Annotated in this window: 81 protein-coding genes, 1 tRNA gene and 3 pseudogenes; 46 read left to right on the forward strand and 39 right to left on the reverse strand. The window is 50.1% G+C overall.

Annotated features, from left to right (window positions below; translation table 11 throughout):
- The coding region (locus BEB42_RS18070) for a transposase domain-containing protein (RefSeq protein ID WP_130559971.1) at window positions 1–259 on the forward strand (259 nt) is incomplete at its 5' end.
- Between the two features lie 238 nt (window positions 260–497).
- Here BEB42_RS18070 and BEB42_RS18075 read toward each other — a convergent pair.
- Window positions 498–1856, reverse strand: a complete 1359-nt coding sequence (locus BEB42_RS18075; RefSeq protein WP_000823243.1) for an esterase-like activity of phytase family protein — start codon at window positions 1854–1856, stop codon at window positions 498–500.
- Between the two features lie 281 nt (window positions 1857–2137).
- On the opposite strand from BEB42_RS18075, the pseudogene BEB42_RS18080 reads away from it, so the two are divergent.
- A pseudogene (locus BEB42_RS18080) lies at window positions 2138–2269 on the forward strand (IS3 family transposase); the annotation flags it as partial.
- Between the two features lie 58 nt (window positions 2270–2327).
- Here the strand turns inward: BEB42_RS18080 and BEB42_RS26775 are convergent.
- Window positions 2328–2420 carry a hypothetical protein gene (locus tag BEB42_RS26775; protein ID WP_225115267.1) on the reverse strand — a complete coding sequence of 31 codons (93 nt, stop codon included), beginning with the start codon at window positions 2418–2420 and terminating at the stop codon, window positions 2328–2330.
- A gap of 136 nt (window positions 2421–2556) precedes the next feature.
- Between BEB42_RS26775 and fecI the strand changes: the two genes are divergently transcribed.
- The 7 genes from fecI (at window position 2557) to fecE (ending at window position 10102) form a co-directional block, all read left to right on the forward strand.
- Complete coding sequence (gene fecI, locus BEB42_RS18090; protein ID WP_001283627.1) at window positions 2557–3078, forward strand: RNA polymerase sigma factor FecI; 522 nt, start codon at window positions 2557–2559, stop codon at window positions 3076–3078.
- On the forward strand, window positions 3075–4028 hold the full coding sequence (gene fecR, locus BEB42_RS18095; RefSeq protein WP_001297221.1) for a ferric citrate uptake sigma factor regulator FecR: 954 nt from the start codon (window positions 3075–3077) through the stop codon (window positions 4026–4028). Before fecI ends, fecR begins: the two co-directional genes overlap by 4 nt.
- Before the next feature lie 86 nt (window positions 4029–4114).
- Entirely contained in the window at window positions 4115–6439 is a 2325-nt protein-coding gene (fecA, locus tag BEB42_RS18100) for a TonB-dependent Fe(3+) dicitrate receptor FecA (RefSeq protein WP_028985897.1), read from the forward strand.
- Window positions 6440–6483: 44 nt separating this feature from the next.
- Window positions 6484–7386, forward strand: a complete 903-nt coding sequence (gene fecB / locus BEB42_RS18105; RefSeq protein WP_000879164.1) for a Fe(3+) dicitrate ABC transporter substrate-binding protein FecB — start codon at window positions 6484–6486, stop codon at window positions 7384–7386.
- The gene (gene fecC, locus BEB42_RS18110) at window positions 7383–8381 is read left to right on the forward strand and encodes an iron-dicitrate ABC transporter permease FecC (RefSeq protein WP_000125187.1); all 999 of its coding nucleotides are present in this window, start codon (window positions 7383–7385) and stop codon (window positions 8379–8381) included. Before fecB ends, fecC begins: the two co-directional genes overlap by 4 nt.
- On the forward strand, window positions 8378–9334 hold the full coding sequence (fecD, locus tag BEB42_RS18115) for a Fe(3+) dicitrate ABC transporter permease subunit FecD (protein WP_028985898.1): 957 nt from the start codon (window positions 8378–8380) through the stop codon (window positions 9332–9334). The genes fecC and fecD overlap by 4 nt, the downstream gene beginning before the upstream one ends.
- Window positions 9335–10102 (forward strand): Fe(3+) dicitrate ABC transporter ATP-binding protein FecE, encoded by a 768-nt coding sequence (fecE, locus tag BEB42_RS18120; protein ID WP_021562441.1) that lies wholly within the window; start codon window positions 9335–9337, stop codon window positions 10100–10102. It abuts the gene before it with no gap.
- 557 nt (window positions 10103–10659) lie between these two features.
- Here fecE and BEB42_RS18125 read toward each other — a convergent pair.
- On the reverse strand, window positions 10660–10917 hold the full coding sequence (locus BEB42_RS18125; RefSeq protein WP_000177057.1) for a hypothetical protein: 258 nt from the start codon (window positions 10915–10917) through the stop codon (window positions 10660–10662).
- 80 nt (window positions 10918–10997) lie between these two features.
- A pseudogene (locus BEB42_RS18130) lies at window positions 10998–11147 on the reverse strand (IS3 family transposase); the annotation flags it as partial.
- 184 nt (window positions 11148–11331) lie between these two features.
- Here BEB42_RS18130 and dndB point away from each other — a divergent pair.
- Genes dndB through dndE form a run of 4 tightly spaced genes read left to right on the forward strand, consistent with a single transcriptional unit; the run spans window position 11332 to window position 16391 of the window.
- The gene (gene dndB, locus BEB42_RS18135) at window positions 11332–12417 is read left to right on the forward strand and encodes a DNA sulfur modification protein DndB (protein WP_000179013.1); all 1086 of its coding nucleotides are present in this window, start codon (window positions 11332–11334) and stop codon (window positions 12415–12417) included.
- Window positions 12414–14036: a DNA phosphorothioation system sulfurtransferase DndC gene (dndC, locus tag BEB42_RS18140; protein WP_028985899.1), complete on the forward strand. Its 1623-nt coding sequence runs from the start codon at window positions 12414–12416 to the stop codon at window positions 14034–14036. The genes dndB and dndC overlap by 4 nt, the downstream gene beginning before the upstream one ends.
- A 1-nt stretch (window position 14037) precedes the next feature.
- Window positions 14038–16038, forward strand: a complete 2001-nt coding sequence (dndD, locus tag BEB42_RS18145) for a DNA sulfur modification protein DndD (RefSeq protein WP_001297570.1) — start codon at window positions 14038–14040, stop codon at window positions 16036–16038.
- On the forward strand, window positions 16038–16391 hold the full coding sequence (dndE, locus tag BEB42_RS18150; RefSeq protein ID WP_000937299.1) for a DNA sulfur modification protein DndE: 354 nt from the start codon (window positions 16038–16040) through the stop codon (window positions 16389–16391). Before dndD ends, dndE begins: the two co-directional genes overlap by 1 nt.
- 82 nt (window positions 16392–16473) lie before the next feature.
- Here dndE and BEB42_RS18155 read toward each other — a convergent pair whose 3' ends face one another.
- The 7 genes from BEB42_RS18155 to BEB42_RS18185 all read right to left on the reverse strand — a co-directional run bounded on the left by BEB42_RS18155 (window position 16474) and on the right by BEB42_RS18185 (window position 29062).
- Window positions 16474–18084 (reverse strand): ATP-dependent nuclease, encoded by a 1611-nt coding sequence (locus BEB42_RS18155; RefSeq protein WP_000021429.1) that lies wholly within the window; start codon window positions 18082–18084, stop codon window positions 16474–16476.
- Window positions 18075–19280, reverse strand: a complete 1206-nt coding sequence (locus BEB42_RS18160) for a DUF262 domain-containing protein (protein ID WP_000700898.1) — start codon at window positions 19278–19280, stop codon at window positions 18075–18077. The genes BEB42_RS18155 and BEB42_RS18160 overlap by 10 nt, the downstream gene beginning before the upstream one ends.
- Window positions 19277–24340 (reverse strand): DNA phosphorothioation-dependent restriction protein DptH, encoded by a 5064-nt coding sequence (gene dptH / locus BEB42_RS18165; RefSeq protein WP_000114123.1) that lies wholly within the window; start codon window positions 24338–24340, stop codon window positions 19277–19279. Before dptH ends, BEB42_RS18160 begins: the two co-directional genes overlap by 4 nt.
- Complete coding sequence (dptG, locus tag BEB42_RS18170) at window positions 24321–25646, reverse strand: DNA phosphorothioation-dependent restriction protein DptG (protein ID WP_000283231.1); 1326 nt, start codon at window positions 25644–25646, stop codon at window positions 24321–24323. The genes dptH and dptG overlap by 20 nt, the downstream gene beginning before the upstream one ends.
- A gap of 4 nt (window positions 25647–25650) precedes the next feature.
- Entirely contained in the window at window positions 25651–27300 is a 1650-nt protein-coding gene (gene dptF / locus BEB42_RS18175; RefSeq protein WP_001274541.1) for a DNA phosphorothioation-dependent restriction protein DptF, read from the reverse strand.
- A gap of 209 nt (window positions 27301–27509) precedes the next feature.
- Entirely contained in the window at window positions 27510–28778 is a 1269-nt protein-coding gene (locus BEB42_RS18180; RefSeq protein WP_001219052.1) for a tyrosine-type recombinase/integrase, read from the reverse strand.
- A 199-nt stretch (window positions 28779–28977) separates the two neighbouring features.
- Window positions 28978–29062 (reverse strand) — tRNA-Leu (locus BEB42_RS18185).
- 195 nt (window positions 29063–29257) lie between these two features.
- On the opposite strand from BEB42_RS18185, the gene ahr reads away from it, so the two are divergent.
- Window positions 29258–30277, forward strand: a complete 1020-nt coding sequence (gene ahr / locus BEB42_RS18190; RefSeq protein WP_000061766.1) for an NADPH-dependent aldehyde reductase Ahr — start codon at window positions 29258–29260, stop codon at window positions 30275–30277.
- Between the two features lie 3 nt (window positions 30278–30280).
- On the opposite strand, the gene idnK is transcribed toward ahr, so the two are convergent.
- On the reverse strand, window positions 30281–30844 hold the full coding sequence (gene idnK / locus BEB42_RS18195; RefSeq protein WP_000896741.1) for a gluconokinase: 564 nt from the start codon (window positions 30842–30844) through the stop codon (window positions 30281–30283).
- 216 nt (window positions 30845–31060) lie between these two features.
- On the opposite strand from idnK, the gene idnD reads away from it, so the two are divergent.
- The 5 genes from idnD to BEB42_RS18220 all read left to right on the forward strand — a co-directional run bounded on the left by idnD (window position 31061) and on the right by BEB42_RS18220 (window position 36909).
- Entirely contained in the window at window positions 31061–32092 is a 1032-nt protein-coding gene (gene idnD / locus BEB42_RS18200) for an L-idonate 5-dehydrogenase (protein WP_001197410.1), read from the forward strand.
- Window positions 32093–32115: 23 nt separating this feature from the next.
- Window positions 32116–32880 (forward strand): gluconate 5-dehydrogenase, encoded by a 765-nt coding sequence (gene idnO, locus BEB42_RS18205; protein WP_000998695.1) that lies wholly within the window; start codon window positions 32116–32118, stop codon window positions 32878–32880.
- Between the two features lie 64 nt (window positions 32881–32944).
- Complete coding sequence (gene idnT, locus BEB42_RS18210; protein WP_001128335.1) at window positions 32945–34264, forward strand: gnt-II system L-idonate transporter; 1320 nt, start codon at window positions 32945–32947, stop codon at window positions 34262–34264.
- Between the two features lie 66 nt (window positions 34265–34330).
- The gene (idnR, locus tag BEB42_RS18215; protein ID WP_001309159.1) at window positions 34331–35329 is read left to right on the forward strand and encodes a DNA-binding transcriptional regulator IdnR; all 999 of its coding nucleotides are present in this window, start codon (window positions 34331–34333) and stop codon (window positions 35327–35329) included.
- Window positions 35330–35406: 77 nt separating this feature from the next.
- On the forward strand, window positions 35407–36909 hold the full coding sequence (locus tag BEB42_RS18220; protein WP_001424443.1) for a helicase HerA-like C-terminal domain-containing protein: 1503 nt from the start codon (window positions 35407–35409) through the stop codon (window positions 36907–36909).
- A 160-nt stretch (window positions 36910–37069) separates the two neighbouring features.
- On the opposite strand, the gene lptG is transcribed toward BEB42_RS18220, so the two are convergent.
- From lptG to ytgA, 3 genes are all read right to left on the reverse strand, one after another.
- On the reverse strand, window positions 37070–38152 hold the full coding sequence (lptG, locus tag BEB42_RS18225) for an LPS export ABC transporter permease LptG (protein ID WP_001295681.1): 1083 nt from the start codon (window positions 38150–38152) through the stop codon (window positions 37070–37072).
- A complete protein-coding gene (gene lptF / locus BEB42_RS18230; protein WP_000584112.1) occupies window positions 38152–39252 on the reverse strand; it encodes an LPS export ABC transporter permease LptF in 1101 nt (366 codons plus the stop codon). The genes lptG and lptF overlap by 1 nt, the downstream gene beginning before the upstream one ends.
- Before the next feature lie 62 nt (window positions 39253–39314).
- Window positions 39315–39365, reverse strand: coding sequence for a protein YtgA (ytgA, locus tag BEB42_RS26780; RefSeq protein WP_211180521.1), 51 nt, complete (start codon window positions 39363–39365; stop codon window positions 39315–39317).
- A 153-nt stretch (window positions 39366–39518) separates the two neighbouring features.
- On the opposite strand from ytgA, the gene pepA reads away from it, so the two are divergent.
- The 3 genes from pepA to valS all read left to right on the forward strand — a co-directional run bounded on the left by pepA (window position 39519) and on the right by valS (window position 44682).
- A complete protein-coding gene (pepA, locus tag BEB42_RS18235; RefSeq protein ID WP_000397144.1) occupies window positions 39519–41030 on the forward strand; it encodes a leucyl aminopeptidase in 1512 nt (503 codons plus the stop codon).
- 353 nt (window positions 41031–41383) lie between these two features.
- The gene (gene holC / locus BEB42_RS18240) at window positions 41384–41827 is read left to right on the forward strand and encodes a DNA polymerase III subunit chi (RefSeq protein ID WP_000786399.1); all 444 of its coding nucleotides are present in this window, start codon (window positions 41384–41386) and stop codon (window positions 41825–41827) included.
- Complete coding sequence (valS, locus tag BEB42_RS18245) at window positions 41827–44682, forward strand: valine--tRNA ligase (RefSeq protein ID WP_028985670.1); 2856 nt, start codon at window positions 41827–41829, stop codon at window positions 44680–44682. The genes holC and valS overlap by 1 nt, the downstream gene beginning before the upstream one ends.
- A 55-nt stretch (window positions 44683–44737) precedes the next feature.
- Here the strand turns inward: valS and BEB42_RS18250 are convergent, their stop codons facing one another.
- A complete protein-coding gene (locus tag BEB42_RS18250; protein ID WP_000079663.1) occupies window positions 44738–45934 on the reverse strand; it encodes a YjgN family protein in 1197 nt (398 codons plus the stop codon).
- A gap of 192 nt (window positions 45935–46126) precedes the next feature.
- Here BEB42_RS18250 and BEB42_RS18255 point away from each other — a divergent pair, with 192 nt between their 5' ends.
- The gene (locus tag BEB42_RS18255) at window positions 46127–46630 is read left to right on the forward strand and encodes a GNAT family N-acetyltransferase (protein WP_001059398.1); all 504 of its coding nucleotides are present in this window, start codon (window positions 46127–46129) and stop codon (window positions 46628–46630) included.
- Between the two features lie 45 nt (window positions 46631–46675).
- Here the strand turns inward: BEB42_RS18255 and rraB are convergent, their stop codons facing one another.
- Window positions 46676–47092, reverse strand: a complete 417-nt coding sequence (gene rraB / locus BEB42_RS18260; RefSeq protein ID WP_000002953.1) for a ribonuclease E inhibitor RraB — start codon at window positions 47090–47092, stop codon at window positions 46676–46678.
- Window positions 47093–47253: 161 nt separating this feature from the next.
- On the opposite strand from rraB, the gene argF reads away from it, so the two are divergent.
- Window positions 47254–48258 carry an ornithine carbamoyltransferase gene (gene argF / locus BEB42_RS18265; RefSeq protein ID WP_000012907.1) on the forward strand — a complete coding sequence of 335 codons (1005 nt, stop codon included), beginning with the start codon at window positions 47254–47256 and terminating at the stop codon, window positions 48256–48258.
- 55 nt (window positions 48259–48313) lie between these two features.
- Here the strand turns inward: argF and yjgL are convergent, their stop codons facing one another.
- The 3 genes from yjgL to BEB42_RS18280 form a co-directional block, all read right to left on the reverse strand.
- Window positions 48314–50158 carry a protein YjgL gene (gene yjgL / locus BEB42_RS18270; RefSeq protein WP_105267487.1) on the reverse strand — a complete coding sequence of 615 codons (1845 nt, stop codon included), beginning with the start codon at window positions 50156–50158 and terminating at the stop codon, window positions 48314–48316.
- 122 nt (window positions 50159–50280) lie between these two features.
- Complete coding sequence (tabA, locus tag BEB42_RS18275) at window positions 50281–50733, reverse strand: toxin-antitoxin biofilm protein TabA (protein WP_000583471.1); 453 nt, start codon at window positions 50731–50733, stop codon at window positions 50281–50283.
- Between the two features lie 144 nt (window positions 50734–50877).
- Complete coding sequence (locus BEB42_RS18280; protein WP_028985727.1) at window positions 50878–51471, reverse strand: TetR/AcrR family transcriptional regulator; 594 nt, start codon at window positions 51469–51471, stop codon at window positions 50878–50880.
- 70 nt (window positions 51472–51541) lie between these two features.
- Between BEB42_RS18280 and bdcA the strand changes: the two genes are divergently transcribed.
- The 6 genes from bdcA (at window position 51542) to ridA (ending at window position 55068) form a co-directional block, all read left to right on the forward strand.
- Window positions 51542–52255, forward strand: a complete 714-nt coding sequence (gene bdcA / locus BEB42_RS18285) for an SDR family oxidoreductase (protein WP_000500687.1) — start codon at window positions 51542–51544, stop codon at window positions 52253–52255.
- Window positions 52256–52385: 130 nt separating this feature from the next.
- The gene (locus BEB42_RS18290; RefSeq protein ID WP_000230281.1) at window positions 52386–52781 is read left to right on the forward strand and encodes a RidA family protein; all 396 of its coding nucleotides are present in this window, start codon (window positions 52386–52388) and stop codon (window positions 52779–52781) included.
- Window positions 52782–53061: 280 nt separating this feature from the next.
- Window positions 53062–53196: a pyr operon leader peptide gene (pyrL, locus tag BEB42_RS18300; RefSeq protein WP_001296693.1), complete on the forward strand. Its 135-nt coding sequence runs from the start codon at window positions 53062–53064 to the stop codon at window positions 53194–53196.
- A 3-nt stretch (window positions 53197–53199) separates the two neighbouring features.
- The gene (gene pyrB / locus BEB42_RS18305) at window positions 53200–54135 is read left to right on the forward strand and encodes an aspartate carbamoyltransferase (protein WP_105267488.1); all 936 of its coding nucleotides are present in this window, start codon (window positions 53200–53202) and stop codon (window positions 54133–54135) included.
- Window positions 54136–54147: 12 nt separating this feature from the next.
- A complete protein-coding gene (gene pyrI, locus BEB42_RS18310; protein ID WP_000148581.1) occupies window positions 54148–54609 on the forward strand; it encodes an aspartate carbamoyltransferase regulatory subunit in 462 nt (153 codons plus the stop codon).
- 72 nt (window positions 54610–54681) lie between these two features.
- Complete coding sequence (gene ridA, locus BEB42_RS18315) at window positions 54682–55068, forward strand: 2-iminobutanoate/2-iminopropanoate deaminase (RefSeq protein ID WP_000047539.1); 387 nt, start codon at window positions 54682–54684, stop codon at window positions 55066–55068.
- Window positions 55069–55273: 205 nt separating this feature from the next.
- Here ridA and mgtA read toward each other — a convergent pair whose 3' ends face one another.
- Both mgtA and mgtL read right to left on the reverse strand, forming a co-directional pair.
- Window positions 55274–57970, reverse strand: coding sequence for a magnesium-translocating P-type ATPase (gene mgtA / locus BEB42_RS18320; RefSeq protein ID WP_000471866.1), 2697 nt, complete (start codon window positions 57968–57970; stop codon window positions 55274–55276).
- A 140-nt stretch (window positions 57971–58110) separates the two neighbouring features.
- The gene (gene mgtL, locus BEB42_RS18325; RefSeq protein WP_001387276.1) at window positions 58111–58164 is read right to left on the reverse strand and encodes a mgtA regulatory leader peptide MgtL; all 54 of its coding nucleotides are present in this window, start codon (window positions 58162–58164) and stop codon (window positions 58111–58113) included.
- Between the two features lie 184 nt (window positions 58165–58348).
- On the opposite strand from mgtL, the gene treR reads away from it, so the two are divergent.
- The 5 genes from treR (at window position 58349) to nrdG (ending at window position 65697) form a co-directional block, all read left to right on the forward strand.
- A complete protein-coding gene (gene treR, locus BEB42_RS18330; protein WP_001181324.1) occupies window positions 58349–59296 on the forward strand; it encodes a trehalose operon repressor TreR in 948 nt (315 codons plus the stop codon).
- A 118-nt stretch (window positions 59297–59414) separates the two neighbouring features.
- Window positions 59415–60836 carry a PTS trehalose transporter subunit IIBC gene (gene treB / locus BEB42_RS18335; protein WP_001299664.1) on the forward strand — a complete coding sequence of 474 codons (1422 nt, stop codon included), beginning with the start codon at window positions 59415–59417 and terminating at the stop codon, window positions 60834–60836.
- Between the two features lie 49 nt (window positions 60837–60885).
- Entirely contained in the window at window positions 60886–62541 is a 1656-nt protein-coding gene (gene treC / locus BEB42_RS18340; protein ID WP_028985726.1) for an alpha,alpha-phosphotrehalase, read from the forward strand.
- A 393-nt stretch (window positions 62542–62934) separates the two neighbouring features.
- The gene (gene nrdD, locus BEB42_RS18345; protein WP_000187778.1) at window positions 62935–65073 is read left to right on the forward strand and encodes an anaerobic ribonucleoside-triphosphate reductase; all 2139 of its coding nucleotides are present in this window, start codon (window positions 62935–62937) and stop codon (window positions 65071–65073) included.
- A 159-nt stretch (window positions 65074–65232) separates the two neighbouring features.
- The gene (gene nrdG / locus BEB42_RS18350; RefSeq protein ID WP_001106226.1) at window positions 65233–65697 is read left to right on the forward strand and encodes an anaerobic ribonucleoside-triphosphate reductase-activating protein; all 465 of its coding nucleotides are present in this window, start codon (window positions 65233–65235) and stop codon (window positions 65695–65697) included.
- 44 nt (window positions 65698–65741) lie between these two features.
- On the opposite strand, the gene cybC is transcribed toward nrdG, so the two are convergent.
- Window positions 65742–66128 carry a cytochrome b562 gene (gene cybC / locus BEB42_RS18355; RefSeq protein ID WP_001232255.1) on the reverse strand — a complete coding sequence of 129 codons (387 nt, stop codon included), beginning with the start codon at window positions 66126–66128 and terminating at the stop codon, window positions 65742–65744.
- A 182-nt stretch (window positions 66129–66310) separates the two neighbouring features.
- Window positions 66311–67663, reverse strand: a complete 1353-nt coding sequence (gene pmbA / locus BEB42_RS18360) for a metalloprotease PmbA (protein ID WP_001162160.1) — start codon at window positions 67661–67663, stop codon at window positions 66311–66313.
- 93 nt (window positions 67664–67756) lie between these two features.
- Here pmbA and yjgA point away from each other — a divergent pair, with 93 nt between their 5' ends.
- Window positions 67757–68308 carry a ribosome biogenesis factor YjgA gene (yjgA, locus tag BEB42_RS18365; RefSeq protein WP_000166270.1) on the forward strand — a complete coding sequence of 184 codons (552 nt, stop codon included), beginning with the start codon at window positions 67757–67759 and terminating at the stop codon, window positions 68306–68308.
- A 155-nt stretch (window positions 68309–68463) separates the two neighbouring features.
- Here yjgA and mpl read toward each other — a convergent pair whose 3' ends face one another.
- Window positions 68464–69837 (reverse strand): UDP-N-acetylmuramate:L-alanyl-gamma-D-glutamyl-meso-diaminopimelate ligase, encoded by a 1374-nt coding sequence (mpl, locus tag BEB42_RS18370; protein ID WP_001219792.1) that lies wholly within the window; start codon window positions 69835–69837, stop codon window positions 68464–68466.
- A gap of 175 nt (window positions 69838–70012) precedes the next feature.
- Between mpl and fbp the strand changes: the two genes are divergently transcribed.
- The gene (fbp, locus tag BEB42_RS18375) at window positions 70013–71011 is read left to right on the forward strand and encodes a class 1 fructose-bisphosphatase (RefSeq protein WP_000853753.1); all 999 of its coding nucleotides are present in this window, start codon (window positions 70013–70015) and stop codon (window positions 71009–71011) included.
- A 32-nt stretch (window positions 71012–71043) separates the two neighbouring features.
- On the opposite strand, the gene yjfF is transcribed toward fbp, so the two are convergent.
- The 4 genes from yjfF to ytfQ form a co-directional block, all read right to left on the reverse strand.
- The gene (gene yjfF / locus BEB42_RS18380; protein ID WP_000595986.1) at window positions 71044–72039 is read right to left on the reverse strand and encodes a galactofuranose ABC transporter, permease protein YjfF; all 996 of its coding nucleotides are present in this window, start codon (window positions 72037–72039) and stop codon (window positions 71044–71046) included.
- Entirely contained in the window at window positions 72026–73048 is a 1023-nt protein-coding gene (ytfT, locus tag BEB42_RS18385; RefSeq protein ID WP_001367906.1) for a galactofuranose ABC transporter, ATP-binding protein YtfT, read from the reverse strand. The genes yjfF and ytfT overlap by 14 nt, the downstream gene beginning before the upstream one ends.
- Window positions 73049–73061: 13 nt before the next feature.
- Window positions 73062–74564 carry a galactofuranose ABC transporter, ATP-binding protein YtfR gene (gene ytfR / locus BEB42_RS18390; RefSeq protein WP_000205794.1) on the reverse strand — a complete coding sequence of 501 codons (1503 nt, stop codon included), beginning with the start codon at window positions 74562–74564 and terminating at the stop codon, window positions 73062–73064.
- 139 nt (window positions 74565–74703) lie between these two features.
- The gene (gene ytfQ, locus BEB42_RS18395; RefSeq protein ID WP_000265912.1) at window positions 74704–75660 is read right to left on the reverse strand and encodes a galactofuranose ABC transporter substrate-binding protein YtfQ; all 957 of its coding nucleotides are present in this window, start codon (window positions 75658–75660) and stop codon (window positions 74704–74706) included.
- A gap of 309 nt (window positions 75661–75969) precedes the next feature.
- On the opposite strand from ytfQ, the gene ppa reads away from it, so the two are divergent.
- On the forward strand, window positions 75970–76500 hold the full coding sequence (gene ppa / locus BEB42_RS18400) for an inorganic diphosphatase (RefSeq protein WP_000055072.1): 531 nt from the start codon (window positions 75970–75972) through the stop codon (window positions 76498–76500).
- A gap of 379 nt (window positions 76501–76879) precedes the next feature.
- Here the strand turns inward: ppa and BEB42_RS18405 are convergent, their stop codons facing one another.
- Genes BEB42_RS18405 through tamA form a run of 3 tightly spaced genes read right to left on the reverse strand, consistent with a single transcriptional unit; the run spans window position 76880 to window position 82733 of the window.
- The gene (locus BEB42_RS18405) at window positions 76880–77221 is read right to left on the reverse strand and encodes a gamma-glutamylcyclotransferase family protein (RefSeq protein ID WP_001219160.1); all 342 of its coding nucleotides are present in this window, start codon (window positions 77219–77221) and stop codon (window positions 76880–76882) included.
- A 2-nt stretch (window positions 77222–77223) separates the two neighbouring features.
- Window positions 77224–81003 carry an autotransporter assembly complex protein TamB gene (tamB, locus tag BEB42_RS18410; protein ID WP_000060936.1) on the reverse strand — a complete coding sequence of 1260 codons (3780 nt, stop codon included), beginning with the start codon at window positions 81001–81003 and terminating at the stop codon, window positions 77224–77226.
- Window positions 81000–82733 (reverse strand): autotransporter assembly complex protein TamA, encoded by a 1734-nt coding sequence (tamA, locus tag BEB42_RS18415; protein ID WP_001269327.1) that lies wholly within the window; start codon window positions 82731–82733, stop codon window positions 81000–81002. Before tamA ends, tamB begins: the two co-directional genes overlap by 4 nt.
- 205 nt (window positions 82734–82938) lie before the next feature.
- Between tamA and msrA the strand changes: the two genes are divergently transcribed.
- Window positions 82939–83577, forward strand: coding sequence for a peptide-methionine (S)-S-oxide reductase MsrA (gene msrA / locus BEB42_RS18425; RefSeq protein ID WP_001295196.1), 639 nt, complete (start codon window positions 82939–82941; stop codon window positions 83575–83577).
- Window positions 83578–83899: 322 nt separating this feature from the next.
- Complete coding sequence (locus BEB42_RS18430; protein ID WP_000935042.1) at window positions 83900–85243, forward strand: hemolysin family protein; 1344 nt, start codon at window positions 83900–83902, stop codon at window positions 85241–85243.
- Window positions 85244–85304: 61 nt separating this feature from the next.
- Here BEB42_RS18430 and BEB42_RS18435 read toward each other — a convergent pair whose 3' ends face one another.
- Complete coding sequence (locus BEB42_RS18435; RefSeq protein ID WP_000689228.1) at window positions 85305–85511, reverse strand: DUF1107 domain-containing protein; 207 nt, start codon at window positions 85509–85511, stop codon at window positions 85305–85307.
- Between the two features lie 324 nt (window positions 85512–85835).
- Here BEB42_RS18435 and BEB42_RS18440 point away from each other — a divergent pair, with 324 nt between their 5' ends.
- A complete protein-coding gene (locus tag BEB42_RS18440) occupies window positions 85836–86393 on the forward strand; it encodes a YtfJ family protein (protein WP_000175289.1) in 558 nt (185 codons plus the stop codon).
- Here the strand turns inward: BEB42_RS18440 and cysQ are convergent.
- Complete coding sequence (gene cysQ, locus BEB42_RS18445) at window positions 86383–87123, reverse strand: 3'(2'),5'-bisphosphate nucleotidase CysQ (RefSeq protein ID WP_000886909.1); 741 nt, start codon at window positions 87121–87123, stop codon at window positions 86383–86385. The genes BEB42_RS18440 and cysQ overlap by 11 nt on opposite strands.
- 189 nt (window positions 87124–87312) lie before the next feature.
- Between cysQ and cpdB the strand changes: the two genes are divergently transcribed.
- Window positions 87313–89256, forward strand: coding sequence for a 2',3'-cyclic-nucleotide 2'-phosphodiesterase (gene cpdB, locus BEB42_RS18450; protein WP_000589460.1), 1944 nt, complete (start codon window positions 87313–87315; stop codon window positions 89254–89256).
- 128 nt (window positions 89257–89384) lie between these two features.
- Here the strand turns inward: cpdB and BEB42_RS18455 are convergent, their stop codons facing one another.
- Entirely contained in the window at window positions 89385–89765 is a 381-nt protein-coding gene (locus BEB42_RS18455) for a winged helix-turn-helix transcriptional regulator (RefSeq protein WP_000084622.1), read from the reverse strand.
- 88 nt (window positions 89766–89853) lie between these two features.
- Between BEB42_RS18455 and qorB the strand changes: the two genes are divergently transcribed.
- The 3 genes from qorB to ytfE all read left to right on the forward strand — a co-directional run bounded on the left by qorB (window position 89854) and on the right by ytfE (window position 92558).
- Window positions 89854–90714 carry an NAD(P)H:quinone oxidoreductase gene (qorB, locus tag BEB42_RS18460; protein ID WP_000560552.1) on the forward strand — a complete coding sequence of 287 codons (861 nt, stop codon included), beginning with the start codon at window positions 89854–89856 and terminating at the stop codon, window positions 90712–90714.
- Window positions 90715–90822: 108 nt separating this feature from the next.
- The gene (locus BEB42_RS18465; RefSeq protein WP_001351395.1) at window positions 90823–91788 is read left to right on the forward strand and encodes a DMT family transporter; all 966 of its coding nucleotides are present in this window, start codon (window positions 90823–90825) and stop codon (window positions 91786–91788) included.
- Between the two features lie 107 nt (window positions 91789–91895).
- Window positions 91896–92558 carry an iron-sulfur cluster repair protein YtfE gene (ytfE, locus tag BEB42_RS18470; protein WP_000331456.1) on the forward strand — a complete coding sequence of 221 codons (663 nt, stop codon included), beginning with the start codon at window positions 91896–91898 and terminating at the stop codon, window positions 92556–92558.
- 44 nt (window positions 92559–92602) lie between these two features.
- Here ytfE and cycA read toward each other — a convergent pair whose 3' ends face one another.
- Both cycA and fklB read right to left on the reverse strand, forming a co-directional pair.
- The gene (gene cycA, locus BEB42_RS18475) at window positions 92603–94015 is read right to left on the reverse strand and encodes a D-serine/D-alanine/glycine transporter (protein WP_000228346.1); all 1413 of its coding nucleotides are present in this window, start codon (window positions 94013–94015) and stop codon (window positions 92603–92605) included.
- Window positions 94016–94323: 308 nt separating this feature from the next.
- Window positions 94324–94944: an FKBP-type peptidyl-prolyl cis-trans isomerase gene (fklB, locus tag BEB42_RS18480; RefSeq protein WP_000211225.1), complete on the reverse strand. Its 621-nt coding sequence runs from the start codon at window positions 94942–94944 to the stop codon at window positions 94324–94326.
- 218 nt (window positions 94945–95162) lie between these two features.
- Here fklB and ytfB point away from each other — a divergent pair, with 218 nt between their 5' ends.
- A complete protein-coding gene (gene ytfB / locus BEB42_RS18490) occupies window positions 95163–95801 on the forward strand; it encodes a cell division protein YtfB (protein ID WP_001119478.1) in 639 nt (212 codons plus the stop codon).
- Here the strand turns inward: ytfB and BEB42_RS18495 are convergent.
- A pseudogene (locus BEB42_RS18495) lies at window positions 95785–95892 on the reverse strand (TetR/AcrR family transcriptional regulator); the annotation flags it as partial. The gene ytfB and the pseudogene BEB42_RS18495 sit on opposite strands and share 17 nt — an antisense overlap.
- Before the next feature lie 43 nt (window positions 95893–95935).
- Window positions 95936–96158: zinc ribbon domain-containing protein (locus tag BEB42_RS18500; RefSeq protein WP_105267489.1), on the reverse strand; the 223-nt coding region annotated here is incomplete at its 5' end.

Raw genomic sequence — 96158 nt, forward strand, 5'->3', positions numbered from 1 at the left:
TGCTGAACGTCAGCGAAAAACGAAACCGCTGTTGAAATCCCTGGAAAGCTGGTTGCGTGAAAAGATGAAGACCCTGTTCTTCGGCTCTGGCCATGGTGGTGAGCGGGGAGCGCTACTGTACAGCCTGATCGGGACGTGCAAACTGAATGACGTGGATCCAGAAAGCTACCTTCGCCATGTGCTTGGCGTCATAGCAGACTGGCCGGTCAACCGGGTCAGCGAACTGCTTCCGTGGCGCATAGCACTGCCAGCTGAATAACACATCCCCGTCAATACGGCCCTCGCTGTACGCTTACTTTTGTTCGGACTGCTTATGGCCTTTTTCCACTGGTGTAGCAGGAAAGTTAACCGGCTGCCACCATGAGATGACGTGTAAACCGTGCAGGCATGTTTTCACGTGGTGACGCTTTCATTGGGGGTCTACGCCGGAACCCCAATATTGTTCACATACATGAATTTGAAAAACTAAGCGATACTGCTGTCCGTACCTTATAAACTTATTTCAACGCTTCCGGCAGCGTCACAATCCACAGTTCACTGTCAGACTCCGGTTTCTCCAGTGGCTTCACTCTGAGGGTCGTTTCAACCTGCTTGTCGTCAAGCGTCAGCTTTCCTTCCGCGTTCACCCGATAATCCTTGAATGTCTTGCCCTCGACCGGATGTTGCATCGCCACCTTCACGCCAAAGTCGTTATCGTTCGCCACCGCCAGCGTTTTGCTGTCGATCAGCGCCAACCCTTCAGCCTTCTCCTGCTGCCAGCCCAAGGAGCGCAGATCAACAACCTGCGTTTTCTGCGCAAGGGTAATGCCGCGCTGTGACAGGGTTTTCTCATCATCAAACTCCGGATACTCACCCGGCTTGTCGAAGCCTGACAGGTCGCTCGCCTTATTGAGATCGACCTCGTAAATCAGGTTACGCATTCTGTTGTTTTTATCTCTTCCCTGTTCGATCAGCAGGATGTGCTGGTTATCGAGCGCCACGATGTCTCCGATTTTAGCGTCGCTGTTTTTGCTGTAGGCCGCGCTGTCGATAGGATAACCGTACATCGCGGTTTTTCCGCTTGCCGGATCGAAGCTCACCAGACGCGTAAACAGCGCCTTTTTCTTGCTCTTAGCGTCGATATCCAGCGTACTTTGCACGGCGACAATAATACGCCCGTCCGGCATACGGGTGAGGCCTTCAAAGCCGCGGTTCGCCTGACGCCATTTGAGGATATTTGGCAAACCGCCCGCAATCGCTTTTTCCCCTTCCGCCGCCTGCGGACCGTGGATTGCCAGGATTTTCCCTTTACTGTCGATGTTAATCAGGAACGGGCCATACTCATCGCACAGCCAGTAACCTCCTTTACCATCCGGAGTGATCCCTTCCGTATCCAGCCCGCGATTATCCCCCTTCAGTCTATGTAACGTGTCGCTGAAGGCCACTTCATTGGTGGAGCCAATCACGTCGCTTGCCAGCGGCAGACCGTTGATCGCGCCTTTATCGTCATGCAGAGGACGGGGATCGATGGCCTCCGCTTTGCCGTTTTGTACACGAATCGTCATCAGCAGCGGCGCGAAATCTGGCGTAACGAAAATTTTAGTTTCGTTTTTCCCCTCTTTCGGTGAATCCGCGTTCGGACCGCGATCGGTAATGGTTGCGAATGTCAGGGCATCGCCCTGTTTACCGGTGAACAGCAGGCCAGAACCTATCCCAACCGGAAGGCCGTTCGGGAATGCACTGGCAAATGCGCCGGCGTAGTTCACGTGCGTGCCTTCTGGAAAACTGACGACATAGCGCTCAGCCGTAGGTTGTGCCGCCAGGGCAGAGAAAGAGAGCGTACAACCGATTAGCACGGGAATAATTTTTCTTTTCATATTGTTAGCATCCATAAAGTGAAGATCACACTACACCATAAAGAAGAAACGAGTCAGGAAAATGACATCGAATGGCAACATGCGCGGGCCTGAGGCCAAAGAAATGTAAAACACTGTTGTTATTTGTAACAACGGAAACATTTACGGAAATTATTTGTCTTTCTTCGTGATCAAAAATGCTGTGTCTTGTTGGATTGGAGTGATGAGGGCTGCGTTTAGGAAACGCCCTATATTGTACGGTTGCATTATCGCGGTAGGGGTAATGCACGTGTCAGTATGATGAGCTGACCACACTCACGTGGGTGGACTGGTATAACAATCGACGATTGCTGGAAAGGCAGGGCCATATCCCACCGGCAGAAGCAGAAAAAGCTTATTATGCTTCCATCGGAAACGATGATCTGGCAGCCTGAGTTCACAGATAAAACACTCTCCAGGAAACCCGGGGCGGTTCACTTAGCCGCGTGTCCATTATTGCTGGATAAGATCAGTCAATAATAGCAGACCAACCACATCATGAGTCATTCTGACCGACACATGCCAGAAGCAGAGGCTCCATCCCATTTTATACCTACCTTATAACACTTAGAAAAACAACATGTTAAAAATGTCTATTGGAAACAATTTTATTTCCAATTGTAATGATAACCATTCTCATATTAATATGACTACGTGATAATTAACTTTTGATGCACTCCGCATGTCTGACCGCGCCACTACCACAGCTTCCTTAACGTTCGAGTCGCTTTATGGCACACATCACGGCTGGTTGAAAAGCTGGCTGACGCGCAAACTCCAGTCTGCTTTTGATGCAGATGACATTGCCCAGGACACTTTTTTGCGGGTAATGGTCAGCGAAACGCTCTCGACGATCCGCGATCCTCGCTCCTTCCTCTGCACTATCGCCAAACGCGTGATGGTGGACCTGTTTCGCCGAAACGCGCTGGAAAAAGCGTATCTGGAGATGCTGGCGCTTATGCCGGAGGGGGGAGCGTCTTCACCTGAGGAACGCGAAAGCCAACTCGAGACCCTACAACTCCTCGACAGCATGCTGGACGGGCTAAACGGCAAAACACGTGAAGCGTTTCTGCTTTCGCAACTGGATGGTCTGACATACAGCGAGATTGCGCACAAACTCGGTGTTTCCATCAGCTCCGTGAAAAAATACGTGGCGAAAGCCGTCGAGCACTGCCTGCTGTTCCGTCTGGAGTATGGGTTATGAATCCTTTGCTAACCGATTCCCGCCGTCAGGCGCTGCGTTCAGCTTCCCACTGGTATGCCGTGCTAAGCAGCGAGCGCGTCAGCCCACAACAGGAAGCGCGCTGGCAACAGTGGTATGAACAGGATCAGGATAACCAGTGGGCCTGGCAGCAGGTTGAAAACCTGCGCAACCAGCTTGGCGGTGTGCCTGGCGACGTTGCCAGCCGGGCGTTGCACGATACCCGCCTCACCCGCCGTCACGTGATGAAAGGATTACTGCTGTTGCTCGGCGCTGGCGGAGGCTGGCAGCTCTGGCAGTCGGAAACCAGCGAAGGTCTGCGGGCAGATTACCGCACCGCCAAAGGCACAGTCAGCCGTCAGCAACTGGAAGATGGCTCCCTGCTCACGCTGAATACCCAAAGCGCGGCGGATGTGCGTTTTGATGCGCATCAGCGCACCGTCCGGCTCTGGTACGGTGAAATCGCCATTACTACCGCGAAAGATGCCCTGCAACGCCCCTTCCGTGTCCTGACCCGTCAGGGCCAGCTCACTGCTTTAGGGACAGAATTTACCGTCCGCCAGCTGGATAATTTCACGCAGCTTGACGTTCAGCAGCACGCTGTGGAAGTGCTTCTCGCCAGTGCCCCCGCGCAAAAACGCATCGTGAACGCTGGTGAAAGCCTGCAGTTCAGCGCCTCTGAGTTTGGCGCAGTGAAACCGCTGGATGACGAGAGTACAAGCTGGACGAAGGACATCCTGAGCTTCAGCGATAAACCGCTGGGTGAGGTGATAGCCACGCTAACCCGTTACCGCAACGGCGTGCTGCGCTGCGATCCCGCCGTTGCCGGGCTGCGCCTGAGCGGGACGTTCCCGCTGAAAAATACCGATGCGATCCTGAACGTTATCGCGCAAACGCTTCCCGTTAAAATTCAGTCTATTACGCGGTACTGGATAAACATTTCACCACTGTAAGGAAAATAATTCTTATTTCGATTGTCCTTTTTACCCTTCTCGTTCGACTCATAGCTGAACACAACAAAAATGATGATGGGGAAGGTATGACGCCGTTACGCGTTTTTCGTAAAACAACACCTTTGGTTAACGCCATTCGCCTGAGCCTGCTGCCGCTGGCCGGTCTCTCGTTTTCCGCTTTTGCTGCACAGGTTAATATCGCACCGGGATCGCTCGATAAAGCGCTCAATCAGTATGCCGCACACAGCGGATTTACCCTCTCGGTTGACGCCAGCCTGACGCGCGGCAAGCAGAGCAACGGCCTGCACGGCGATTACGACGTCGAGAGCGGCCTGCAACAACTGCTGGACGGCAGCGGACTGCAGGTAAAACCGCTGGGAAATAACAGCTGGACGCTGGAGCCCGCGCCCGCACCAAAAGAAGATGCCCTGACCGTGGTCGGCGACTGGCTGGGTGATGCGCGTGAAAACGACGTATTTGAACATGCTGGCGCGCGTGACGTGATCCGCCGTGAGGATTTCGCCAAAACCGGCGCAACCACCATGCGTGAGGTACTTAACCGCATCCCTGGCGTCAGCGCGCCGGAAAACAACGGCACCGGCAGCCACGACCTGGCGATGAACTTTGGCATCCGGGGCCTGAACCCGCGCCTCGCCAGCCGCTCGACCGTCCTGATGGACGGCATCCCCGTCCCCTTCGCCCCTTACGGTCAGCCGCAGCTTTCACTGGCTCCCGTTTCGCTCGGCAACATGGATGCCATTGACGTGGTACGCGGTGGTGGTGCGGTGCGTTACGGACCGCAGAGCGTGGGCGGCGTGGTGAACTTTGTTACCCGTGCCATTCCGCAGGACTTTGGTATCGAGGCGGGCGTGGAAGGTCAGCTCAGCCCAACCTCTTCACAAAACAACCCGAAAGAGACGCACAACCTGATGGTGGGCGGCACAGCGGACAACGGTTTTGGCACCGCGCTGCTCTACTCCGGCACGCGCGGCAGTGACTGGCGCGAGCACAGCGCCACCCGCATCGACGACCTGATGCTGAAAAGCAAATATGCGCCGGATGAGGTGCACACCTTCAACAGCCTGCTGCAATATTACGACGGTGAAGCCGACATGCCCGGTGGCCTGTCTCGCGCGGATTACGACGCCAATCGCTGGCAATCCACCCGCCCGTATGACCGCTTCTGGGGTCGTCGCAAGCTGGCGAGCCTGGGCTACCAGTTCCAGCCAGACAGCCAGCATAAATTCAACATTCAGGGGTTCTACACCCAAACCCTGCGCAGCGGCTACCTGGAGCAAGGCAAACGCATCACCCTCTCGCCGCGTAACTACTGGGTGCGCGGTATTGAGCCACGCTACAGCCAGATCTTTATGATCGGCCCTTCCGCGCACGAAGTGGGCGTGGGCTATCGCTATGTGAATGAATCAACGCATGAAATGCGTTACTACACCGCCACCAGCAGCGGGCAGTTGCCGTCCGGCTCAAGCCCTTACGACCGCGATACGCGTTCCGGCACCGAGGCGCACGCCTGGTATCTGGATGACAAAATCGACATCGGCAACTGGACCATCACGCCGGGTATGCGTTTCGAACATATCGAGTCATACCAGAACAACGCCATCACAGGCACGCACGAAGAAGTGAGCTATAACGCACCGCTTCCGGCGTTGAACGTGCTCTATCACCTGACTGACAGCTGGAATCTTTATGCAAACACTGAAGGCTCGTTCGGCACCGTACAGTACAGCCAGATTGGCAAGGCTGTGCAAAGCGGCAATGTGGAACCGGAAAAAGCGCGAACCTGGGAACTCGGTACCCGCTACGACGACGGCGCGCTGACGGCGGAAATGGGGCTGTTCCTGATTAACTTTAACAATCAGTACGACTCCAACCAGACCAACGACACCGTCACTGCACGTGGCAAAACGCGCCATACCGGGCTGGAAACGCAGGCACGTTACGATCTGGATACGCTAACGCCAACGCTTGATAACGTTTCCATCTACGCCAGCTATGCGTATGTGAACGCGGAAATCCGCGAGAAAGGCGACACCTACGGCAATCTGGTACCATTCTCCCCGAAACATAAAGGCACGCTGGGCGTGGACTACAAGCCAGGAAACTGGACGTTCAATCTGAACAGCGATTTCCAGTCCAGCCAGTTTGCGGATAACGCCAATACGGTGAAAGAGAGCGCCGACGGCAGTACCGGCCGCATTCCCGGCTTCATGCTCTGGGGCGCACGCGTGGCGTATGACTTTGGCCCGCAGATGGCAGATCTGAACCTGGCATTCGGTGTGAAAAACATCTTCGACCAGGACTACTTCATCCGCTCTTATGACGACAACAACAAAGGCATCTATGCAGGCCAGCCGCGCACGCTGTATATGCAGGGGTCGTTGAAGTTCTGATGTGTTAACGCCCGGCTTGCCGGGCTTTTAGCTGGAATGTGATTATGTTGGCATTTATCCGTTTTGTTTTTGCAGGCCTGCTGCTGGTGATCAGCCACGCCTTTGCCGCCACGGTTCAGGACGAACACGGCACGTTTACACTCGAAAAAACGCCACAACGGATTGTGGTGCTGGAACTCTCGTTCGCCGATGCGCTGGCCGCCGTGGACGTCAGCCCGATCGGTATTGCCGACGATAACGATGCAAAACGCATCCTGCCCGAAGTGCGTGCGCACCTGAAACCGTGGCAGTCCGTCGGAACGCGCGCGCAGCCGAGCCTGGAAGCCATTGCCGCTCTGAAACCAGACCTGATCATTGCCGACAGCAGTCGCCATGCGGGGGTTTACATCGCCTTGCAGCAAATCGCGCCGGTACTGCTGCTTAAGTCCCGCAACGAAACCTACGCTGAAAATTTGCAATCTGCGGCTATCATCGGCGAAATGGTGGGTAAAAAGCGAGAGATGCAGGCACGCCTGGAACAACATAAAGAGAGGATGGCGCAGTGGGCCAGCCAGCTTCCCAAAGGGACACGCGTGGCCTTTGGCACATCACGCGAACAGCAATTCAACCTGCATACTCAGGAGACCTGGACCGGCAGCGTGCTGGCCTCTCTGGGGCTGAACGTTCCCGCTGCGATGGCGGGTGCGTCCATGCCGTCCATCGGCCTGGAGCAACTGCTGGCGGTCAATCCTGCCTGGCTGCTGGTTGCCCACTATCGCGAAGAGAGCATTGTTAAACGCTGGCAACAAGATCCGCTCTGGCAGATGTTAACCGCCGCGCAGAAGCAGCAGGTTGCTTCGGTCGACAGTAACACCTGGGCGCGGATGCGCGGTATTTTTGCTGCAGAGCGTATTGCCGCTGACACGGTAAAAATCTTCCACCATCAGCCGCTTACCGTTGTGAAATGACCGCGATAAAACACCCGGTGCTGCTGTGGGGGCTTCCCGTTGCAGCACTTATTATTATTTTCTGGCTGAGTCTGTTTTGCTACTCGGCCATTCCTGTTTCCGGAGCAGATGCAACCCGCGCCCTGCTGCCTGGACACACGCCAACGCTACCAGAAGCGCTGGTGCAAAACCTTCGTTTGCCACGAAGCCTGGTCGCCGTTCTGATCGGCGCAAGCCTGGCGCTCGCGGGCACGCTGCTGCAAACCCTGACCCACAACCCAATGGCCTCTCCTTCACTGCTCGGCATTAACAGCGGCGCGGCGCTGGCTATGGCGCTTACCAGCGCGCTGAGTCCGACGCCGATTGCAGGCTATTCTCTGTCGTTCATCGCGGCATGCGGGGGCGGCGTGAGCTGGCTGCTGGTCATGACCGCAGGAGGCGGATTTCGTCATACCCATGACAGAAACAAACTGATCCTCGCGGGTATCGCGCTGTCGGCCTTTTGTATGGGCCTTACCCGCATCACCCTGCTGCTGGCCGAAGATCATGCTTACGGCATCTTTTACTGGCTGGCAGGCGGAGTGTCCCACGCCCGCTGGCAGGATGTCTGGCAGCTCTTGCCGGTGGTGGTCACTGCAGTCCCTGTCGTGTTGCTGCTGGCGAATCAACTGAACCTGCTCAACCTCAGCGACAGCACCGCCCATACGCTGGGAGTGAACCTGACGAGGCTACGTTTGGTCATCAATATGTTAGTGCTGCTTCTGGTTGGTGCGTGCGTCAGCGTGGCAGGTCCGGTGGCGTTTATCGGTCTGCTGGTGCCACATCTGGCGCGCTTCTGGGCAGGCTTCGATCAGCGCAACGTACTGCCAGTGAGCATGCTGCTGGGGGCCACGCTGATGCTGCTGGCAGATGTACTCGCACGCGCGCTGGCCTTCCCCGGAGATCTGCCCGCAGGCGCAGTGCTGGCGCTGATTGGCAGCCCTTGCTTTGTCTGGCTTGTGAGGAGGCGAGGATGAAAATTGCGCTGGTTATTTTCATCACCCTTGCCCTGGCGGGCTGTGCGCTGTTATCACTCCATATGGGAGTGATCCCCGTGCCGTGGCGCGCGCTGCTGACCGACTGGCAGGCCGGACGCGAGCATTATTATGTATTGATGGAGTACCGACTGCCGCGCTTGCTGCTGGCACTGTTTGTCGGTGCAGCCCTCGCCGTGGCGGGCGTGCTGATACAGGGGATTGTGCGCAACCCTCTGGCATCACCGGATATTCTCGGCGTTAACCATGCCGCCAGCCTGGCCTCTGTGGGGGCTCTACTTCTTATGCCGTCACTGCCCGTGATGGTGCTGCCGCTGCTGGCCTTTGCGGGCGGCATGGCGGGGTTGATATTGCTGAAGATGCTGGCAAAGACCCACCAGCCGATGAAGCTGGCGCTCACCGGCGTGGCGCTTTCTGCATGCTGGGCCAGCCTGACGGATTATCTGATGCTCTCGCGCCCGCAGGATGTGAACAACGCCCTGCTGTGGCTGACCGGCAGCTTATGGGGCCGTGACTGGAGCTTTGTGAAGATTGCCATCCCGCTGATGATTTTATTTCTGCCGCTGAGCCTGAGTTTTTGCCGCGATCTCGACCTCCTTGCACTCGGCGATGCGCGCGCCACCACGCTCGGTGTGTCGGTGCCCCATACCCGATTCTGGGCTTTGTTACTAGCTGTCGCCATGACATCTACCGGCGTGGCCGCCTGCGGCCCGATTAGCTTTATTGGTCTCGTGGTGCCGCATATGATACGTAGCATCACCGGTGGACGTCACCGCAGACTGCTGCCTGTTTCAGCCCTGACAGGTGCGTTGCTGTTGGTGGTTGCCGATCTGCTGGCGAGAATTATTCATCCCCCACTGGAGCTCCCGGTTGGCGTGCTGACCGCCATTATCGGTGCGCCGTGGTTTGTCTGGTTGCTTGTGAGAATGCGATAAATGACTTTACGAACTGAAAATCTGACGGTCAGTTACGGGACAGACAAGGTACTTAACGACGTTTCACTCTCACTGCCAACGGGGAAGATCACCGCCCTGATCGGTCCTAACGGTTGCGGGAAATCGACGCTGTTAAACTGTTTTTCGCGGCTTTTAATGCCGCAGTCTGGCACCGTATTTCTCGGCGATAATCCCATAAATATGCTCTCATCGCGCCAGTTGGCCCGCAGGCTTTCGCTGCTGCCTCAGCACCATTTAACGCCAGAGGGGATCACAGTCCAGGAGCTGGTTTCGTATGGTCGTAATCCCTGGCTGTCACTCTGGGGGCGTCTCTCCGCTGAAGACAATGCACGAGTTAATGTCGCCATGAACCAGACCCGGATCAATCATCTTGCCGGTCGTCGGTTAACCGAGCTTTCCGGCGGTCAGCGCCAGCGCGTATTTCTGGCGATGGTCCTGGCCCAGAATACGCCCGTTGTATTACTTGATGAGCCAACCACCTATCTTGATATCAATCACCAGGTGGACCTGATGCGGTTGATGGGCGAACTCCGGACTCAGGGGAAAACGGTGGTCGCTGTGCTGCACGACCTTAATCAGGCTAGCCGGTACTGCGATCAACTGGTGGTAATGGCAAACGGACATGTTATGGCGCAAGGCACACCAGAAGAGGTGATGACCCCAGGATTGCTGAGAACAGTATTCAGCGTGGAAGCGGAAATACACCCCGAGCCGGTATCTGGCAGGCCGATGTGCCTAATGAGGTAGATTGCACAGGCCGTAAGAACCAAACCACGACTGAATGAAACTGGACTGGCGCCAGCAAGCCTGTTCAGACTGGGGCTGAACTTTTCCGGACTCTGAAAGATTACCAATACTCATCGTCCATCCGCTTGCTTTAGGCTGACAGGTTCATAATCAACGCAAACCAGAGCTGTACAGGCTTGGGCGCGGCTTTCAAACCAGTCGTGATCACGGCAATCAATTTTGAACTCTGCTTAACGGACATTTCTGTATAACCCTTACGGCAACGAAAAACGCGAAGTTAAAATTTTAGAAACCCAAAAACGTGACATGACTAAGTTTAGATTTCAGGGGGGGAGATCAAAAAATTTCGCTCTGTGCCAGAGCGGACATTCACGGAGCTGGTTCATTACCAATGAGGTTGGGCTTTTGAGGATAAATCAATGATCAGACGCCAACGTAAATCAAAAGCAACCCTGGAACGGAATTGCTAATCCAGTTTCTGACCATCGATTTTTCTAAAAAGTGTGCGTTTGCTACTACTTAGGTAGGTGCAGCTTTCTTAATCACCGGCAGCCACGTTATACAGGCCAGTTGATGGATCGATTGTTATCAATGATATCTTCATGAGTCGGTGTCTCACCCAGCTTACCGAAGCTGGCATAAAGTGAAGGCAGACGGGCCCGTCCTTCTCCCTTTTTCGCCAGAGGGAAAGCGCGAAGCATGGTGGCAGCCTCCCAGTCACAACAATAGGATGGTGTGCACGGCTGCTGACGCCATGATTCAGCGATAGAGCCGGAAAATACGGGGTCAAAGCCGGTATCATTAACCAGAGTCATCGTGACCTGTACTGCGGCTGGATGATCTCCTGCTACTGCAACTGCTAGGCGACCGCGGCTCCCTTCAGGTAGTGAAGTGGTCAACTTAAACTGGCCACCGATTTAGAGTTTTTCCAGTAGCGGTGTTCCGATTCGTTTGGGGGCAACCCGCCGTTATTGTCATGCGGTCTTAGCGAGCTGTAATACCCGATGATATAGTCTGTGATCGCATGAGCAGCTTCGCTAAAGCTTATGCGTTAGCGCTCTACAGAAGTACAGAGCATGTCTGCACGGTTGCTCTGGGTTATAGAGCAAAATTGCGGGTATATTGAAAGGTGGTACGCAATTTATTACGTGAAAAAGCTGTAATTTCTAGCCAGTGTTACGTAAAATATAACGTAACAAAATTCACCTTATGCTTTTATGGATTACAGCATGGCTAGTGTTGATGCAGATTACTGCTACTCGTTTCCGGCTATACGTGGCATTCAGGCTGGTCGCCCTTTCTATATCGCCACATGCCCGATGCGTATCATCCCGAAAATATTCAGTTTTGATGAAAATGATGTGCCACCGGAATTACGCGCACAGCGCACGCTAAATAAATCGCGCATTCCCGAGATGGTACGTTATTTGTTGGAAAACCCTAAAGATTATGTGTTTTCAGCTCTGACGGCTTCCATTGCCGTAGACGTTCAATTTGATGAGTTTCCAGGTTCTAACAATCTGGGGACGTTGTGCGTACCAATGGATGCGCAAATTCTAATCAATGATGGACAACATCGCCGTAAAGCGATTGAAGACGCTTTAGACGCTCGTCCGGAGCTGGGCCAGGATAATATCCCGGTGTTGTTCTTTGTCGATGAAGGCTTAAAGCGTAGCCAGCAGATGTTCGCCGATCTGAATAAATACGCCATTCGCCCCAGCCCATCGCTGGCGTCGCTATACGATCATCGCGATGCCTGTTCGAATCTGGCGCGTTATCTGGCAATGTCAGTAGAGCCGTTTGTTGGGATGACGGAACTGGAAAAATCTGGCATTAGCCAGAGGTCGAATAAGCTATTTACGTTGAGCAGCATCAAGCAGGCTACCCGCGCATTGTTGGGCAAAGATCCCAAAGAGGATAACTTTGAGGAATGCACCCACATTGCTACCCAATATTGGCAGGCTATTTTTAGTGTAATGCCTGATTGGCAATTAGCGGCTAAAAAGGAAGTTTCACCGGTTCAATTGCGACAAGATTATGTTCACGCTCATGGCATTGGATTGCAGGCACTTGGGCAACTAGGATATACCCTGCTGACGGATTATCCTGAGCAATGGCCGGAGAAAATCGCTGCACTCAAAACATTTAACTGGCGTAGAAACAATCCGGACCTCATCAAGCGAGCGATGCAGCATGGGAAGTTGAGTAAAACCAGTACCGCGATCCAGTTAACCTGCAATGCGCTAAAAACCGCACTCTCAATTCCCCTCACTCCTGAAGAACAGGAGCTTGAAGCTCAAATGGTTGTCTCATGAGTAAATTAGTTCAGGCCTATGATTTGGCCGAATACGAAGATTTTATTAATCAGGAACAGTTCGCCGGACGTCCTCTGGCCGAATATGTTGCTGAGGTTCAACGAATTTATTGTGCGGATAAACGTCCGTGGGTGATTGGCTACAGCGGTGGGAAAGATTCTTCCGCTGTGATCACGCTGGTGTATCTGGCCTTGCTCGGCCTGCCCCCGGAAATGCGCAGCAAAGATATTTTTGTGGTGTCGTCCGATACGCTGGTCGAAACACCGGTAGTCGTGGATCTGATTAAGAAAACGATGTTGCAGATTGAGGCGGGAGCGAAGCGTAACGGCTTGCCGATCACTCAACACGCGGTAACGCCTAAAACGAATGAAACCTTCTGGGTCAATTTGCTGGGGAAAGGTTATCCGGCTCCAACTCGTAGTTTCCGTTGGTGCACTGAGCGCATGAAAATCAACCCGGTGAGTGACTTTATTAAAGATAAGGTCAGCCAGTTTGATGAAGTCATCGTCGTACTTGGTTCGCGCAGTAGTGAAAGTGCTTCTCGTGCGCAGGTGATCGCAAAGCACAAGATTGATGGATCACGCCTTGCCCGGCATACCACGCTGGCAAATGCATTCATCTATACCCCCATTGATACCTGGGATGTAGAAGATGTCTGGAAGCTGCTGCGGGGCGCGTTCCGCTATGCCCCTGAAGATATCGACGAGTGGGAAAGCCCGTGGGGTGGAAACAACCGTCCACTGTGGACGTTGTATATGGATTCTTCCGCACAGGGTGAATGTCCTCTGGTAATTGATGGTAGTACCCCTTCCTGCGGCAACTCGCGTTTTGGCTGTTGGACCTGTACCGTTGTCACTAAAGATAAGGCGATGGAAAGCCTGATCAAAAACGGTGAAGAATGGATGTCTCCGTTGCTGAAATATCGTGATCTGCTGGCATTTACCACCGATCCGGTGAATAAAGACACGTTTCGAAACTATAAGCGCCGTACTGGTAAGGTGAGCTATCAGTACGCTAAAGAAAGTGATGAGCCGGGGGCTGAGCGTAAGCATGTTCCAGGTCCTTACTGGCTAAAATACCGTCAGCAATGGCTCAAAGAATTGCTGGAGATAGAGCGCGATTTGAATGCTCAAGGCCATACCATTACGTTAATTACCAAACCAGAGCTGCATGCGATTCGTCAGGAGTGGTTGAAAGATCCTAATGAACCAGACTGGTATGACACGCTGCCGGGTATTTACCGTGAAGTGTATCAACAGGATTTAGACTGGGTGGTGGACGATCAGTCGCGCTTTGATGCCAGCGATGCAGATCTGTTGGTGCAGATAGCGCAGGGATTTGACGTTGTGCCTGAAATGGTGATGAAACTCATCGAGCTGGAAGTTTCAATGGAAGGCTTAAGCCGTCGTCAGGGCATTTTTGACAAACTTGGCACGATTTTAAAGCAGGACTGGGGCACTCTCGAAGAAATTGAACAACAACAGGTCACTCTGCAAAAACGAGTTGAACGAGATATTCATCAGGAAGAACTTACAAAGCTGGAAACTGAACTTCAGGTTTTACAGCGCAGAATTGTTGATGCCAGTGAATCCTCGTTACTGATTGGGGAGGAGAAATAACGTGCTCATTAAACAGCTGGTATTACATAATTTTCGGGTATTTAACGGTACACATACCATTGATCTGGCACCCAGAAAGCGTCCGCACGATTTGAATCCACGACCTATTGTGCTGTTTGGTGGTTTAAACGGCGCAGGGAAAACGTCTATCCTGTCGGCGATCCGCATAGCGTTGTATGGACGACTGGCGTTTGGGCTAGCGACTCAACAGCAAGAGTATATCGAACAACTCAGTGCATTGATTCATAACGGCGCGTACTATATTGAGCAGCCGGAAGAAGCATCTGTAGAACTGACGTTTACCTATAATAAAGGCGGTCATGAGGCCGAATTTACCGTTACGCGAACCTGGAAAAAGGGGAAGAGGGACCGCCTTTCTCTGCAACAGGATGGGCAGCCACTCAGTGAGCTGGATTACGATCAGTGCCAGGGATTTCTAAATGAGTTAATTCCGCATGGCATTGCTGATTTGTTCTTTTTCGATGGCGAGAAAATTGCAGAACTTGCTGAGGACGAATCCGGTAATATTTTACGTACTGCCGTACGACGCTTATTGGGGCTGGATCTCATCTCTAAACTGCGTAACGATTTAATGATTTTTGTTAAGCGTCAGCAATCCAGCCAGCTAGCAAGTTCTCAGCAACAACAGATTGCAGAGCTTGAAAAACAGAGTAAAGAATTAGCCTGCCAGACAGAAGCACTGCTGGAAAGCGCCGATTTTGCCAAATCGCGGATTGAGTTTCTATCTAAAGATATAACCCATTATGAAGGCTTGCTAAATGCTCAGGGGGGCGCTTTTGCCCAGACTAAAGCGCAGGAAAAACAGAAAGTCGAAACGCTGCTAAAAGATAAAGAACATCTGGAAAAAGCACTGAGACAAGAATGCGATGGCTCGCTACCTTATGCGCTTGCGCCCACTATTTTGTCTCATTTGCTGCAACAAATTGCTGATGAAACGCAAATTAAACAGGCAAAAAGCTTTGAAAAAGAGCTGAGCCAGTTTTTAACGCAACTCAGAAATGATATTGCATTTCGTTCTGCGGGGACTGGCAAAATAGCAGCTGAAGCGATTACCGATAATCTAAAAGATTATATGGCAACGAAACCAAAAGGTGATTTGCTCTTTGATATCTCTGAGCGTGAAGCAGGTATGCTTCAACAGTCTATTGAGATAGATAGTAAAAGAGCATGGCAGCGTTTCGAGCTTTATCGCACACAGTTATCTGAGATTGAACAACAGTTAGAACAAGCGGCTGCTAATATTGCCCGCGCTCCTGAAGATGAGCAGCTGATGGATCTCTTTGAAAAATTACGTGACCTGGATAGGCAGCGCGAAGCCCAATTGCAGAAATATCGGTCATTGCTAGAAGATGCTAAACGTAAAAAACAGCAGCAACTGGATTGTGTTCGTCAGATTCAAAAAGCGCATGACGCCGCTCGTTATCAGCACAGTTATAGCAGTGCGTTTAAGAATGCTCAGGAAACGATAAATTTACTCGATCGCTACAGCGATGTATTAACCCAGGCTCGGGTAAAAACGCTGTCGACAAACTTCGAGCTTGCTTACCGTAAGTTGGCTCGCAAAGAGGATTTACAACTTAGTGCGCATATCAACCCTCAAACGTTTGATGTTGAATTAATTGATGAGAATGGCTCAGTAATTAACCGTAAGTTACTTTCTGCTGGTGAAAAACAGATTTATGCAATTGCTATTCTTGAGGCGCTGGCGAAAACCTCTGGCCGTGATTTACCAGTGATCATTGATACACCATTGGGTCGTCTGGACTCTCAACATCGAGATAAATTGATTAATCACTACTTCCCTGAAGCCAGTCATCAGGTTGTGTTGCTTTCTACCGATACTGAAGTAGATGAACGTTATTTTGTTGATCAGTTGCGTGATGATATCTCTCATGCTTATGAGATTGTGTTTAATGCACATACTAAGTCATCAACGCTGAAGCCTGGTTATTTCTGGGAATTAACTAAGGAGGCTATCTGATGCTCCCGAATCGAATGGCGCTTAGCCGTCAGACTGAAGATCAGCTTAAAAAGCTTAAAGGGTATACTGGGATTACACCCAATATTGCTGCCCGGCTAGCATTTTTCCGCTCGGTGGAGAGTGAGTTTCGCTATTCACCTGAACGAGATAGTAAGAAGCTGGATGGTACGCTGGTGCTGGATAAAATTACGTGGCTGGGGGAGACACTACAAGCTACAGAATTGGTGCTGAAGATGCTTTATCCACAATTAGAGCAAAAGGCGTTGATTAAGGCATGGGCTGCTCATGTTGAGGATGGGATTGCGGCATTGAGAAATCATAAAAGTTTAATTAGCTTATTAAATGCTATATAAAACATTTAAATTTATTGGTATGACCTTTTGTTTTCAACCTAAAACCACCTCCTAGGGAGGTGGTGATTGAGTTTTATAATTGTCATATTGCTAATTTTAAAATTAATTCACCGGCATCAGGCGAATGTATCAGCGTAGCTAAATGTGAACCACACTTGCAAGAATTGAAGTTGCTGTCCACTTTAAATTTAAAGCGTCCGTTAGCAACCTCAGCATATCGGTAATTTTCATTCTCACTTTTCTCTTTTAGTTCGATCCTGAATTCATTATTGATATTTTCTAAGCAATATAAGAATTTTTCTATCTCATATTCGTTAGTTTCAATCCAAAGAGCAATTGCAAAACCCTTTAAGGTAGATAAATGCTTATCCGATAAGATTTTAGACAGCTCAATGAAAAAATCATGATGATCACAAGTCATAGCATCGAACTCGCCCTCAAGATAATCGGCATCCACGCCTAATTTTGCAGCATAAGCCTGAATGTTATTTTTTATACACTCTATAACTTCTGCTTCTGGTGGTAAATTATTTTCTGAGGGTAGGAAAACATTTTTAATACAATCTGAATTTATTCCTCTGCTTTTAACTTGATCGGCATCGTAAACAGATACTATGTTCAGGCCAGAGCTATCTTTATAATGCTCAGATACTTTTTGTATATTAGATTCACCTTGTAGATTATGTAAGTAACATGTAGAGTAAAGATGTGTGTTTTTTATTTTTAAGATATATTCAAGTACAAGTTTTGCAAAGTCATCCTCTATCAGGAAAATATTTTTCCTTTCAGGAGCTAAACCCAGTGCATTGAAATATCTATAATTATATCCACAATTTGATATGGTATATTTTTTGCCTTTTTTAGCTAAGACTAATACTGAGTTTAAGCCTTGAGGGCTGAGTATGTGTTCAGAGTGAGTAGCCATCAAAACATTTAATTTTTTAGTATCGATTGTGTAGGCTAAAAAATCCATGAAATTTTTCTGGCTTACCGGGCAAATAAAACTCTCTGGCTCTTCAATGAAGAGGATTGAATTTTTTTCCGTATAAATAAGTTTCCAGATTGCTATAAGTAACTTATGTTCTCCTTGCCCCATACTCTCTGACGTATAAACTATATTACTGTTAACCTCTTTAACCTCAAAGTATGGGAAAGTTAAATCATCAATAATTCCTTCTACCTCATTAACTTTTACATACTCATATTTCTTGCCTGTGATTTTCTGAACAAAAAAAAGATTTTCATTTAGCAAATGATAAGAATTTGATGTATTGAACCATCCATTTTTGTTTGGCGATGTGTTTATTTCGTTTATGATTTTTAATGCCATTGATGAAGCATCAAAATATTCAACATTTCTTAGTCCATCACCCAAAGACGAAGTGAAAGTTTGTTTCTCTCCATTAATTATTATATCAATGGAGATATTATCAATATCAGAAGAGCTAAAAATCCCAACATTACATATATCTTTCGACAGTATACCATAGATAAGTTTCAATAACGACGTTTTACCAATGCCATTTCTTCCACATATAGAGGTTAAAGCTGAGTTTATCGTAATATCAGCATCTTCAAAGAGTGGTACATTCTTAATGGATAAACTACATATTTTAATATTAAACTTTTTCCTGTTTGCCACATGATTCCAATAATCAGCTAATTTTGCCATTTTAATTGTTTCTATTGACATGTAGTTACCCCCGCTAAAACAGAATCTGCATAATTGTTGACGACGCTTATCAGATTCTTTTCATTTTCATGATAAAGTGCTCTATGCGCAGTTTTTAGATTATTTTTTTTCATCGTATTGAACACATCTGCTTTACTGGGGTCACTCTTCAAGAAAAATAGAGATATTATAAAGTCTCTGATGAGTAAGGAAGTACCAGTCATTACTCTTGATACAGCCCTAAAATTAAATTCTTCCAATAACTCCTTTACTTCATCTTTATTTTCACAATAAAACAATCCATCCAACACTCCCTCTTCTCTGAAAACGAATCTACCACTTTCAAAGCGGTAAAAGAAATCACTAAGGCTATCGTCTAAATTATAATTCGATTTTAAAATGGTTGAAAAAAAATAAAGCCATGAAGTTAAAGTGGCTTTTGTTATATGAACCTTACTTTCTTCACTATCAATCTTTTTCTTTGCCTTACTTAATATTAAAATGGATTTTTTTACTAGTTCTATGATTGAATTATCAAAAGGCTCATCTTCACGAGCCCTGTCGTTTAATTGCTTTTCTGTATAAGAAGCAATCAATGAATCCTTCTCAAGCATGTAGCAAAGTTTAATGAAAAGATCATGGTATGCCATCCTTTGATTACTAAAGCCTAGAAAGTGCTTGTCAAGCCCACAATCCGACATATAATCTACGAGAGATTTTATCTGGTTTCTTAAATCGCCAACATAAGCATTTCTCTTTTCTGCTGAAGTTAATTTAAGAGATTCATTCAATCTGTTGAATAGTTCACCGGGCTCTCCCTGATTGTATTCAACAATCTCAAATACTCGAATGGCATACCGTTCAAATCTGTTTTTTATTCTTTGAGGTAATTTATCAAAAGTTAATCCATCTAATTCTTTGATATCATCATCAATAGGTTCAATTAATCCATTTATTTTGAATTTATTATACATGAAATCTCTTATGGCACTTAATCGTTGCTGTCCATCGAGAACTTCTTGAATATAGGAATCTTCATTTAAAATAACATGGACAGGTGGAACCTGCCACCCTCTTAGAATAGTATCGATTAAAAGTTTTTTCTTCGGAAGTTGCCAGACTTCCGCCCTCTGGAAATCGGGTTGGAGATCTAGACTTCCTTCATGAATCCTAGAAAATATAGTCCTCAAATCTGGATCTGTAGTATTTATTTTCATTTCATTAACTCCCAGAATGCTTTATCACGCATTTTCCTAACTTTTTTATTTCCATCTATATACAGGCTAAAATGCTTCTCAAGTTGTCGTATCTGGCCCATTAAAGACTCCTGCTCACTTTTATCGTCAATGTTAAATACCGCCTTAATGTCCGAATTCCTAATCTCAGAAACTCGATGAATTACCCAAGTGAGAATATAAGAAGCATAATTATTCTCGCCTGTTTTAAAGTGAGTAATTTCTTGTGTTGATAGAATCGCCCCTACACCATATTCACGGCCTTCTTTAAGGATTTTACGCAAGCTGGCAAAATCCTGGCGCATAAAGTTATCGGCTTCATCAACCAGAATCATTTTGGTTAACTGGCGATAATCACCTCGCACCGTCGGTTTCCCACGCTTTTGCATCTGCGCATAAAAAAGATCCAGTGTCAGTGCAACTACCAGGTTTTGAATCTCTGATGGATAACCAGCGAGTTCGATAACTGTGACTCCATCAACCAGATCGTACAAACTGGTCATCTTCTCTGGATCCGTTTCAAAAATCTGGAAACCAGCCAGATTATAAAGTGCAGCATATAATGAATCTTCGTCGACCTTCTCTTGTGCCAGGTACTGCTGCCACACATCTTCAATAGTCGGTGCTACACGATTCCATGTTGATCGATCATGAGGCACTATTCCTGCTAAGTCATAGCACTCCATTATTAACGTAACCAGCTTCATGCGTTGTTTTACGCCAAGGTTATACGCTTTGCCCATCGTTTCAGCGAATGCCATGGCCGTATGCCTCGGTAACATGGGCATATCACCAAATAACGATAACGGATTGTAAGGTAACAACGATAGCTGATACCTCTTAGCTCCCGTAGCTTCAAGAAACGCATCATCCACATAGTCGGATTTATAGTCGAAGATCAACAAGCCAATCGGTTTACCGTCAACGTTGTAGGACTGATTGCGCATCAGTTGCGTAACCAGCGATTTAGTAAACTGGGTTTTCCCGGTGCCCATTGTTCCAATAATGCCGGTATTAGTATTCATGAACTTAGCGGTGTTGGTTGGTTCCCAGTACAATGGATTCTGACGCACAGCATCATGACCAAACAAGATCTGTAATGGTGTATTGCGGACATTACTGGGGGTTAGTGCCGATGCTTCAGGTTGTGGAAGCTCCAGCGCAGAAATGGGCGGCGGCTCAGTTGTTGTTGCTACCTGTACTGGGTGTGAAGAATTGACATCACACTCTGGTTTGAGCAGATATTTTTCCGGCACCCGATAGCGTTCAGCTAGTGGAGGTTGATCACCTTGTGCTGCAATTAACGATGGAAGCAATGAATAGGGGATTTCGATCTGTAGAATATTCTCTGCCGTTTCTTTATAAGAGAGATCAAAACAGGTTCCGCTGTCTACATGAGCTACCACAAAGCCTTCTGCATAATCAGCAAGCTCACCTAACTGATAGTCGCCAGTGAGCCACCATTCACGTCGTTCCAGCAGAGGGGATAGCTTGTCGTTATCCAGTACACCATACAGACGCAACTTCTCTACCTGCATTAATACTTGGCGGATAAAAAGTGCCCGGTATAGTTGTGATGCTAGAGTTTTCGGCCCAAGAATATCTTGCTGTAAATAGCGTTTTAGCTCGCGGGCCTGCTGCCCCGCATGGTTGTAATCGGGGCGAGCTCCTGTTTTTACTTCAAGTGGTAACAGATACAGGTTGTTATCTTTGAAACCGACAAAGAGCACATCGTCAGAGATCGCTCCTTTCTGATAACCCTGTAAATGGCGCGATAAATCGCTTTCTTTCATTCTCAGCCCGACGTTGCCGGACACGCGGATCATCTCAGCTACTGACAGTGGAATCCAGCAAATATCTGACTGGAGCAGCATAGACTGTACGAATTTGTATGCACCGATAATGCCGTGTTTTTCTTTGCGCTCCTTTTCATTTGAACGCAACATTTTTAACAGCCACTCACCGTTAAAGGCATTAAATTCAGCAAGTAGTTGCTGGCTATCAACGGTGGATTGTCCTGTTTGAAGGAGACGCAGGAACAACTCAACCTGTTTTGTGACAGTTACGGCGTCATAACCAGCACAACTGGTGTACTGGTCAGAGTAATGAATTAGTACGACATCTTTTTGACTAGTAAAGAAATCGAGTGTGACCTTAGGGTCGATAATTGTGGTCCAGAGAGAGCTATCATAAGAGCGATTCAGCAGTTGCTTAAAGTTACCGCTCACAGCCAGACTAATTCCCTGACCGTGGTACTGGCTGTTGCTCTGCCGTGCCGGTTGCCACAGACAGCCTAACAAGCGGGCGAGACGCAGGGCGCAAGACGATTCAGTATCGACATTACGCAGACCAAACGCGGTAAAGTAAGCATCGCCTTGTGTTTCAGCCCCTTCGCCAGCAATCAAGCCATGACATAAAACCCCGCTGGCAGCATCCTCAATGCGAATTTGGCGGCAATCAACCGGTGCGGTGTTGGTGAAAAATGCGAGATGGGCGTAAGCCAGTTGATCGCTTTCCGGTGGCAGGATAAATTTGCTGAATGTTAAGCGACTGCGAAGCAGATCGATCAACATATCGGCTTCAGAACGCCACGCACCGCTGTTCAGACCAAGATCATTTTTAAGTTGTTCATAGCTGCCGCTTTCGGCAAAGCGGTCAAAGGCATTGGGTAGCAGACGTTCGTCATAGCAGTTTACGTGTATCGAAATTGCGTTATCTTTTTCCTGCTTAAAATAATCTACCAGTCCCAGGAATAGCTCTCTGGCTTCTCCCATATTAATAGCATTAATAACCAGGGCATTATTTCCTGCACTCTGGAACAGCCGAGAATAGGCATCTGTAAATTCGTTTAGCTTGTCTTTCACCAGACGCTTAACATATTCGTGGCTCATCTGGCGCTGGGGAACAATATCTATCCAGAAGCGGTTTTCTACCATCGGTTGTAACTGTGCGTATTCATGTTCGCTATGATACACAAATGGCATTAGGCCAGAGACGACCAGACGATCTAGAGTAATCTCTGGTAATGAAGCGAAGGAAGCTGATGTGGGGTATCCGGGCTCGGCGATAATAGTTTCAGCTAGCTGTAAATGATAAGCCATTACCAATGGGTGCAGAGGCGAGAGACGTTCATAATCGTCGCCGCGGCAAATCCCCAGATGTAACAGACGTTTTTCCTGGATGGTTAATGCTCTGCTTAGACTGATTTGCTGTAATGCCTGTTCAAAAGTAGCGATCATGTGACTGACTAATACACGATATTCTGCTGACCATGACACCAGACTCGGCAGGGTATTTCGACGTTGATAGTAAACGAACAATTGGTGGTACGCATTATGGAGGTCGGGATAGCTCGCCAGAAGCTCATCCAGTGCAAACTCACTACCATTACTGCCAGTGCTGAGCAGATTACGCTCGATCAGGGCGTACTCTTGCATAAGCAACTGCTGGCGAACACCAACCACATTATGTTCGATATTGTCCAGGATGACGCGACCTTTCAACTTGTTCCAGGTTGCATTCCCTTCTTCTTTAAAGAGTTTATTGAAACGACCCTGATCAAAAAGCAGAGGCAGTGTTAATCCTTCCTCTGCTCCTGGGCCTTCGATGTTAAACAGTAAACGGGAGTCACCTGAAATCAAGGTAAATTTGATCAGCTCACTTTGATTCGCCAGCGTTTCAAAATTAACGAGTGCATAATGGCGGCAATCAACATCATCACTTTCTTCATCAAGTAAACAGGTCTTGTCGCCGAACTCTGCAATACGTAACTCATTATCTTCCAGTTGCAGAGTTAATTGACCTTTACCAGGTTCAATACGATAACAATGCTGGATTTCATTAAGCCAGAATTGCCCTTGTTCAACTAACAGCAGGCGAAACTTGTACTCTTCTGCTGAGTTATTGCGGTTAATGATTTCGAGGCTAAAGAAGCAGGGCCGACCATCAAAAGGCACTGATGCCAGTATCTTAGAGTTTCTCCCCCCGAGCCGGCTAGTACGCCAGAATCGTTCTTTCTGTAACGGACGATGATGAGCAATTTTTACCTGATTGTCCTGAAGGTCGTTACCCTGGAAGATAAACTCCAGCTCAACTTGTGACTGCCCCGGTAGAACCTGAACCAGGACACTGATATCTCGTTTACCTGCTTTACTGGTGCTTTTGGCTCTTTGCCAGACCTCACCGTTTTCAGCAGTAATGTTTTCCAACACCAGTTTCTGTTCACTGTTTTGTGCTTTTTCATTCAGGTAGACGGAGAAATCAAGCTCACGCCAATCGTCATTGTCAACGAAATGCTCCTGAATGAATTTTGCACTAAATTCAGTTAGTACATTCTCCAGTTGCCCGCTGTAGCGTTCAACACTGTCCTCTATCTGGCGATATAACTTTTGGTTTTCATTGAGCCGGGCGCGCAACTGCTTATCACTAAAATTCAGCAGGTTATTATCGTTGAATAACTTTAGCTCTGAGAAATCCAGATTGCCGTCGTCCAGCAGACGGTATAACGATGAAAATCCAAAAACCGTAGCGCCTTCATCCAATATTGTTGTCAACTGATCGCCCAGCAAACAGCGGGATACTTGAGAACGGGCGCTGTCCGTTGTGATTAACTTTTCGAGCTGGTGACGGAAGGTTTCTGGATGCCAGATAGCATCCGGTGCAGCGACATCTTTGGTACTATTGAGTAAGGTATCCAGCATGCTGTTGTGGATAATCAACAACGCTGTCTGGGCAAAAATGCCATTGCGGCCAGAAACCTGATCGCGTAAATGAGAAATATAGTTTTCTGTGAATGCAGGGGTAGTGGTGCCGTGCAGTACCGGAATAAGCTGGATATTATTACATTGGACGTAGGTAAGAAATTGCTCCGGTGCAATTTCTAGTTTATTTCCATTTGCTAAAGAGTCGAAAGCCTTCCAGAGCTTTAAGGCGTTATCCGGATCGGGAGATTTAAACTGGTAGCGCTCACCAGGCTGGATGATGCTGCTAACCCATTCAATGAAGGTTTCTGCCAGATAGGTTTCATACTGTTTTACGGACATATACGGCGTCTCCACTGTCACTCATTCTCTCCACATTTCCCATGCGTTCATAAAACGCAACCAGCATTTGTGTAGACTGGTTATCCAGATAAAATCCGCGTTGCTCAAAACCACGTAGCAGCTCATGCAGACGGAGTTTTTTGTTTTTACCCACGGTAAGGTTAGTTAGTAGCAGTAGTCGATCCTGGTTCAGTACCAGCACTTTCCCCGCTCGGCCACGAACCTGAATGAAGTCAGTGCAAATCTGGCTTTCCAGCTCGTTGATGTATTTGCGATTTACCGCTGCTCGCTCGGTTTTCTTACCCTGAAACTGTTCAACGGCAACAGATAACAGCTGTTTAAAGGCATCTTCCAGGTTTGTAGCACGATCGCGTTCAGGAAGGTCTCGCTCCTCCTTACTAATGAACTTCTGTATATAATTATTGAGTTCATTTAGTACTCGATTCGATGTATCTGAATAACCTAAGCAATCTTGATATACCTGCCAAAGAGGGCGCTTTTCCTCACCTTTTACTTGTAATACCTCTAATGCAGAGAGTACGGGGAATAATTTTTCACTTTGGCGGGCAAACCACTTATAGCCGAAGAGCTTTATTTTATCTCGTTCGGAGCTAGCTTTTTCAGTATCGAGGATAAAGAACAATGATTTACTCTGCGGCTCGCCGTCTTGCCAGTTGTCCAGATTGAGCGCCAGTTGTGCGCACCAACTAAAGGCATACAAACGTAGAGTATTGGTCAGCTCCTGCAAAAGATATTGTGGGTGCTCTGCCAGAAACGCCAAATCAGACTGAAAACACGTTACCAGATAGGGTAAATAAGGTTGTTCTTTTGCAAATGGCCCCTCACCCAGTCGGATTAATTTTTTATTGAGCTTATTCAGCATCTCTTTTTCAATAAAATTCAACTTATCTTGTATCGGGTTATTAAGGCTAAAATCTCTCATCAAATTGGCAAACAGTGTTCCAAGGCGTTTGTCGGCAGTCGAGCCTGCACTTATCTTTTCACCATCAAACTGAGCGTGGAACAGCAAGAACAGCGGGGAGACACGAAAAATATCCTGACTGGAAAAATACATCCGTTCCAGCACGGACAAGAACGCAGGTTCATCGATCAATATTTGCAGATGAGTTTTACAATCCTCGCGAAACTGCTCGAGACTGTATGTATCGATTTTATACTTCACGGCATAGCTCAGTACTAAACCTGTGACGATTTGCCAGTCAATATTGTTATTCTTATTACGTATTGGAAGGTAGCTATCCAGCTGGTTATTACTAACTTTTAAATTTGTTGCAATGGGATACATGATGTTATCCCTCCATGCCGCTGATAGTAATCATGTCATCGTCCGCTCTTGCACTATAGACCCGCTTTAGGCCATCATAAAACTTGATTTCGCTGCTGGATTTTGCCTTTTCTGCGATTAGTTCAACGATTTCGTCCAGTAAGACAATCGCACTTTTATCATACTTATTAGGGCGATAGCCATTATTTAGTTTGCTCAATAGCTCAAATAAATTAAGACCGATCCGAATCGGATCTAGCGGATCTTGTCCTACTTTTAAATAGATATCGAAACAAGTTGTATGGGCTGTATTTTTCTTGAGAATTGAATCCCAGTCCGGTTTCAGCGCAACAGGTGCTGTGATTTTAATCCCACCAAATTCGCCTAAAAAGAACTCTTCTTTTTGGGTACTCAGTTCAGGTGCTTTACGGTTTGCGTAACGCTGAATACCAGCGATAAGCTCGAAAGAGTAAAAGCGGTTTAGTGTTCTTTTTTGTTCCGGATCTGCGGTATAGTTTTTATGCAGATGCCAAATCTCTGAATAACGCTCAAAGAGCGCTTCTTTAAAGAATACAGAGAACCTTTTGTGATAGTTATTCCCTAAAGATTCATGTTGTAGTAGCCAGAAAAGTCTAATTAATGAAGCTGCGTCACCAGGCTTAACACATTGACGATCAAACGTAAGATGTAATTTCGCAAGTGTACTCAGAAAATCATCCAGTTCGGGATCAACTAATCCAAGCTCATAGCGCAAAATAAATTGATCAATCTCGTATGTATGCAATCTGGCAGGATCAAAATCAGAAACCTTTTTAATTAGATCATTCTCTGCACCATTAAACAGATTATCAAACAGGTACCCAGGCCCTGTCAGCAGGTGGTGTAAAAAATCCAATAAGGTTCTTGTGGTAACAAATTGATCTTTTATTAATCGGGCTTTAAATAGCTGTGTTATTAAAACATTCTGAACACCGGGCATGCACAGTAGTTTAAAGTTAGCAACGGTTTTTAAATCATGTCCTATTGATTCATCACGTTGATAAATTGTGTAAAACAGGTTTTTGTCGTCATTCCCCGTTAATTGATTCATTAATTTTTTGATAAAAGGGGAGTATTCCCGCTCTTCGTCAAACTCGAACTTTGGATAATGTTCGAAATCAAAAAATATACAATTTTCGTTGCGGTAAGGACGCTGGCCTTCCTGTTGCGCTGACAAGAATGAGTCAATAGCAGCACGGATAGCCATATGGGACTCAGAACCTTCTCTGGCAAAATTGGCTAGCATCCCGGTGTTGATACCGATGAGGAGCGGGTATGATTGCGAATGATGATTTTCAAATAAATCATTCAGTGCATCGATAGCCGATTGTTGAGGCGCAAAGCTATGTGTCGCATCCAGATGGAAACTAAACTTCTGTTGATATTGTGGATCTGACTTACAGCGGGTTAAAATTTCGGATTTCCCGTCTCCACTACTTCCGCATAGAAAAATGATCTCACCGGGAGTAGCTGTATCCAGATAACGCTGTAACTCTTCTTCAATCTCTTGTTTAACAAAGAGTTGTTCTTTTAGCTCATCGAACACATCCTTTTGCCGATGAGTTTCTGTGGTTACGGAAAACGAAGATGACTTCGCAAGTACACCTAACGCTTTACGTAATGTGATCGCGCTCATAACTTCATGTTCTCTAAAGAAAGAATATCCTTATTCTATACAAGCTAACAATTGAGCACCATATGCCTTTTTCTCCAGGTACGTTCAATACTCTGCAGAACTACCTGAAACCAATGCGCGGACAGCTACCATCATGAAATTGTTGCAACTTTGACCAACGAGCCTACTTAACAAAGTGTGACGGTAGGCTCTATTTTTGTTACACAGCTTTAGCGCTTTAACGACGCAAAAATTTTGGCAAAATCAAACGGGCTAATCACTTTCTCGCGATTTACATCTAGAAAATCCGCCCACCACTGCAACATCAATCTTCTCTCATCCAAATGTTCTGCCTTATGGATATAAGCCGCTCGAACGGAGTTACGTTCCATATGGCTCATCTGACGCTCTACCGCATCCCTCGACCACAGCCCTGACTCAATCAGCGAGCTACATGCCATAGTCCTGAAACCATGCCCACAAACCTCTACCCTAGTGTCATAACCCATAACGCGCAGCGCCTTGTTCACCGTGTTTTCACTCATCGGTTTACGCGGATCATGATCGCCAATGAAAACAAAATCGCGCTCGCCACTAAGCTTGTGAACCTGTTTGAGGATTGCCAGAGCCTGATGAGACAATGGCACCAGATGAGGTGTGCGCATTTTAGAACCACGTTGAGAGTGCTTCACTCCTTCGATAGCTTCTCGTTCTGCCGGTATCGTCCACATTGCCGTATCGAAATCGATCTCAGACCAGCGGGCAAAGCGCAATTCACTGGAACGAATGAAGATTAATAAGGTTAGCTCAACAGCCAGGCGGGTCAAAGGGCGTCCCGTGTAACCGTCAATTCGGTGGAGCAGTTCAGGTAGACGTTTCAGCTCAAGTGCAGGGCGATGGACACGGTTACTGGAAGCAACTGCGCCAGCCATCTCTTGAGCCGGGTTGTAATCAATCAGCCCACTTTGTACCGCATAGCGCATGATTGCTGTGGTTCTCTGCTGAAGGCGAGAAGCAACTTCAAAGCGGCCTGTCGCTTCCACGATTTTTATGGGTGCAAGCAGGTCACGAGTTTTTAGCTCTTCGATACTTCGTCTGCCAATTGCCGAGAACAAATTGTCCTCTAAGCTCTTCAATACCCTTCGGCTGTGTTCTTCGGACCATTTCTTATTAGTAGCGTGCCATTCTCTGGCAACTGACTCGAAGGTAATAGCCTCTTTCGCCTGTTCTTCTTTCACAGCACGTTTATGCTCGCGAGGGTCGATTCCAGCAGCAACAAGTCTCCTAGCCTCTTCTCTTTTTTGACGGGCATCAGCCAGTGAAGTTTCAGGGTAAACACCGAAAGCCATCAGGTGTTGCTTGCCACCGAAGCGAAAGCGGAACCGCCAGTATTTTGAGCCGTTGGGATGAATCAGCAAAAACATGCCATCCCCATCGACTAGGGTGTACTCCTTTTCCTGCGGTTTCGCAGAACGTACTTTAGTATCTGTCAGAGCCATAAAAGTTCTCCTTCCATGTGCCGCTGTGAGTATACAACCATTATCGAACCAGCATATATACTCGGTTCTATACTCACAAGCGACTTGATGTGGGTTGACTCAGATTGACTTCTGTTGAAAGGAAAATCGCGGAAGGCCTTGTATGACGGGGATTTCAGGCATAAAAAAAGACCTCAGTTGAGGTCCATTTACATGCTTTTGGTGCCGAAGGCCGGACTCGAACCGGCACGTATTTCTACGGTTGATTTTGAATCAACTGCGTCTACCGATTTCGCCACTTCGGCACTGAAGAGGTATGCGGAAAACGTTGTGAATTATACCTGTCACGCACCACCATGCAAGCGCCAGCTTGCTCGCACCTCGCTAAGTGCTGAAATTTTCAGCATTGCATACCGCGATGTGTAACCTTTGTCACACTCCAGGCACCCCGCCCTGCCATGCTCTACACTTCCCAGACAACACCAGAGAAGGACCAAAAAATGTCGATGATAAAAAGCTATGCCGCAAAAGAAGCGGGCGGCGAACTGGAAGTTTATGAGTACGATCCCGGTGAGCTGAAGCCACAAGATATTGAAGTGCAGGTGGATTACTGCGGGATCTGCCATTCCGATCTGTCGATGATCGATAACGAATGGGGATTTTCACAGTATCCGCTGGTTGCCGGGCATGAGGTGATTGGGCGCGTGGTGGCACTCGGGAGCGCCGCGCAGGATAAAGGTTTGCAGGTCGGTCAGCGTGTCGGGATTGGCTGGACGGCGCGTAGCTGTGGTCACTGCGACGCCTGTATTAGCGGTAATCAGATCAACTGCGAGCAAGGTGCGGTGCCGACGATTATGAATCGCGGTGGCTTTGCCGAGAAGTTGCGTGCGGACTGGCAATGGGTGATTCCACTGCCAGAAAATATTGATATCGAGTCCGCCGGGCCGCTGTTGTGCGGCGGTATCACGGTCTTTAAACCACTATTGATGCACCATATCACTGCTACCAGCCGCGTTGGGGTAATTGGTATTGGCGGGCTGGGGCATATCGCTATAAAACTTCTGCACGCAATGGGATGCGAGGTGACAGCCTTTAGTTCAAATCCGGCGAAAGAGCAGGAAGTACTGGCGATGGGTGCCGATAAAGTGGTGAATAGCCGCGATCCGCAGGCACTGAAAACTCTGGCGGGGCAGTTTGATCTCATTATCAATACTGTGAACGTCAGCCTCGACTGGCAGCCTTATTTTGAGGCGCTGACGTATGGCGGTAATTTCCATACGGTCGGTGCGGTTCTCACGCCGCTGTCTGTTCCGGCCTTTACGTTAATTGCGGGCGATCGCAGTGTCTCTGGCTCTGCTACTGGCACGCCTTATGAGTTGCGTAAGCTGATGCGTTTTGCCGCCCGCAGCAAGGTTGCGCCGACTACCGAATTGTTCCCGATGTCGAAAATTAACGACGCCATCCAGCATGTGCGCGACGGTAAGGCGCGTTACCGCGTGGTGTTGAAAGCCGATTTTTGAAAATCATTCGCAGCGCTGATCTGAGGCGCTGCCCTCTTTCGCACATATTCTGTTTTGTCGTATCGCCAGCACAGCCTGCCGACATTGTTCAGTGACATTGGCAATATCATGGTTGATATCAATGCGCACAATATCCTGTTCATCTTCTTGTGGACGCTCCAGTGCCTCAAACTGACTTTTTAGTAACGCTACCGGCATAAAATGCCCAGCCCGACGCTGCATTCGCGCGAGAATAGTTTCATAGTCGCCATCTAACCAGAGGAAATGAACATGGGGGCTACCCTTGCGTAAAATATCACGATACTGTTTTTTTAATGATGAACAGACAATAAATCCTGTTTCATTCTTTTTATAAAGACTGTATGAAGCATCATTTAAGCGTTCCAGCCAGGGAAGTCGATCTTCATCAGATAATGGAATACCCTGCGACATTTTATCTATATTTTTGGCTGGATGAAGATCGTCACCATCAATAAATTTAGCAGATAATAACGCGGCAACCTTGCTACCAATTAATGTTTTACCACTCCCTGAAACGCCCATCAAAATAAAGCTTTCACCCGCCATTTAAAATCTCCTGAATCATCTTACCTGCTGCGATACTACGCCTGGTGGCATAATAATTTCACGTTTTTTTATTTCTGCTGATAAGAATTACAAGGCACATCACGTTATGCGTAACATAGTAATGTAACAATTTTCTGACGTGATCTTCATCACAAATAATAACAATTAAAACCGCTTAAATGCTTCCGAGGTGTCTACCTGACCAGTGAGGAATTTATGCAAGTGAAAACACAGTCCTGCGTTGTTGCGGGCAAGAAAACTGTTGCCGTTACCGAGCAGACGATAGATTGGAATAATAATGGAACATTAGTACAAATAACCCGAGGTGGAATTTGCGGTTCCGATTTACATTATTATCAGGAAGGAAAAGTAGGTAATTTCATGATAAAGGCACCGATGGTGTTAGGTCATGAAGTTATCGGTAAAGTTATTCATAGCGACTCATCAGAATTACATGAAGGGCAAACGGTAGCCATTAATCCGTCTAAACCGTGCGGTCACTGCAAATACTGCATTGAACATAACGAGAATCAGTGTACAGATATGCGTTTTTTTGGCAGTGCCATGTATTTCCCTCATGTTGATGGTGGTTTTACCCGTTATAAAATGGTCGAAACGTCGCAATGTGTCCCTTATCCGGCCAAAGCTGACGAAAAGGTTATGGCTTTTGCCGAACCTTTAGCCGTCGCGATTCATGCCGCACATCAGGCCGGCGAGTTACAGGGCAAGCGAGTATTTATTTCTGGTGTTGGGCCCATTGGCTGCCTGATTGTCAGTGCTGTGAAAACACTGGGGGCCGCGGAAATTGTCTGTGCCGATGTGAGTCCCCGTTCCCTTTCGCTGGGTAAAGAGATGGGGGCGGATGTGCTCGTAAACCCACAAAACGACGACATGGATCACTGGAAAGCGGAAAAAGGCTATTTCGATGTCAGCTTTGAAGTGTCCGGTCATCCTTCATCAGTGAATACCTGTCTGGAGGTCACTCGTGCACGCGGCGTAATGGTGCAGGTAGGTATGGGAGGCGCGATGGCAGAATTCCCAATGATGACATTGATTGGTAAGGAGATTTCACTCAAAGGCTCTTTCCGTTTTACCAGCGAATTTAATACCGCAGTGTCATGGCTGGCGAATGGCGTTATCAATCCACTGCCTTTACTGAGTGCTGAATATCCCTTCACTGACCTGGAAGAGGCGCTACGTTTCGCCGGTGATAAAACCCAGGCAGCAAAAGTCCAGCTTGTTTTCTAAGAGATAAATAAAGGAATAATACAATGAACGATCTATTTTCACTGGCAGGAAAAAATATCTTGATTACCGGTTCAGCACAGGGCATTGGCTTTTTACTGGCAACCGGCCTGGGTAAATATGGCGCACAAATAATTATTAATGATATTACTGCCGAACGCGCAGAACTTGCTGTAGAAAAACTCCACCAGGAGGGTATTCAGGCCGTTGCCGCACCTTTTAATGTTACTCATAAACATGAAATTGATGCCGCCGTTGAACATATCGAAAAGGACATCGGCCCCATTGATGTGCTGGTGAATAACGCCGGTATCCAGCGCCGTCATCCTTTTACTGAGTTCCCTGAACAAGAGTGGAATGATGTGATCGCAGTAAACCAGACCGCCGTGTTCCTGGTATCGCAAGCAGTAACTCGTCACATGGTTGAACGCAAGGCAGGTAAAGTTATTAATATTTGCTCGATGCAAAGCGAACTGGGACGTGACACCATCACCCCTTATGCCGCATCGAAAGGGGCGGTAAAAATGCTCACCCGCGGCATGTGCGTCGAGCTGGCGCGCCACAATATTCAGGTCAACGGTATTGCGCCGGGCTATTTCAAAACAGAAATGACTAAAGCACTGGTTGAGGACGAAGCCTTCACCGCCTGGTTGTGCAAACGGACCCCCGCCGCACGCTGGGGAGATCCGCAGGAACTGATTGGTGCTGCGGTGTTCCTTTCTTCAAAAGCCTCTGATTTCGTAAACGGCCACCTGTTGTTTGTTGATGGCGGCATGTTAGTGGCTGTTTAACACCTACTACCCTACGTGCAGCGCGAAAGCGCTGCTTTTCTGGCACTAATAAGAGATAAAGACTATGCCATTAATCATTATTGCGGCAGGCGTCGCGCTGCTTCTTATCCTGATGATCGGCTTTAAAGTTAACGGCTTTATTGCCCTCGTTCTGGTAGCTGCCGTCGTCGGATTTGCCGAAGGGATGGATGCACAGGCCGTCCTGCACTCTATACAAAATGGTATCGGCAGCACGCTCGGTGGGCTGGCAATGATCCTCGGTTTCGGGGCCATGTTAGGCAAGCTGATTTCTGATACGGGTGCGGCACAACGTATCGCCACTACGCTGATTGCTACTTTTGGTAAAAAACGCGTGCAATGGGCGCTAGTGATCACTGGTCTGGTTGTGGGCCTCGCCATGTTTTTTGAAGTGGGTTTTGTCCTGCTGTTGCCGTTGGTATTTACCATCGTAGCATCATCAGGATTACCCCTGTTGTATGTTGGCGTACCAATGGTAGCAGCGCTCTCTGTAACCCACTGTTTTCTGCCGCCACATCCAGGGCCTACTGCCATCGCGACTATCTTTGAGGCTAATCTCGGAACGACTTTACTGTATGGATTTATCATTACCATTCCGACAGTTATTGTCGCAGGACCGCTGTTTTCTAAACTGCTAACTCGCTTTGAGAAAGCACCACCGGAAGGCTTATTTAATCCTCATCTGTTTAGCGAAGAGGAGATGCCCTCCTTCTGGAACAGTATTTTCGCTGCCGTGATCCCGGTCATCCTGATGGCTATCGCCGCCGTTTGTGAAATTACGTTACCGAAAACTAACACCGTGCGCCTCTTCTTTGAATTTGTCGGTAACCCTGCCGTTGCGCTGTTTATTGCCATTGTTATTGCGATTTTCACACTGGGCCGACGTAATGGACGCACCATCGAGCAAATCATGGATATCATTGGGGATTCTATAGGCGCTATCGCGATGATTGTGTTTATTATCGCTGGCGGCGGCGCGTTTAAGCAGGTATTAGTAGATAGCGGTGTCGGGCACTATATTTCACACTTAATGACCGGAACTACGCTTTCGCCGTTATTGATGTGCTGGACTGTTGCGGCGCTGTTGCGTATCGCTCTGGGCTCTGCCACCGTCGCGGCCATTACCACCGCGGGTGTGGTGTTGCCGATTATCAACGTTACCCATGCCGATCCCGCTTTAATGGTACTGGCAACCGGTGCGGGCAGCGTGATCGCGTCACACGTAAACGACCCTGGCTTCTGGCTATTTAAAGGGTATTTTAATCTGACGGTTGGTGAAACGTTGCGTACCTGGACGGTGATGGAAACCCTTATTTCTATTATGGGTTTGCTGGGCGTGTTAGCCATTAACGCCGTATTGCACTGAAAGAATAAAATATTGTGATGTAGTTTCGGGGGAAGATTGAAGATTCCCCCGACGTTGGGAGAAGTTATGCGCAATCACAGAATTTCTTTACAGGATATCGCTACGCTGGCTGGCGTAACAAAAATGACCGTGAGTCGTTATATCCGCTCGCCGAAAAAGGTGGCAAAGGAAACAGGCGAGCGCATCGCCAAAATTATGGAAGAGATCAATTATATCCCTAATCGCGCTCCCGGCATGTTGTTGAATGCACAAAGTTATACCCTCGGTATCTTGATTCCGTCATTTCAAAATCAACTCTTCGCTGACATTCTCGCGGGAATAGAATCCGTCACCTCTGAGCATAATTATCAGACCCTTATTGCTAATTACAATTACGATCGCGATTCCGAAGAAGAGTCGGTGATTAACCTGCTCTCTTATAACATTGACGGGATTATACTTTCGGAAAAATATCACACCATCAGGACGGTGAAATTTCTGCGTTCAGCCACCATTCCGGTCGTGGAATTGATGGATGTACAGGGAGAACGGCTGGATATGGAGGTCGGTTTTGATAATCGGCAGGCCGCTTTTGACATGGTGTGTACCATGCTGGAGAAGCGAGTCAGGCACAAAATTCTGTATCTCGGTTCCAAAGATGACACCCGCGATGAACAGCGTTATCAGGGGTATTGCGATGCGATGATGCTGCATAATCTTTCCCCATTACGCATGAATCCACGCGCCATCTCATCCATTCATTTAGGAATGCAGTTAATGCGTGATGCCCTTAGCGCAAACCCGGATTTAGACGGTGTATTTTGCACCAATGACGATATTGCGATGGGTGCGCTTCTGCTGTGCCGCGAGCGAAACCTCGCCGTGCCAGAACAAATTTCCATTGCGGGTTTTCATGGGCTGGAGATTGGCAGGCAAATGATCCCAAGCCTCGCCAGCGTAATTACTCCCCGTTTTGATATTGGTCGGATGGCCGCCCAAATGTTGCTGAGCAAAATTAAAAATAACGATCACAACCACAACACTGTTGACCTCGGGTATCAGATTTATCACGGCAACACGCTTTAGGTTATTTTCTCTTCATTACACGTATTCTCTTTGCCGGACGTTGCCTATACTCCAGGCAGGAAACTGGAGGATATCTCATGAGCGAACCCCTGTTAATTGCCCGCACGCCGGACACAGAACTATTTTTACTGCCGGGAATGGCTAACCGTCACGGGCTGATTACTGGCGCAACGGGGACGGGTAAAACTGTCACGCTGCAAAAACTGGCGGAGTCTCTATCGGAAATCGGTGTTCCGGTGTTTATGGCCGATGTGAAAGGCGATCTGACCGGCATCGCGCAGGCAGGAACGGCGTCGGAAAAACTGCTCGCAAGGCTTAAAAATATCGGCGTAAATGACTGGCAACCGCATGCTAATCCGGTGGTGGTGTGGGATATCTTTGGCGAGAAGGGCCATCCGGTGCGGGCGACGGTTTCGGATCTGGGGCCGCTGTTGCTGGCGCGGCTGTTGAATCTCAACGATGTGCAATCTGGCGTGCTGAATATCATTTTCCGCATTGCTGACGATCAGGGGCTGTTACTGCTCGACTTTAAAGATCTGCGGGCAATTACCCAGTACATCGGCGATAACGCCAAATCCTTCCAGAATCAGTACGGTAATATCAGTAGCGCATCGGTTGGTGCCATCCAGCGCGGGCTGTTATCGCTGGAACAGCAAGGCGCAGCACACTTCTTTGGTGAGCCGATGCTGGATATCAAAGACTGGATGCGTACCGATGCCAACGGTAAAGGCGTTATCAATATCCTCAGCGCCGAGAAGCTTTATCAGATGCCGAAACTGTACGCCGCCAGCCTGCTGTGGATGCTTTCAGAGTTGTATGAACAATTGCCTGAAGCGGGCGATCTGGAGAAACCAAAACTGGTGTTTTTCTTCGACGAAGCACATCTGCTGTTTAACGATGCGCCACAGGTACTGCTGGATAAGATTGAGCAGGTGATAAGGCTTATTCGCTCAAAAGGCGTGGGCGTCTGGTTCGTTTCGCAAAACCCGTCAGATATTCCGGATAATGTGCTCGGGCAGCTAGGTAATCGCGTTCAACACGCTTTGCGGGCTTTTACGCCCAAAGATCAGAAAGCAGTAAAAGCTGCGGCGCAAACCATGCGGGCCAATCCGGCGTTTGATACCGAAAAGGCAATCCAGGAACTGGGGACCGGTGAGGCGTTAATCTCGTTTCTCGATGCGAAAGGAAGTCCTTCAGTGGTGGAACGGGCGATGGTTATCGCGCCTTGTTCGCGAATGGGGCCGGTGACGGAAGATGAGCGTAACGGCTTGATTAATCACTCCCCGGTGTATGGCAAGTACGAGGATGACGTGGACCGTGAATCCGCCTATGAGATGTTGCAAAAAGGCTTTCAGGCCAGTACCGAGCAGCAAAATAATCCTCCCGCGAAAGGGAAAGAGGTGGCGGTGGATGACGGTATTCTCGGTGGATTGAAGGATATTTTGTTTGGCACTACTGGACCACGCGGCGGGAAGAAAGATGGTGTGGTGCAGACAATGGCAAAAAGCGCCGCCCGCCAGGTGACGAATCAGATTGTGCGCGGGATGTTGGGGAGTTTGCTGGGGGGGAGAAGAAGGTAAGCCAGGTGCGATTTGTCTTTGCCTGATGCGACGCTGGCGCGCCTTATCATGCCCACACCACTGCAATATATTGAATTTTCATGATTTTTCAGGCATGAACGAAGCACACTTTGCTAACAATAATAAAGGGAGCTTTCGCTCCCTTTATTCGTTCATCAGGTTACGATTTTCTCATTAACAGCCACAGGCTGATTAAGAAGAAGCTGGCACTTGGCAAAAGTGCGCCGATGATCGGCGGGATGCCGTAAACCAACGTCAGCGGGCCGAAGATCTGGTCCAGTACGTAGAAGACAAAACCGAAGCTAATACCAGTGACCACACGCACGCCCATCGGTACGCTACGCAGTGGGCCAAAGATGAACGACAGCGCCATCAGCATCATCACCGCCACGGATAGCGGCTGGAAGATTTTGCTCCACATGTTGAGCTGATAACGTCCGGCATCCTGACCGCTCGACTTCAGATACTTCACATAGTTGTGCAAACCGCTGATAGAGAGTGCATCCGGGTCCAGCGCCACCACGCCCAGTTTGTCTGGCGTGAGGTTGGTTTTCCAGGTGCCGCTCACCGTCTGCGAACCGGTGATCTGTTTCGGATTGGTCAAATCAGATTCATCAACCTGCGACAGACGCCAGACTTTATGTTCAGGGTCAAACTTCGCGGTAGCGGCATAGCGTACGGATTGCAGACGACGATTCTCGTTAAAGGCATAGATACTGATGCCACCTAACTCTTCGTCACCTTTAACCCGCTCAATGTAGACGAAGTTGTTGCCATCTTTCGCCCATAAACCTTGCTGGGTAGAGAGCAACGAGCCGCCGTACATCGCCTGCGCACGGTAGTTACGCGCCATCTGCTCGCCCTGCGGCGCGACCCATTCACCAATCGCCATCGTCAGCAAGACCAGCGGAATGGCGGTTTTCATCACCGACAGCGCCACCTGCATACGAGTAAAACCAGAAGCCTGCATGACTACCAGTTCGCTGCGCTGCGCCAGCATCCCAAGACCAAGCAACGCCCCAAGCAGAGCCGCCATCGGGAAGAAGATTTGCACATCTTTCGGCACGCTCAGCAAGGTATACATTCCTGCGCCTAACGCGTCGTAACTCCCCTGCCCGGCTTTTTTCAGCTGATCGACAAACTTGATAATGCCCGACAGCGACACCAGCATGAACAGTGTCATCATGATAGTGGTGAAAATAGTTTTACCGATATAGCGGTCAAGTACGCCAAAAGGTTGCATCACACCGCTCCTTTACGCGAAAAACTGGCGCGCAGGCGGCGGATCGGCACGGCGTCCCAAAGGTTGAGAACAATCGCCAAAGCCAGATAAATCAGGTTAACGGTCCACATCCACAGCGTCGGGTCCAGCTTACCTTTACCGCCGTTCGATTTCAGGGAGGTCTGGATCAGGAAGAAAAGTAGATACAGCAGCATGGCTGGCAGCATCGACAGTACGCGTCCCTGACGCGGGTTAACCACGCTCAACGGTACAACCATAAGTGCCATCATAAACACGGTGAACACCAACGTGATACGCCAGTTCAGTTCTGCGCGGGCACGATCGGTGTCAGTGTTCCACAATGTGCGCATGTCCATCTGGTCGGTATCGTTCGGGTCGAGCGCCACCGCCTGGTGACCAATGATCGCCTGATAATCCTGGAAATCCGTAATGCGGAAATCACGTAACAGTGCAGTGCCTTCGAAGCGCGTTCCCTGATTGAGAGTGACGACCTGGGAGCCGTCGCGCAGCTGGGTTAAATGTCCGGAATCGGCCACCACCACAGAAGGACGTGCATTACCTTTTGGTCGAATTTGCGCGAGGAACACATCTTTGAAATCGCTGCCGTCAACGCTTTCGATGAACAGCACCGAACTGCCATTAGTCGCTTGCTGGAATTGCCCTTGCGCCAGCGCCGCCATGCCAGGGTTCGCTTTCGCTTCTGCTAACACTTCATCCTGATGACGCGATGACCACGGTCCCGCCCACATCACGTTAACCGCCGCGACGATTGCAGTGAATACCGCAAGGATCATTGCCGCTTTCACCAGAACCGCTTTGCTCAGGCCGCAGGCATGCATTACCGTAATTTCACTTTCGGTATACAGTTTGCCCAGCGTCATCAGCAGCCCGAGGAACAGGCTTAATGGCAGGATAAGCTGCGCCATTTCCGGCACGCCCAACCCGAGAAGGGAGAGCACCAGATTCGCCGGAATATCGCCGTCAACCGCTGCGCCGAGGATCCTCACTAACTTTTGACAGAAGAAGATCAAAAGCAAGATGAAGAGTATCGCCAGCTGGCTTTTGAGCGTCTCCCGCACCAGATATCTTATGATTATCACTTTAAATACGCCCGTAAAAACTCGTCTTTTGCAGGATTTTAGCTTGTTTCATGGCTTAAACGTCATTTATTCTCTTGAGTCGTCGAAATCGTCGCTAAGATAATTATACTCAACGGATTCACCTCTCAGATTTTGTTCTGACGTGCCAATGCCGTAATAACGTTAAGATTAACACGAAGTCATCGCAACAGCGGACATGAGTTACGAAAGCTTGCAATTCTATCTGTAGCCACCGCCGTTGTCTTTAAGATTCAGGAGCGTAGTGCATGGAGTTTAGTGTAAAAAGCGGTAGCCCGGAGAAACAGCGGAGTGCCTGCATCGTCGTGGGCGTCTTCGAACCACGTCGCCTTTCTCCGATTGCAGAACAGCTCGATAAAATCAGCGATGGGTACATCAGCGCCCTGCTACGTCGGGGCGAACTGGAAGGAAAACCGGGGCAGACATTGTTGCTGCACCATGTTCCGAATGTACTTTCCGAGCGAATTCTCCTTATTGGTTGCGGCAAAGAACGTGAGCTGGATGAGCGTCAGTACAAACAAGTCATTCAGAAAACCATTAATACGCTGAATGATACTGGCTCAATGGAAGCGGTCTGCTTTCTGACTGAACTGCACGTTAAAGGCCGTAACAACTACTGGAAAGTGCGTCAGGCTGTCGAGACGGCAAAAGAGACGCTCTACAGTTTCGATCAGCTGAAAACGAACAAGAGCGAACCGCGTCGTCCGCTGCGTAAGATGGTGTTCAACGTGCCGACCCGCCGTGAACTGACCAGCGGTGAGCGCGCGATCCAGCACGGTCTGGCGATTGCCGCCGGGATTAAAGCAGCAAAAGATCTCGGCAATATGCCGCCGAATATCTGTAACGCCGCTTACCTCGCTTCACAAGCGCGCCAGCTGGCTGACAGCTACAGCAAGAATGTCATCACCCGCGTTATCGGCGAACAGCAGATGAAAGAGCTGGGGATGCATTCCTATCTGGCGGTCGGTCAGGGTTCGCAAAACGAATCGCTGATGTCGGTGATTGAGTACAAAGGCAACGCGTCGGAAGATGCACGCCCAATCGTGCTGGTGGGTAAAGGTTTAACCTTCGACTCCGGCGGTATCTCGATCAAGCCTTCAGAAGGCATGGATGAGATGAAGTACGATATGTGCGGTGCGGCAGCGGTTTACGGCGTGATGCGGATGGTCGCGGAGCTACAACTGCCGATTAACGTTATCGGCGTGTTGGCAGGCTGCGAAAACATGCCTGGCGGACGAGCCTATCGTCCGGGCGATGTGTTAACCACCATGTCCGGTCAAACCGTTGAAGTGCTGAACACCGACGCTGAAGGCCGCCTGGTACTGTGCGACGTGTTAACTTACGTTGAGCGTTTTGAGCCGGAAGCGGTGATTGACGTGGCGACGCTGACCGGTGCCTGCGTGATCGCGCTGGGTCATCATATTACTGGTCTGATGGCGAACCATAATCCGCTGGCCCATGAACTGATTGCCGCGTCTGAACAATCCGGTGACCGCGCATGGCGCTTACCGCTGGGTGACGAGTATCAGGAACAACTGGAGTCCAATTTTGCCGATATGGCGAACATTGGCGGTCGTCCTGGTGGGGCGATTACCGCAGGTTGCTTCCTGTCACGCTTTACCCGTAAGTACAACTGGGCGCACCTGGATATCGCCGGTACCGCCTGGCGTTCTGGTAAAGCAAAAGGCGCCACCGGTCGTCCGGTAGCGTTGCTGGCACAGTTCCTGTTAAACCGCGCTGGGTTTAACGGCGAAGAGTAATTGCGTCAGGCAAGGCTGTTATTGCCGGATGCGGCGTGAACGCCTTATCCGACCTACACAGCACTGAACTCGTAGGCCTGATAAGACACAACAGCGTCGCATCAGGCAATGCTGTTATTGTCGGATGCGGCATGAACGCCTTATCCGACCTACACAGCACCGAACTCGTAAGCCTGATAAGACGCGGCAGCGTCGCATCAGGCAATGCTGTTATTGTCGGATGCGGCGTGAGCGCCTTATCCGACCTACACACAGCACTGAACTCGTAGGCCTGATAAGACACAACAGCGTCGCATCAGGCGCTGCGGTGTATACCTGATGCGTATTTAAATCCACCACAAGAAGCCCCATTTATGAAAAACGCGACGTTCTACCTTCTGGACAATGACACCACCGTCGATGGCTTAAGCGCCGTTGAGCAACTGGTGTGTGAAATTGCCGCAGAACGTTGGCGCAGCGGTAAGCGCGTGCTCATCGCCTGTGAAGATGAAAAGCAGGCTTACCGGCTGGATGAAGCCCTGTGGGCGCGTCCGGCAGAAAGCTTTGTTCCGCATAATTTAGCGGGAGAAGGACCGCGCGGCGGTGCGCCGGTGGAGATCGCCTGGCCGCAAAAACGCAGCAGCAGCCCGCGCGATATATTGATTAGTCTGCGAACAAGCTTTGCAGATTTTGCCACCGCTTTCACAGAAGTGGTAGACTTCGTTCCTTATGAAGATTCTCTGAAACAACTGGCGCGCGAACGCTATAAAGCCTACCGCGTGGCTGGTTTCAACCTGAATACGGCAACCTGGAAATAATGGAAAAGACATACAACCCACAAGATATCGAACAGCCGCTTTACGAGCACTGGGAAAAGCAGGGCTACTTTAAGCCTAATGGCGATGAAAGCCAGGAAAGTTTCTGCATCATGATCCCGCCGCCGAACGTCACCGGCAGTTTGCATATGGGTCACGCCTTCCAGCAAACCATCATGGATACCATGATCCGCTATCAGCGCATGCAGGGCAAAAACACCCTGTGGCAGGTCGGTACTGACCACGCCGGGATCGCTACCCAGATGGTCGTTGAGCGCAAGATTGCCGCAGAAGAAGGTAAAACCCGTCACGACTACGGCCGCGAAGCTTTCATCGACAAAATTTGGGAATGGAAAGCGGAATCCGGCGGCACGATTACCCGTCAGATGCGCCGTCTCGGCAACTCCGTCGACTGGGAGCGTGAACGCTTCACCATGGACGAAGGCCTGTCCAATGCGGTGAAAGAAGTTTTCGTTCGTCTGTATAAAGAAGACCTGATTTACCGTGGCAAACGCCTGGTAAACTGGGATCCGAAACTGCGCACCGCTATCTCTGACCTGGAAGTCGAAAACCGCGAATCGAAAGGTTCGATGTGGCACATCCGCTATCCGCTGGCTGACGGTGCGAAAACCGCAGACGGTAAAGATTATCTGGTGGTCGCGACTACCCGTCCAGAAACCCTGCTGGGCGATACTGGCGTAGCCGTTAACCCGGAAGATCCGCGTTACAAAGATCTGATTGGCAAATATGTCATTCTGCCGCTGGTTAACCGTCGTATTCCGATCGTTGGCGACGAACACGCCGACATGGAAAAAGGCACCGGCTGCGTGAAAATCACTCCGGCGCACGACTTTAACGACTATGAAGTGGGTAAACGTCACGCCCTGCCGATGATCAACATCCTGACCTTTGACGGCGATATCCGTGAAAGCGCCCAGGTGTTCGATACCAAAGGTAACGAATCTGACGTTTATTCCAGCGAAATCCCTGCAGAGTTCCAGAAACTGGAGCGTTTTGCTGCACGTAAAGCAGTCGTTGCCGCAGTTGACGCGCTTGGCCTGCTGGAAGAAATTAAACCGCACGACCTGACCGTTCCTTACGGCGACCGTGGCGGCGTAGTTATCGAACCAATGCTGACCGACCAGTGGTACGTGCGTGCCGATGTCCTGGCGAAACCGGCGGTTGAAGCGGTTGAGAACGGCGACATTCAGTTCGTACCGAAGCAGTACGAAAACATGTACTTCTCCTGGATGCGCGATATTCAGGACTGGTGTATCTCTCGTCAGTTGTGGTGGGGTCACCGTATCCCGGCATGGTATGACGAAGCGGGTAACGTTTATGTTGGCCGCAACGAAGACGAAGTGCGTAAAGAAAATAACCTCGGTGCTGATGTTGTCCTGCGTCAGGACGAAGACGTTCTCGATACCTGGTTCTCTTCTGCGCTGTGGACCTTCTCTACCCTTGGCTGGCCGGAAAATACCGACGCCCTGCGTCAGTTCCACCCAACCAGCGTGATGGTATCTGGTTTCGACATCATTTTCTTCTGGATTGCCCGCATGATCATGATGACCATGCACTTCATCAAAGATGAAAATGGCAAACCGCAGGTGCCGTTCCACACCGTTTACATGACCGGCCTGATTCGTGATGACGAAGGCCAGAAGATGTCCAAATCCAAGGGTAACGTTATTGACCCGCTGGATATGGTTGACGGTATTTCGCTGCCGGAACTGCTGGAGAAACGTACCGGCAATATGATGCAGCCGCAGCTGGCGGACAAAATCCGTAAGCGCACCGAGAAACAGTTCCCGAACGGCATTGAGCCGCACGGCACCGATGCCCTGCGCTTCACCCTGGCGGCGCTGGCGTCTACCGGTCGTGACATCAACTGGGATATGAAACGCCTGGAAGGTTACCGTAACTTCTGTAACAAGCTGTGGAACGCCAGCCGCTTTGTGCTGATGAACACAGAAGGTCAGGATTGCGGCTTTAACGGCGGTGAAATGACGCTGTCGCTGGCGGATCGCTGGATTCTGGCAGAGTTCAACCAGACCATCAAAGCGTACCGCGAAGCGCTGGACAGCTTCCGTTTCGATATTGCCGCAGGCATTCTGTATGAATTCACCTGGAACCAGTTCTGTGACTGGTATCTGGAGCTGACCAAGCCGGTAATGAATGGTGGAACAGACGCCGAACTGCGCGGTACTCGCCATACGCTGGTGACTGTACTGGAAGGTCTGCTGCGCCTCGCGCATCCGATCATTCCGTTCATCACCGAAACCATCTGGCAGCGTGTGAAAGTACTTTGCGGTATCACTGCCGACACCATCATGCTGCAGCCGTTCCCGCAGTATGATGCGTCTCAGGTTGATGAAGCGGCGCTGGCCGACACCGAGTGGCTGAAACAGGCGATCGTTGCGGTACGTAACATCCGTGCAGAAATGAACATCGCCCCGGGCAAACCGCTGGAGCTGCTGCTGCGTGGTTGCAGCGCGGATGCAGAACGTCGCGTAAATGAAAACCGTGGCTTCCTGCAAACCCTGGCGCGTCTGGAAAGCATCACCGTGCTGCCTGCCGATGACAAAGGTCCGGTTTCCGTTACGAAGATCATCGACGGCGCAGAGCTGCTGATCCCGATGGCTGGCCTCATCAACAAAGAAGATGAGCTGGCGCGTCTGGCGAAAGAAGTGGCGAAGATCGAAGGCGAAATCAGCCGTATCGAGAACAAGCTGGCGAATGAAGGCTTTGTCGCCCGCGCACCGGAAGCGGTCATCGCGAAAGAGCGTGAGAAGCTGGAAGGCTATGCGGAAGCGAAAGCGAAGCTGATTGAACAGCAGGCTGTTATCGCCGCGCTGTAATCAAAACACAGTGATGAAAACGAAGGCCGGAGCATGCTCCGGCCTTTTTTATCTCTTACAGAAATGGTAAAGAAGGCATAATTCCCCGTGAAATACTGGCTAAGAAGCCTTTATCTGGTTGTTCTTCTTTATTGATTAAAGGAAGGTCATCCAAATCGCCCAGCAAATACGTATTTTTTGCCTGCCAGTCAATCATCCATATTTTCAGCAGTGGATAAGCCAGACCGCCCGTAATCCCGGATATCACCACCAACGCACACATGCGATAAAGCATACCGTGGTATGTTAAAGTTGAGCGAAAACGAATACGCCCATCATTCAGTGACAGGTTGCTCATAAAATGATTTCGCAACGACACCGTTAAATAACTGGTGCTAACAGCAATCCCAAAATAATAGATTAACTGCGCGATTATCATTTTACGCTGCATTTCCATAAATTGCTGTAAATTCTCAATATCATCATTTGCATACACAGAACTATCATACTCATTTAATATTTGATCGAAGATAATATAACCAGCAACAGCGAGAAAAGGTAATAAAGCTAAAAATGCGAGAATAGCATATTTTATACAATACGTAGTATCTAATTTCACCTTGAAACGATGTATACCGAAACTGGTATTGCTCCAGAGAAAACTCATTACCAGGCTATATAAAGTACCATTAAAAATACCAATGGAAACAATACCAACTATTGCCATCAGAACCACAGACATAATAACACTACTTGAACTATTGGCATGTAGCATCTTTGTCGAGATAAAGAAAACAGTCCCCATCCCAATGGCCATTAAAATCGGCAAGAAAAAGGTTACCCACCAGAACCCTTTCAAAGAGCAATTAAAACTAAATCTTACGCCGTTGAGACTGGTCATCAAGGCCTGATAACGCAGTCCTTTTGCTGCCATAAATATAAGCAAAACCAACAGTGACAAAGTCAAAACACAGCCAACAAGCGGCATATCTGCTGACACTGTCATTAAGATTGCGAAATAGAAAAAAACAAAAACAAGACAACTAACAAAAACATTCCCACCAGTAATTCCATAAGAAAATCGTTGTCCGTTAACTTCCATATTAGCATAGAGATAACGCTTACATTTCATTAATGCCCATGGTAAATAGATACCTAGCGTTATAATCGTTAACAACACATTCACCACACAAATAAGAAAATATCTCTCACCTGTACCATGAAAAACAAACGAATGGGACGGAACATCCATTTCATTAATAACTTGAGCCATAAAAATTCCCTGAATTAAAAAATCCATTGATATAATTTATAGATACAGACAGTAAAATGTTCTGCCACGTTACAATACTCTTATCAGTAATAGGCTGGCAAAAACTTTATTGCTTTATAAGATGCTTGCGCACGTAAGAAGAGAGTGGTATTAAACAAATGTATAATTACTTTATTTTTATTGGGTTAAACTATGAATAACATTGCGCCGCAATCACCTGTAATGCGTCGCCTGACGTTGCAGGATAATCCTGCTATCGCCCGCGTCATTCGTCAGGTATCCGCCGAATACGGTCTTACCGCTGATAAAGGCTACACCGTCGCCGATCCGAATCTTGACGAGCTGTATCAAGTGTATAGTCAGCCGGGTCATGCATATTGGGTGGTTGAGTACGAGGGTGAAGTGGTCGGCGGCGGTGGGATTGCGCCATTAGCAGGTAGTGAATCGGACATTTGCGAACTGCAAAAGATGTATTTTCTTCCGGCTATTCGCGGTAAAGGGCTGGCGAAAAAACTGGCCTTAATGGCGATGGAGCAGGCACGAGAAATGGGCTTCAAACGCTGCTATCTGGAAACGACCGCTTTTTTAAAGGAAGCCATTGCGCTTTATGAGCATTTGGGCTTTGAGCATATCGACTATGCGCTTGGCTGCACGGGCCATGTCGATTGTGAAGTGCGGATGCTACGCGAACTCTAAAAAAATGCCCGCTAGTGTGTGCTATCGGGCATTTTAATCAATTAATTAGTGGCGAACCCCGTCATCGTCTTCATCGACAAAATCTTCATCGTCGCCGTCTTCGCCGTTGGGATCTTCAAAGTAAGTGCCCCAACCGTCGTACTCAACGTCAAATTTCTCCGCCAGCGTCATCAGTTGTTCAACCTGGGCATCGATCAGATCGGCATTCAACGCGCACTCGCTGAGGATGTCGCAGCAAATCACGATATCACCATCTTCAACTTCCAGCTCTTCTGGATCGGTCACTTCGTAACCGAGTTTAAACGCTTCAACTGCTGCTTTTTCCAGGGTTTCCAGATCGTCTGCGGAAAGATGGTGTTCGATGGTATACAGCGCGTCCGGATCGCTGCCATCTTCCAGTAATTCTTCAATAATCAAACGTGTTTCTTCACGCTGTTCTTCCAGTTGTTCCGGGTTTGCCATGGCTCATTCCTCTTAATGTCCTGCCGATACTCATATTGTCACACACCACTGGCATTGCCTCCACCTTTGTGACAAAGATTTATGCTTTAGACTTGCAAATGAATAATCATCCATATAAATTGAATTTTAATTCATTGAGGCGTTAGCCACAGGAGGGATCTATGTCCGGGTTTTATCATAAGCATTTCCTGAAATTACTCGATTTCACGCCAGCTGAACTCAACAGCCTGCTGCAGTTAGCCGCGAAGCTGAAAGCCGATAAGAAAAGCGGCAAAGAAGAAGCCAAACTCACTGGTAAAAACATCGCGCTCATCTTCGAAAAAGACTCGACCCGTACCCGATGCTCTTTCGAAGTTGCCGCATATGACCAGGGTGCTCGCGTTACTTATCTCGGCCCAAGCGGCAGTCAGATTGGTCATAAAGAGTCGATTAAAGACACTGCCCGCGTGCTGGGTCGCATGTATGACGGTATTCAGTATCGCGGCTATGGTCAGGAGATTGTCGAAACACTGGCGGAATACGCTGGCGTGCCGGTATGGAACGGCCTGACCAATGAGTTTCACCCCACGCAGTTGCTGGCGGATCTCCTCACCATGCAGGAGCATTTACCCGGTAAAGCATTCAACGAAATGACGCTGGTCTATGCAGGTGACGCACGTAACAACATGGGCAATTCGATGCTCGAAGCTGCGGCGCTTACCGGTCTGGATTTGCGTCTGGTCGCGCCACAGGCATGCTGGCCGGAAGCTGCGCTGGTTACGGAATGCCGCGCTCTGGCACAGCAAAATGGCGGGAATATTACGCTAACGGAAGATGTAGCCAAGGGAGTAGAAGGTGCTGACTTTATCTATACCGATGTGTGGGTGTCGATGGGGGAAGCAAAAGAGAAATGGGCAGAACGGATTGCATTACTGCGTGATTATCAGGTGAACAGCAAGATGATGCAGTTGACCGGTAACCCGGAGGTCAAATTCCTCCACTGCCTGCCCGCTTTTCATGACGACCAGACGACGCTTGGTAAGAAAATGGCGGAAGAGTTTGGCCTACATGGCGGAATGGAAGTGACTGATGAGGTCTTCGAATCTGCCGCCAGCATTGTTTTTGATCAGGCGGAAAACCGCATGCATACCATCAAAGCGGTGATGGTCGCGACGCTCAGTAAATAATTGATATTGTTATAAAGATGCCGGGAAATACAAACCATCCCGGCATCACATTATTTTATGCAGTGATAGGTTTATTATTCCACCCAAATTTTTCTATTGCTATACGTAAATTTTCCGGTGGATTTAGTTTATTTAAACGCTGTTCATTAATATATGGTAATACATTAACTCTCGATTTCAAGATAGTTTGCATCATTCTAAACCTAAGTTTTAATTCATTATTAATTTTTTCATTAATAACATCATTTGGTTGATTTTTCATAATCTCATCATTAGACTCTTTATTATTAAAATCATACCCCAACTTATCAAAATAAATCTTTTCACCCTCATAGCTATTAAGTAACTGAGGGAAATACCAATTAATCATCTCAGGATTTTTCATAAAAAAATCCTTCAGGAAAATATCATTTACTAAAATGTTGACAGGCACTTTATTAAATACAGACTCAACATTATTAAATATCCTTTGTATTAAATATGTTTTTTCTCGATTGCTTAAGTTAAAATCATTGACATATACAACCAACTTATTCCAAATCAACCCCTGTAATTCAGGGCTATTTTTATAGGGTTCTTTATCGAGATTGAAAAATAATGCCTCAGCTATTTTAGACTGATCGCTGCGAAGATTAATATGATTTATTACGGAGCATGCATGCTTTATCTTTTTTGTATCATCAGAATATTGCATGCTTTTATTAAAGCACCACTCCAGTATTCTTAAATCATAAATATATGGGAATTTTAAAAAAGTCTCCAGCATCGAATCGATGACCGGTGTAAGGTTAACCTTTGCATCATCTAAGGAATCAATAAGAATATGAGACAGGTTAATCATGATGTCATTAATTTCATTGTTACCTTTTTTGTGATTATCAATTCCGTGATCATTTGATTCGTAGAGCTTATCTATTTCTTCAAGTATACCATTTTCGCCCAGTAAGTATGAAATCGATTCACTACATACATGAGGCATTAATAGCAGATGTTCGTTCCTTATTGATAATAAGGCATTATTCAATGGTTTTTCTAATAAATCCGCAATCGTAGAATCAACTGAACCTTTACAACTCACCTGCGAATTATTTAAGTCCTGCGAGTTATTTAACTCCTGAGAATCATTTAACTCCTGCGAATTATTTAACTCCTGCGAATTATTTAACTCCTGCGAATTATTTAACTCCTGCGAATTATTTAACTCCTGCGAATTATTTAACTCCTGCGAATTATTTAACTCCTGCGAATTATTTAACTCCTGCGAATTATTTAACTCCTGCGAATCATTTAACTCCTGTATATTATTTAACTTCTGATGATTATTTAACTTCTGATGATTATTTAATAGACGCGCTATTTCCTTGTTAGCTTCGCGTTGGTAACACGCCAGAACCTTGTTAGTAATCAGGTGTAATGAACTATCATCTTTTCTTTCAAAAGACTTCCCTTCATAACGATTAGTCGAACCATCAGATTGTTTAAATATAATGACTGTATGTCCTTCACGAATCCCTTTAGTAGAAGCTGAGGCAAGTGTAATTTCTATCTTCACCTTAGATAAATCCGCTCGCTCCCCTTCAGGATTATTCATGTAAAACTTCATTTTTTCATTGCCATCAGTATCTTTAGAATAAGATGAGGACTCAATATGAGCCATCATATTTCTACCCGCTTCGTTGGAGCGTTTGCTAAAATCCACATAACCCAGGGTAAATATCTTTGCCAAAAACTCCAAAAATGCTCTAGGAGAAAGAATATTGCTTCTGCTATTCTGCCCCCCGGCAATTCGGGCAAAATCATTCATTCCCACATACCAGGTATCTAAGGCTTCATTTTTTTGTTTAAAATTGTCGGCTAATGTAATGTGTTGAGAATAATTCAAATCTGATATTTTGCTCATGACGAACTCCTTGAGTTAATAAGAACGTCTAAGCATTACAAATTTTACTCACAAAAAAATATCAAAAAACGCTCTTTTCACAAACTCGCCGTAAACCTGGAGTTATTTACGGCGAAAAGTCATCACGCCATCAGCATCTTCACTACTGCTTTGCGAACCTGGGCTGGTGCACCCACTGCGCACAGCGGTTTATGCACTTCCCCCGGATAAAACACAACAAAATCACCTTCATTTAGGATAACTGTTTTCTCATCAACGCCTTCCGGCAAAAATGCGATGTCTTTATCTGCTAACCAGTCGGTCTCCGGCGTACCTGCAGGTTGCGTGCTGAAGGTCATGCCTTCCTGACCTTTTAACACAATCTGAATGTCGAGATAGCGGGCATGGTACTCCGCACGGCGAGCTTCGTACGGCTCGGTCATATCTTCCGAGATAAGATAAAACAGACGATTGCCTTCGATATCGTGCTTGCCCTTTGGCGTTTCTGCCGTAACGTGTGCTTTGATATGCTCAATCGCCTGGCGTAACTCCTGGGGTAGCCACGGCTGAAGATTATGAATATTTCCGATGATCATCTTTTCCACTCCTTAATTAAAACAATGTTTCATTTCTATCGTTATACGAAAAGATGATCAATTCCGCCAGCCTTAACGCGTGAATTATTGTCTTATCACAACTTATCGGCAGGCGCGTTCCCGCCTTTCGGGTCAAGGCCAGCATCACTCCTTGAGAATAGTTTTTATCGCTTCCCCCGCCAGTGCAGCTGTTGCACAGAGTTGTTCGATGGAGTGCCCCTCCCGTGCCTTCGCAGAAAGCCCTGACATCACGGTACTCATAAAATCAGTCACACATTGTGCGCTTTGTGGATGCCGCCTGGCGATATAGTCATAAATGGTCGTTTCTGCGGCGTGATAATATTGAACGGCAATATCACGCGCTTGTGGATCATGACTATGAATACCTTCAAGAACCATACAGCCAGCGCAGCCGCCGTTTTGGCTATATCTGCGCGCCGCTTCTTTTAATACCTCAACCAGGCACTCGCCTACCGGACGATCATCACGAAGAATATCGGCAAGCGGAATAGCTTCCGTACCGACATATTCATTGAGTACACGGCTAAATAACCCAGCTTTACTGCCAAAAGCTGCGTAGAGGCTCGGGGGGTTAATACCAAGATAATCAGTAACTTCAGCAACACTGACAGCATCGAAACCTTTTTGGTGAAAAAGCACTTTTGCCGCAGAGACTGCCTGCTCAGGAGCGAAACGTCTGGGACGACCTAGAACGCGAGATTGTTTTTTAGTGACCATTACAAAACTTGTTGACAGAAAGTTAAAACAGTTTTGTAATGCATGTTACATAATAAATCAAGGAGTCCTTATGGGCGCTTTTACAGGTAAGACAGTTCTCATCCTCGGTGGCAGTCGTGGAATCGGTGCCGCTATCGTACGTCGTTTCGTCACTGATGGGGCCAATGTACGATTCACCTATGCGGGGTCGAAAGATGCCGCTGAACATCTGGCACAAGAGACTGGAGCGACAGCAGTATTTACAGATAGTGCTGACAGAGACGCTGTCATTGATGTCGTTCGTAAGAGCGGCGCATTGGATATCCTGGTGGTAAATGCAGGTATTGGCGTCTTTGGCGATGCCCTGGAATTAAATGCCGACGATATTGATCGCCTTTTCAAAATCAATATTCATGCTCCTTATCATGCCTCTGTTGAAGCCGCCCGGCAGATGCCCGAAGGCGGGCGCATCTTAATCATCGGCTCCGTGAATGGCGATCGTATGCCTGTTGCAGGCATGGCTGCTTATGCCGCCAGCAAATCTGCCCTGCAAGGCATGGCGCGCGGGCTGGCCCGTGATTTTGGACCGCGTGGGATCACCATTAACGTCGTCCAGCCAGGGCCAATTGATACCGACGCTAATCCCGCCAACGGGCCAATGCGCGATATGTTGCATAGTTTGATGGCTATCAAAAGACATGGGCAACCGGAAGAGGTCGCTGGTATGGTCGCATGGTTAGCAGGGCCAGAAGCCAGTTTTGTTACCGGCGCGATGCATACCATTGATGGCGCGTTTGGCGCATAACCGACTACGCTCAATTAAGCCCAGCCATTATCCATGATGTCTGGGTTTTGTTTACTCACGTCGTCCGCTAAAAGCGGCTCCCGGTAAAGAGAAATCTTCTGTTCATGTCGTAAATCTTGAGGATAACCAAATGGTAGAAAGAACCGCTGTTTTCCCTGCTGGCCGACATTCACTATATGCTGAGCATCGTTATTCTGCGGCTATTCGTTCCGGCGATTTGCTGTTTGTTTCCGGGCAAGTAGGAAGTCGAGAGGACGGAACACCAGAACCCGATTTTCAGCAACAAGTCAGACTGGCATTTGATAATTTGCATGCGACCCTGGCAGCTGCGGGATGCACTTTTGACGATATCATTGATGTTACGAGCTTCCATACCGATCCAGAAAACCAATTTGAAGACATCATGACGGTGAAAAATGAAATATTTAGCGCCCCACCTTATCCAAACTGGACGGCGGTGGGTGTTACATGGCTGGCAGGCTTTGATTTTGAAATTAAAGTGATAGCGCGCATCCCTGAGCAGTAAGCAATAGTGTTAGCCGTTCGCTTTCACACTCCGCCCTATAAGTCGGATGAATGGAATAAAATGCATATCTGATTGCGTGAAAGTGAAAAAGGAAAAAGCAGGGAATGTCTGCAATTATTGATACCGAAGGACAGTTCCCCTGCAGAATCACATCAAATAAAAATGCATATACTTTGACTTTTAATTCAAATAAACCGTTTGCGCTGACAAAATATTGCATCAAATGCTTGCGCCGCTTCTGACGATGAGTATAATGCCGGACAATTTGCCGGGAGGATGTATGGTTCAGTGTGTTCGACATTTTGTCTTACCGCGTCTGAAAAAAGACGCTGGCCTGCCGTTTTTCTTCCCGTTGATCACCCATTCCCAGCCCCTCAATCGAGGGGCTTTTTTTTGCCCAGGCGTCAGGAGATAAAAGATGGCTAATCCGCTATATCAGAAACATATCATTTCCATAAACGAACTTAGTCGCGATGACCTTAATCTGGTGCTGGCGACAGCGGCGAAACTGAAAGCAAACCCGCAACCAGAGCTGTTGAAGCACAAAGTCATTGCCAGCTGTTTCTTCGAAGCCTCTACCCGTACCCGCCTCTCTTTCGAAACTTCCATGCACCGCCTGGGTGCCAGCGTGGTGGGCTTCTCCGACAGCGCCAATACATCACTGGGTAAAAAGGGCGAAACGCTGGCCGATACCATTTCGGTTATCAGCACTTACGTTGATGCGATAGTGATGCGTCATCCGCAGGAAGGTGCGGCGCGCCTGGCCACCGAATTTTCTGGCAATGTACCGGTACTGAATGCCGGTGATGGCTCCAACCAACATCCGACGCAAACCTTGCTGGACTTATTCACCATTCAGGAAACCCAGGGGCGTCTGGACAATCTCCACGTCGCAATGGTTGGTGACCTGAAATATGGCCGCACCGTTCACTCCCTGACTCAGGCGTTAGCGAAGTTCGACGGCAACCGTTTTTACTTCATCGCGCCGGACGCGCTGGCAATGCCGCAATACATCCTTGATATGCTCGATGAAAAAGGGATCGCCTGGAGTCTGCACAGCTCTATTGAAGAAGTGATGGCGGAAGTAGACATCCTGTATATGACCCGCGTGCAAAAAGAGCGTCTGGACCCGTCCGAGTACGCCAACGTGAAAGCGCAGTTTGTTCTTCGCGCCAGCGATCTCCACAACGCCAAAGCCAATATGAAAGTGCTGCATCCGCTGCCGCGTGTTGATGAGATTGCGACGGATGTTGATAAAACGCCACACGCCTGGTACTTCCAGCAGGCAGGCAACGGGATTTTCGCTCGCCAGGCGTTACTGGCACTGGTTCTGAATCGCGATCTGGTACTGTAAGGGGAAATAGAGATGACACACGATAATAAATTGCAGGTTGAAGCTATTAAACGCGGCACGGTAATTGACCATATCCCCGCCCAGATCGGTTTTAAGCTGTTGAGTCTGTTCAAGCTGACCGAAACGGATCAGCGGATCACCATTGGTCTGAACCTGCCTTCTGGCGAGATGGGCCGCAAAGATCTGATCAAAATCGAAAATACCTTTTTGAGTGAAGATCAGGTAGATCAACTGGCATTGTATGCACCGCAAGCCACGGTTAACCGTATCGACAACTATGAAGTGGTGGGTAAATCGCGCCCCAGTCTGCCGGAGCGCATCGACAACGTGCTGGTCTGCCCGAACAGCAACTGTATCAGCCATGCCGAACCGGTTTCTTCCAGCTTTGCCGTGCGAAAACGCGCCAATGACATCGCGCTCAAATGCAAATACTGTGAAAAAGAGTTTTCCCATAATGTGGTGCTGGCCAATTAATTGCGGTTGGTAATAAAAGTCTGGCTCCCTATAATGAGCCAGACTTTTTACCGCTGTAATAAAGGAGAAATCATGAGCAAAACTATCGCGACGGAAAATGCACCGGCAGCTATCGGTCCTTACGTACAGGGCGTTGATCTGGGCAATATGATCATCACCTCCGGTCAGATCCCGGTAAATCCGAAAACGGGTGAAGTACCGGCAGACGTCGCTGCACAGGCACGTCAGTCGCTGGATAACGTAAAAGCGATTGTCGAAGCCGCTGGCCTGAAAGTGGGCGATATCGTTAAAACCACCGTGTTTGTGAAAGATCTGAACGACTTCGCTACCGTTAATGCTACCTACGAAGCCTTCTTCACCGAACACAACGCCACCTTCCCGGCACGTTCTTGCGTTGAAGTCGCCCGTCTGCCGAAAGACGTGAAGATTGAGATCGAAGCGATCGCTGTTCGTCGCTAATCTTGATGGAAATCCGGGCTATCATGCCCGGATTAAGTCTGATGACAAACGCAAAATCGCCTGATGCGCTACGCTTATCAGGCCTACGTGATTCCTGCAATTTATTGAATTTGTTGGCCGGATAAGGCATTTACGCCGCATCCGGCATGAACAAAGCTTACTTTGTCTGCAATCTGAATCGGGGCTATCGTGCCCAGTTTATTCTTTATTGCCAGCCGTAACGACGGCTATAGAACCCTTTCACCAACTGGGTTAATGTCATATACCCTGCCAGAATCGCAACCAGCCACGGGAAATAGCTTAACGGCAGCGCCTGTAATTGCAGATAACTGGCCAGCGGTGAAAACGGCAATGCGATCCCGACAATCATCACGATCACGGTCATGATCATTAACGGCCACGATGCACAGCTCTGAATAAACGGCACACGGCGGGTGCGGATCATATGCACAATCAGCGTTTGCGACAGTAAGCCCACCACAAACCATCCCGACTGGAACAGCGTTTGCGTTTCCGGCGTGTTGGCATGGAATACCCACCACATCAGGCAAAACGTCAGAATATCGAAGATCGAGCTGATCGGTCCGAAGAAGATCATAAAGCGCCCCAGATCCGCCGGATTCCAACGCTGCGGCTTTTGAATTTGCTCGTCGTCGACGTTATCAAACGGGATCGCCACCTGTGACACATCATACAGCAGGTTCTGAATAAGCAAGTGTAACGGCAACATCGGCAGGAAGGGCAAGAAAGCACTCGCCACCAGCACACTGAACACATTACCGAAGTTAGAGCTCGCCGTCATTTTGATGTATTTCAGCATGTTGGCGAAAGTGCGACGTCCCTCAATAACCCCCTCTTCCAGCACCATCAGGCTTTTTTCCAGCAGGATGATATCAGCCGCTTCACGGGCGATATCTACCGCGCCGTCCACAGAAATGCCGATATCCGCAGCGCGTAAGGCGGGCGCATCATTAATACCATCGCCCATAAAGCCAACCACATGCCCTTCGCGCTTCAGTAAGGTCACAATGCGTTCTTTATGCATCGGCGTCAGGCGGGCAAACAGCGTGGTGCGCTGTGCAAGATTTGCCAGTTCGTCGTCAGATAGCGTTTCAATATCACTACCAATGACCACCTCTCCCGCGTCCAGCCCCACTTCATGGCACACTTTCGCTGCAACTAACTCACTGTCGCCAGTAAGGATTTTTACGGTAATGCCACTCGCTTTTAATGCCTTCAGTGCCGGAGCGGTTGTCTCTTTTGGCGGATCAAGGAAAGCAATATATCCTTCGAGGATCAGGTCGGATTCATCCGCCCGCTGGTAATCTCCTTCACGCGCTGGCAGGTATTTCGTCGCCACCGCAACCACGCGCAGCCCCTGACGATTCAGCGTATCAGTAACCCGCTTAATCTTACGCAGCATGATGTCATCGAGCGGCACAATCTCGCCATTGTGACGCACCTGCGAACACACATTGAGGATTTCCTGCAATGCACCTTTGCAAACCAGCTGATGGTGCTCGGTATTTTCTGCCACTACCACCGACATCCGGCGACGCTCGAAATCAAACGGAATCTCATCAATTTTTTGCCAACGGCTGGCCAGCGAGCGCGCTGACTCTTCATCCGTACCTTCGAGCACCGCTGTATCGAGCAGGTTTTTAAGTCCGGTCTGATAATGACTGTTCAACCACGCGCTATGCAGCACGCGTTCGCTGGTTTTACCGGAGATATCGGTATGATTCTCCAGCACAATTTTGTCCTGTGTCAGGGTGCCGGTTTTATCAGTGCACAGAATATCCATTGCGCCAAAGTTCTGAATAGCATCCAGATGTTTGACGATCACTTTCTGTTTCGACAGCTTTACTGCGCCGCGCGCCAGCGTCGAGGTAACAATCATCGGCAACATTTCCGGCGTTAAGCCTACCGCGACCGAAAGCGCAAACAGTGCCGCTTCCCACCAGTCGCCTTTGGTGTAACCGTTGATAAGCAACACCACTGGAGCCATCACCAGCATAAAGCGAATCAGCAGCATACTGACGCGGCTGATCCCCTGCTGAAAGGCATTCGGCTCGCTTTCCTGCTCACTAACACGCCCCGCCAGTTGACCAAACCAGGTATTGGCACCTGTAGCAATCACCATTGCTTGTGCCGTGCCGCTCACCACGGTGGTGCCCATAAAACACAGGGTGTCGCACTCCAGCGGATTGCTGTGCTCCGGCTGGCGAGTGGTAGCGGCCTTTTCCACGGGCAGAGACTCACCGGTTAACGACGCCTGAGCGACGAACAGATCCCGCGCCTGCAAGATACGTAAATCTGCCGGGATCATATCTCCCGCCGCCAGTTTTATAATATCGCCGGGCACCAGCTGGTCGATCGGGATCTCCAGCCAGCCATTTTCGCCTTTGTCGTTAATTACGCGCAGCACCGTCGCAGTATTGCTGACCATCGCTTTCAGGGCATCTGCCGCTTTAGTGGAACGTGCTTCCTGAATAAAGTTCAGCAACGTAGAAATAGCGACCATTAGCGCGATAACGCCCGCGGCAAATAAATCTTCCGTGGCGTAAGAAATAGCGCCGAGAATGGTGAGTAAAATATTAAATGGGTTGCGATAGCAGACCCATAAATGTACCCACCACGGCGACGGTTGTTGTGCGGGTAATTTATTTTCACCATGTTGTTCGCGGGCAGATTCCACTTCCGCCTGATTTAACCCTTCCGGATGGGTGTCGAACGTTTTCCATAATTCTTCTTCGGGCATCACCGCCATTTTCAGGCAATGCGCACTTAAGGACGGCGGGACCGCCGTATTCACTGTCTGCTGCGCGCCAGGCAATGGATCGCGATGAACCAGACGGGAAGGTAAATGGCGAATGAGCCGGGTAAAAATTTCTTTAAACATAAGGAGTCCCTCCGCACTGTCTGAAACAGTACAGAAATGTCTTCAGGCGTGGCGAAGCCTTACCTGAAGGTAATAAAGCTGAGCAGGGACGTTAAAACGTCACGGCCTTACGCATCCGGTAACGCCGTGAAAAGACGGGCTTACCGGAAAAGTTTTAATCTCCGTCGAGGGAGAGGCGTGGGATCAGGTTCCATATAACCTCCGGTAAGTGAAAAAAGCGCCGCAAATAATAAGGAGAATCCAATAATATTCGTAGCATCTATGGCGATATAATACCTGCTGGCAACTAAACCAACGATAAACCAGACTTTACCCATTGCTGAATGCACGGGTAAAGTTAGGCTCAAATAATTAAACAACACGTTACAGGACAACAGGATGCAAAATCGGCTGACCATCAAAGACATCGCACGCTTAAGCGGCGTGGGGAAATCTACAGTTTCCCGGGTGCTGAATAACGAAAGCGGCGTGAGCCAGCGCACCCGCGAGCGTGTTGAAGCAGTGATGAATCAGCATGGATTTTCCCCTTCCCGCTCTGCGCGCGCTATGCGTGGGCAAAGCGATAAAGTGGTCGCCATCATTGTTACCCGCCTGGATTCGTTGTCAGAAAATCTCGCCGTTCAAACCATGCTGCCAGCGTTCTATGAACAAGGTTACGACCCAATCATGATGGAAAGTCAGTTTTCCCCACAATTAGTTGCCGAACATTTGGGGGTGCTGAAACGGCGTAATATCGACGGCGTAGTGCTGTTCGGTTTTACTGGCATAACAGAAGAAATGTTAGCCCACTGGCAGTCATCGCTGGTTCTGCTGGCGCGTGACGCAAAAGGCTTTGCTTCGGTCTGTTATGACGACGAAGGGGCAATCAAGATCCTGATGCAACGGCTGTATGACCAGGGGCATCGTAATATCAGTTATCTCGGCGTGCCGCATAGTGACGTGACAACCGGTAAGCGACGTCACGAAGCCTACCTGGCGTTCTGCAAAGCGCATAAACTGCATCCCGTTGCCGCTCTGCCAGGGCTTGCTATGAAGCAAGGCTATGAGAACGTGGCAAAAGTGATTACGCCTGAAACTACTGCGTTACTGTGCGCAACCGACACGCTGGCACTTGGCGCAAGTAAATACCTGCAAGAGCAACGCATCGACACCTTGCAACTGGCGAGCGTCGGTAATACACCGTTAATGAAATTCCTCCATCCGGAGATCGTCACCGTAGATCCCGGTTACGCCGAAGCTGGACGCCAGGCGGCCTGCCAATTGATCGCACAGGTAACCGGGCGCAGCGAACCGCAACAAATCATCATCCCCGCCACCCTGTCCTGATCGTTTCCTGAACGATAAATTGTGATCTTCGCTGCGTTTCGGGAACGTTCCCGTTTTTAAATTTTTCCGCGCAATATATTCTGCAGCCAACCAAAAATGTCATCTGCCATGGGGCTTTATGATGAGCAAAATAAACCAAACGGATATCGATCGGTTGATTGAACTGGTCGGCGGGCGCGGCAATATTGCGACGGTGAGCCACTGTATTACTCGCCTGCGCTTTGTCCTCAACCAACCGGCCAATGCCAGACCGAAAGAAATTGAGCAACTCCCCATGGTGAAAGGCTGTTTCACCAATGCCGGGCAATTTCAGGTGGTGATTGGCACCAACGTGGGTGATTACTATCAAGCACTGATAGCGTCAACCGGACAGGCGCAGGTTGATAAAGAGCAGGTAAAAAAAGCCGCCCGGCAGAATATGAAATGGCATGAGCAGTTGATCTCTCATTTCGCGGAGATCTTCTTCCCGTTGCTGCCCGCGTTGATTAGCGGCGGTTTGATCCTCGGTTTTCGCAATGTAATCGGCGATTTGCCCATGAGCAACGGTCAAACGCTGGCACAAATGTACCCTTCCCTGCAAACGATCTACGATTTTCTGTGGTTGATCGGTGAAGCGATCTTCTTCTACCTGCCGGTCGGGATTTGCTGGTCAGCGGTGAAAAAAATGGGCGGCACGCCGATCCTTGGTATCGTGCTTGGCGTGACACTGGTTTCCCCCCAGCTGATGAACGCTTATCTGCTCGGGCAGCAGCTGCCGGAAGTGTGGGACTTTGGCATGTTCAGCATCGCCAAAGTGGGCTATCAGGCGCAGGTGATCCCGGCACTATTAGCCGGGCTGGCGCTGGGCGTTATTGAAACTCGCCTTAAACGCATCGTGCCGGATTACCTCTATCTGGTGGTGGTGCCCGTCTGTTCGCTGATCCTCGCGGTGTTCCTCGCCCATGCGCTGATTGGTCCGTTTGGACGCATGATTGGCGATGGCGTTGCCTTTGCGGTACGTCACCTGATGACCGGCAGCTTTGCTCCGATTGGCGCGGCATTGTTTGGCTTCCTGTACGCCCCGCTGGTGATCACCGGGGTACACCAGACCACGCTTGCTATTGATTTGCAGATGATTCAAAGCATGGGTGGTACGCCAGTGTGGCCGCTGATTGCGCTGTCGAATATCGCTCAGGGCTCCGCCGTGATAGGCATTATCATTTCCAGCCGCAAGCACAATGAACGCGAGATCTCCGTGCCTGCGGCGATCTCCGCCTGGCTTGGGGTCACTGAGCCTGCAATGTACGGCATCAACCTGAAATATCGCTTCCCGATGCTGTGCGCGATGATTGGTTCTGGTCTGGCAGGATTGCTATGCGGCCTGAACGGCGTTATGGCGAATGGCATCGGCGTAGGCGGCCTGCCGGGAATTCTCTCGATTCAACCGAGCTACTGGCAGGTGTTTGCGCTGGCAATGGCTATCGCCATCATCATCCCGATTGTACTCACCTCGTTTATCTATCAGCGGAAATACCGCCTGGGCACGCTGGACATTGTTTAATTTTCTTCGGGGCGCAATTGCGCCCCCTCGCATTCGCAGGAATAACGTAATGACTAATCTTCCCCACTGGTGGCAAAACGGCGTTATCTACCAGATTTATCCAAAGAGTTTTCAGGACACCACGGGTAGCGGTACCGGCGATTTACGTGGCGTTATCCAACGCCTGGACTATCTGCATAAACTGGGCGTTGATGCCATCTGGCTAACCCCCTTTTATGTCTCTCCCCAGGTCGATAACGGTTACGACGTAGCGAACTATACGGCGATTGATCCCACCTACGGCACGCTGGACGATTTTGACGAACTGGTGACGCAGGCAAAATCGCGCGGGATTCGTATCATTCTCGATATGGTGTTTAACCATACCTCTACCCAACATGCCTGGTTTCGCGAGGCGCTGAACAAAGAAAGCCCTTACCGCCAGTTTTATATCTGGCGCGATGGCGAACCAGAAACGCCACCGAACAACTGGCGTTCAAAATTTGGCGGTAGTGCGTGGCGCTGGCATGCGGAAAGCGAACAGTACTATTTGCATCTCTTTGCACCAGAACAAGCGGATCTCAACTGGGAGAATCCAGCGGTACGCGCAGAGCTGAAAAAAGTCTGTGAGTTCTGGGCCGATCGTGGGGTCGACGGGTTGCGCCTGGATGTGGTGAATCTGATCTCCAAAGACCCGCGTTTCCCTGAAGACCTGGACGGCGACGGGCGTCGCTTCTACACCGACGGGCCACGAGCACACGAGTTTTTGCACGAGATGAACCGCGATGTGTTTACGCCACGCGGGTTAATGACCGTAGGTGAAATGTCCTCCACCAGCCTTGAGCATTGCCAGCGATACGCGGCACTGACAGGCAGTGAATTGTCGATGACCTTTAATTTTCATCACCTGAAGGTCGATTATCCCGGTGGTGAAAAATGGACGCTGGCTAAACCTGACTTTGTGGCGTTGAAAAAATTGTTCCGCCACTGGCAACAAGGAATGCACAACGTGGCATGGAATGCCTTGTTCTGGTGTAACCACGATCAGCCGCGCATTGTTTCTCGCTTTGGTGATGAAGGTGAATACCGCGTGCCTGCGGCAAAAATGCTGGCGATGGTGCTGCATGGCATGCAGGGAACGCCGTATATCTACCAGGGCGAAGAGATTGGCATGACCAACCCGCATTTCACGCGCATTACTGACTATCGCGACGTGGAGAGCCTCAATATGTTTGCCGAGCTGCGCAACGATGGTCGTGATGCCGACGAGTTATTGGCAATCCTCGCCAGTAAATCCCGTGACAACAGCCGCACGCCCATGCAATGGAGCAACGGCGATAATGCCGGGTTTACGGCTGGCGAACCGTGGATTAGCCTGGGCGATAACTATCAACAAATCAACGTAGAAGCCGCGCTGGCCGATGAGTCCTCGGTGTTTTACACCTACCAAAAGTTAATCGCACTACGTAAGCAAGAAGCCGTTCTGACATGGGGCAATTACCAGGATCTGCTGCCAAACAGCCCTGTATTGTGGTGCTATCGCCGTGAATGGAAGGGGCAAACCTTGCTGGTCATTGCCAACCTTAGCCGTGAGATCCAACCCTGGCAGCCAGGGCAAATGCGCGGCAACTGGCAGCTTGTGATGCATAACTACGAAGAAGCCTCACCACAACCCTGTGCCATGACTTTACGGCCTTTTGAGGCTGTCTGGTGGTTACAGAAGTAAATCTCCCCTAAGCCCCGGTAATGCCGGTCATTCCGGGGTTTTGTCTGTCAGCATGTTGTTTTTGTTGATTTTTCAACCAGCAAATTCATTAAAAAATTTACATAACGCTGTAGCGCCCGTCATCCGTACGCTCTGCTTTTTACTTTGAGCTACATCAAAAAAAGTTAAAACATCCTTGATGCAAAGCACTATATATAGACTTTAAAATGCGTCCCAGCCCAATATGTTGTATTAATCGACTATAATTGCTACTACAGCTCCCCACGAAAAAGGTGCGGCGTTGTGGATAAGCGGATGGCGATTGCGGAAAGCACCGGAAAACGAAACGAAAAAACCGGAAAACGCCTTTCCCAATTTCTGTGGATAACCTGTTCTTAAAAATATGGAGCGATCATGACACCGCATGTGATGAAACGAGACGGCTGCAAAGTGCCGTTTAAATCAGAGCGCATCAAAGAAGCGATTCTGCGTGCAGCTAAAGCAGCGGAAGTCGATGATGCCGATTATTGCGCCACTGTTGCCGCGGTTGTCAGCGAGCAGATGCAGGGCCGCAACCAGGTGGATATCAACGAGATCCAGACCGCAGTTGAAAACCAGCTGATGTCGGGTCCATACAAACAACTGGCTCGTGCTTACATCGAGTACCGTCACGATCGCGACATTGAACGTGAAAAACGCGGTCGCCTGAACCAGGAGATCCGTGGTCTGGTCGAGCAGACCAACGCCTCGTTACTCAACGAAAACGCCAACAAAGACAGCAAGGTGATTCCAACCCAGCGCGACCTGCTGGCCGGGATCGTGGCTAAACACTATGCACGCCAGCACCTGCTGCCGCGTGACGTGGTGCAGGCACATGAGCGTGGCGATATTCACTATCACGATCTCGATTACTCGCCGTTCTTCCCGATGTTCAACTGCATGTTGATCGACCTGAAAGGCATGCTGACCCAGGGCTTTAAAATGGGGAACGCCGAGATTGAACCGCCGAAGTCGATCTCTACGGCAACCGCGGTAACTGCGCAGATTATTGCTCAGGTCGCCAGCCATATTTATGGCGGCACCACCATTAACCGTATCGATGAAGTGCTGGCGCCGTTTGTTACCGCCAGCTACAACAAACATCGCAAGACCGCAGAAGAGTGGAACATCCCGGACGCCGAAGGCTACGCTAACTCTCGTACCATCAAAGAGTGCTACGATGCCTTCCAGTCGCTGGAGTACGAAGTAAACACCCTGCACACCGCCAACGGTCAGACGCCGTTTGTAACCTTTGGTTTTGGTCTGGGCACCAGCTGGGAATCGCGCCTGATTCAGGAATCGATCCTGCGTAACCGTATCGCAGGCCTCGGTAAAAACCGTAAAACTGCGGTGTTCCCGAAACTGGTGTTTGCGATTCGCGATGGTCTGAACCATAAAAAAGGCGATCCGAACTACGACATCAAACAGCTGGCGCTGGAGTGCGCAAGCAAGCGCATGTATCCGGATATCCTGAACTACGATCAGGTAGTGAAAGTCACCGGTTCGTTTAAAACCCCGATGGGCTGCCGCAGCTTCCTCGGCGTGTGGGAAAATGAAAACGGCGAGCAGATCCACGATGGTCGTAACAACCTCGGCGTGATCAGCCTGAACCTGCCGCGTATTGCTCTGGAAGCAAAAGGCGATGAAGCCACCTTCTGGAAGCTGCTGGATGAACGTCTGGTGCTGGCACGTAAGGCGCTGATGACCCGTATCGCTCGTCTCGAAGGCGTGAAAGCGCGCGTGGCCCCGATCCTCTATATGGAAGGTGCTTGTGGCGTACGTCTGAATGCTGACGATGATGTTTCTGAAATCTTCAAAAACGGTCGTGCGTCTATTTCGCTGGGTTACATCGGCATCCACGAAACCATTAACGCGCTGTTCGGCGGCGAGCATGTTTACGACAACGAGCAGCTTCGCGCGAAAGGTATCGCCATTGTTGAACGTCTGCGCCAGGCAGTGGATCAGTGGAAAGAAGAAACGGGTTATGGTTTCAGTCTCTACAGCACGCCGAGTGAAAACCTGTGCGACCGCTTCTGCCGTCTCGATACTGCTGAGTTTGGCGTGGTGCCGGGCGTGACCGATAAAGGTTACTACACCAACAGTTTCCACCTCGATGTGGAGAAGAAGGTGAACCCGTACGACAAGATCGACTTTGAAGCGCCTTACCCGCCGCTGGCGAACGGTGGTTTCATTTGCTACGGCGAGTATCCAAACATTCAGCACAACCTGAAGGCGCTGGAAGATGTCTGGGATTACAGCTATCAGCATGTACCGTATTACGGCACCAATACACCGATTGATGAGTGCTACGAGTGTGGCTTTACCGGTGAGTTCGAGTGCACCAGCAAAGGCTTCACTTGCCCGAAATGTGGTAACCATGACGCCTCCCGTGTGTCGGTAACTCGCCGCGTGTGCGGATATTTAGGTAGCCCGGATGCACGTCCGTTTAACGCTGGTAAGCAGGAAGAAGTTAAGCGCCGCGTTAAACATTTGGGGAATGGGCAGATAGGTTAATCTTCACTCTGCGCTAAGCAAATGCCGGATGCGGCGTAAACGCCTTATCCGGCCTACATTTGGCAACGGCTGTGTAGGCCTGATAAGACGCGACAGCGTCGCATCAGGCATTGATTACCGGATGCAGCCTACACGCGGACTGATAAGCCAGGCGAAATAATGAATTATCATCAGTACTATCCTGTCGACATCGTCAACGGCCCCGGCACTCGCTGCACCCTGTTTGTCTCCGGGTGTGTTCATGAATGCCCCGGTTGCTATAACAAAAGCACATGGCGGGTAAATTCTGGTCAGCCATTTACCAAAGCAATGGAAGACCAGATCATTAACGATCTGAATGACACTCGTATCAAACGCCAGGGGATTTCCCTCTCCGGCGGCGATCCGCTGCATCCGCAAAACGTGCCGGATATTCTGAAACTGGTAAAACGCATCCGCGCCGAGTGTCCGGATAAAGACATCTGGGTGTGGACAGGCTATAAACTCGACGATCTCAACGCTGCGCAAATGCAGGTTGTTGATTTGATTAACGTACTGGTCGACGGCAAATTTGTGCAGGATTTAAAAGACCCTTCCCTGATCTGGCGCGGCAGCAGCAATCAGGTGGTGCATCATTTGCGATGATAAGTTCCCTGTTACCTGAGTGCAGGCAACAGGGAAATGAGGAATTAACGATACTTCTGGTGATAGGCGTTGCGGGTCGTTTTCAGTTGCTCTGCGGCAGCCTGCGCTTCTTTTACTTTACCTTCATTTGCCAGCTTCAGCGCGTCGTCAATCTGACCAACCAGAATATCGAAACCGTGACGGAAGTCTTTCATTTCCGGGCTGTCCGGTGATTTATCTTCGAGCTTCGGCGGCGTTGCTTTTTGCGCATCCAGCGCTGCGGCGCGCATCTTCGTTAACGCGTCTTTGACTTGCGCCGCGTTATCGGCTTTTTCGACCACTTTTAAAGTGTCGTTGAGGGTTTCCATATTGTCTTCAAGATCAGCGGCAAACGACGCAGAACTGAATACCAACGAGGAGACTGCAAGAATAGCTAACAGGCTTTTACGCATTGCTCACTTCCTTTTTTATTTACACTTCATCCTTCACACTGCCTCATCGACGGCTACGCTCATTCGCCCGGGTCACGTACTGCGAGTACGCTCCCCGGCCCTCATTCACTTTCCGTCTCGATGCAGTGCGAATGATTTTGTGTAATTTTTTAGTTTATAGCGCGGCAGGTCGCGCCAGTTTTTTACTGCCCGGCGATTTTCATCTCCGGCAACAGCACAGAACCACACTGTATATTACTGCGTGTTTCAATATCGTTACCGACGGTGACAATATTGCGCCACATATCTTTTAAATTACCTGCGATGGTGATTTCACTAACCGGATACTGAATTTCGCCATTCTCTACCCAGAAGCCCGCAGCACCACGGGAATAATCACCAGTAATGGCACTCACGCCCTGGCCCATCAGCTCCGTCACCACCAGCCCGGTGCCCATCTCTTTGAGCATTTGTTCGAAGCTTAGCCCTTGTCCGGCAATCCGCCAGTTGTGAATACCGCCCGCATGTCCGGTGCTTTTCAGCCCCAGTTTCCGCGCCGAGTAGCTGGTCAGCAGCCACTGAGTCAGGATGCCATCTTTAATAATATCGCGACGCTCGGTGCGCACACCTTCGCTGTCGAATGGCGTCGACGCCAGCCCTTTCAGCAGATGCGGATGCTCTTCAATGGTCAGCCAGTCCGGCAGAATTTGTTTACCCAGCGAATCCAGCAGAAAGGTAGATTTACGGTAAACCGAGCCACCCGCTATCGCCCCCACCAGATGGCCAAAAAGCCCGGTTGCCACTTCATTGGCAAAAATGACTGGCGCTTTCATGGTGGAGAGTTTACGCGGTGACAGGCGCGATAAAGTACGGCGAGCACAGTCGGCCCCAACCCACTCTGGCGTTTGCAGATCGCTCATCGCACGACCAATGGTGTAGGCGTAATCACGCTCCATATCGCCATTTTCTTCGGCAATTACACAGCTGGAGAGTGAATGACGCGTAGAGCAGTAACCCTGCAACATGCCGTGGCTGTTGCCAAAAACTTTGACACCGTAGTGGCTGTTAAAACTGCCGCCTTCGGTATTGGTAATGCGTTTGTCCGCCTGCAATGCCGCCTGTTCTGCGCGGGCCGCCAGTTCAATGGCATCATCCGGGGAAACTTCAGCAGGGTGGAACAAGTCGAGATCTGGTGCGTCAAAGGCCAGCAGCTCTTTGTCTGCCAGGCCGGCACAGGGATCTGGCGAGGTATAACGGGCAATATCCAGCGCCGCCTGTACAGTACGGGCAATGGCCTGCGGGCTTAAATCGGTGGATGATGCGCTACCTTTGCGGTTCTGGTGATAAACAGTGATCCCCAGCGCGCCATCGCTATTGAATTCAACATTCTCCACTTCACCATAACGCGTGCTTACGCTAATGCCGGTGGTCTTGCTGACGGCAACTTCCGCACCGTCCGATTTGCCTGAGGCCAACTCCAGCGCAGTGGAAACTGCTTCTTCCAGAATCTTGCGCTGCGCTTCAACTTGAGAGATTACTTTCATTGCAAGTGCCATAATGTAGAGAGTTTCTCTGAAGTCTAACAGAGAACCGTTTTTCAGTGCGCATCTTAACTGGTAACATTAGCCTCTTTTTTTAAGGAGCCTGAGATGACTAAGCAGCCCGAAGACTGGCTCGACGACGTTCCCGGTGATGACATCGAAGACGAAGACGATGAAATTATCTGGGTCAGTAAAAGTGAAATTAAACGTGATGCCGAGGAGCTAAAACGCCTTGGCGCGGAAATTGTTGATCTGGGGAAAAACGCGCTGGATAAGATCCCGTTAGATGCGGATCTGCGCGCGGCTATTGAGCTCGCCCAGCGTATTAAGATGGAAGGTCGCCGCCGCCAGTTGCAGCTCATCGGTAAGATGCTGCGCCAGCGCGACGTAGAGCCTATTCGTCAGGCGCTGGATAAGCTGAAAAATCGCCACAATCAGCAGGTGGTGCTGTTCCATAAACTGGAAAACCTGCGCGATCGTCTGATCGATCAAGGTGATGACGCCATCGCTGAAGTATTGAATCTGTGGCCCGATGCCGATCGTCAGCAGCTGCGTACTCTGATCCGTAACGCGAAGAAAGAGAAAGAAGGGAATAAGCCGCCGAAATCCGCACGCCAGATTTTCCAGTATCTGCGCGAACTGGCGGAGAATGAAGGGTAATTTTCGTTGTTGATGTGAGTATGGTTTGCCGGATGCGGTGCACCTGTAGGCCTGATAAGACGCATCAAGCGTCGCATCAGGCACTATGCTCAAATGCCGGATGCGGCGTGAACGCCTTATCCGGCCTACGCACACTATATCAGGCTGAGGCCGAATTACTGCGCGGCTTCCGCCTTCTTCGCCAGACCATCCAGCAGTTTCTGATGGATGCCACCAAAACCGCCGTTGCTCATGACCAGAATATGGTCGCCAGGCTGAGCGGTTTTCACCACCATATCTGCCAGCGTATCCACATCGCCACTCCAGTGTGCAGGCTGAACGCAGGCTTCTGCCACTTCTGCCACCTGCCACGGAATATGCGCCGGTTGCAGCAGGAAGACTTCATCGGCACGACCTAATGAAGGTGCCAGATCGTCTTTGCAGATCCCCATTTTCATGGTATTCGAGCGCGGTTCCAGCACAGCAATAATGCGCGCCGTACCACCAACTTTGCCACGCAGCGCCGCCAGCGTTGCCAGAATCGCCGTCGGGTGATGGGCAAAATCGTCATATACCGTCACGCCATTCGCTTCACCACGCAACTCCAGACGGCGGCGAGCGTTAATAAACGAACCCAGCGCGTTAGCGGCATCTGCAGGCGCTACACCAACATGGCGAGCCGCTGCAATCGCCATCAGGCCATTGTGCATATTATGTTCGCCTACCAGCGACCATTTCACTTCGCCCACTTTTTCGCCATCAAGCAAGACTTCCCATTCGGAAGCATCGGTGGTCAGCTTTTTCGCCTGCCAGTGCCCCTGCTCACCCACCAGCTCCTGCTCGCTCCAGCAGCCCATCGCCATGGTCTGTTTCAGGTTGATGTCATTTTCCGGCCAGATAATACGGCCCTGCCCCGGAACGATACGCACCAGATGGTGGAACTGTTTCTGGATCGCTTTCAGGTCGTCAAAGATATCGGCGTGATCGAACTCAAGGTTGTTGAGGATCAGCGTACGCGGGCAGTAATGGACAAATTTAGAGCGTTTGTCGAAGAAGGCGCAGTCGTACTCATCCGCTTCGATAACAAAGAAGTCGCTTTCGCCCAGACGCGCCGAAACCTCAAAGTTCCCCGGCACACCGCCGATCACAAATCCCGGTTTGTAACCGCACTGTTCCAGAATCCAGGTCGCCATTCCCGCGGTGGTAGTTTTGCCGTGTGTACCGGCAACGGCCAGCACCCAGCGGTCGCGCAGCACAAAATCGTGCAGCCACTGTGGACCTGACATATAAGGGATGTTTTTTTCCAGTACCGCTTCCACACACGGATTTCCACGGGTCATGGCGTTGCCAATAATCACCAGATCCGGCTGCGGATCGAGCTGGCTGGCATCGTAACCCTGAATCAGCTCAATGCCTTGCTTCTCAAGTAAGGTGCTCATCGGCGGATACACATTGGCGTCCGAACCCGTTACTTCATGGCCTAACTGGCGCGCCAGCATCGCCAGACCGCCCATAAATGTGCCACAAATTCCTAAAATATGAATGCGCATACGTCACTATCCTTTTTTAATCTGCCGCTCATTTTACGCATATGTCGGGCAAGTGAGAAACGCATTTCAGGATAATCCGCAATTTGCTGGCGCGATTCACCTGAGCGCAACATTGAGATTATTTGTTAAGATTGTTGCGGTCGCTTTACTCCATAAACATTGCAGGGAAAGTTTTATGAAAACGTTAGGTGAATTTATTGTCGAAAAGCAGCACGAGTTTTCTCATGCTACCGGTGAGCTCACTGCTTTGCTGTCGGCAATAAAACTGGGCGCCAAGATTATCCATCGCGATATCAACAAAGCAGGACTGGTTGATATCCTGGGTGCCAGCGGTGCTGAGAACGTGCAGGGCGAGGTTCAGCAGAAACTCGACTTGTTCGCTAATGAAAAACTGAAAGCCGCACTGAAAGCACGCGATATCGTTGCGGGCATTGCCTCTGAAGAAGAAGATGAGATTGTCGTCTTTGAAGGCTGTGAACACGCAAAATACGTGGTGCTGATGGACCCACTGGATGGCTCGTCCAACATCGATGTTAACGTCTCTGTCGGTACCATTTTCTCCATCTACCGCCGAGTTACGCCCGTCGGCACGCCGGTAACGGAAGAAGATTTCCTCCAGCCTGGTAACAAACAGGTTGCGGCAGGTTACGTGGTATACGGCTCCTCTACCATGCTGGTTTACACCACCGGATGCGGTGTTCACGCCTTTACTTACGATCCTTCGCTCGGCGTTTTCTGCCTGTGCCAGGAACGGATGCGCTTCCCGGAGAAAGGCAAAACCTACTCCATCAACGAAGGAAACTACATTAAGTTTCCGAACGGGGTGAAAAAGTACATTAAATTCTGCCAGGAAGAAGATAAGTCCACCAACCGCCCGTATACCTCACGTTATATCGGTTCACTGGTCGCGGATTTCCACCGTAACCTGCTGAAAGGCGGTATTTATCTCTACCCAAGCACCGCCAGCCACCCGGACGGTAAACTGCGTTTACTGTATGAGTGCAACCCGATGGCATTCCTGGCGGAACAAGCGGGCGGTAAAGCGAGCGATGGCAAAGAGCGTATTCTGGATATCATCCCGGAAACCCTGCACCAGCGCCGTTCATTCTTTGTCGGCAACGACCATATGGTTGAAGATGTCGAACGCTTTATCCGTGAGTTCCCGGACGCGTAATCTCCTGCGCCTCTCCACACGGAGAGGCGTTTTTATCGCTGCGCAATGTTGACTCTTGTCACTGGCGAACTCTGACGATTCTCCCACAGCACCGTTAACCCACGCTGTAATGCTATAAAAATAAACAACAAAATACCGATGGCGATTTTCGTCCACCAGGAACTCAGCGTGCCGTCAAAGTTGATGTAAGTCTGGATCAGTCCCTGAATTGCCACGCCAAAAAGCGTCCCAAGCACCGTCCCGACGCCACCACTTAACAACGTACCGCCAATCACCACCGACGCGATGGCGTCCAGTTCCACACCTACGCCCGCCAGTGCATATCCGGCCTGGGTATAAATCGAGAAGACAATCCCCGCCAGTGTTGCCAGTCCGGTGGAGAGCATATAAATGCGAATAGTGGTGCTGCGAGTAGAAATCCCCATCAGGTTCGCCGACGTCGCGTTGCCGCCAATAGCGTACACCTGATTGCCAAAACGGGTACGATGCGCAAGGAAAATACCGATAACCACCACCGCCAGCATCAACAGCCCCATCGCACTAAGGCGACCGCCGCCGGGGATTTTCCACGCAAGGCTTGAGAGCGTGTCATAAATGGGATGGTTTATCGGAATCGACTCTTCCGAAACGAGATAGCTGACGCCGCGCAAAAAGAACATCCCCGCAAGCGTAATGATAAATGCCGGGATCTTCAGGGCGTCGATCAGAAGCCCCATAAATGCGCCGAAGGCACAGCCCATCACCAGCACTAGCGGAAACGCCAGCAGCGGCGAGAGGCCGAAATCGCCAACCACTTTTGCCAGAAACACGCCAGTAAAGGCGATCACCGAACCGACGGAGAGATCGATACCGCCAGAGAGGATCACAAAGGTCATGCCAACGGCGATTATCCCAAGAAAGGCGTTATCTGTCAGGATATTGCAGATCACTCTTGTGGAAGCAAAACCGGGAAACTGCGTCAGGCAGTAGAAATAGCCCAGCACAAAGACGCCGATGGTGATCATCAGTGGCAAATTACGTTTTATCATGGCTACGTACTCCTTTAATCAGACTGATAAAGCGTTGCGACTGAACAATCAGCACACAAAGCACCACCACCGCTTTTACGACCTGGTTCATCTCCGGCGGAAAGCCAGAAAGTAAAATTCCGGTGTTCATCCCCTGAATAATCAGCGCCCCCACTACCGAGAGCAGCAGGTTAAAGCGCCCGCCCATCAGCGATCCGCCGCCAATCACCACCGCGAGAATGGCGTCCAGCTCCAGCCATAATCCGGCGTTGTTGGCATCGGCACCGCGAATATCCGCCGCCACGATAATGCCCGCAATCGCCGCACACAGCCCGCTCAACACATAAGTGAGCATGACGATGATTCGCGTGTTTACCCCGGCATTTTTTGCCGCCCGAATGTTGATACCAACGGCTTCGATAAACATCCCCAGCGCCGTTTTGCGGGTCAACAGCCAGAACAGGAGAAGCGTCAGCACCGCGATAATGACCGGCGTTGGCAGGAACAACAGCGATCCGCTGCCAAACCATGAGAGATCCGGCGAGTTAAACGTGACGATCTGTCCGGAGGTGATCAGTTGCGCCACGCCGCGCCCGGCGACCATCAGGATCAGGGTGGCGACAAACGGCTGAATTTTGAGGATCGCTACCAGTATGCCGTTCCACAATCCCGCCAGGATGCCAGTGCCCAGGGCGCTTAACAAAACAATCGGCAGGCTGAATCCCGCGACCGTCATCGCAGCCGTTGTGGCTCCGGCGATAGCCATCACCGCCCCTACGGAGAGATCAATCCCACCGGTGGCGATCACCAGCGTCATACCAATCGCCAGTAACGCAACGGGAGCTGCGCGGTTAAGAATGTCGATAGGGCTACCGAACAAACGCCCATCCTGAAGCACCACCTGCCAGAAATGCGGAGCTACCAGGCTATCGACCAGCAGCACCAGCAATAGCGCCGCCAGCTGCGGCATTCCCGTTGGCCAGCGAAAGCGCCTTTTCGGCGGCGTAGTGTCCGGGAGAGATTGAGGCATCACACTGTTCTCCTTACGCCGCAATGGCGTTCATGATCGCCGGAACGGAAAGCTCTGCCAGCGGGATCTCCGCCACCTGTTTGCGATCGCGCATGATGATCACCCGATCGGCATAGCCCACCAGCTCTTCCAGTTCGGAGGAGATCACCAGCAGCGCCAGACCATCGGCGCATAGCGTTTCAATCAGGCGGATGATCTCGGCGTGGGCACCAACATCAATGCCGCGGGTTGGCTCATCGAGGATCAGAAATTGCGGTCGGGTCAGTAGCCAACGTGAAAGCAACACTTTTTGCTGATTGCCGCCAGAGAGAAATTCAATCGGTTGTTCAGTTGAAGGTGTGCGAATGCCAAGCTGGCGGATAAAGCGTTCGGCAATCTCTTGCTGCTCTTTGCGGGAAATGGGTCGTAGCCAGCCGCGCTGGGCCTGGAGAGCGAGGATGATATTTTCCCGTACCGAGGCGGCGGCGATGATGCCATCGGTTTTCCTGTCTTCCGGGCAGAAGCCGATGCCCAGTACCGAAGCCTGATGTGGCGATCGCAGGTTTTGCTGTTTGCCTTTGATCAACGCCGTGCCGCTGTCAGCAGGTTTGATACCGAAGATCACTTCGGCGGTTTCGGTACGTCCGGATCCCAGCAAGCCTGCCAGGCCGACGATCTCGCCGGGGCGTACTTCGAGATCAAACGGTGCGATCGTTCCTTTTTTGCCGTAATTTTTGAACGCGGCAACGGGTTTGTCGCTCAACAATGTTCGCCCGGCACGCTGTAGCGCGTGGGTATCCAGCTCGCGCCCCAGCATCATTTTTACCAGTTCGATCTGCGGTAGCTCGCGCGTTTCCCGACAGCCTACGAAACTGCCGTTGCGTAAGACGGTGATCCGATCGCTGACCTGATAGACCTGATCGAGAAAGTGAGTGACAAAGATCAGGCTGACGCCGCGATCGCGCAACTGACGCATCAGGCCAAACAGTAACTCTACTTCCTGGGTGTCGAGGCTGGCGGTGGGTTCATCGAGGATCAGCACTTTGGCGGAGAGATCGATAGCCCGGCAAATGGCGACGATTTGCTGCATCGCCACCGAAAAACGGTTAAGCGGTTCACGCACGTCGAGGGAGAAACCGTAAGATGTCATCAGTTCGGTGGCACGCTTTTCCATCTCTTTGCGGCGTAGAAAGCCGAAACGTTTGGGTTCGCGACCTATGAATAGATTATCAGCGACCGACATATTGGGTAGCAGGTTGACTTCCTGATAAACGGTTCCGATGCCGAGTTGTTGTGCATGGGCGGTATTTTTCGGTGAGATAGCCTGGCCTTCCAGCCAGATGGTGCCGCGATCGGCGTGGTATACACCGGTTAATGCTTTGATTAGCGTCGATTTTCCCGCCCCGTTTTCACCGAGCAGCGCCATGATTTCGCCACGGCGCAGGCTGAAATCAACGTTGTCTAACGCTTTGACGCCGGGGAAAAATTTACTTAATCCTTCGGTGCGGAGGATCTCCTGGTGTTGGTCGGTCGTCATGGTTTCCCCCGGTGTAAAGCGTGCTCCCAGTAGGCATGATAAGACGCGGTAAGCGTCGCATCAGGCTTCAGTGCACCATCGCCGGATGCGGCGCGAGCGCCTTATCCGGCCTACGAATCGGCATCAGGCATAGCAACCCTCAATACCCCATATTTTTCTTCTTCTCTAACTCTTCTTTTGCGGTATCAGGCAGATAAAGGGTGGATTTGGTCAGCGTCAGCTTTTCAGGCATGGTGCCGTCTTTTTTGTATTTCTCCAGCGCGTCGAAGGCGGGACCTGCCATATTCGGCGTCAGTTCAACACTGGCGTTCGCTTCGCCATCAATCATCGCTTTGTAGATATCGGGTACACCGTCAATGGAACCCGTGAGGATATCTTTGCCCGGTTTCAGGCCCGCTTCTTTAATTGCCTGAATTGCGCCAATCACCATGTCATCGTTATGGGCGTAAACCATGCAGATGTTTTTGCCGTTGTTTTCCGCTTTGATAAAGCTCTCCATAACTTCTTTGCCTTTACTGCGGGTGAAGTCACCTGACTGCGAGCGGATGATTTTGATATTTGGCGCATTCTTAATGGCTTCGGCAAAGCCTTTCTTACGGTCAATGGCGACGCTGGCCCCAACGGTGCCCTGCAGCTCCACCACGTTGCATGGTTTGCCATTCACTTCTTTTACCAGCCAGTCACCGATCAACTTACCTTCGAGGATGTTGTCGGCAGTAACGGTGGTCATATAGAGAGATTTGTCTTTCACATCGATGGAACGGTCGAGCAAGAAGACCGGGATTTCGGCATCTTTCGCCTCTTTTAATACCGGTTCCCAACCTGTCGCGACCACCGGAGCGATAAAGATCGCATCCACCCCTTGTGCAACGAAGGAACGTACCGCTTTAATCTGGTTTTCCTGCTTTTGCTGACCATCAGCAATTTTCAACGTAATTCCGCGTTTTTCGGCCTCACTTTTCGCTACATTGGTTTCTGCGGCGCGCCAGCCGGATTCCGATCCGACCTGCGAAAATCCAACGGTTAATGGAGCGGCCAACGCCATAGACGACATGGCTGCCGAGACTGCAGAGACTATAAGTAAGCGTTTCCACATAGGGTTGTCCTCGTCGGGGTAATTATTATTGGTTAAAAGATGTTCGCGAAAAAACTATAGACAATTCGTTATGTAACGGATTGCGTTACATCACACTTCAAAAAAGTAAATAAAACGTTAATCACAAGTTTGTAATCGCTTTCATCTCACTATGAAAAATGCGGCTACGGTTATGGATTTTCCTGCTCTGCATACCGTCTTAAAACTGGCGAAAAAGGAAAATGAAGACGAAAACAAGCGAAGACATTCGGCGCGAGTTGGCTATAATACTCGGCACTTGTTTGCCACATATTTTTAAAGGAAACAGACATGAGCTTACTCAACGTCCCTGCGGGTAAAGATCTGCCGGAAGACATCTACGTGGTTATTGAGATCCCGGCTAACGCAGATCCGATCAAATACGAAATCGACAAAGAGAGCGGCGCACTGTTCGTTGACCGCTTCATGTCCACCGCGATGTTCTATCCGTGCAACTACGGTTACATCAACCACACCCTGTCTCTGGACGGTGACCCGGTTGACGTACTGGTCCCGACTCCGTACCCGCTGCAGCCGGGTTCTGTGATCCGTTGCCGTCCGGTTGGCGTTCTGAAAATGACCGACGAAGCCGGTGAAGATGCGAAACTGATTGCTGTTCCGCACACCAAGCTGAGCAAAGAATACGATCACATTAAAGACGTTAACGATCTGCCAGAGCTGCTGAAAGCGCAGATCGCTCACTTCTTCGAGCACTACAAAGACCTCGAAAAAGGCAAGTGGGTGAAAGTTGAAGGTTGGGAAAACGCAGAAGCCGCTAAAGCTGAAATCGTTGCCTCCTTCGAGCGCGCAAAGAATAAATAAGTTCTTATAGCGCAATAACCCTGAACACCGGGCTTCGGTTAGTAAGGGTTTTTTTATGCCCGCGATAAATAAACTCTCTATTCCACTTTCATTATTCTCAGCGCTTGCAAGGCTTGAACGGTAAGAACAAGCAAACCCGACCACCATTTTGCTGTTCATAGCCACTTGCTGGAAGTTAGCCGACCTCACTCATACTCACCGTTCAAAGCGTGCCCCCGTTTTACCCCTGCACATTTGTGAACGCCAGCAGAGTTTTTTATGCGATTGCAGATATGGAAAGCGGCTCGGAGAGAAAAGCAAAAGATGGAAAAGTTACAAAAAAAAATCGCGAGATACATCGCATAAAACAACGCCACCCGAAGGTGGCGTGCTTTTATTATTACTTATCCCTGTCTAACCAGTCGCCGCTTTCAATTAGCTTTAATCCATCGACGGGTCGTTGATAAACGTACATCCATGCACTCCCGTACGGCGTCTGAATCAACTGGCGCGCGTATTCACCTCCCCTGGTGCGCAAGGCATCAAGTTCGGCCAGCGTGGCGTTGTCAATACGATAAACTTCACCGTGTACTGTTCCGTTCCCCGGAACTGCGCCTGGATAGTGGCCCAGGCTATACAACTGGTAGTTATCGATACTGAAATCGCCCAGTAACTGGGCATTGGTCATCCAGTGACTGTTGCCTTGTTTGTGGCGTAAACTGCCGTAGACAAATATTCGCATTGCTAAAACTCGAACTGATAGAGCAAATCCAGTGCCTGGTCTACACCAGACACGGCTTCCAGATATAGCTTAGGCATCAGGCGATAACGTAACGTGAGTGTTGCTATAGAGTCAAATATACCCACGCCGTATTTCACTTGCAGACCTGGCAATACATAGCCGCTGACCACTACCTGGGAGGAGTCGCCTACTCCCTGGGTGTCGAGCGCTAAATTGCTTACGCCAAACGTCTCGCCGATTTTACCCACAATCTGGCCACTTTGCGCAACCCCCAGGCCAATCAGCATTGAGGTCATCGCCGCACTGTCGCTCTGATCGCTCTCCAGCCCTTGTCCACGTAGCAAATAAGACAATGCAGCTTGTTGCGACATAGCCGGGTCAGAGAAGATCTCCGCTTTCGGTTCGTCCGCCAGACCAGTGACGCGAACTCCGGCGATTACGTCGTCTTCTGTAGCATCCGGGTTACGAATAGCTTCAATATTAAGATACGGTTGATCTGGCGGACCAGAGAACAGTAGCTCACCCTTACGCACAATCAGATCCTGACCATAGGCATGGAAGCGCCCTTCAGGGATGTTGATCTGCCCGTTCAGGCCCAGCCCTTGTTTGTCCTGAACGACGTTAAGATCGCCCGTCAGCCGCGCTTTCAGGCCAAAGGCGTCAATGCGCACATTGTTGCCAACGTGGACAATCAGGTTACTGTTAATCGGAATCGACGCCGTTTTCGGCTCTTCCGGTTGCAGGTTATCGTTAAGCATCACCACATCGCTGGAGACGCCTACTGCGCTTTCCGGCAGATCGTGCACCACGATGCGCGCCCACGGGACATCCACGCGACCATCGAGGGTAAACAGGTTTGGTGTAGCCTCGAATACAACATCTGGCGATACATCCATTCGTACCATCGGCGGCACGGTGATCCGCACTTTACTGCCTTTCGCCGTTACTCGTGCCCGCCAGTTTTCAATTTGGCTCCAGTCGGCATCACCGTTCAGGTAGATTTCACCCTGCTGGGTCCGTACTGTACCGGCAAGCGTCGAGCGCATACCGTTAAAGTTGACCGCAAGCTGGCTCGGCTGCATATCAAACGGCATAAAGTTGCCGTCGATATCCACACCCGTAACCTGAAGCTGACCAAACAACTGCGGGCTTTGCACATCACCACCCAGACGCAAGTTGGCACTCACCATCCCCGCTGCTTTTTCCCCACGGGTAAAGATGGGGTTTATCATCGCAAGGTTGAAGTTACGGATATTGACGTTGCCACCAAGATTACGGCGGCCTTGCGGATCGGTCACCTGCACCTGTCCATCAAACTGGCCGTTATTGGTCAGGCGGATGGTCCAGCCCAATTCGGCACGGTTGTTACGCAATTCCGCCGTCAGATTCAGTGTCTGAAACGCCACCGGCAGCGCCGCATCGTTGACGGTTTGCGTTACCTGCACGTTACGCCCCGAAAGGGTGATACTGCCCTGCGGCAGCCCCTCTTTCGTGGTGTCCCAGGCAACATCCGCTTTACCCGTGAAGATACCGCTGGCCTGAGTGGTTTCTGGCATAAACGGTTTCAGCATGGCGAGGTCGAAGCGGTTGAGATTCACCACCGCACGCCCTTCGGCCCCCGCATCGATAGTTTGCGGCACGCACAGTTCCGCATTCGGGTTAAGCCAGCAGTGTGGCCCGATGCTGATTTTTTGCTCCTTATTGCGGTAATCCAGCGCAATATCGCGGGTCAGCGACCACGGGCCGACCGGCGTCTGGAAGCGGGTATTGCTAAGAGTTCCCTTCCAGCGTTCTTCTTTGCGATCAAAACTTCCTGCCAGATTAAGCTGCCCGGAGACAGGCTCGCCCTGAATCCGCAACTGTAGCTCGTGCTGCTTTTCGCTGCCTTTGGCATTCAGGGTGACGAGGTTGATATTTACATCCGGCTGCGAAATTTGCTCAACGCGTACGTCGAGTTTCCCGGCGATCTGATCGGTGGATTTAATGTCGCCTTCCACGCGAACCTGCGCCACGGAAAGTTCCTGCCAGCGCAGGCCGCGCGCGGTGATATCTGCCAGTAGTTGTGGCGCTTCCACCGTGCCGCGTACTTTCACCAGCCCTTTCGCTGTACCGCCAAGCCCCGGCAGCGCGTTATCCAGCCCCGGCGCGTTGATGGTGGCATCAAGATTGAGATCTTTTACCCCCAGCTCGCCTTTCACTTCGGCACTGTTTGGCCCGAGTTCCAGATGAAGCCCAGGGATCATCCACTGCATATAACTGTTGCCTTTCAGCGTACCGTCAACGTTCACTTTGTTCTGTTTGACGTTACCGGTCAGCTTCAGTTCTGGCACCTCCATCTGCCAGGTGCCGCCGTACAGGCTACCGCGGGTTTTAATCAAGCCATTGAGTTTCGACGGCCACTCCGGGAACTCTTTGGCGGTGTTAATGCCATTAAGCGTTAGCTCACCGCGCCAACTAATGGCCTGCTGCCAGTCGAGCAACGCCTTGAGTTCAGTTTTCCCTTCCAGCGCCGCGACGGTGAGTTTGTCGAGATTGACCTGCTGTTCATTACCTTTGGCATCAAGGGTAATGGTGGCTGGCGGGATCTCCTGTCCCTTCACTGCCGTACGCATAGAGAGCGTGTAATCGGTCATTTTGCCGGTAAGTTTCAGTTTCAGATCATCCGCCTGATACTGCTTCTCACCAGTGAACGGCCAGTAAAGCTGTTTGCTGTTCACTTCCACGTTGAGCGGCAATCCGGCTTCCGCCAGTCGCGTCTGGGCGCGTAAATCCATATCCACCGGACCGGAAAGATTAACGCCAATCTCCAGCTGTTCGCGCAGCGCGCCACCCACTTTTAGCTTCACTTTTTCACCTTTCAACGGCTCCACGTTCAGTGTGCTGTTGAGGGTGATATCCACCGGCCAGTTGTCTGACAGCTGCGCCGTGCCGCTGGCGTTGACGATCCCCTGGTTGGAATCGATATCCAGGGCGTCCAGTTTAGTATTGCCGTCAATGCTGCTCACTTTCAGCAGCATGGTGCGCACGGTGATGTCCGTGTCGCCCGTCACGCGTAACTGCTCGCCTTTAAACTCTTCAATGTTCAGGTTAAGCGGCAAATGCACGTCGGTCATTTCCGGCAATACCGGGCGAGAAAAGAGATCTTTCAGCGTTTCGCCGAGCGGCTTTTCCTCCGGCTGCGGATTTTCAATTTTCGGTTCGACCACTTCTTCCTGCGCCACTTCCGCCACTTTCGGCAGAGCAATCAGCAGGCCTTTCAGCGACGTCGGTTTCAGGGTCAGGGTTTTCTCCTGCCAGTTCAGGCCGGAGGTGAAGTCCATCACCGACACCGTGGTGTCATCAATCTTGATGTTGACGTTGTCCAGCGCCACCCGTGTCAGGGTGATGGGATACGGCGTGGAGAGATCCAGCGGACCGCTATCTTCCTCTTCTTCAACCTGTTCAGAAGGAGGCATTTTTTTACTGTCGATGTTGACCTGAATGTCTTTCAGCGCCAGGTCATTAATACAAACGCTACTGTTCCACAGGCACTCAAGCCCGACCGCCAGATGCAGATTGCCCGCTTTTACCGCCACGCCTGGCTGCTCATAACGAACGTCAGACAAGGTGAGATCGCGCCAGCCGCCGGTGACCTTGCCAATATCCAGTCCTGGCACCCAGCGATCCGCCGCTTTAAATACCAGATGCAGGCCGCTGGTGGTGCCCACCAGAAACGCCACCGATCCCAGCAACAGTAAGATAACGATAACCACGCCGAGGCTGATTTTTTTCCATAAACTCATAATTCTGGCCCCAGACCGATGTAAAACTGTAACCCGTGCTCGTCTTTATCCGCGACCGGTACGGCAAAATCGAGTTTGATTGGCCCGACCGGCGATTCCCAGCGTACGCCGACCCCGGTACCGGTTTTAAAGTCGCTGCGGCGAATATCGCTTACCGCTTCGCCACTATCGACAAACACCGCGCCCCACCATTTTCCGGTCACGTTGTACTGGTATTCCAGCGATCCGGTTATCAGCTTCGAGGCCCCTTTCAGGTCACCGTTGGCGTATTTCGGGGCGATAGATTTGTATTTGTAGCCGCGAATACTGCGATCGCCCCCGGCGAAGAAACGCAGATCCGGCGGTACTTTGTCGAAATCACCCGTTTCAATCCAGCCCAGCGTGCCGCGTGTCACAAAACGATGGCGATCGTACAGTGTGCGGATCCAGACGTTCTGCGCCTGGAAAACGGAGAAATCGACATCTGAGCCCCAGGCCGTGTTGGAGTAGTCGATAGAGTAGCGTTGCGAGTCGCCCCAGGTTGGCATCAGGCCACCACGAGAACGCGTGCGGCTAATCATCACCCCAGGATAAAACAGCATCGTGGTGTTGGTAATTTCACCCTGGGTAAAGTGGTCGAGGCTCCAGCGCAGGTTAATGGCACGCTGCCAGCCGCTGGAGAGATCCCAGTAGCGAGAAGCCACCAGCGTAGTGGAGTCAGATTCGGTATCGTTCAGGTCAGTGCGCTTAAAACCGCCCTGCACCAAATAATATTGTTCCAGTGGATTCTTCAGCAGCGGCATTTTATAGCTGAAGTCGAGGGTCTGTTCCGGCGCGGAAATACTGGTACTGGTGGTCAGACTGTGACCATAAGAGTTCATCCACGGCTTTTTCCACGTCGCTTTCACGCGCGGTCCCACGTCCGTAGAGTAACCGACCCCGGTTTCGATGGTGTTTTCAGTTCGCGGCGAAACCACGCCCGTCAAGGGTAATACTTTCGTTTCGCGCGCTTTATCAAATTGTGGAGCCACCACCACCGAGTTAAACCAGCCGGTAGCAGAAAGTCGGCGGTTCAGTTCCGCCAGATCTTTCGATTCGTACTCATCGCCCTCTTTAAACGGCACCAGATTTTGCAGGTATTCATCGCGGATTTGTGATCCTTCAAAGGTCACATGCCCAAAGCGGTAACGTTCGCCACTGTTATAATCAATATCCCAGAAGGCTTTATGCAGGCCGAGCGCAATGCCCAGCTGCGCTTTGGTAAATTCGCTATCGAAATAACCTTTACGCAACGCAATGCTGGTTAAGGACTTTTTGAAATTTTCATAATCGCCCTGGTTCAGCACCGTGCCAATAGCCGGGCGAGTATCGAGCAATTTCAAATAGTCTTTATCGGTCCGCGCGCCGCCGCGCAATACCACATCGGTGCCGCCAATTAACACCGGCACACCTGGCGTGACTTTGGCGATCAATACCTGCCGCCCTTTCTTTGGCGGTGGACGGAGATCAAATTCAATGGTCGGCTGGTAATAACCCAGCGCTTTCAGACCTTCACGGATGGCATCATCGACGCGTGCGCGAAAGCGACGGTCTGGCGTCACTTCATCACTTTCAATCGTAGAAAGCTGCGCACGAACGTTCTTTTCCAGCTGTCCCGATAACCCCTCGACCTGTAGACGGACGTTCGCGGCGACGGCAGATCCGCTTAAGCAGAGTAAGCTTACACAGCATAACTGTCGGATATAGCGCACATTTTCTCCTGAATATCCTTTTTTCCTGCCCCTGGAACGCCGTTAAACGGCTTAACAAAAATCCAGTAATATGGATTAAAAAGCAGACTAAACCCCAAATATTTCTTATGTTTTACTTTAGACCTATTCACGGTGGTTATTGTGTGCAAATACGCCTCTTGTTACAACCTTAACCCCAATGACCGATTTTCGGGAGAGCGACACCATGAGTTTATTTGATAAAAAGCATCTGGTTTCCCCCGCCGATGCCCTGCCTGGACGTAACACCCCGATGCCCGTAGCCACGCTGCATGCGGTCAACGGTCACTCAATGACCAATGTACCTGACGGAATGGAGATTGCCATTTTTGCGATGGGTTGTTTCTGGGGTGTGGAGCGTCTGTTCTGGCAGTTACCCGGCGTTTACAGCACCGCCGCAGGCTATACCGGCGGCTATACGCCAAATCCGACTTATCGGGAAGTGTGCTCCGGTGATACGGGTCATGCCGAAGCGGTACGCATTGTTTACGATCCTTCCGTCATCAGCTATGAGCAGTTGCTACAGGTATTTTGGGAGAATCACGATCCCGCCCAGGGAATGCGTCAGGGCAATGACCACGGCACGCAGTATCGTTCAGCGATTTATCCGCTGACCCCAGAACAGGATGCCGCAGCTCGCGCCAGTCTGGAACGTTTTCAGGCGGCGATGCTTGCCGCCGATGATGATCGTCACATCACCACGGAAATCGCTAACGCCACACCGTTTTATTATGCCGAAGATGACCACCAGCAATATCTGCATAAAAACCCGTATGGTTACTGTGGAATTGGCGGAATTGGCGTCTGTCTGCCACCGGAAGCATAGCGTTACGGGTACAAATGTAGATTGTTGATAAAGTGCGCTTTATTTATGCCAGATGCGGCGTAAACGCCTTACCAGGCCTACAAAATCGTCCAAATTCAATATATTGCAAGGACTGCGTAGGCCTGATTGGCATAGCGCATCAGGCAGTATTGCATTTATCAGCAGTCTGAATTTTAACCCTCTGGCGACTTTACAGTACCTTACGCTATACTAGCCACTGAAAATGCCGGTTCACTTTCTTCGAATCGGCTTTCAATGTGTATTTCACACAAATTAATCAACTTCCCCTTCCGAGGATCTGGCCTGAAAGGTCGGATAAGATATGTTAAACAGTATTTTAGTCATACTCTGTTTGATCGCTGTAAGTGCGTTCTTCTCGATGTCCGAGATCTCGCTTGCCGCCTCACGCAAAATCAAACTTAAACTGCTGGCTGATGAAGGCAATATAAATGCCCAACGCGTTCTGAATATGCAGGAAAATCCCGGCATGTTCTTTACCGTGGTCCAAATCGGTCTGAACGCAGTGGCGATTCTCGGCGGTATCGTCGGTGATGCGGCATTTTCTCCAGCTTTTCACAGCCTGTTCTCCCGCTATATGTCGGCAGAACTCTCTGAGCAACTGAGCTTTATTCTCTCTTTCTCGTTAGTGACTGGCATGTTTATCCTGTTTGCGGATTTAACCCCGAAACGCATCGGTATGATTGCGCCAGAAGCGGTGGCTTTGCGTATCATCAACCCGATGCGCTTCTGCCTGTACGTTTGCACCCCGCTGGTGTGGTTCTTCAACGGCCTGGCGAACATGATCTTCCGTATTTTCAAACTGCCAATGGTACGTAAAGATGACATCACTTCTGATGACATCTACGCGGTAGTGGAAGCCGGTGCGCTGGCGGGCGTGTTACGTAAACAGGAACACGAGCTGATTGAAAACGTCTTTGAGCTGGAATCCCGTACCGTTCCGTCTTCAATGACACCGCGTGAAAACGTGATTTGGTTTGATCTCCACGAAGATGAGCAAAGCCTGAAGAATAAGGTGGCGGAACATCCGCACTCTAAGTTCCTCGTCTGTAATGAAGATATTGACCACATCATCGGTTATGTCGATTCTAAAGACCTGCTGAACCGCGTGCTGGCTAACCAAAGCCTGGCACTGAACAGCGGCGTACAAATTCGCAACACGCTGATTGTGCCGGATACGTTAACCCTTTCAGAGGCGTTGGAAAGTTTTAAAACCGCAGGTGAAGACTTCGCGGTGATCATGAACGAGTACGCGCTGGTGGTGGGGATCATCACCCTCAACGACGTGATGACCACGCTGATGGGCGATCTGGTCGGTCAGGGGCTGGAAGAGCAGATTGTCGCCCGTGATGAGAACTCATGGCTGATTGACGGCGGCACCCCAATTGACGACGTCATGCGCGTGCTGGATATTGACGAGTTCCCGCAGTCGGGCAACTACGAAACCATCGGAGGCTTTATGATGTTTATGCTGCGTAAGATCCCGAAACGCACCGATTCGGTGAAATTCGCCGGCTACAAATTTGAAGTGGTGGATATCGATAACTACCGCATCGACCAGCTGCTGGTGACCCGGATCGACAGCAAGGCCACCGCCCTTTCGCCAAAACTGCCTGACGCTAAAGATAAAGAAGAAAGCGTCGCGTAACCCCCAGAAACATCAACGGCTCCTGAATCAGGAGCCGTCTTATTACTGCATAGCACTTTGGTTAAGCCATCTCTGTTTGCAGACGCATAACCTGACGGTTAACTTCGGACATCACTGACAAATGCAGCTTATCCTTCACTTTTGGGATAAGAATCTTACCCTTATCAAATTCAAAAGCGCCAACGTCCTTGATGTATAACCGTCCACGGAACAGGATCTTTACGTACTTCGCCACCTGAAGTGGGTTGTACCGTTGGAAAATTTTCATTGTTATCTCCTGCTGAGTATTACGCCTGTGCGGTGCCACAATCGGCCCAACTATTATGAGGCGCAAATTTTAATGCCTAGTGACTATAGACTATCCGGGCAATGTTTCCACCGCGTATAACTTTTTTTACCTAAAGGTTACAATTATTCAGAATTATCTTTTTACCGAAGCGCGGTCTTCAGTATAAGCATTCATTTTTCATATGATTTGTGCGCTTGACCGCAAACTGGCATCACACTTGCGGGAAATTCGATAAATAGCACATATGATTAAAACTCAGACCCAAGTGGTCGGATCACCTGCATATCATAAGAAGGAAACACCATGACCCTACGCAAGATTCTGGCACTCACCTGCCTGCTGTTGCCGATGATGGCTTCCGCACATCAGTTCGAAACCGGTCAGCGAGTGCCGCCGATTGGCATCACCGATCGTGGCGAGTTGGTGCTTGATAAAGATCAGTTTAGCTACAAAACCTGGAACAGCGCGCAGTTAGTGGGAAAAGTGCGAGTACTGCAACATATTGCTGGTCGCACCTCTGCAAAAGAGAAAAACGCGACGCTGATTGAAGCGATTAAATCAGCGAAGTTACCGCACGATCGTTACCAGACCACCACCATTGTTAACACCGACGACGCAATTCCGGGTTCCGGCATGTTTGTGCGCAGCAGTCTGGAGAGTAATAAAAAGCTTTATCCCTGGTCGCAGTTTATTGTTGATAGCAATGGCGTCGCACGCGGTGCCTGGCAGCTGGATGAAAAAAGTTCCGCTGTAGTGGTGCTGGATAAAGACGGTCGCGTGCAATGGGCCAAAGACGGGGCGCTCACACAGGAAGAGGTGCAGCAAGTGATGGACCTGCTGCATAAATTAATTAATAAATAGACACTCTGAACCCCGGATTCAGGAACGACTCGCGCGGAGTGTAATCCAGCGGTTTACCCTGCCAGTCGTGAACGTGCGCTCCGGCAGCCGCAGCCACAGCATGACCAGCGGCGGTATCCCAAATATTCGTTGGCCCGAAACGCGGGTACAGCTGCGCCTGTCCTTCCGCCACCAGGCAGAATTTCAGCGAAGAGCCGATGGACGTGGTCTGATGTTCGCCAAGCTGTTGCAGATACTCTTTCAGCTCCGCATCTGCATGGGAACGGCTGATAACCACCAGCGGCGGGCGCGCATCGCGGACCTGAATCTGCTTGCGCACACCGCACTCTTCTTTCCACGCTTTGCCTTCTGCCGCGCTGTACATTACGTTCATTACCGGCGCATACACCACACCTAAAATCGGTTTGCCATGGTCAATGAGCGCAATGTTAACGGTGAATTCGCCATTACGTTTAATAAACTCTTTAGTACCATCCAGCGGGTCTACCAGCCAGTAACGCTGCCAGTGCTGACGGACTTCCCAACCGGGAGGATCTTCTTCAGAAAGGACCGGAATATCCGGTGTCAGCGTACGTAAACCGTCCATGATAACGGTGTGTGCGGCAATATCCGCTGCCGTTACCGGAGAATTGTCCGCTTTGCTGACGACGTCCATCGGTTTCGTCCCGTCGTAGACCTGCATAATGGCATCGCCTGCATTCCGTGCAAGCTGGCATACTTGATCTAACATTTCTCCACCTCGTCTCTGTGAGCGGTGTTAACTTATTGTTTTACTTATACCCTATCGTTAATGAATGCGCCAACTGTGATAGTGTCATCATTTTCAAAGCGTAAAATTGTGGCATTCTTCACTGTTCTATAAGTAAGACGTTTATTCTCCCTTTTCTTTCGTATTCCCGATGATAAAAGGATGTCCCTGATGATTAAGTTTAGCGCAACGCTCCTGGCCACGCTGATTGCCGCCAGTGTGAATGCAGCGACGGTCGATCTGCGTATCATGGAAACCACTGATCTGCATAGCAACATGATGGATTTCGATTATTACAAAGACACCGCCACGGAAAAATTCGGACTGGTACGTACGGCAAGCCTGATTAACGATGCCCGCAATGAAGTGAAAAACAGCGTACTGGTCGATAACGGCGATTTGATTCAGGGGAGTCCGCTGGCCGATTACATGTCGGCGAAAGGATTAAAAGCAGGTGATGTTCATCCGGTTTATAAGGCGCTGAATACGCTGGATTATACGGTCGGTACACTCGGCAATCATGAATTTAACTACGGTCTGGATTACCTGAAAAATGCGCTGGCGGGAGCGAAATTCCCTTATGTAAATGCCAACGTCATTGACGCCAGAACCAAACAGCCAATGTTTACACCGTATTTAATTAAAGATACCGAAGTGGTCGATAAAGACGGAAAAAAACAGACGCTGAAGATTGGCTATATTGGCGTCGTGCCGCCGCAAATCATGGGCTGGGATAAAGCTAATTTATCCGGAAAAGTGACGGTGAATGATATTACCGAAACCGTGCGCAAATACGTGCCTGAAATGCGCGAGAAAGGTGCCGATGTCGTTGTCGTTCTGGCGCATTCCGGGCTGTCTGCCGATCCGTATAAAGTAATGGCGGAAAACTCAGTTTATTACCTCAGTGAAATTCCGGGCGTTAACGCCATTATGTTTGGCCATGCTCACGCCGTTTTCCCGGGTAAAGATTTTGCTGATATCGAAGGGGCTGATATCACCAAAGGCACGCTGAATGGTGTTCCGGCGGTAATGCCGGGCATGTGGGGCGATCATCTTGGTGTGGTCGACTTACAACTCAGTAATGACAGCGGTAAATGGCAGGTGACGCAGGCGAAAGCGGAAGCACGACCGATTTACGACATCGCTAATAAAAAATCCCTCGCGGCGGAAGACAGCAAGCTGGTAGAAACACTCAAAGCCGATCACGATGCCACACGCCAGTTCGTCAGCAAGCCAATCGGTAAATCTGCCGACAATATGTATAGCTATCTGGCACTGGTGCAGGACGATCCGACCGTGCAGGTGGTGAACAACGCGCAAAAAGCGTATGTCGAACATTACATTCAGGGCGATCCGGATCTGGCAAAACTGCCGGTGCTTTCAGCTGCCGCACCGTTTAAAGTTGGTGGTCGCAAAAATGACCCGGCAAGCTATGTGGAGGTGGAAAAAGGCCAGTTGACCTTCCGTAATGCCGCCGATCTTTATCTCTACCCCAATACACTGATTGTGGTGAAAGCCAGCGGTAAAGAGGTGAAAGAGTGGCTGGAGTGCTCCGCCGGACAGTTTAACCAGATTGATCCTAACAGCACGAAACCACAGTCACTCATCAACTGGGATGGTTTCCGCACTTATAACTTTGATGTTATTGATGGTGTGAATTATCAGATTGATGTTACCCAACCCGCCCGTTATGACGGCGAGTGCCAGATGATTAATGCCAATGCAGAGCGGATTAAGAACCTGACCTTTAATGGCAAGCCGATTGATCCGAACGCTATGTTCCTGGTTGCCACCAATAACTATCGCGCTTACGGTGGCAAATTTGCCGGTACGGGCGACAGCCATATCGCTTTTGCTTCACCGGATGAGAACCGCTCGGTGCTGGCAGCGTGGATTGCTGATGAGTCGAAGCGTGCGGGGGAAATTCACCCGGCGGCAGATAACAACTGGCGTTTAGCACCGATTGCTGGCGATAAGAAACTGGATATCCGTTTCGAAACTTCCCCGTCAGATAAAGCCGCAGCGTTTATTAAAGAGAAAGGGCAATATCCGATGAATAAAGTCGCGACCGATGATATCGGGTTTGCGATTTATCAGGTGGATTTGAGTAAGTAAAACACTTCTTTTTCGGCCTATAAATCATCAACCGCATCCGGCATTTATTGGCGGATGCGATGCTGGCGCATCTTATCCGCCCTACAAGCCATGCACCGTAGACCAGATAAGCTCAGCGCATCCGGCAGTTATGCCGCACGTTCATCCCGCACCGCCAACACCTCGGGCAAATTCAACTCAATCCAGTCCGCCAGTGCAGCAACCTTTTCGCTCACCTGCTCGCCCAGCGGCGTGAGGCTATATTCCACATGCGGCGGCACCACCGGATACGCGATACGGTTAAGAAAACCATCCTGTTCTAACGCCTGTAACGACTGCGCAAGCATCTTTTCGCTCACCCCGCCGATTTTGCGCCGCAGGTCGCTAAAGCGATGAGTACCTTCGCGTAGCGCCACCAGAATCAACACCCCCCAACGGCTGGTGACGTGTTTCAACACCTCGCGCGACGGGCACTGTTCCGCAAAGAGATTACCCTCTTTCAGTTGTTGCGACAGGCTAACCTGACTCATTTCATACTTACCTTTTTGTGCGTACTTACTAAAAGTAAGTTTAGGTGTTAGCGTATTTAAACACAAGACAAAACGATGGAGACTTCCCATGATCGCTATTACTGGTGCCACTGGCCAACTTGGTCACTATGTTATTGAATCCTTGAAGAAAACGGTTCCTGTCAGCCAAATAGTGGCTATCGTTCGTAATCCGGCAAAAGCCCAGGCTCTGGCAGCACAAGGCATTACCGTGCGTCAGGCTGACTACGGCGATGAAGCCGCACTGACATCTGCACTTCAGGGAGTGGAAAAACTACTGCTGATCTCTTCCAGCGAAGTGGGTCAACGTGCCCCGCAGCATCGTAATGTTATTAATGCCGCAAAGGCGGCTGGTGTGAAATTTATCGCTTATACCAGCCTGCTACATGCAGATACCTCCCCGCTCGGCCTCGCCGATGAGCACATCGAGACGGAGAAAATGTTGGCTGATTCTGGCATCGTTTACACCCTGCTGCGCAACGGCTGGTACAGCGAAAACTACCTCGCCAGCGCCCCGGCAGCACTGGAACACGGCGTATTTATCGGTGCGGCGGGCGATGGCAAAATCGCCTCAGCAACGCGGGCAGATTATGCGGCAGCTGCGGCACGCGTGATTAGCGAAGCCGGTCACGAAGGCAAGGTTTACGAACTGGCGGGCGATAGTGCCTGGACGTTGACACAGTTAGCGGCAGAGCTGACCAAACAGAGCGGCAAACAGGTTACCTATCAAAATCTGAGCGAAGCCGATTTCGCCGCGGCACTGAAAAGCGTCGGACTGCCCGACGGACTGGCGGATATGCTGGCGGATTCTGACGTTGGCGCATCGAAAGGCGGTCTGTTTGATGACAGCAAAACGCTTAGCAAATTGATTGGCCGCCCAACGACAACGTTAGCCGAAAGCGTAAGCCATCTTTTTAATGTTAATAACTAGTTAATTAAAGTGGCATCCTCCCGCATCCTCTCTGATAATGACGGGATGCCGGGAGCAATCATGTCTGCTTCCTGAACGTTTCTTCTGACAGACCAATGGATGCCAGTAATGATTAGCGGCGTGCTGTACGCCCTGTTAGCAGGGTTGATGTGGGGGCTTATTTTTGTCGGGCCGTTGATCGTGCCGGAATACCCGGCGATGTTGCAGTCGATGGGGCGTTATCTGGCGTTAGGGTTAATTGCGCTACCCATTGCCTGGCTGGGACGCGTGCGTCTGCGTCAGTTGGCGCGTCGGGACTGGCTTACCGCCTTGATGCTCACTATGATGGGCAACCTCATTTATTACTTCTGCCTTGCCAGTGCCATTCAACGTACTGGCGCGCCTGTTTCCACGATGATTATCGGCACCCTGCCGGTGGTGATTCCCGTTTTTGCCAATCTGCTTTATAGCCAGCGCGACGGCAAACTCGCATGGGGAAAACTCGCCCCGGCACTGATTTGTATTGGCATCGGCCTGGCGTGTGTGAATATTGCTGAGTTAAACCACGGACTCCCCGATTTTGACTGGGCACGTTATACCTCTGGCATCGTGCTGGCGTTAGTTTCCGTGGTTTGCTGGGCATGGTATGCCCTGCGCAACGCCCGCTGGCTGCGGGAAAATCCCGACAAACATCCGATGATGTGGGCGACGGCGCAGGCGCTGGTCACGCTGCCGGTTTCTCTCATCGGCTATCTCGTCGCCTGTTACTGGCTGAATATACAAACGCCGGACTTCTCCTTACCTTTTGGCCCCCGTCCGCTGGTGTTTATTAGTCTGATGATTGCGATAGCCGTGCTTTGCTCATGGGTTGGCGCACTCTGCTGGAACGTCGCCAGCCAGCGATTACCGACAGTGATTCTCGGGCCGCTGATTGTTTTCGAAACGCTGGCAGGTTTGCTGTACACCTTTTTACTCCGCCAGCAAATGCCGCCGCTAATGACGCTGAGCGGTATCGCGCTGTTAGTGATTGGCGTGGTCATCGCGGTCAGAGCAAAACCAGAAAAGCCTTTAACTGAATCTGTCTCAGAAAGTTGACACGCTGGCAGTGAGTTAAATAAGCCTCTGCTACGTAAGGGTTATAGCTTTTGCCTTAAAGATGTATTTAAAATACATCTTATCTTTTTAAGAATGAGGTATCAGCTATGGCTTATCGCGACCAACCTTTAGGTGAACTGGCGCTCTCTATTCCTCGCGCTTCAGCTCTGTTTCGTAAATATGATATGGATTACTGCTGTGGCGGTAAGCAGACGCTGGCGCGCGCGGCGGCACGTAAAGAACTGGATGTTGAGGTCATTGAAGCTGAACTGGCAAAGCTCGCTGAACAACCGATTGAGAAAGACTGGCGTAGCGCCCCGCTGGCAGAAATCATTGACCATATCATCGTGCGCTACCACGATCGTCACCGCGAGCAGTTGCCGGAGCTGATCCTGCAAGCGACTAAAGTCGAGCGCGTTCACGCCGACAAACCGAGCGTGCCAAAAGGGCTGACAAAATACCTGACTATGCTGCATGAAGAGCTTTCCAGCCACATGATGAAAGAAGAGCAGATCCTCTTCCCGATGATCAAACAAGGCATGGGCAGCCAGGCAATGGGGCCAATCAGCGTAATGGAAAGCGAGCACGATGAAGCGGGTGAACTGCTGGAAGTAATCAAACACACTACCAATAACGTCACACCGCCGCCGGAAGCCTGCACCACCTGGAAAGCGATGTATAACGGCATTAATGAACTGATTGATGACCTGATGGATCACATCAGCCTGGAAAACAATGTACTGTTCCCACGCGCGCTGGCGGGTGAGTGATCTAAAAGCTGGATGGCATTGCGCCATCCAGCATGATAATGCGGTTATTTCCGCAGTTCAGCAGCCCGCTTCTTACCAATAAACAGCCAGCCCAACCCCAGCGCGATAAACCACAGCGGGGTAACCAGCAGCGCCTGGCGAGTGTCATCTTCCAGTGTCAGCAACACGACCACGAACACAAAGAACGCCATACATACCCAGCACATCAGCTTGCCGAGCGGCATCTTGTAGATCGACTTCTCATGCAGATGAGGACGCTGTTTGCGGTACACCAGGTACGAGCAAAGGATAATTGTCCAGACGAACATAAACAGAATCGCGGAAACGGTTGTAATCATCGTGAACGCGCCAATCACGCTAGGATTCACATACAACATCACCACGCCGCCGAGCAGACAGATACACGAGAAGGTCAACCCTTTCGCGGGTACTGCGCGCTTAGAAAGTTTAGCGAACGCTTTCGGTGCTACACCTTCCTGCGCCAGACCAAACAGCATACGGCTGGTAGAGAAGACGCCGCTGTTAGCGGAAGACGCCGCAGAGGTCAGCACCACAAAGTTGATCACGCTTGCGGCAGCAGGCAGCCCTACCAACACGAACAGTTCAACAAACGGGCTTTTCTCCGGGACTACCGAACTCCACGGCGTCACGGACATAATTACAATCAGCGCGAAGACGTAGAACATAATGATACGGATCGGAATAGAGTTAATTGCACGCGGCAGTGATTTCTCCGGATCTTTGGTTTCCGCAGCGGTTGTACCTACCAGCTCAATCCCTACGAAAGCGAAAACCGCTATCTGGAATCCGGCAAAGAAGCCACTTAAACCTTTCGGGAACCAGCCGCCATCATTCCACAAATGCGCGAATGACGCTTCCACACCAGTCGGTGACTGAAAGTGCATCGCCACCATAACCAGGCCGACGACAATCAGCGACACAATGGCGACGATTTTGATCATCGCAAACCAGAACTCCATCTCACCGAACATTTTCACGGTGGCGAGATTGAGCGTCAGCAGCAGCACTATCACCGCCAGCGAGGCGACCCAGTCGGAGAGATCGGGGAACCAGAACTGAGCATAAGCAGTGATCGCCACCACGTCTGCCATACCGGTTACAACCCAGCAGAACCAGTAAGTCCAGCCGGTGAAATATCCTGCCCACGGCCCGAGTAAATCGGAAGCGAAGTCACTAAAAGATTTGTATTCCAGATTCGAAAGCAGCAATTCCCCCATTGCCCGCATCACGAAAAAGAGCATAAAACCAATGATCATATAAACGAAAATGATCGACGGCCCGGCAAGGCTAATCGTTTTGCCAGACCCCATAAACAACCCCGTACCAATGGCACCGCCAATGGCAATAAGCTGAATATGTCGGTTTGTGAGATTGCGCCGTAGCGACTGTTCAGCCGGAGCCTGATCATCGGCAACGACTTTTACCTGATCTACCATGTTTTTTTCTTCCTGTACCTGTCTGTGTTGTTCAGGCTCTACGGCCTTTAGTCAGTCTATGATACGACGAATCTGTATCGGGACTCATCGATATTAGGTAACAATACGCGGGATGAATACTAAGATTTAGATCTAATGTTAATTTTATGTTTAAAGTGAGTGTCATATCACGGTGATAACGCGAAACAGCTCACAAAAATACACGCTTACGGGGTCTTTGCAACACAAAATAGCGCCGTTTGGCAAACTGAAGGGTTTATTGCTGAATGCCTGCTCCCCTCTGGTTCGAGGGGAACAGAATGCGCTGCTTAGAGGATTTCCAGCAGTTCGACTTCAAACACCAGGGTGCTGAACGGAGGGATGGATGCGCCTGCGCCGCGCTCGCCATATGCCAGTTCCTGCGGGATAGTCAGTTCCCATTTAGAACCTACCGGCATCAGAGTCAGTGCTTCAATCCAGCCAGGGATCACGCCATTAACCGGAAATTCAGCGGGTTCACCACGAGCAACGGAGCTGTCAAACACGGTGCCGTCGATCAGTTTACCGGTGTAATGAACACGAACGCGGTCGGTACGTGCCGGAATTGCGCCTTCACCCTGGTTGATCACGCGGAATTGCAGGCCAGATTCGGTGCTATTCACACCTTCTTTTTTGGCGTTTTCTTCCAGGTATTTCACACCTTCAGCAGCCATCGCCTGGAAACGCTGACGACGAACGGCATCGGCGCGCTCGTGGATTTCACGCAGCGCGCGATGCACCACATCAACCGGAACAGCCGGATGTTTGCCTTCCAGCGCATCGGCAATACCTGCAACCAGTGCTTCTGGCAGCAGCCCTTCCAGGCCAGATTCACTCAGTTGTTGCCCTACCTGCAAACCAATGCCGTAGCTTGCTTGCGCTTCGATGGTGTCAAAAGTTGGGGTGGTCATCGTATTTCCTTTCTTAGGGTATAAAAGTAGCGGGCAGCATATCAGCCACACTTCTTTGGGTAAAACTTTGTCGCAGGAATGATGACAAATCCCGGGGAAAAAGAAACAATAGCAATATCCCGTATGAATATAATAAAGGCGGGTTTACCACGGACATCATAGCGTTAGCTTATTCATAGGCTATGATTGAGGAACAAGACGCGGAGCAGGAGGAAACCATGCCCGGGCGCTTTGAACTAAAACCAACCCTGGAGAAAGTCTGGCACGCGCCGGACAATTTTCGCTTCATGGACCCGCTGCCGCCGATGCATCGTCGGGGGATCATTATTGCCGCCATTGTATTGGTGGTCGGATTTCTGCTTCCATCTGATGATACGCCCAACGCGCCGGTGGTGACGCGTGAAGCGCAGTTAGATATTCAGTCGCAATCACAACCGCCGACAGAAGAACAGCTGCGGGCACAATTAGTCACACCACAAAATGATCCTGATCAGGTGGCTCCGGTCGCTCCAGAACCTATACAGGAAGGCCAGCCAGAAGAGCAGCCGCAAACTACCCAAACGCAACCATTCCAGCCAGATAGCGGAATTGATAATCAATGGCGCTCTTACCGTGTCGAACCCGGTAAAACGATGGCGCAGCTGTTCCGCGACCACGGACTGCCCGCTACCGATGTCTATGCAATGGCGCAGGTAGAAGGCGCGGGTAAGCCGCTGAGTAATTTGCAAAACGGGCAAATGGTGAAAATCCGCCAGAACGCCAGCGGCGTGGTGACGGGCTTAACCATTGATACGGGGAATAATCAACAGGTCCTGTTTACCCGCCAGCCGGATGGCAGTTTTATTCGTGCGCGGTAGATGAAGGGTCAACCAAAAGCCAGCTAAGGATTGTCTCTTTGATGACCTTACGTCTGGCTTCCAGTGCCTGGGGGGAAACCATACTGATATGTTGACATCCTCCACGCCCTGAAGGACGTGGATCCCAGCTTCGTTCAGGCTGTCGCCTGAATCATTTCGGTGGGTTCCTGCTTCAACGAGCGGCCTGACTGCACCATCTCTCCACAGGCAAGAACGGCGTGCCCCGCCGCTAAAATGTTACGAGCGCCATTTACATCAGCGTTCGCTGTATATCCACATGCCTGGCATCTGAATTTACTTTGTGACAGGCGATTTTCTTTCGCTGTATGACCACAGCACGCGCAACGCTGGCTTGTG

Origin of the sequence: Escherichia sp. MOD1-EC5990, from assembly GCF_002965285.1 — a bacterium.
Classification (GTDB): domain Bacteria; phylum Pseudomonadota; class Gammaproteobacteria; order Enterobacterales; family Enterobacteriaceae; genus Escherichia; species Escherichia coli_F.

Excerpts from the sequence above, each read along its gene's own strand:
- idnR (WP_001309159.1), top strand. The coding sequence starts at position 34,331 with ATGCGCAATCACAGAATTTCTTTACAGGATATCGCTACGCTGGCTGGC.
- fecE (WP_021562441.1), top strand. The coding sequence starts at position 9,335 with ATGACTTTACGAACTGAAAATCTGACGGTCAGTTACGGGACAGACAAG.
- BEB42_RS18405 (WP_001219160.1), bottom strand. The coding sequence starts at position 77,221 with ATGCGAATATTTGTCTACGGCAGTTTACGCCACAAACAAGGCAACAGT.
- ppa (WP_000055072.1), top strand. The coding sequence starts at position 75,970 with ATGAGCTTACTCAACGTCCCTGCGGGTAAAGATCTGCCGGAAGACATC.
- cycA (WP_000228346.1), bottom strand. The coding sequence starts at position 94,015 with ATGGTAGATCAGGTAAAAGTCGTTGCCGATGATCAGGCTCCGGCTGAA.
- nrdD (WP_000187778.1), top strand. The coding sequence starts at position 62,935 with ATGACACCGCATGTGATGAAACGAGACGGCTGCAAAGTGCCGTTTAAA.
- yjfF (WP_000595986.1), bottom strand. The coding sequence starts at position 72,039 with ATGATAAAACGTAATTTGCCACTGATGATCACCATCGGCGTCTTTGTG.
- cysQ (WP_000886909.1), bottom strand. The coding sequence starts at position 87,123 with ATGTTAGATCAAGTATGCCAGCTTGCACGGAATGCAGGCGATGCCATT.
- yjgL (WP_105267487.1), bottom strand. The coding sequence starts at position 50,158 with ATGAGCAAAATATCAGATTTGAATTATTCTCAACACATTACATTAGCC.
- ytfE (WP_000331456.1), top strand. The coding sequence starts at position 91,896 with ATGGCTTATCGCGACCAACCTTTAGGTGAACTGGCGCTCTCTATTCCT.
- dndC (WP_028985899.1), top strand. The coding sequence starts at position 12,414 with ATGAGTAAATTAGTTCAGGCCTATGATTTGGCCGAATACGAAGATTTT.
- nrdG (WP_001106226.1), top strand. The coding sequence starts at position 65,233 with ATGAATTATCATCAGTACTATCCTGTCGACATCGTCAACGGCCCCGGC.
- BEB42_RS18160 (WP_000700898.1), bottom strand. The coding sequence starts at position 19,280 with ATGAAAATAAATACTACAGATCCAGATTTGAGGACTATATTTTCTAGG.
- pyrI (WP_000148581.1), top strand. The coding sequence starts at position 54,148 with ATGACACACGATAATAAATTGCAGGTTGAAGCTATTAAACGCGGCACG.
- fecA (WP_028985897.1), top strand. The coding sequence starts at position 4,115 with ATGACGCCGTTACGCGTTTTTCGTAAAACAACACCTTTGGTTAACGCC.
- BEB42_RS18250 (WP_000079663.1), bottom strand. The coding sequence starts at position 45,934 with ATGGCTCAAGTTATTAATGAAATGGATGTTCCGTCCCATTCGTTTGTT.
- BEB42_RS18220 (WP_001424443.1), top strand. The coding sequence starts at position 35,407 with ATGAGCGAACCCCTGTTAATTGCCCGCACGCCGGACACAGAACTATTT.
- BEB42_RS18440 (WP_000175289.1), top strand. The coding sequence starts at position 85,836 with ATGACCCTACGCAAGATTCTGGCACTCACCTGCCTGCTGTTGCCGATG.
- BEB42_RS18430 (WP_000935042.1), top strand. The coding sequence starts at position 83,900 with ATGTTAAACAGTATTTTAGTCATACTCTGTTTGATCGCTGTAAGTGCG.
- idnK (WP_000896741.1), bottom strand. The coding sequence starts at position 30,844 with ATGGCGGGTGAAAGCTTTATTTTGATGGGCGTTTCAGGGAGTGGTAAA.
- fecD (WP_028985898.1), top strand. The coding sequence starts at position 8,378 with ATGAAAATTGCGCTGGTTATTTTCATCACCCTTGCCCTGGCGGGCTGT.
- BEB42_RS18255 (WP_001059398.1), top strand. The coding sequence starts at position 46,127 with ATGAATAACATTGCGCCGCAATCACCTGTAATGCGTCGCCTGACGTTG.
- pyrB (WP_105267488.1), top strand. The coding sequence starts at position 53,200 with ATGGCTAATCCGCTATATCAGAAACATATCATTTCCATAAACGAACTT.
- pepA (WP_000397144.1), top strand. The coding sequence starts at position 39,519 with ATGGAGTTTAGTGTAAAAAGCGGTAGCCCGGAGAAACAGCGGAGTGCC.
- BEB42_RS18075 (WP_000823243.1), bottom strand. The coding sequence starts at position 1,856 with ATGAAAAGAAAAATTATTCCCGTGCTAATCGGTTGTACGCTCTCTTTC.
- BEB42_RS18435 (WP_000689228.1), bottom strand. The coding sequence starts at position 85,511 with ATGAAAATTTTCCAACGGTACAACCCACTTCAGGTGGCGAAGTACGTA.
- BEB42_RS18125 (WP_000177057.1), bottom strand. The coding sequence starts at position 10,917 with ATGACTCTGGTTAATGATACCGGCTTTGACCCCGTATTTTCCGGCTCT.
- dptG (WP_000283231.1), bottom strand. The coding sequence starts at position 25,646 with ATGTATCCCATTGCAACAAATTTAAAAGTTAGTAATAACCAGCTGGAT.
- ytfR (WP_000205794.1), bottom strand. The coding sequence starts at position 74,564 with ATGACGACCGACCAACACCAGGAGATCCTCCGCACCGAAGGATTAAGT.
- pyrL (WP_001296693.1), top strand. The coding sequence starts at position 53,062 with ATGGTTCAGTGTGTTCGACATTTTGTCTTACCGCGTCTGAAAAAAGAC.
- ytfT (WP_001367906.1), bottom strand. The coding sequence starts at position 73,048 with ATGCCTCAATCTCTCCCGGACACTACGCCGCCGAAAAGGCGCTTTCGC.
- pmbA (WP_001162160.1), bottom strand. The coding sequence starts at position 67,663 with ATGGCACTTGCAATGAAAGTAATCTCTCAAGTTGAAGCGCAGCGCAAG.
- holC (WP_000786399.1), top strand. The coding sequence starts at position 41,384 with ATGAAAAACGCGACGTTCTACCTTCTGGACAATGACACCACCGTCGAT.
- idnD (WP_001197410.1), top strand. The coding sequence starts at position 31,061 with ATGCAAGTGAAAACACAGTCCTGCGTTGTTGCGGGCAAGAAAACTGTT.
- yjgA (WP_000166270.1), top strand. The coding sequence starts at position 67,757 with ATGACTAAGCAGCCCGAAGACTGGCTCGACGACGTTCCCGGTGATGAC.
- qorB (WP_000560552.1), top strand. The coding sequence starts at position 89,854 with ATGATCGCTATTACTGGTGCCACTGGCCAACTTGGTCACTATGTTATT.
- ytfQ (WP_000265912.1), bottom strand. The coding sequence starts at position 75,660 with ATGTGGAAACGCTTACTTATAGTCTCTGCAGTCTCGGCAGCCATGTCG.
- BEB42_RS18290 (WP_000230281.1), top strand. The coding sequence starts at position 52,386 with ATGGTAGAAAGAACCGCTGTTTTCCCTGCTGGCCGACATTCACTATAT.
- BEB42_RS18180 (WP_001219052.1), bottom strand. The coding sequence starts at position 28,778 with ATGGCTCTGACAGATACTAAAGTACGTTCTGCGAAACCGCAGGAAAAG.
- mpl (WP_001219792.1), bottom strand. The coding sequence starts at position 69,837 with ATGCGCATTCATATTTTAGGAATTTGTGGCACATTTATGGGCGGTCTG.
- BEB42_RS18155 (WP_000021429.1), bottom strand. The coding sequence starts at position 18,084 with ATGTCAATAGAAACAATTAAAATGGCAAAATTAGCTGATTATTGGAAT.
- valS (WP_028985670.1), top strand. The coding sequence starts at position 41,827 with ATGGAAAAGACATACAACCCACAAGATATCGAACAGCCGCTTTACGAG.
- BEB42_RS18455 (WP_000084622.1), bottom strand. The coding sequence starts at position 89,765 with ATGAGTCAGGTTAGCCTGTCGCAACAACTGAAAGAGGGTAATCTCTTT.
- treB (WP_001299664.1), top strand. The coding sequence starts at position 59,415 with ATGATGAGCAAAATAAACCAAACGGATATCGATCGGTTGATTGAACTG.
- BEB42_RS18465 (WP_001351395.1), top strand. The coding sequence starts at position 90,823 with ATGATTAGCGGCGTGCTGTACGCCCTGTTAGCAGGGTTGATGTGGGGG.
- lptG (WP_001295681.1), bottom strand. The coding sequence starts at position 38,152 with ATGCAACCTTTTGGCGTACTTGACCGCTATATCGGTAAAACTATTTTC.
- dndB (WP_000179013.1), top strand. The coding sequence starts at position 11,332 with ATGGCTAGTGTTGATGCAGATTACTGCTACTCGTTTCCGGCTATACGT.
- idnO (WP_000998695.1), top strand. The coding sequence starts at position 32,116 with ATGAACGATCTATTTTCACTGGCAGGAAAAAATATCTTGATTACCGGT.
- fklB (WP_000211225.1), bottom strand. The coding sequence starts at position 94,944 with ATGACCACCCCAACTTTTGACACCATCGAAGCGCAAGCAAGCTACGGC.
- mgtA (WP_000471866.1), bottom strand. The coding sequence starts at position 57,970 with ATGTTTAAAGAAATTTTTACCCGGCTCATTCGCCATTTACCTTCCCGT.
- bdcA (WP_000500687.1), top strand. The coding sequence starts at position 51,542 with ATGGGCGCTTTTACAGGTAAGACAGTTCTCATCCTCGGTGGCAGTCGT.
- fecI (WP_001283627.1), top strand. The coding sequence starts at position 2,557 with ATGTCTGACCGCGCCACTACCACAGCTTCCTTAACGTTCGAGTCGCTT.
- cpdB (WP_000589460.1), top strand. The coding sequence starts at position 87,313 with ATGATTAAGTTTAGCGCAACGCTCCTGGCCACGCTGATTGCCGCCAGT.
- tabA (WP_000583471.1), bottom strand. The coding sequence starts at position 50,733 with ATGATCATCGGAAATATTCATAATCTTCAGCCGTGGCTACCCCAGGAG.
- ridA (WP_000047539.1), top strand. The coding sequence starts at position 54,682 with ATGAGCAAAACTATCGCGACGGAAAATGCACCGGCAGCTATCGGTCCT.
- dndE (WP_000937299.1), top strand. The coding sequence starts at position 16,038 with ATGCTCCCGAATCGAATGGCGCTTAGCCGTCAGACTGAAGATCAGCTT.
- ahr (WP_000061766.1), top strand. The coding sequence starts at position 29,258 with ATGTCGATGATAAAAAGCTATGCCGCAAAAGAAGCGGGCGGCGAACTG.
- BEB42_RS26775 (WP_225115267.1), bottom strand. The coding sequence starts at position 2,420 with ATGGGATGGAGCCTCTGCTTCTGGCATGTGTCGGTCAGAATGACTCAT.
- fecR (WP_001297221.1), top strand. The coding sequence starts at position 3,075 with ATGAATCCTTTGCTAACCGATTCCCGCCGTCAGGCGCTGCGTTCAGCT.
- cybC (WP_001232255.1), bottom strand. The coding sequence starts at position 66,128 with ATGCGTAAAAGCCTGTTAGCTATTCTTGCAGTCTCCTCGTTGGTATTC.
- fecB (WP_000879164.1), top strand. The coding sequence starts at position 6,484 with ATGTTGGCATTTATCCGTTTTGTTTTTGCAGGCCTGCTGCTGGTGATC.
- fecC (WP_000125187.1), top strand. The coding sequence starts at position 7,383 with ATGACCGCGATAAAACACCCGGTGCTGCTGTGGGGGCTTCCCGTTGCA.
- dptF (WP_001274541.1), bottom strand. The coding sequence starts at position 27,300 with ATGAGCGCGATCACATTACGTAAAGCGTTAGGTGTACTTGCGAAGTCA.
- dptH (WP_000114123.1), bottom strand. The coding sequence starts at position 24,340 with ATGTCCGTAAAACAGTATGAAACCTATCTGGCAGAAACCTTCATTGAA.
- treC (WP_028985726.1), top strand. The coding sequence starts at position 60,886 with ATGACTAATCTTCCCCACTGGTGGCAAAACGGCGTTATCTACCAGATT.
- treR (WP_001181324.1), top strand. The coding sequence starts at position 58,349 with ATGCAAAATCGGCTGACCATCAAAGACATCGCACGCTTAAGCGGCGTG.
- fbp (WP_000853753.1), top strand. The coding sequence starts at position 70,013 with ATGAAAACGTTAGGTGAATTTATTGTCGAAAAGCAGCACGAGTTTTCT.
- rraB (WP_000002953.1), bottom strand. The coding sequence starts at position 47,092 with ATGGCAAACCCGGAACAACTGGAAGAACAGCGTGAAGAAACACGTTTG.
- tamB (WP_000060936.1), bottom strand. The coding sequence starts at position 81,003 with ATGAGTTTATGGAAAAAAATCAGCCTCGGCGTGGTTATCGTTATCTTA.
- BEB42_RS18280 (WP_028985727.1), bottom strand. The coding sequence starts at position 51,471 with ATGGTCACTAAAAAACAATCTCGCGTTCTAGGTCGTCCCAGACGTTTC.
- ytfB (WP_001119478.1), top strand. The coding sequence starts at position 95,163 with ATGCCCGGGCGCTTTGAACTAAAACCAACCCTGGAGAAAGTCTGGCAC.
- idnT (WP_001128335.1), top strand. The coding sequence starts at position 32,945 with ATGCCATTAATCATTATTGCGGCAGGCGTCGCGCTGCTTCTTATCCTG.
- argF (WP_000012907.1), top strand. The coding sequence starts at position 47,254 with ATGTCCGGGTTTTATCATAAGCATTTCCTGAAATTACTCGATTTCACG.
- msrA (WP_001295196.1), top strand. The coding sequence starts at position 82,939 with ATGAGTTTATTTGATAAAAAGCATCTGGTTTCCCCCGCCGATGCCCTG.